The sequence below is a fragment of the Pseudomonas sp. RIT-PI-r genome (assembly GCF_001297015.1).
Lineage (GTDB): Bacteria > Pseudomonadota > Gammaproteobacteria > Pseudomonadales > Pseudomonadaceae > Aquipseudomonas.
Map to the genome: position 1 here is coordinate 1 of NZ_LIGE01000022.1, position 113239 is coordinate 113239.

Below are 113239 nucleotides of genomic sequence, written 5' to 3' on the forward strand. Positions count from 1 at the left end.
GTTGCGGTTTGGCTGGCGGCGTGGGGTTGGCCTGCGTGTTGGGTTGTGGCGTGGGCGGGCTGGCGTCTGACGCCGGGGGCGCCGGTGGGGGGGGGGGGGGGGGGGGGGGCGGCGGTGGTGGCGGTGCCGGGGTGGGCGGGGCCGGTGGCGTCGGGCTGGTCAGCTCGACGGTCATTTCCGGAATCTGCGGCGGTGTCGGCAATGGCTCGGTCTGCGATTGCTGAAGAAACCACCAGGCACCACCATGTATCAGCGCCGACACAGCGACCAACAAGACCATTTGCTGTTTGTTCAAACCACCGGGTTGCGAGGTATTGGCCTTAAAGGCCGGCCTGTCCGAGGGCGACGGGATCGGTGCTTCCCGCAACGGCCCCGGCAGGGTTCTGTGCTTTACCGCATCGTTCATTAAAGCTCCCTCGGGTTGATGAAGGGCAATAAGGTGCCGTCCGAACATGTGCGCCATGTTCGAGTGGGTGATTACAACTTTCTTATGGGTGTGCAGAAGCCGATAGTTGATCTATCCGTTTAACAAGGCTTGTGCAAACTTACTGGCTTAGCGCTATCGACTTCGTGTGTTCATTACCCATTCCCTGGTGTTGTTCTTATGTAGGAGCTGCCGAAGGCTGCGATCTTTAGATTCTGCCTTTAAAGATCAAGATAAAAAGATCGTCCGATCGCGGCCCGAGCCTTCGGCAGCTCCTGCAATTGATTACTCGAATTCTGTTTTGCAACGGCTGTGCCAGATATTGCCGAAATGTAGAACGCTTATTTCATCAGTGTTACCCATGTCGCATTTATATAAGTTTTGCCAGTGCCGTGGTTTTTCTCTGGCACACGGATTCCCGTTACTCCGGTTAACGGAGCTTTTTCAGAGGCGAGTCAGGCTGTACGCGGTATCCGGCTGATTGGCGGGATAGAGCGGCTGCGTGGCTTGCGGCCTGGGCACTTGCTGGTGCGCGGCGGACCGATTTGGTGCGGGCCAATGTTTTAGCGGGTCACGGGGGAAGTTCCTTGTTCTTGTTTAAATGGAATCAATGTCTGCAATGCTTGATAGTTGAAGTCGCTGGAGCGGTTTTGGTGCATTTGCAAAGTCATTGGAAGTTATTGTTCGACAATCCTCTTTTCGCTCGTTTAATACAGAGGCTGCGCAATAATCTTTCGAGTCATATTTAAAAAATAAATAGCACGCTGCCGTCGGCGAATACGTCATCGCCGAATACAGTGCTCGGTGGCTGCGTCAGGTAATAAAGTAAGTGCGTTGGCCGCCGGGACTGTTCAGGTGAACTCGGCGTTGTGCACGAAGAAGCAAAGAGAGGGGCGTACGGCAAAGCGTTTGAAGATTCACGCGGTGAACTCCTTGTTGCCAGCTCGGATACGCGAACTTTTGGTTCGGTATCGCACCTTACAAGAACGCGGATAGCGTTCGATGATTGCTCTTGGTGCGGGATGGGCACCATCAGCGCTGTTTTGCGAGGTTTGAATTCGCAAGTCGCGATTGCATGGGAAAAACGTGCCAAAACCGATACACACGCAGATTTTTTCTACATCCTGCCTGCGGCCATCTACCCTTGGCAGAGGCTTATTTCGGGGGATCGGCTATGTACCAGCTCTACGGGCACAGAAATTCGGGCGCAGCCGCGATTGAAGCGGCGCTGGAATTGTGCCAGATCGCCTACCGCTTCATTGATATCGAAGCCAGCGCCGAGGCCGCCGAAGCGTTGGCCAAACTCAATCCGCTGAAACAGATACCGACGTTGCAACTGCCCGACGGCAGTGCGTTGACCGAGAGCGCGGCGATTCTGATTCACCTGGGCCTGACGTTTCCGCAGTCGGGGCTGTTACCGGTGGAGGCGGCTGATCGCGATCAGGCCATTCGCGGCATGGTCTATATCGTCAGCAATTGCTATACGGCGGTCGGCGTCATCGATTATCCCGAGCGCTGGCTGCTGATGCCCGACGAAGCGTCGCGGCAGAACCTGATGGCTGGCGCCCGTGAGCGATTGCACTGGAGTTGGGAGGTGTTCGCCGACCAGTTTTCCGCCGAGTTGTATCTGGATGATGAAACGCCGGGGGCACTGGATGTGCTGGCGGCAGTGGTGACGCGCTGGGCGGGCAGCCGGGAGCATTTGCGCCAGAGCCGGCCGGGGTTTTATACGTGGTTGCAGCGCATTGACCGGCACCCGGTGCTGGCGCCGGTCTTTGCCCGGCATTGGCCTTCTTGAACACACCGCAGATGATCGTTCCCACGCTCCGCGTGGTAATGCAGCTCGGGACGCTCTGCGTCCCAACGCGTGACGCAGAGCGTCACAGGAGGCATTCCCACGCGGAGCGTGGGAACGATCATAGGGAGGGAGATTTATTCCCCGCGAATGTACTGCTCCAGCTGTTTGATCAGCTCGGCCTGTTCGGCAATCGCTTCCTTGACCAGGTCACCAATCGACAGCAAACCGATCAACTTGCCGTTCTCCACCACCGGCAAGTGACGCAGGCGTTTGTCGGACATGATGCCCAGGCAGGTGTCGACGGTTTGATGGGTGTCCACGGTGATCACGTTCGACACCATGATGTCGCGCACCGGGGTGCCGACCGATGAACGACCATGCAGCACCAGTTTGCGCGCGTAATCGCGTTCGCTGATGATGCCGACCACTTGCTCGTCTTCGACCACCAGCAAGGCGCCGACGTTTTTCTCGGCCATCTTCATCAGCGCTTCGAGCACCATGTGATCAGGCTTGATCTGATGCACTTCCTGATTTTTCTGATCTTTGAGCTTGAGCAGTTGGGCGACGGTCTTCATGGCGGTTACTCAGGTGTTGTCGTTGTTATCCAAGCATCGTAGACGCAAGCGCGCAGGGCAAGGTGGCAAAGCGGCAGATAACACGCAAAAAACGTCATTTGGCGGATTTTTCCACGACTGCCGACAATTTATCGCCAGGGTCATCCCACGCAATGCTGCGTAGAATGCCCCTCTGTTTCAAATTTCGAGGTTGCAGTGGTGGATTTACCGCAGGGCTTCGTCCTGACCCGGCATTGGCGCGACACCGCCGCCGGCACCGAAGTCGAGTTCTGGCTGGCGACCGACGCCGGGCCACGCCGTGTGCGCTTGCCGCATCAACCGTCGGTGGCGTTTATCCCCGCCGAACAGCGTGCCACCGCCGAGCGCCTCCTGCACGACGAAAAGAACGTCGAACTGCGCCCATTGGCCCTGCAGGATTTCCAGCATCGCCCGGTGCTGGGTCTGTATTGCCAGCAACACGGCCAGTTGATGCGCCTGGAAACCGCGCTCAACCGCAACGGTATCGACGTCTACGAGGCCGACGTGCGCCCGCCGGAACGCTATCTGATGGAGCGCTTCATCACCGCCCCGGTGTTTTTCAGCGGCACTGCCGATGCCGACGGCGTGGTGCTCAACGCTCACCTCAAACCGGCACCGAACTATCGACCGAAGCTGCGACTGGTCTCGCTGGACATCGAAACCACCGAAACCGGCGAGCTGTATTCGATTGCCCTGGAAGGTTGTGGCCAGCGTCAGGTGTACATGCTCGGTGCGCCGAACGGCGACGCCAGCCTCGTCGACTTCGACCTCGAATACTGCGACTCGCGTACCGTCATTCTGAAAAAACTCAACGACTGGTTCGCACAGCACGACCCCGACGCGATCATTGGCTGGAACGTCGTGCAGTTCGATTTGCGCATCCTTCATGAACACGCCCGGCGCCTCGGCGTACCGCTGAAAATCGGCCGTGGCGGCGAAGAGATGCAGTGGCGCGAGCACGGCAGCCGTAATCACTACTTCGCCTCGGCAGCGGGGCGGCTGATCATCGACGGCATCGAATCCCTGCGTTCGGCGACCTGGAGTTTCCCCTCGTTCAGTCTGGAAAACGTCGCGCAAACCCTGCTCGGCGAGGGCAAGTCCATCGACAATCCGTACCAGCGCATGGATGAAATCAACCGCATGTTCGCCGAGGACAAACCGGCGCTGGCCAAGTACAACCTCAAGGACTGCGAACTGGTCACGCGGATCTTCGCCAAGACCGAACTGCTGACGTTTTTGCTCGAACGCGCCAGCGTCACCGGATTGCCGGCGGACCGCAGCGGCGGCTCGGTGGCGGCATTCACCCACCTGTACATGCCGTTGATGCACCGGCAGGGCTTTGTTGCGCCGAACCTGGGCACCAATCCTCCGCAGGCCAGTCCCGGCGGGGTTGTCATGGACCCGCAACCGGGCCTCTACGAATCGGTGTTGGTGCTCGACTACAAAAGCCTGTATCCGTCGATCATCCGTACGTTTCTGATTGACCCGGTCGGCCTGATCGAAGGCTTGCAACACCCGGACGACGCCGACTCGGTGCCGGGCTTCCGTGGCGCCAGGTTCTCGCGCACCCGCCATTGCCTGCCGTCGATTGTTTCGCGGGTCGCCGAGGGTCGCGAGACCGCCAAACGCGAGCTCAATGCGCCGCTGTCGCAAGCGCTGAAAATCATCATGAACGCCTTCTACGGCGTGCTCGGTTCCAGCGGTTGCCGCTTCTTCGATACGCGGCTGGCGTCATCGATCACCCTGCGCGGTCACGAGATCATGCTGCGCACGCGCCAGTTGATCGAGGAGCAGGGCCACGCGGTGATCTATGGCGACACCGATTCAACGTTTGTCTGGCTGCGTCGCCCGCACGGGCAGGAAGAGGCCGCGAGTATTGGCCATGCGCTGGTCAAGCACGTCAACGACTGGTGGCGTGAACATGTGCGTGATGAATTTGGGCTGGAAAGCGCCCTCGAACTGCAATTTGAAATTCACTACAAACGTTTCCTGATGCCGACCATTCGCGGCGCGGAAGAGGGCAGCAAAAAGCGCTACGCCGGCCTTGTCACCCGTGCCGATGGCAGCGATGAAATGGTCTACAAAGGCCTGGAAACCGTGCGCACCGATTGGTCGCTGCTGGCCCGGCAATTTCAGCAGGAGCTGTACGAACGGATCTTCCAGCGCAAGCCGTATCAGGAGTATGTGCGCGACTACGTACGCAAAACCCTCGCCGGTGAATTCGACGATCGACTGGTCTACCGCAAACGCCTGCGTCGTACCCTCGACGACTACGAACGCAACGTTCCGCCGCACGTACGCGCGGCGCGACTGGCCGATGATTACAACGCGCAACACGGGCGCCCACGGCAATATCAGAACGGCGGCTGGATCAGTTACGTCATTACTTTGGCTGGCCCCGAGCCGCTGGAAGTGCGCCGTGCGGCCATCGATTATGACCACTACATCACCCGGCAACTGCAACCGGTGGCCGACGCGATTCTGCCGTTTGTCGACGACGATTTCTCAACCCTGATCGGTGGGCAACTGGGCCTGTTTTGAGTCGAGCAACTGCAGCGTCCATTCATCGAGGATGCCGTGGAAGTAGCGCTCCAGTGCCTGATTGAACAGGCTGTCGTCAGCGGCAAACTCTGCGAACAGGGTCATCGAGGAATGGAATTTCAAGTCATCGGGATGGCCGAAAATCTGCGCAATCGATCGCTGCTGCACGTTCAGCACCAGCTGCGTACAGATCCGCAGCCGCGCGCCGAGCAGTTCATGCTCCAGATAAGCCCGGGCTTCCTCGGCTGAACCGATGGCGAAGCGCCGGGACATTTCACTGCCGCCCAGACCGGCAAACTGCGGAAAGACAAACCACATCCAGTGGCTGCGTTTGCGGCCTTCGTCGAGTTCGCGTTGCACGCGCTCGAACACCGGATCCTGCGCCTGGATAAAGCGTTGCAGGTTGAACGGGTCATACTGATCAGTGCTTCTCATCGCCAAGCCCGCCAGTCGGCAGCGGCTCAGACCATGGCCAGCCGCTGCTTGCGTTGTGGCGCTTGGAATACGTGGTCCAGCGCCGCCAGATCCCCGGCCTCCAGTTGCAGCTGCGCCGCTTGTGCATTGAGTTGCACGTGCTCGGGTCGCACAGCCTTGGGAATCGCAATCACGCCATCCTGACGCAGAATCCACGCCAGCGAAACCTGTGCCGGGGTCACGCCGTGACGAGCGGCAATGTCTTTCAACACCGGCTCGGCGAGCATCGCACCGCCCTGACCGATCGGACAGTAGGCCATCAGCGGCATGTGCTGGTGCTGGGACCACGGCAACAGGTCGAATTCGATGCCGCGCTCTTCGAGGTTGTAGAGCACCTGATTGGTCGCGCAGGCCGAACTGGAGAGTTCTTCGAGATCGTCGACATCGAAGTTCGACACGCCCCAACGGCCGATCTTGCCGTCCTCGCGCAGGCGTTCGAAGGCCTCGACGGTTTCTTCCAGCGGATACTGACCACGCCAGTGCAGCAGATAGAGATCGATGTAGTCGGTGTCGAGCCGGCGCAGGCTGCGCTCGCAGGCCTGCGGGATGCCTTTGCGGCTGGCGTTGTGCGGGTAGACCTTGCTGACCAGAAACACTTGATCGCGCAGGCCGGCGATGGCTTCGCCGACCACGCTTTCGGCGCCGCCCTCGGCGTACATTTCGGCGCTGTCGATCAGGGTCATGCCCAGCTCGATCCCGGTGCGCAGGGCTGCGACTTCACGCTTGTGCGCCGAGCGGTCTTCGCCCATGCGCCAGGTGCCTTGGCCAATCACTGGCACCTGCACGCCGGCCAATTCAAGGGTACGCATGCAAACCTCCCATCTGAAAGTGACGATACCTTTTAGTGGGCAGCAGGATAGCTCAGGGGTTCAAAAAGCAAAAAGATCGCAGCGTGCCGCAGCTCCTACAGGAAAACGCTCAACTGTAGGAGCTGCGGCACGCTGCGATCTTTTGATCTTCGTTTCTATTTCGCGCTGAACTTCAACACCACGCTGTGGCTGTAAGTCTGCCCCGGATCAAGCCGAGTGCTTGGGAAATTCGCTTGATTCGGCGAATCCGGATAGTGCTGGGTCTCCAGGGTGAACGCGCCCCAGTGCGGATACACCTTGCCACCCTTGCCCTTGACCGTGCCATCGAGGAAGTTGCTGGTGTAGAACTGCACGCCCGGTTCCGTGGTGAACAGCTGCAGAACGCGACCGGACTGCGGATCGCTGACTTCAGTGGCGACTTGTTTGATATCGCCCTTGGTGTCCAGCGCCCAGTTGAAATCGAAGCCGCCCTGTTTCGCTTCGGCGAATTTCAGTTGCGGGTGATCCGCCTTGATGTGCGTGCCAATCGCCGTTGGTTTGGTGAAATCCATCGGCGTGCCGGCCACGGGCGCCAGCTCACCGGTTGGAATCAGCTTGGCCGTCACCGGCGTGTAATGGCTGGCGTGCAGGGTCGCGACCTGTTTGAGAATGTCGCCATTGCCGGCGCCGGCGAGGTTGAAGTAGCTGTGGTTGGTCAGGTTGAGCACCGTTGGCTTGTCGGTGCTGGCCTTGTAGTCGATGCGCAGTTCGTTGTTGTCGGTGAGGCGATAAGTCACTTCAGTGGTGAGATTGCCGGGGAAGCCCATTTCGCCATCTGCCGACAGATAGGTCAGGGTCACGCCGACCGAATCCTTGTCCTTGGTTTCCTCGGCCTTCCAGACTTTCTTGTCAAAGCCCTGAGTGCCGCCGTGCAGTGCATTGGACTTGTCGTTCTGCGGCACTTGATAGCGCTTGCCGTCGAGTTCGAACGCGCCGTCGGCCAGGCGATTGCCGAAGCGGCCGATGGTTGCGCCAAAGTAGGCGGTGCCTTTCTGATAGCCCTGCACGTCGTCGAAACCGAGCACCACGTCGTCGAACTTGCCGTGCTTGTCGGCGACTTTCAGCGATTGCAGGGTTGCGCCGTAGGTGATGACGGTGGCTTGCATGCCGTGGCTGTTGCGCAGGATGTATTGCTCGACGGGCGTACCGTCATTGGTTTTGCCGAAAGCTTTGTGTTCAGCGGTCAGGCCCGCAGCCTGGGCAGAAAGGGTAGCGATCATCAGGGACAGTCCGAGGCCGGAGAGCAGGTGACGGGATTGAAGCATGGTAGACCTTCCTTCTTGTTGTTGTTTTCAAAATGGCGCCGATGCCATGTAGGAGCTGCCGCAGGCTGCGATCCGTTGATCTTGCTTCTAAAACCCAACGTCAAAAGATCGCAGCCTTCGGCAGCTCCTACAGGATAACTAGTCATGCTATTTGTATGTGCAGTGAAGATTTATAGTTGATTAATCGTTTATTTCAACAATAAAGACAGACTAATTGGTTGTGGCGAAGGTGCCGGAGGTCGGCTGGTCATGCGCACCACTGCACTTTTTCGCAATCGGCGGCTCTATCCATGGCCAGGATGCGGTGACTCCCGCCGCACAGGAACGTGCCTGATCGAGAATTCATGCCGAGCGCTTTTCATCTGATTGCCCCTTTTTTTCGTCGTCCGTGCGTACTGCTCGTCTGTTTGTCGTCGCTGCTGTTCAGTGGTTGCAGCCATCAGGACGGCAACGGCTTCTTCAACCAGATGCGTGACGGCAAGCCGCAGGAATTCTTGCAGACCAGCGTCGACCGCATGGCCACCCTGGCGATGCGCGACAACCTCAACAGTCTTTACCGCTTGCAAGCCAAGCTGTACCTGCGCAACCCGGACGAGCTGCGCAAGTCAGGCTTTCTCAACATCCATGCGGCGGTGAAACAGGTGCGCCAGGCCATCGAACAGCAACAGCCGCTGCCGGTGCTGGGCGGTCGCAAGGATCTGGCGGCGCTCAGTTATGCGATGAGCCCGGAGTTTCTCGGTGACCGCGTCGGCGCCTTTATTTATGCGATCGGCAGCATGCTCGTCACCGCCCACGGCAATCGCACCGAGTTCTACATGACCGACGCGATTAACCCGACCTTCGTCCACAACGCCGCGCGCAATATCGAAAAAGCCACGTGGATTCTGTCGCAACGGCAGAACACCGCTGGCCAGCCACTGCTGTTTTCCAATGAGATCTCGGAGGAGGGCACCAACCTGAGCTTCGCCACCGAGTTCGGCAAGATCGTTGCGCGACTGGACTTGATCACGCAGATGCTCGATGAGCGTTATCGGCGGATCGGCCTTAACTATGCGCAGAGTCTGCTGTTCCTGAATTTCCTACCCGTCCAATAAAACCCCTGTAGGAGCTGCCGCAGGCTGCGATCTTTTGATCTTTTTTACGATCAACGTCAAAAGATCGCAGCCTGCGGCAGCTCCTACAGGTTAGAGTTGCGGTCGATAAGTTTGTATACAAGTTTTAGTAAAACTAGATCCAAAAGGAGCTGCACCTGTCATGACCGACCCCGCAAGCGCCGATTTCACTCGCGTCGACCGCACCGCCCGTGCGGACAAATTGCCCTACGCCGCGTTACTGGCCTTCGCCATGACCGGCTTCATCGCCATCCTTACCGAAACCTTGCCCGCCGGACTGCTGCCGCAAATCGGCGCCGGGCTCAACGTCAGCGAAGTGCTCGCCGGGCAACTGGTGACGCTGTATGCGCTGGGTTCAATTGTCGCGGCAATTCCGCTGACCGTGGCCACGCGCGGCTGGCCGCGGCGGCGAGTGCTATTGATGACGGTGGGCGGGTTTCTGGTGTTCAACACCGTCACCACGTTCTCCAGCCATTACGGCCTGACCCTGGCCTCGCGTTTTCTCGCCGGGATGGCGGCAGGGCTGTCATGGGGAATCATGGCCGGCTATGCGCGCGGCATCGTGCCGGTGCATCAGCAGGGGCGGGCACTGGCGATTGCCATGCTTGGCACGCCGGTGGCGTTGTCGCTGGGCACGCCGGCGGGCACGTGGCTGGGCAATCTGATCGGCTGGCGCGCGTCGTTCGGGATCATGTCGGCGCTGGCCCTGGTGCTGGCGGCGTGGATCGTCATCGCGGTACCGGATCGTCCGGGGCAAACCAGCGAAGAACGCCTGCCGTTGCTCGAATCGCTGCGCCTGCCTGGTGTGCGGCCGGTGCTGTTCGTGGTGCTGACGTGGATGCTCGGGCACAACATTCTCTACACCTACATTGCGCCGTTTCTGATGCAGGCCGGGCTGGCCGATCGCGTCGATCTGGTGCTGCTGGTATTTGGCCTGTGTTCGCTGGGCGGGATCTGGATCATCGGCCTGCTGGTGGATCGCTGGTTGCGCTGGCTGACGCTGATCAGCCTCGCGGTGTTTGCGCTGACGGCATTGGTTCTGGCGCTGGCAGCACCGTCGCCTCTGATCATTTATGCCTGCATGGCGGTGTGGGGGTTGTCGTTTGGCGGTTCGGCCACTTTATTGCTGACCTCGGCGGCGGACTCGGCAGGCGAGCATGTCGACGTGGTGCAGGCGATGCTGACCACTTCGTGGAACGTGGCGATTGCCGGTGGCGGCTTGTTCGGCGGCTTGCTGCTGGATCGGGCGGGGGCGATGTCGTTTCCGTGGGCGTTGTTGATTCTGTCGCTGATTGCCCTGGCCACGGTGTGGGCCAACAAGACCCACAGCTTCAAACCAGGCCGAAGGGTGCACTGAATCTGCATCCACCACCTAACCCTGTAGGAGTTAGCCTGCTCGCGATAGCGGAGGGTCAGTCACTGAATCCATCACTGATAGACCGCTATCGCGAGCAGGCTCACTCCTACAGTAAAGCGATGGTGATTGCGATATGGCATAACGATAGACCGCATCGATATATGTGGTTATAAGAAAAATCGCTATGCTGCGGGCCAGATTTTTCCTGTCGTTTTTCTGGACGGTTTAATGGAATTGGCAAATTTCGGCCTGGTGATTGCCGGGCTGGTGGTGGGTTTTATTGTCGGCATGACCGGTGTCGGCGGCGGTTCGTTGATGACGCCGATCCTGCTGTGGTTCGGCATCAACCCGGCAACAGCGGTGGGTACTGACTTGCTGTACGCCGCCATTACCAAATCCAGCGGCGTCCTCGTTCACAGGAAGAACAAGAATATCGACTGGGCCATTACTGGTTGGCTGACCCTCGGCAGCGTGCCGGCGGTGGCCATGACCTTGTGGTTCCTCAGCACCCTGCACACCGCGCCGGACGCGATGAACGCCATCATCAAACAAGCGCTGGGCTTCGTGCTGTTCGCCACGGCGCTGGCGATTTTCTTCAAGAAGCGCTTGCTCGACTTCGCCCACAAACGCGCCGGCGGCAACTACAACCCGAGCGGCACGCGCTTGAATGTGCTGACGGTGATCACCGGTCTGATCCTCGGCACCATGGTCGCGCTGACGTCGATCGGTGCCGGCGCTTTGGGCACGGTCGCGCTGTTCATCCTTTACCCACTGCTGCCAACCCGTCGTCTGGTCGGCACCGAAATCGCCCACGCCGTGCCGCTGACCCTGGTCGCCGGTCTTGGTCACGCGAGCATGGGCAACATGGATTGGGGTGTGCTGGGGTTCCTGTTGGTCGGCTCGTTGCCAGGCATCTGGCTCGGCAGCCATCTGACCGGACGCATCTCCGATGAAGTGCTGCGCCCGTGCCTGGCGACGATGCTGGTGCTGATCGGTTACAAACTGGCGTTCTGAGTGGTGTATTTCATCACCGTCACCGGCAAGTCCTCGTACACCAGCTCTTCAACCACCTGCCAACCCAGTCGCGCATACAGCGACTGTGACGTGTCGGTGTACAGATACAACTCCCGCACACCCAGCGCCGCCGCTTCTTCAACCACTCGATTGACCAGTTGCGAAGCAATCCCGCGGCCGCGCTCCTCTGCCTTCACATAAACCCCGGCCAGCCATGGCGTCAGGTTCGGGCGCAGCTGCAGATCGCTTTCAATCAGCAATGCGCCGCCCAGCAGTCGCGAACCCTCAAGCGCTACCACCACGCTGGGCACTGCACCTTTGCCACAGGATTCACGCATATGCTCGATGCGATGTTCGACGGTTTGTCCGGGCCGAAACTCGCCCCATTCATTGAAGTTGAGCGTGGCCAGTTCTTCGATCAATTCGGGGTGATCGCACAGGTAATCGATGTGCATGGGGGTGAACTCCATTTCATGGGCAGAACCACCACCCTAATGCGGTCATAAAAGGTAATCAAATCCGCGTTGCGATCACCTCGGATATGTTGCGCAATGTCGCGCCTGTCCTAAGCTTCTGACTAGGCGGAAGATATTTGCCGGGTCGTCCCGGAACAATCGCCACGATGCGCAATCATTAGAGCGTGGATATCAAAAGGAGATGCGCATGCTCATCAGGTCACTGACCCTGACACTCTTGCTGGCGATTGCCGGCCCCTTGTTCGCCGCTGACAACGATTCGCCCATCGCCGGGGATATGGGCCGCGCCCGTCCGCTGATCGTGATCGCACAAAGCACTGTTGACCCGGTGTGGGTGGCTTTGAAAAAGTCGCTGGAGGATCCCGCCAACAAAAAGGGCGTCGCCGACCGCAACATCAAGGTCTACACCATCCTCAACATGGCCGGCCAGCTCGACGGCAAGGACCTGGGCCAGCAAGACACCATGGCGCTGCTGCGCTCGCTGAAACTGGGTGCCGGGGCGTATCCGAAAGTGTTCCTGGTGGGCAAGGACGGCGAGACCAAGCTTTCGGCCTCGGGGGACGAAGCGAAAGCGGTGGATCTGAAGAAGATTTTCGACACCATCGACGCCATGCCCATGGCCGAGAAGGAAGCGGCCGCTGCGGCTGCCCAAGCGCCGGCGGCTGCCGAACCGGAGCCTGCGAAAGGTGCCAAAAACGCCAAACCTGCCAAGCCTGCGAAACCGAGCAAGCCGCCGGAAATGCCGGATGATTGATTGCATAAGCGAGCACTGAAAAATGGGCGATCTCAGCAAGATCGCCCATTTTTTTCGCCTGCAAAAAGATCGCAGCCTGCGGCAGCTCCTACATTGACCGAGTGAACACCCGATCCTGTAGGAGCTGCCGCAGGCTGCGATCTTTTGATTTTCAGTCAGCGACAGCGCTGAGAATCGTATGGGCGATTTTCACCCGCTCAGGAATCGGGAAATTCTTGTTAGCCATGATCACAATGCCAATGTCCTTGCTCGGCACAAACGCCACGTAAGTTCCGAAACCACCGGTTGAGCCGGTCTTGTTGATCAGCACGTCATGCGGCTGAGGTTGCGGCGGATTCAGCCACTGCACCTTGTGCGCTTCCATGGCCATTTCCGTCGAGTTGCCCGCCAGCAAGCGGTCGAGGCTGATCGGGTAGCGATACATTTCCCAACCCAAGCCTTGAGTCATGTCGCCCACCGTGTAGTAACCGGTGTGGGTGTTGGCGATGGTTTTTTGCAGGGACGCTTCAAGCGTTTCAGGTTTCAGGTTGGCTTGCACGTAGCGCAACATGTCCACGGCGCTTGTTTTCACGCCGTAGGCTTGCGAGTCCAGCGCGCCGGGGGTGACGCGGACCGGTTTGCCATCCTTGTTGTAGCCCTGCGCGTACAGGCTCATCTGCGCGGCAGGCACACTCAGGTAGGTGTGCTGCAAACCGAGTTTAGGCAGCAGGGTTTGTGTCATCGCCTGATCAAACGGCTGGCCGAGGCTTTTCGCGGCCAGATAACCGAACAGGCCCAGACTCGGGTTGGAGTACTGGCGATGGCTGCCGGCGGGATATACCGGTTTCCAATGTTGGAAATAGCCGAGCATCTTGTCAGACGAATCCGCGTCGTCCGGGAATTGCAGCGGCAAACCGCCGGCACTGTAGGTGCCCAATTGCAGCACGCTGATGTTGTCGAAGGCGCTGCTTTTCAATTCTGGCCAGAGCCGGCTGGCCTTGGTCGACAGATCGAGTTTGCCAGTCGCCTGGGCATAACCGGCGAGGGTGGCGGTGAAGGTTTTGCTCACCGAGCCGATTTCGAACAAGGTGTTTTCGCTGACCTTTTGCCCGGTGTCTTTCGCCGCCACACCGTAGTTAAAGTAATGCGCCTGACCGTTGATGGTCAGCGCTACGGTCAGGCCGGGAATGTCCTGTTGTTGCATCACCGGTGTTACCGCATCGTTGACCAGTGTTTGCAATTGCGCGTCGCTGGGCACCGCGGCCAGGCACGAGGTGGCCCCGAACAACAAGCCGACAGTGGCACAGGAAATGACTTTGCTCGATTGGATGGATGACATGAATGAACCACTCTCCATGAGTGTTGATAGTGTTGTCCCGCTACACTGCGGACGATTTATTCGTTGGGCGGCTGATCAGCGCCGCCAATCTAGTCAGCGCGGCGCCAATCGGCAAACGACGAAAACTCGCACGAGCCATTAGAAAAATTTGGGACTGGACATGATTCGACCTCAATTGCCGCTCAACGCACTGCGCGCCTTCGAAGCCTCGGCGCGACACTTGAGTTTCACTCGCGCGGCGGTGGAACTGTGCGTCACGCAAGCGGCGGTCAGCCATCAGGTGAAAAGCCTGGAGGCGCAACTGAACGTGACCTTGTTCAAACGCCTGCCCCGTGGGCTGATGTTGACCGGTGAAGGCGAAACCTTGCTGCCGGTGCTGAGCACCTCGTTCGATCACATCGCGCAGATGCTCGAGCGTCTCGCCGGTGGCCAGTATCGCGAAATGTTGACCGTCGGCGCAGTCGGCACCTTCGCCGTGGGTTGGCTGTTACCGAGGCTGGCGGATTTCCGGGCGAAACATCCGCTCATAGATTTGCGCCTGTCGACCAACAACAATCGCGTGGATGTGGCGGCGGAAGGGCTGGATTACGCGATTCGCTTCGGTGCTGGCGCATGGCATGGCATCGAGGCAACGCGGTTGCTTGAGGCGCCGCTGTCGGTGTTGTGCGTGCCGGAGATCGCTCGGCAATTGCAGTCGCCGGGGGATCTGTCGCAGCAGACCCTGCTGCGTTCTTATCGCACCGATGAGTGGACGCAATGGTTTCAGGCTGCCGGGTTGGCGACGCAGGCTGCACCGCCGCAGAGCATCGTGTTCGATTCATCGCTGGCGATGATGGAAGCGGCGTTGCAGGGGAGTGGGGTGGCATTGGCGCCGCCGCTAATGTTCGCCCGGCAACTGGCGGCGGAGGCGATTTGTCAGCCGTTTGCGATTGAGATTACGACGGGGAGTTACTGGTTGACGCGGTTGCAGTCGCGGCCGGAGACGGCGGCGATGACAGCGTTCAAAACCTGGTTGCTGCAAATCTCTACATGACTCACATCATCCCCTGTGGGAGCTGGCTCGCCAGCGATAGGGCCGGCACGGCCAACATCGATGTTGGCTGACCCACCGCTATCGCTGGCAAGCCAGCTCCCACAGGTTCATTTGTTGAACCAGCTACTCGGATTCAACCCCTATTCCCAGTAGAAGTGAGCCTGTGGGGATATCGGTTTGGGTTGATGATCAGCGGACGAGACACGGCCGCTTGTTATCGAACTTCCACCCCGGAATCAGAAACTGCATCGCCACGCTGTCATCCCGCGCGCCGAGGCCCATGCCTTTGTACAGTTCATGAGCCTTGGCCACCTGATCCATATCCAGCTCGACACCCAGCCCCGGTTTTTTCGGCACTTGCACCAGACCGTCGACAATTTGCAGCGGCGCCTTGGTCAACCGTTGGCCGTCCTGCCAGATCCAGTGAGTGTCGATCGCGGTGATCTCGCCTGGCGCCGCAGCGGCAACGTGGGTAAACATCGCCAGGGAAATATCGAAGTGATTGTTGGAGTGCGAGCCCCAGGTCAGGCCCCACTCATGGCACATCTGCGCCACGCGCACCGAACCCTGCATGGTCCAGAAATGCGGGTCGGCCAGCGGAATGTCCACCGACTGCAGCTGAATCGCGTGGCCCATCTCACGCCAGTCAGTGGCGATCATGTTGGTGGCTGTTTTCAGCCCGGTGGCGCGGCGGAATTCGGCCATCACTTCACGTCCGGAATAGCCGTTTTCCGCACCGCAGGGGTCCTCGGCGTAGGCTAGAACGTGATGTTGATCGCGGCACAAGCGGATGGCTTCTTTCAGTGACCACGCACCGTTCGGATCGAGGGTGATGCGCGCATCAGGAAAGCGTTCAGCCAGCGCCGTCACCGCTTCGATTTCGGCATCGCCGCTGAGCACGCCGCCCTTGAGTTTGAAGTCCTTGAAACCGTATTTAGCGTGGGCCGCTTCCGCGAGGCGCACCACGGCTTCGGCCGTCATGGCCTTCTCGTGACGCACGCGGAACCAGTCATTGTCGGCGTCCGGTTCGCTGCGATAGGCGAGGTCGGTTTCGCGCTGATCACCGACGTAGAACAGATAGCCGAGCATCTTCACTTCGTCGCGTTGCTGACCTTCACCGAGCAGCGCTGCGACCGGCACATCAAGATGCTGGCCGAGCAAGTCGAGCAGGGCCGCTTCAAGGCCGGTGACCGCGTGAATGGTGATGCGCAGGTCAAACGTCTGCAGGCCACGACCACCGGCATCGCGGTCGGCGAAGGTCTGGCGCACCTGATTGAGGATCTTCTGCCAGGTGCCGATCGGGCTGCCGATCACCAGGCTGCGCGCGTCTTCCAGCGTCTGGCGAATGCGCTCGCCACCGGGCACTTCACCGACGCCGGTGTGGCCGGCGTTGTCTTTGAGAATAACGATGTTGCGGGTGAAAAACGGCCCGTGGGCGCCGCTCAGATTGAGCAGCATGCCGTCGTGACCGGCCACCGGGATGACTTGCATGTCGGTGATGATCGGGGCTTTGGCGGTATCGTGTGCAGTCATGGTTTTTATCCTTCTTATTCGCAATCTTTAAAAATGGACGTCAGGCGTGCTTTGGCGCGGCGTCGACCACGGCATTTTCAGCAGCGGGTTTCGGTGTGGTGCGCGCGAAGAAGACAATGATCGCGGCGATGATCGAGGTCGCGGCCAGACCATAGAGGCCGCCCTGAATCGAACCGGTGTGTTCTTCGAGCAAACCGAATGTGGTTGGCGCGACGAAGCCGCCGAGGTTGCCCACCGAGTTGATCAACGCGATCACCGCCGCAGCAATGCGCGCATCCAGATACGCCTGCGGAATCGGCCAGAACAGCGACGAAGCGGATTTGAAACCCAGCGCGGCAAAGCAGATCGCAACGAAGGCGAAGATCGGCCCGCCGGTGGTGGACATGAACATCCCCGCAGCGGCGATCAACAATGCAGTGGCGACCCACGCCTGCTGGTGTTTCCACTTGGCCGAGAACGAAGCGAAGGCGTACATGCCGATGATCGACAGCAACCACGGAATCGAGTTGAACAGGCCGACCTGGAAGTCGCTCATCTCGCCCATTTTCTTGATGATGCTCGGCAGCCAGAAGGTCGCCGCGTAGATGGTCAATTGAATGAAGAAGTAGATCAGGCAGAACAGGATGATCTGGCGATCCTTGAGCAGTTTGCCCATCGACGGGCGGATCGGCGTCGCGGCTTCGCGGGCCTTCTGTTCCGCGTCGATGGCGTTGACCAGTGCGTCCTGTTCGGCGCGGGTCAGCCATTTCGCGTCGTGGGGTTTGGCGTCGAGCCAGAACCAGACGAAGACGCACAGGCACACCGAAAACATCCCCTCAATGAAATACATCCATTGCCAGCCGTGCATGCCCAGCCCGTTGATCTGCAGGAGCAGACCGGACAACGGACCGGAGATCAGCGAGGCCACGGCGGAGCCGCTGAGGAAGATCGCAATCGCCTTGCCGCGTTCAGCGCCGGGCAGCCAGCGGGTGAAGTAGTAGATCACCCCGGGGAAGAACCCGGCCTCGGCCACGCCAAGCAAAAAGCGCAATACATAGAAGTGGGTTTCGTTCTGGATGAACGCCATGCCGGCGGCGACCAGGCCCCAGGTGAACATGATGCGGGTCAGCCAGATGCGTGCGCCGACTTTCTGCAGGAGCATGTTGGAGGGGACTTCGAACAGCGCGTAACCGATGAAGAACAGACCGGCGCCGAAGCCATAAGCGGCGGCACCAATGCCCAGGTCATGTTCCATGTGAGTGCGGACGAAACCGATGTTCACCCGGTCAATGTAATTGACGATGAACATGATCACGAAGAGCGGCAGGACGTGGCGTTTGACTTTCGAGATGGCCGACGCGAGTGTCGAATCGACGCCCTCGTTCATCCCGGAGACGGAGGTTTTCACTTGGTTTTCTCCCACTGATTATTTTTATGCGGGGTAGGGGCTGGGTGCTGCGTTGTTGATAGACATCATACAACTGCATTTTTTTGTCCTACAAGTGGGGAGGGCCGATTAATTTTTTCTGGATGGGCGGTTTTTTATTCCTTTTCGCGTTCATACCTAATGTTTATTGGGTTTTATCGCCTCAGAACTGCTAAGCGCTTCTTTGGCTGCACACGTTTAATAGTCAAGAAGCCTGGAAATTGTGTTGGTTGATTTGAGTGTTGTCATACAAGTTGCAGCGCTAAAATCAATCCCAACCGCCGTGCGCACGATGCTACGATCCGCAAGACCCGATCGCCGGAACCGACCATGCAAGAAGACCTCGACGCCCCCGCCCGCAAACGTGCGCACAACCTTGCCCATGACCTGGTGGAGAAACTCACCCAGAGCATCCTGCTCGGCCAGTTATCGCCCGGCGACAAGTTGCCCTCGGAGAATTCCATCGTTCAGGAGCACGGCGTCAGCCGCACCGTGGTGCGCGAGGCGATTTCCAAATTGCAGGCGTCGGGGCTGGTCGAGACGCGGCATGGCATCGGCACGTTTGTGATCGAGCGCGCAGCGGAGCAGGGCTTGCGCCTGAATGTCGACACGGCGCTCGGTGTACGCAGCATTCTTGAATTGCGCCTGGGCCTGGAAACCCAAGCCGCCGCATTGGCCGCGCAACGGCGTAGCGAGCAGCAATTGCTGCAGATGCGTCAGGCCCTGGACGACTATCAACGTTTGCTGGACAACAACGACAGTTGCGTCGAAGCGGATCGACGCTTTCATTTGCTGGTTGCCGAAGCCACCGGCAACGTTTGCTTCAGCGAGATCATGCAGCACTTGGGCAGTGCCATGATCCCGCGCAACCGGCTCAATGCCGCCGAACGCGGCGCGGCGGATCTGAGCAAGCTCGGGCAACTGGCCCATCTGGAGCATGAGGCGATTCTGAATGCGATCAAGCGTCAGGACGCGGATGCAGCCCGGGCAGCGATGTGGCTGCACTTGACCAACAGCCGTGATCGTTTCTCGGCGCAGGGTTGATCGCCGTTGGTCTGTTCGATAGCACGGCGATCACAGGGGCACTTCCAAGTGATATGGCCCGGGTTTTCCGGACCTCCTTGGTGAGGTGTGTCATGGCTAACGACTTGCTGTTTCAGGGTGGTGTTCTTCCCACCGATCCGACCCGGCCGATGCCCGGAACCGATGAGCCGACATTGGCTGATCATGATTCACCGATGGGTATGCCCCCGGGTCAGGATCCGCTGAGCGATGCCGACCGGCCCGAAGACTGGAAGGATCCGGCGGCGGATGATGAAGACGTGCCGCCGGCGGATGAGCCGACGCCGTTATCGGATGATCGGCGCTGATCGGCGATTGCCTTGGATTAATGTGATGGCTGTGCTGGCCTCATCGCTGGCAAGCCAGCTCCCACAGGTTCTGCGGATGTACCTGAAAATTATGTTCACCATAGAACCCTGTGGGAGCTGGCTTGCCAGCGATGGCGGCATTTGCTTCAACAACAATCCTTGATCAGATCGCCGCCCGAACACCCCCAACCCGTCGCTCCAGATTCAACGCCAACACACTGATCAACACCACCACCGACCCCACCAGCACCAGTAATGTCGGCCGCTCAGCCAAACCAACCGACGCAATCCCCATCGCCGTCGGCGGTATCAGATACAACGTCATTGTCGCCCGGCTCAGATCCACATGCTTGAGCACAAATCCCCACGCCAGATAGGCCAGCGCACTGGGAAATACCCCTAGCGCCAACACCGCCCATTGCGCCCGAAGCGGCGCTTTCATCACGGTGTCCCCCAGCCCTGGCAGATAGATCAGCAGCATCAACGTCCCCGACCACACCGCATAACAGGCCAGACTGAAGCCGTCGTATCGCCGCGCATGATGTTTTTGCAGCGCGAAATAAATGCTCCACGACATCGCTGCCAGCAAGATCAGCAAGCCATGGACATCGATAGCCCCCAAACCCTTATCGCCGCTGACCACGATCACTACGCCAACAAACCCGAGCAACACACAACCCCAACGCCAAGCGCTGACTTGATCCTTGAACACGAATCGGGCCAGCAGTGTGCTGAACAGCGGGCTCGATTGTGCCAATACGCTGGAGGCGCCGGCACTGACGCTTTGCTGGCCGATGTTCAGTGCGACGTGATGCAGGCTCACGGCGAAGAATCCCAAAGCGAACAACAGCGGCACATCGCGCAGATGTGGCAGGCGAATGCCCTTGAACGCAGCGATCAACGCCATGAACAGCGAGGCCAAAAGAAACCGCAGCAACGCCAAATGTCCGGGTTCATAGGCTTGCAGGCCGATGTGGATGCCGGTCGGCGAATAGGCCCAGCAACCGACGACAAATGCCATCGCCAGGAGGATTTTCAACGGGGAAGGGTGCGGCATGATCGGGCGCTCGGTGGTGTTGATTCGGCCGAGTATCCGGGCGCCCGATCATTCGCCACAACTGACTTATACTGCGCTGAATGTTCACTCAGAGTGATGGGTATGGAGCTGGCACAAATCCGTATGTTCAAGACTGTGGCCGAGGTCGGCAGCATCGCCCGGGCGGCGCAAAAGCTGTTCTGCGTGCCGTCGAACATCACCGCACGGATCAAGGCACTTGAGGCCGAGTTGGGCGTTGCACTGTTTCTGCGTGAGGGTCGCGGGTTGCGCATCAGTCCGGCGGGGCAGACGTTTCTGGTCTATGCGGAAAAGATTCTGGCGCTGACCGTCGAGGCCAAACGCGCGGTGGATCCTTCGGCCGAGCCGTCCGGGCCGTTGCGCATCGGCGCGATCGAATCCTCGGCGACCGGGCGCTTGCCGCGCTTGCTGGCGAAGTTTCACAAGCGTTATCCGCAGGTGGCGCTGGAACTCACCACCGGCACTTGGGGGCAATTGCTCGACGATACCGTCAGCCATCGCCTCGACGGGGCGATTGTCGCGGTGGATGTCGAACGTTCGCAGCTCAAGCGCACGCCGATGTATCGCGAAGAGTTGCTGCTGATCGCGTCGACCTCGTTTGGACCGGTGCGCGACATTGATGATCTGCAGGACAAGACCGTGTTCATGTGGCCGCAGGGTTGTCCGTATCGGGCGGCGCTGGAGCATTGGCTGTTGCGTCAGGGGCAAGCGCTGCCGATTGTCAGCCTGGCCAGTTACGGGGCGATTGTCGGGTGTGTGAGTGCCGGGGCAGGAGTGGCACTGGTGCCCAAGGGCGTGTTTGAGCAGTACGCGAAAGGGGCTGGGTGTGTGGGGTACGAATTCCCGGAATTGACCGCCGTCGACAATTTGTTTTATTGGCATGAAAACGCAGGGGTGCATCCGGCGCGGGAGGCGTTTGTGGCGATGTTGCGGGAGGAGTTTGTTGCGTAGGAAAAGCTTTCCCTCATCGGAACGCCGCCCGCCCAGCCCTCTCCCGGAGGGAGAGGGGGGCCGACCGAGGTGTCTCGGGTTATACGCCGACCTGAACAATCGAGTCGATTATGGATTCGGCCAAGTCTGATTTTCTTGATCAGAAAAGTCGATTGTGGATTCACCGACGAATTTTCAGGTCGGTGGATCTCTCCAATATCCCCCAATCAGTCCCCTCTCCCTCTGGGAGAGGGCTGGGCCGGCGGCGTTCCGATGAGGGGCTTCTCAGGCACCCCGCAGATCCCGCATCAACAACCCAAACCGCAAATCCACCCCCTCCGGAATCGGCAGATAAACCGTATGCCCATCCCCCGGCGCCACCTCGATCGCCTCACCCTTGAGGCTCTGCAACTCATGCAGATCAAAATGAAAATTGCCCGTGGGCGTCATCAACTCCAGATGATCACCAAGACCAAAACGGTTCTTCACCTTGACCTCGGCCAAGCGATCACGCCGTTCGCCGGTCAGTTCGCCGACGAATTGCTGGCGCTCCGAGACTGAGCTGCCGTTCAGATAGTTCTGGTATTCGTCATGCACGTGGCGGCGCAGAAAACCTTCGGTGTAGCCACGCTGCGCCAGTGACTCCAGATCGGTCATCAGGCTGCGATCAAACTCACGCCCGGCCACGGCATCATCAATTGCCCGGCGATACACCTGGGTGGTGCGCGCGCAGTAGAAATGCGATTTGGTTCGGCCCTCGATCTTCAATGAATGCACGCCCATGCGTGTCAGGCGCTCGACGTGTTGCACGGCGCGCAGGTCCTTGGCGTTCATGATGTAGGTGCCGTGCTCGTCTTCGAATGCCGGCATCAACTCGTCAGGGCGATTGGCTTCCTGCAGCAGGAACACCTGATCGGTCGGCGTGCCGAGGCCCAGGGTCGGCTCGGGCTGAAAGGTCTGGACGATCTCGCCGAGCTGGTTTTGCGTGGCTTCCTGCGCCGAGTATTTCCAGCGACAGGCATTGGTGCAGGTGCCTTGATTGGCGTCGCGTTTGTTCATGTAGCCCGACAGCAGGCAGCGCCCGGAATAGGCCATGCACAACGCACCATGCACGAACACTTCCAGCTCCATGCCTGGCACCTGTTCGCGGATTTCGCCGATCTCTTCCAGTGACAGTTCTCGCGACAGGATGATCCGGCTCAACCCCTGCTGCTGCCAGAACTCGACACTCGCCCAATTCACCGTGTTGGCCTGCACCGACAGGTGTATCGGCATCTGCGGGAAATGCCGGCGCACCAGCATGATCAGCCCCGGGTCGGACATGATCAGCGCATCCGGTGCCATCTCGATCACCGGTGCCAGATCCTTGAGAAAGGTCTTCAACTTGGCGTTGTGCGGAGCGATGTTGACCACCACGTAGAAGCGTTTGCCCTGCGCCTGCGCTTCGCGAATGCCCAGCGCCAGATTGGCATGATCGAATTCGTTGTTGCGCACCCGCAGGCTGTAGCGCGGTTGCCCGGCGTAAACTGCATCGGCGCCGTAGGCGAAGGCGTAGCGCATGTTTTTCAGGGTGCCGGCGGGGGCAAGCAGTTCCGGGGTGGCGAGGGTTGGGGTCATGGCGGTGTCGGTCGCAAAAGCGCGGCAGGGTAATGCGGATTCCGGCGAGCTTTATTGACCTGGATCTATGCTTTGGCGGGGCGTCATATCTGTGCATAAACAGCACAGATCATGTGCCGGTTTCACGGTGTTCCCAATGTGGGCGGCTGCTTAAGCTTTGTCCATCACTCAATGAACAAAGGAATTCCCCCATGCAACGCTTGCCCCGTCGATTTCTCAGCGCTTGTGCATTTTCCGCTGTATTGGCCTGCACCACTGCCTTGGCAGACAGCCATCCAACGATCCGTGCAATGTCTGGCGCCACACCGGTCAGCCAGTTGCCCGCCGGCAAATCCGCGTTGCTGGTGATTGATTTTCAGAACGAATACTTCACCGGCAAGATGCCGATCCCCGATGGTGCCGCCGCGCTGGCCAACACCCGTAAGCTGATCGCCTTCGCCGACCGCCACAAGATCCCCGTTTATCACGTTCAACACGTGGCCCCGGCCGGTTCGTCAGTGTTTGCCATCGATGGTGACACGGTGAAATTTCACCCGCAGATGCAGCCACGCGCCAAGGACCTGGTGCTGCAAAAAACCACCGTCAGTGTGTTCGGCAGCACCGATCTGAACGAACGCCTGAAGCAGTCCGGTATCCGCACGGTCATCGTCGCGGGCCTGATGACCCACGCCTGTGTCGCCGGCGCGGCGCGCGATGCGGCGCCGATGGGTTACAACGTGATCGTCGCGTCCGCCGCTTCGGCGCCCCGGGCGATCACCCGCGCCAATGGCGTGACCATCGACAAGGATTCCTTGCACAAAGCCGCGCTGGCGGAGGTCGAGGACACCTTGGGCGATGTGCTGAACACGGAGCAGATCGTGCAACTGCCGGTTAGATAACCGCCTCATGCCGATCCGCAACTATGCTCCATGAATAAAGATGGCACTCGTGCAGGCCCCGGTTGACTAAGGATCGGGGCGTGCATGACGCCTGACTGACATGGATCGGACATGAACGAAAAAAGCCTTCAATTCAAATCCCTGACCGTGCTGCTGGTGCTGGTCACGGTGGCCTTTATCTGGATCCTGTTGCCGTTCTACGGTGCGGTGTTCTGGGCGGTGATCCTCGGCATTCTGTTTGCGCCGATGCAACGCAAATTGCAGGCGAAATTCGGCTGGCAACGTAACCTGACCTCGCTGTGCACATTGAGCATCTGTCTGGTCATCGCGATTCTGCCGGTGATCATCGTCAGCGTGTTGCTGGTGCAGGAGGGGGCGACGGTTTACAAGAATATTGAAAGCGGTGAGCTGGACATTGCCGCGTATCTGGCGCAGTTCAAGCACAGCTTGCCGCCTTACTTTCAGCACTTGCTCGACCGTTTCGGCATGGGCGAACTCAATGGCCTGCGCGAGAAAATCGTCAAATCGGCGATGCAGGGCAGTCAGGTCCTGGCCACTCAAGCGTTCAGTTTTGGTCAGGGTACGTTCGAGTTCGTGGTGAGTTTTTTCATCATGCTGTATCTGCTGTTTTTCTTTCTGCGTGACGGCGCCGAACTGGCGCGCAAGGTGCGGACCGCCGTGCCACTGGAGGAAGGCCACAAGCGGCGCTTGCAGTTGAAGTTCAACCGCGTGGTTCGGGCGACGGTGAAGGGCAATCTCGTAGTCGCGGTGACTCAAGGCGCGCTGGGCGGAGCGATTTTCTGGTTTCTCGACATCCCCAGCGCATTGCTGTGGGCGGTCTTGATGGGGTTTTTGTCGTTGCTGCCAGCGGTGGGCGCGGGGATTGTCTGGGCGCCGGTGGCGGTGTATTTCCTGCTCAGCGGGATGATCTGGCAGGGCGTGGTGCTGGGCTTGTTCGGGGTTTTCGTGATCGGTCTGGTGGACAACGTGCTACGACCGATTCTGGTGGGCAAGGACACCAAAATGCCCGATTACCTGATTCTGATCTCGACCCTTGGCGGTCTGGCAGTGTTCGGCCTCAACGGTTTTGTGATTGGGCCGTTGATCGCGGCGTTGTTCATGTCGAGCTGGGCGTTGTTCGCCGAGACCAAGCCCAAGGTGCAACTACCTTAAGCGTGGAACGGCTCGCTGACGATCTTCTGCGACAGTGCCTGCGCAGCGGGCAGGGAAGTGAGCGGGCCGCTGATCGCTTCACCGTCGCGCATCAGATACCAGCAGGCGAGCAAGCCCGAAGCCCTGAGCGAAGCGGGAACGGCGCTGCCGATAACGGACATGATTTGAACCTGAGCCATGACGAATACCTCCATCTATCAATGGAGCTACCTTAGAGATTCGCCGGTTCTACGGACAATCAACGCTTTCGATAGTGGTCATTGACGCCGTTGAGGGCCGGCTCAGTCGACCACCTGATCAAGCATGTGCATGACCTCGCGCTCGTTGAGCAAACCCTTGTGCACAAGATTTTCCGCCAGCAGCGAGAGAAATTTCGCGCAGCGATGGCCTTCCAGGTGCTTGAGTTCGGTCAGCGCGCTGTACACCTTGCTGGAGGTGCACAGGCCGACGATGCGGTGCGGGTTCTGTGTTGGCATACAGTCGTCCTTGTTGTTATCAACCTGTTGTTTACGGACGGATTCAGATTGCAGCTCCGTCATGACAAAAAAGTGACCGTTTTGTGGAAATGTACATAACGGTCACTCAATCATGCCGACTTTAGCCGGTGAAACTGTCCTCACAGCGACCTTGGCGAGATTTTTTCAGACGCTGGCCGACCAACGGTCATAAAAAAGCCCCGCTATAAAAGCGGGGCTTTGTGTTTTGCTTACCAGCGTGGGCCGCCGTAGTAGCCATGTGGCCGACCGTAATAACCGCGAGGCGGGCCGTAGTAGACGGGGGCCTGTTGGATGTACACCGGTTGCTGCACATAAACCGGTGCCGGTTGGTAGTAGACCGGTGGTGGTGGCTGCTGCACGTAGACCGGTTGTGGTTGAACATAAACCGGCTGTTGTTGCACATACACCGGCCGATCCTGGTTGATCAGTGCCGAGCCGATGATGGCCGAGCCGACGATCGCGCCAAACACCGCAGGGCCTTGCCAGCCGTGGCCACCACCGGCTTCTGCCTGACCTGTGACAGCGAGTGCGCCAATCAACAAGGCCAGAATGGGGAGTTTACGAATCATGATGAGTCCTCGGTTCTTCGACCCGGTGACAGGGCCTGCACCAGGCCCACAGTTGTCGCGGGGATACTTCTAAGACAGCGAAATTGTGAAAATCAGCACAGCCGTTGGGTAAATTTTGTGTAAGGTCTGTACCGGCTTCTTTACCGGGCCGGCGAGGGCCACAAAACACGTTTAAAACAGGCCTCTATGATCGTTCAGAACCCGATGGGCTGGCCAATCCCGTCTATCCGAAAGTGCGTTTGAAGGAGAAGTTTCATGCAGATGAACCCGAACAAAGACACCCAGCTGTGCATGTCCCTGTCAGGGCGCCCAGGCAATTTCGGTCTGCGTTTTCATAACCATTTGTATGAGCAGTTGGGGCTGAACTTTTACTACAAGGCGTTCAGTAGCCAGGACCTGACCGGTGCCGTCGGCGGCATCCGCGCACTGGGAATTCGTGGCTGTGGCGTGTCGATGCCGTTCAAGGAAGCCTGCATTGCGCTGGTCGACGAACTGGACGCGTCGGCAGCGGCGATCCAGTCGATCAATACCATCGTCAACACCAGCGGCCACCTCAAGGCTTACAACACCGATTACATTGCCATTGAGCAGTTGCTGAAAACCCACGCAGTGCCCAAAGAATCGACTTTCGCCCTGCGCGGCAGCGGCGGCATGGCCAAAGCGGTGGCCAGCGCTTTGCGCGATGGTGGTTATAAAAACGGTTTGATCGTCGCCCGTAACGAGCGGGCAGGGCGTGCCATGGCGCAATCGCTGGGTTATCGCTGGCAGGCTGAGCTGGGCGATGAGCGCCCGCAGATGCTGATCAACGTGACGCCGGTGGGTATGGACGGTGGGCCGGAGGCTGGGCAACTGGCGTTTGCGCCTGAGGTTATTGCAGCAGCTGATACGGTTTTTGATGTGGTGGCGATTCCGTCGGAGACGCCGTTGATCGTGCGCGCTCGGGCCGAAGGTAAAAAGGTGATTACCGGGCTGGAGGTCATTGCGATTCAGGCGCTGGAGCAGTTTGTCTTGTACACCGGCGTGCGCCCGAATGAAGCTCAGTTTGCGGCGGCGGTGGCGTTCGCCCGGAGCTGATCAGCGAATTGTGTAAGAGCCTTACCGGCCCCATCGCGAGCAGGCTCACTCCTACAGTTGGAATGCGTTCACCCTGTAGGAGTGAGCCTGCTCGCGATGGCCTCACAACGGATTTAGATCAGAACCTTGCCTATACTGCCTCCCCAGCAAGCACAGACTTGCCCACCACAAAAACCGTGACCGAGGCCCCCATGCACCCGCCCATCCTCAACCTGCATCAGGTCGAACTCGAACCCCTGCCCGCAGCCTTGGCACCCGAAGGCGAAACCGCCGGGCGTTATCAGCAGCGCATGGCCCGCGTCGGTCAGCAATTGGGTTCGCAGAAGCTTGGTTATCGGCTGTACGCGTTGCCACCGGGCATGCGCGGCAGTCCGTTTCACAGCCATCGGGTCAACGAAGAAATGTTCTACGTGGTGGCCGGGGAGGGCGAGGTGCGTCTTGGCGCCGAGCGTTTTCCGATTCGCGAAGGCGATGTGATCGCCTGTCCGCCGGGTGGCCCGGAGAAGGCGCATCAGATCATCAACACCAGCTCGGGCGAATTGCGTTATCTGGCGGTGAGCACCCAGCAGCAGCCGGAAATCTGCGAATACCCGGATTCGAACAAATATGCGGTGATGGATAACTTCAACGTCGATGCCGAGGGCATTGCCTCAGGTTTTGTGGCGGTGGCGCGGCAGACGGATGGTGTGGATTACTGGGATGGGGAGTAAAACCTAGATCCCTTGTAGGAGTGAGCCTGCTCGCGATAGCGGTGTGTCAGTCACATCATATTTGACTGACACACCGCTATCGCGAGCAGGCTCACTCCTGCATTGGTTCTGTGTGGTTATTCTAGGCGGGCCAGGCGTTCTTCCAGTGCGGCGATCCGCGCCTCGAGCTCTTCGATGCGCTCGACTGACACGCCACTGCTTGCGCCGCGATCCGACGGATTCTGCCGCGCCGCCATGATCGCTTCGATGTCCGCCGGGTCCCCCAGCGCATGGGTGTAGCGATCTTCACGCTGCCCGGCCTGACGCGGAATCAGCACCGCCAGCCCGCGCGCAATCAGGCGTTCAAGCTGATGCACCACCTGTTCGGCATCTTCGAAATCATGCATGCGGCCGCTGCGGGTCAGCAGTTCGTTGACGGTTTGCGGACCACGCAGAAACATCAATCCACTCAAAATCACCTGGGCCGGCACCAGCTCCAGCGCCTTGTCGACCTTGTGCTCCCAGCGGTCGGCGCGACTGCCCATGACAAGCTTGGCGAAACCGCGGCCTTCGAGGGCGCGCAGGCTCTGGCCAACCTGGCCCTGAGTCAGGTTCATCACCGGTTCGCGGCTGGTTTTCTGATTGCACGCGGTGACCAAAGCGTTGAGTGTCAGCGGATAAGTTTCCGGGCTGGTCGCCTGTTTCTCGATCAACGAGCCGAGGATGCGGATTTCCGTGGCATTGAGCCGAGGCTCGTCGAAGGTGGATTCTGGTTCTGTGGTCATCGCGCGTTCCCTCTGCAGTCGAAGGCGCCTAGCCTAATCCTTGCCAAACAAAAGGCAAGCCGTGTGGTCATCAAGCATGGCTATAATCGCCTCCTTGTTCCACCCAGCCACCACACGAGACTGCCATGACCATTTCCCTATACGCCGCATCCGTCCCGGTTTTTCAACAAATGCTCAACGCTTTGAGCGATGTGTTGAAAAAGGCTGAAGCCCACGCCACCGAGAAAAACATCGACCCGAACGCCTTCCTGCAAGCGCGTCTGTTCCCGGACATGTTCCCGCTGACCCGTCAGGTACAGATCGCTGTGGACTTCGCCAAAGGCGTTTCCTCGCGTCTGGCTGAAGTCGAAGTGCCGAAGTACGACGATACCGAAACCACCTTCGCCGAGCTGCAAGCCTTGATCACCAAGGTGCTGGCCTACATCGGCGAGATCAAGCCAGAGCAGATCGATGGCAAGGAAGGCATCGAAATCGTCACCCGTCCGGGTACACCGAAAGAGAAGCGCTTCAGTGGCCAGTCGTACTTGCTGACTTATGGCTTGCCGCAGTTCTTCTTCCACGTCACCACTACTTATGCGCTGCTGCGTCATAACGGGGTTGAAGTGGGCAAGCGTGATTACATGGGCGCGTTCTAAACCGCCAGAAGCCCCTCATCGGAGCGCCGCCCGCCTAGCCCTCTCCCGGAGGGAGAGGGGACTGACCGAGTTGTTTGTTCGAGATACGCCGACCTGATCTATCGAGTCGAACTCAGGTTTTGAACAGCACACAAATCAGCTCCCTTTCCCCCTCGCCCCCCTGGGGGGAGAGGGTTGGGGTGAGGGGGAAAAGATCTCAGCCACAAAAAAGCCCGCAAGGTTCACACCATGGCGGGCTTTTTATTGCAGCGATTTTTACGCAGTGCGTTGGGCTTTCGCCTCTTCACCCAGGCACGCCGCAGCGGTAAACAACACGTCAGTCGACGAGTTCAGCGCCGTCTCCGCCGAATCCTGCAACACGCCAATAATGAAACCGACCGCCACCACCTGCATGGCAATCTCACTCGGAATGCCAAACAAGCTGCATGCCAACGGAATCAACAGCAATGAACCACCGGCCACACCCGAAGCGCCACACGCACAAATCGCCGCGACAACGCTGAGCAGAATCGCCGTCGGAATGTCCACGGCAATGCCCAGCGTATGCACCGCAGCGAGGGTCAGCACGGTAATGGTGATCGCCGCGCCGGCCATGTTGATGGTCGCGCCCAGCGGGATCGACACCGAATAGGTGTCTTCGTGCAGGCCCAGACGCTTGCTCAATTCCAGGTTGACCGGAATGTTCGCCGCCGAGCTGCGGGTGAAGAATGCAGTGATACCGCTTTCACGCAGGCACTTGAGGGTCAACGGATACGGATTGCGACGCAGCTTCCAGAACACGATCAGCGGGTTCATCACCAGCGCCACGAACAGCATGCAACCGAGCAGGACGGCCAGCAGATGCGCGTAACCGATCAGTGCGCCAAAACCTGAGGTGGCCAGTGTCGAAGCGACCAGACCGAAAATGCCCAGCGGTGCAAAGCGAATCACCACACGCACGATCAAGGTCACACCGTTGGACAGATCACCCAGCACTTCGCGGGTAGTGTCACCGGCATGGCGAATCGCGACGCCCATGCCGATCGCCCAGGCCAGAATGCCGATGAAGTTGGCTTCGATCAGCGCCTTCACCGGATTATCGACCACACTCAGCAGCAAACTTTGCAAGACCTCACCAATGCCGCCCGGCGCAGTGACCGCAACGTTCTCGGTGGCGAGCACCAAGTGCGACGGGAACGCCATGCTGGCGATGACGGCTACCACCGCTGCGGCGAAGGTGCCCAGCAGATAGAGGAACAGAATCGGGCGGATGTGGGTTTCCTGGCCGTGCTTGTGGTTGGCAATCGAGGCCATTACCAGCACGAACACCAGAATCGGCGCGACAGCTTTCAACGCCGACACGAACACTTTGCCGATGAACGCAGTGTCTTTTGCCACTTGCGGGGCAAACATCGCCAAGGCAATACCGGCGATCAGACCGATGAGGATCTGTGCGACCAGGCTCAGGTTCTTCAGACGTTGCAATAGAGAAGGGGATGAAGCAGTCATAGCGGCATCTCTGATTTTTTATAGGGTGCAGGGTTGCGTGATAGCGATGGCAAAACGGGGGCAGACCACCGCCACGCACCGAAAGTGTTGACGCGACATCAACGCCAGTAAACTGGTCGTTGAATAGGCTGTACGTTTTTCAGGGCGCGGACTTTATCACAGCGTAGGCCTTATCCTTCAGGCCTGTGACGATCTGCCACCGGATCAGGCAACAAAGTCGGCAGGTTTGGGCAAGTCAGCCCGGACACACTCTGTTAAGATTGCCCATCCTTATTTTCAAGTCATGCCAGCGGGCCTCCGGGTCAACGCTGGTGTCGTCGTTTTGCTGGAGTTGCGCATGCTGTTGCCCATTCTTCTGTTGTCTGCCGCCGGATTCACGGTGCTGACCACGGAATTCGTCATCGTCGGCCTGTTGCCGGCGATTGCCCGCGACCTTGAAGTCACCATCCCGCAGGCCGGGTTGCTGGTGACTCTATTCGCTTTTACCGTGGCCATGTTCGGGCCTTTCTTGACCGCCTATTTCGCTCGCTTCGAGCGGCGCAAGCTGTTTATCAGCATCCTGATCATGTTTGGCCTCGCCAATACCGTGGCCGCGCTGGCGCCGAACATCTGGGTGATGGCGATTGCCCGACTGATCCCGGCGCTCGGTCTGCCGGTGTTCTGGGCCTTGGCCAGTGAAACAGCGGTGGACATCGTCGGCCCGGATTTCGCCGGCCGCGCGATCGCCAAGATCGGCTTCGGCATTGTCTGCGCCACGGTGTTCGGTATTCCGGTAGGTACGTTGATCTCCGATGCGTTCGGCTGGCGCAGTGCCTTTGGCATTCTGGCAGTCATCGCGTTTGCCAAAGCCTTGCTGCTATTTGTTTACCTGCCGAAAACCAGCCTGCACCAGCATCAGGTCAGCTTCCGTTCGCAGTTCAAGATCTTGCGCAGCCCGTTGATGATCGGCCATATCGTCCTGTCGATTCTGGTGTTCAGCGGCATGTTTACCGCTTACACCTATCTGGCCGACATTCTTGAGCGCCTCGCCGGGTTCAACGGCACTGTCGTCGGTTGGTGCCTGATGGCCTTCGGCGCGGTCGGGCTGATTGGCAACTCGCTGGGCGGTCGTGCGGTGGACCGGCATCCGCTGGGGGCGTCGGTGTTGTTCTGTGCGTTCATGATTTCCGGCATGGTCTCGCTGGTGCCGAACATTCATTCGCCAGTGGGTCTGGCGGTGGCCATGGGTATCTGGGGTATCACTCAAGCCGCGTTGTTCCTGGTCAGCCATGTGCGTCTGATGAAAGCCGCGCCAGAAGCGCCGGCCTTTGCTGCTTCGCTGAACATCGCCGGGGCCAATCTGGGCATCGGTCTGGGCGCTATCGTCGGTGGCCGGGTCATCGACAGCGCAGGCCTGGGCTTCCTCGGCTTTGCCGCCGCAGGGTTCATTCTGCTGTCGGTATTCCTCGCCATGGTGCTGATGACGCTCAAGCCGCGCGAAATGTGCGCTGAGGCGTCATAACGCAGTAAACAGCTCGCGTCGGGCACCTTCGGTAATCGCAACGATACCGGGGTGCTTGACCTTGCGTTCCACCGAAATGGCATAGAACGACTCGGTCACTGCGTCGGTCTGGCCTATCAGTTCGACGCCGTACTGGCGCTTCACTTCATCGGCAATCACGCTCGGGCCGATAAAAATCCCGCTGCCGGATTGGCCAAACGCCTGCATCAAGGCACTGTCATCAAACTCGCCGACGATTTGCGGCTGGATCTGCTGCTCGGCAAACCAGCGCTGCAAGCGGCTGCGCACCACGGTTTCCGCGCCGGGAATCAACAGCGGAGCACCGTGCAGGCTGCGCGGGAAATCCTGACCGTATCTGCCGGCCAGTTCGGCGGTGGCAAAGAAACTGATCCCGCATTCACCGAGTTTCTGGCTGTAGCCCTTGATGTCCAGATGCGAAGGCATCGGGCTGTCGGAGATCACCAGGTCCAGGCGCTGGATGGCCAGATCGGCGAGCAAGCGTTCGAGTTTGTCTTCGCGGCAGGTGATGCGCAGCGGTTCATTCAGCTCCATGGTCGGTGCTATCAGGCGATAGACGATGGATTTTGGCACCACGTCTGCCACCCCTACACGGAACAGAATCTGCTGTTCGTTGGGCTGGGCGCGCAGCATCAATTCCAGTTCGCCGCCGAGTTGAAACATTTGCTCGGCGTAGGGCAGGGCTTGTCGCCCGGCTTCTGTGAGTTCCAGCTGTCGGCCAACCCGTCTGAATAACTCGATGCCATAAGTCTGTTCGAGCAGTGAAATCTGCCCGCTGATGGTCTGTGGCGTCAGGTTCAATTGCTCGCAGGCGCGCACGATGCTGCCGGTCTTGGCTACGACCCAAAAGTAATGCAGTTGTCGGTAATTGAGCATAACGTTCTACAGTTCGTGAAAACCGAAGTATAGCCGCTAAAAATACGAATTTTCCTGAAGTGTTCATCTCCCTAGAATGCCCAGCCATCGACGGCCGGTCTGTGAGCCTGTCTGTTCATTCGAAGGAAACTTTATGAAATACACCATCCCAGCATTGATGTTTACGTCTTTACTGCTTTTGGCCGGTTGCGATCAGGCCGAGAAAAGCGCCCAGCAATTGATGGGCAAGGCTGCCGAAAGCGCCAAGCAAGCGATCGACGACACCCATAAAGCCGCTGAACAAGCGCTGAGCGATGCCACCGGCGGCTTGATCGAGAAAAAAGAAACACCGGAAAAAGACGCGGAAAAATCCGAATCTTCCTCCAAGACCATCTAATTCGTCTTACACAGAGTCAGGACTGACCCATGGAATATCTGTTACAGCTCGCCGCCAGCCCCACCGCCTGGGTTGCTTTGGCCACATTGGTGGTGATGGAAATCGTGCTTGGCATCGATAACCTGATCTTTATCTCGATCCTGACCAACAAATTGCCCAAGCAGTACCAGCAGAAGGCGCGCCGCATCGGTATCGGCATGGCGTTGATCCTGCGTCTGGCGCTGTTGAGCACCATCGCGTTCATCGTGCAGTTGACCGCACCTGTGATCGAGATCCTTGGTCAGGCGTTCTCCTGGAAGGACATGATCCTGATTGCCGGTGGTCTGTTCCTGGTGTGGAAAGCCACGACCGAGATCCACCACAGCATGGACCCGGCGCCGGAAGATCCGAAGTCGGCGACTTCGACGGTTACTCTGGGTTTCGCTGCCGCTATTGGCCAGATCCTGATGCTCGACATGGTGTTCTCGATCGACAGCATCATTACTGCCGTCGGCATGACTGAACACTTACCGATCATGATCATCGCGGTGGTGGTGTCGGTGCTGGTGATGCTGTTTGCTGCTGAACCGCTGGCCAAGTTCATCAACGACAACCCGACGGTGGTGATGCTGGCCCTGGGCTTCCTGATCATGATCGGTATGACCTTGATCGCTGAAGGCTTCGGCGCCCATGTACCGAAAGGTTATGTGTATGCGGCGATGGCGTTCTCGGCAGCGATTGAAGTGCTGAACATGATGTCGCGTCGGGCCAGGCAGAAGAAGTTGGCTGAGCAGGCGTAATCGCCAATAAGCCAAAAAGGCCGCTTGAACTGAGTTCAGGCGGCCTTTTTTCATTTCAGGTTTTCTATACCCGGTAAGACCAGCCCCTCACCCCAGCCCTCTCCCGAGGGAGAGGGAGCCGATCTGAAGAGTGTTTTAGTCTTGAGTTCGGCTCGGTATTGCAGGTCTACGTAATTCGAGTATGCCACTCGGTCAGTCCCCTCTCCCTCTGGGAGAGGGTTAGGGTGAGGGGGCTTTTGCTTTTGCTGTTCAATTTTAGTGCGCGGTCGCGTGGCGAACCCGGTGCTTCTCGGCTTTCTCAACTGCAGCAGGCTGAACCGGATGGTGATGGTGACGCCGCGAAATCCGCAGCACCCCCCACAACATGGCAGCAGCCACGGCCAGCCAGCCGGCAATCAACATTACGATAGTCATGGTCAGGCTCATCAGTGCCTCCTCTTCGCCCTGCATCGGGCGCACACTTTTTCAATTTGCTCTGTTTCAGTGACAGTCTAGACAATGGGGTGTTTCAGGCTATTGACCAAAGGTCGGTGGTGACCAATCAGTTTGCTCTATGCAATCGGCGTGTCTGCCGCTTAAGGCTATACCGCAGCCTGGCGCGGCCCTATGATCGCAGGCGTTGCCGGAACACGATGACCGGCGTCTGAACAGAGAGTGACGATGGTGCAGGTATTTTCTCGAATTCGTGCGGCGCTGCTGGTGGCCGGATGCGCGGCCATGTTGGCCGGCTGTGCAGGCAGTGTCGCGCCTGAGGTCAAGCGTCTGCCGGAACGGGTCGAACTCAGTGGCACGTTCTATCGCGGCGAAGCCAATCAGAGCGGGCCGCAAGTGCTGGCCAGCCTGTTGTCGCAGCAGGGCATCGTGATTACCCCGGGTTTGCTGGAAAAGCCACTGCGCTTGCCGGGTGCCGAAGACAAACTGCAGGAGAATATCCAGAACCTTGCCCGTGAATACGGCATGGTGGTTTATCCGCTGGACAGCAACCTGCCCGCGCTGTTGATGCAAGTGGCGGCGGGTTACCCGGTGATGGTGCGCTTCAGCGAGGGCTCGGCATTCTGGGCGGAGCCGCGTTACGCGATCCTGTCCGGCTACGACCGCAATAAACAGAAGGTTTTGCTGCGTGCCGGCATGAATCGTCGCGAACTGATGAGTTTCAGTGCCTTTGAATCGGCGCTGGAAAAGTCCGGTGGCTGGGCGATTCTGATTCAAAAACCCTCGCAGATCCCGGCAGCCGTCGACCGTCAGCGCTGGCTCAAAGCGGCGGATGAACTGGCTCAGGCCGGTCAGGAAAACGAAGCAGCGCAGGCGCGCAAGGCATTGGCGGCACACTGAGTCTCCGTTCGTCATCTGCCGGGCACGACTGCGCCCGGCAAGCCTCTTACGCCTATAACCCGTTTTTCGGGTGAATCAGGAGGTGAGCATGGCAGATTCCCCATCGCCGAAAGGCCCGCATTCGACCGAGCATTCTTCGGGACATGATCTGGGCTTCGATCCGGATTCGCCGGATCTCGATGATCCGCAAGTCGATCCCGTCGGCCCGGCGAAAGCGCCGAAAGACGTGAAACCCGGCGAGGACGATAAGCAGCCGGCCAAGCCTTATGACCCATTAGCCAATCTGAAACCTTGATGTGAGGTGCGTATGAGTACCGATTCAAGCTTCGACGACCAGAAACCGGACAGCGTGCCTACCACCCCAGAGCCGGAGATTGATCCGGTACTGGACCCGGATAGCCCGCTGCGCGATCCGATGGCCCGGCCCAATATCATGACGCCCGAACCTGCACGGGATCGGAGTGCAGGCGATGGCATCCCCGATGACGACCAGATGCCGCTGCCCAATGACTGACATACAGATGAAAAAAAGCCCCGAAGATTCGGGGCTTTTCCTTGTGTGGCGGATTACTTGGACGCTTCAACTACGCCACTCTGGCGCGACTTGAGGTTTTTCTCGGCCTTGTATTGTTGCGCCACCGCAGGAACGTTGGCGCTGCGGCCGGTTTCAACCCAGCTGCGGATACGGCTGGCATCGGCAAAATGGGTGTATTTGCCAAAGGCGTCGAGAATCACCAGGGCGACCGGACGGTTACCCATCCTCGTCACCAGTACCAGGCAATGCCCGGCGGGGTTGGTGAAGCCAGTCTTGGTGATCTTGATGTCCCAGTCGGCTTTATTGACCAAGTGATCGGTATTGCGGAAACCCAAGGTGTAATTGGGTTTGCGGAACGACACGGTTTTTTCCTTGGTGGTGGTGAGCTCGCTGAGTAGCGGGTACTTGTGCGCGGCCACCAGCAACTTGCTCAGGTCGCGGGCGGTGGAAACGTTACGCTCCGACAAGCCTGTTGGCTCGACGAAGTGCGTACTGGTCATGCCCAGTGCCTTGGCCTTGGCGTTCATCGCCGCGATGAAGGCTGCATAGCCACCCGGATAGTGGTGCGCGAGGCTGGCGGCGGCGCGGTTTTCCGAGGACATCAGCGCAATCAGCAGCATCTCGCGGCGCGGCAGCTCACTCTTGAGTTTGACTCGGGAGAACACACCTCTCATTTCCGGTGTGTTGCTGATATCGACATTGATCCATTCGTCCATGTTTTGCCGGGCTTCAACCACTACCAGTCCAGTCATCAGCTTGCTCACCGAGGCGATCGGCACGATCACGTCAGGGTTGCTGGAATAAATGACTTTGTTGGTCTGCATATCCATGAGCAGGGCGCTGCCGGAGGCGATCTTCAGTGTCGAAGCGTCACGGGGGGCAGCGGTGGTTTCCGCAGCGTTGATCGTTGGCGTGATGAAAGTGCCTGTAAATGCAAAAAACAGGCTCAGAATCGAGAGACGAATTTTCACGCGGGCGAACTCATAAAGGTTGGATATTCCGTTAGTTTGTAACGGGTTATTTCTTCAAAGCGTCGCATTCTAGGAGTATGGCTGAAGATCTGTCGATGGTTGTTTGAAGGGCCTGAAAATCTCGTGAAAAGGCCTGTAAAAAGAGGGGTTTCCGGCGAACGGTTACAGTTTTTTCTCAGGCATGAAAAAACCCGCACAAGGCGGGTTTTTCTTATTGCTGAAAGTACCGGTCAGGCGTGCAGGGTTTCTGCCGCATACAGGGTGTTTTCCAGCAGGCAGGCACGAGTCATCGGGCCCACACCGCCCGGTACCGGAGTGATCCAGCCAGCGCGGGGCAGGGCGGTTTCGTAGACAACGTCACCGACCAGTTTGCCGTCGTCCTGACGGTTGATGCCGACGTCGATCACGATCGCGCCTTCCTTGATCCACTCGCCCTTGACCAGGCCCGGCTTGCCGGCGGCCACGACCACCAGATCGGCGCGACCGACGTGGCCGGCCAGATCTTTGGTGAAGCGGTGGGTCACAGTGACGGTGCAGCCGGCCAGTAGCAATTCCATCGCCATCGGACGACCGACGATGTTGGACGCGCCGACAACCACTGCGTCCATTCCATAGAGGTCAGCGCCAGTGCTTTCCAGCAGCGTCATGATGCCTTTAGGTGTGCACGGACGTAGCAGCGGAATGCGCTGGGCCAGGCGACCGACGTTATAAGGGTGGAAACCGTCGACGTCTTTGTCCGGGCGAATGCGCTCGAGCAGTTTCGAGGCGTCCAGGTGCTCGGGCAGCGGCAGTTGCAGCAGGATGCCGTCGATCGCAGGGTCGTCGTTGAGACGATCGATCAGATCGGTCAGCGCTTGTTGCGTGGTTTCAGAGGGCAGGTCGTACGCTTGAGAGAGGAAGCCGACCTCTTCACAGTCTTTACGCTTGTGCGAGACATAAACCTGAGAGGCAGGATCGCTGCCGACCAGGATCACCGCGAGGCCGGGAGTGCGCAGGCCTTGCTGGCGACGCTCGGCAACTCGTTGGGCGATCTGCTGGCGCAGGCTGGCGGCGATCGATTTGCCGTCGATTAGTTGTGCAGTCATTGCGCGTGATTAACCATCGAGAGGGGAAAAAATGAGAACGCATTCTCGCATGTCGCGCGGTGAGGGCAAAGGCGCTTGGTCAGCAAATTCCCCTAACCCCTTTAATTAAATGAATTTTTTTCAAAAAGGATTTGACGACCTTTGGAGCGCTCTATACTATTCGTCGCACTTGTCGGGCACAGCCTAGCACTGGTTAAGAAGGTGGAGCGGAATGTATGTTCTGCGACACTGGAAAGCACTTAGTTTGTAGTCCTTTAAGAGTACAGATTAACAAGGCGCCCGTAGCTCAGCTGGATAGAGCATCCGCCTTCTAAGCGGATGGTCGCAGGTTCGAGTCCTGCCGGGTGCGCCATTAGGCAGCTTTGGCACAAGTAACGCGATATGGTGGGCGTAGCTCAGTTGGTAGAGCACGGGATTGTGACTCCCGTTGTCGTGGGTTCGATCCCCATCGTCCACCCCATATTTCGAAAAAACGCCAGATTTAACGGTCTGGCGTTTTTGCTTCAAAGGCTTCATCTGCGGATGTGGTGGAATTGGTAGACACACTGGATTTAGGTTCCAGCGCCGCGAGGCGTAAGAGTTCGAGTCTCTTCATCCGCACCAATTAAAGCTTCATTCGGGTCTTCGGGCTGGTGAGGTTTCAACAAAGAAGTTAATTGGCTTTTTTGTTACGCAATATGGTGGGCGTAGCTCAGTTGGTAGAGCACGGGATTGTGACTCCCGTTGTCGTGGGTTCGATCCCCATCGTCCACCCCATATTTCGAAAGGCGCCAGATTTAACAGTCTGGCGCCTTTTTTGTTTTAGCGGTTTTGAAAACCGGCAATTGCTGGTTTCGGGACGCAAGAGCAGGGCGCTTCGTCGTATTTATGTTGCTCGATGATGCCGCGCTGCTCGCCGGGCTTGCTTGCAAGGCCGGCCGTCAGGGAGTGATTGGCAGTCTCTTCTATATATAGAAGCGGTTGGCGCAGAGCCCTGGCGTGATTGGTTGTATTCGCCTGTGGGATGCGCTGCATTGGTGTAGCGGTCCCGATAAAATGCCTGCTGTTTTTTTACCCGTTTTCAGTAGGGTGACTTCTTGAGTTTGACCCACTAGAATGCATGCCCTTGATTCTGGGGTCGGAAACGGCCGGCTAACGTCTGTGCAACGAGGAATATCCATGCAAGTTTCTGTTGAAAATACTACTGCTCTTGAGCGCCGCATGAGCGTCACTGTGCCGGCTGAGCGCATCGAGAGCCAGGTCAACAAGCGTCTGCAGCAGACTGCCCAAAAGGCCAAGATTGCTGGCTTCCGTCCAGGCAAAGTGCCAATGAGTGAAATCAAGCGCCGTTTCGGTGCCGATGCGCGTCAGGAAGCTGTAGGCGACGTGATCCAGTCCTCCTTCTACGAAGCTGTGGTTGAGCAGAAGCTCAACCCTGCCGGTTCGCCTTCGATCGAGCCAAAGTCGCTCGAAGCTGGCAAGGATCTGGAATACGTTGCAGTGTTCGAAGTGTTCCCTGAGTTCACCGTTGCCGGTTTCGAAGGCATCACCGTTGAGCGCCTGAGCGCTGACGTGGCTGACGCTGACCTGGACAAAATGCTCGACATCCTGCGCAAGCAGAACACCCGTTTTGAAGTGGCCGATCGCGCTGCCCAGAACGAAGACCAACTGAACATCGATTTCGTTGGCAAGGTTGACGGCGAAGTGTTCGCTGGCGGTTCCGCCAAGGGTACTCAGCTGGTGCTGGGTTCCGGCCGCATGATTCCTGGCTTCGAAGAAGGCCTGGTTGGCGCTAAAGCCGGCGAAGAGCGCGTTCTGAACCTGACCTTCCCAGAGGACTATCAGAACCTGGACCTGGCTGGCAAAACCGCCGAGTTCACCGTGACTGTCAACACTGTCTCCGAGCCTAAGCTGCCAGAGCTGAACGAAGAGTTCTTCGCTCAGTTCGGTATCAAGGAAAGCGGCATCGACGGTTTCCGCACCGAAGTTCGCAAGAACATGGAGCGTGAACTGCGTCAGGCGATCAAATCCAAGGTCAAGAATCAGGTAATGGACGGTCTGCTGGCCACCAACCCGATCGAAGTGCCGAAGGCTCTGCTGTCCAACGAAGTTGACCGTCTGCGCGTGCAGGCCGTTCAGCAGTTCGGTGGCAACATCAAGCCTGATCAACTGCCGGCCGAGCTGTTCGAAGAACAAGCCAAGCGCCGTGTAGTGCTGGGCCTGATCGTTGCTGAAGTGGTCAAGCAATTCGACCTGAAGCCTGACGAAGCTCGCGTTCGCGAAATGATTCAGGAAATGGCTTCGGCTTATCAAGAGCCTGAGCAGGTTGTGTCCTGGTACTACAAGAACGACCAGCAACTGAACGAAGTCCGTTCGGTTGTGCTGGAAGAACAAGTTGTGGATACTGTTCTGCAGAAAGCTAGCGTGACCGACAAATCGGTCTCTTACGAAGAAGCGGTCAAGCCGGTAGAAGCTCCAAAAGCCGACTGATTGATTTTGCGTTAAGAAGCACACACATAAGCCAGCCTTCGAGCTGGCTTATGCGTATTCAAGACATAACTATTTGGGAGTGACTGCAGAGCATGTTCCGTAATTCGTATATTCAGCAGAACTCAGATATCCAGGCCGCAGGCGGCCTGGTTCCGATGGTTGTCGAGCAGTCCGCTCGTGGCGAACGCGCCTACGACATCTATTCGCGCCTTCTCAAGGAGCGAGTGATCTTTCTGGTTGGTCCGGTAGAGGACTACATGGCCAACCTGATCTGTGCGCAACTGCTGTTCCTTGAAGCGGAAAACCCGGACAAGGACATCCATCTCTATATCAACTCCCCGGGCGGTTCGGTGACGGCTGGCATGTCGATCTACGACACCATGCAGTTCATCAAACCCAACGTGTCGACCACCTGTATCGGTCAGGCGTGCAGCATGGGCGCGTTCCTGCTGACCGCAGGCGCGCCAGGCAAGCGTTTCTGCCTGCCGAACTCGCGAGTGATGATTCACCAGCCACTGGGCGGTTTCCAGGGTCAGGCATCGGATATCGAAATCCATGCCAAGGAAATCCTCTTCATTCGTGAGCGCCTGAACACACTGATGGCCAAGCACAGCGGTCGCACTCTGGAAGAAATCGAGCGCGATACCAACCGCGACAACTTCATGAGTGCAGAAGCTGCGAAGGAATATGGTCTGATCGATGAAGTGATCAACCAGCGTCCAGCTTAAAAATAAGCAGCTCAAAATAGGCTTGGTCGGCTGGTCTGATCAGCGGCGGGCTTGAAAAAGCCCGCAATAGCCTTCATCTTGTGTTGCAAGCCTATTGGATTTGGATCGAACGAATGACTGACACCCGCAACGGCGAGGACAACGGCAAGCTGCTCTATTGCTCCTTCTGTGGCAAAAGCCAGCATGAAGTGCGCAAATTGATTGCCGGCCCCTCGGTCTTTATCTGCGACGAGTGCGTCGACCTGTGCAATGACATCATCCGCGAGGAGGTGCAGGAAGCCCAGGCCGAAAGCAGCGCGCATAAATTGCCTTCGCCTAAAGAAATCAGCGGCATCCTTGATCAATACGTCATTGGTCAGGAGCGTGCAAAAAAGGTTCTGGCCGTAGCGGTGTATAACCACTACAAGCGTCTGAACCAGCGTGACAAAAAGGCTGACGACGTCGAACTCGGCAAGAGCAACATCCTGCTGATCGGCCCGACCGGCTCGGGTAAAACCCTGCTGGCCGAAACGCTGGCCCGCTTGCTGAACGTTCCGTTCACCATTGCCGACGCAACCACCCTCACCGAGGCGGGTTACGTGGGTGAAGATGTCGAGAACATCATTCAGAAGCTGTTGCAGAAATGCGACTACGACGTAGAGAAGGCCCAGATGGGCATTGTCTACATCGATGAAATCGACAAGATTTCCCGCAAGTCCGACAACCCGTCGATCACTCGGGACGTTTCCGGTGAAGGCGTGCAGCAGGCCTTGCTGAAACTGATCGAAGGCACGGTCGCTTCCGTACCGCCGCAAGGTGGTCGCAAGCACCCGCAGCAGGAATTCCTGCAGGTAGACACCCGTAACATCCTGTTCATCTGTGGTGGTGCGTTCTCTGGTCTGGAAAAGGTTATTCAAAACCGTTCCACCAAAGGCGGCATCGGTTTCAACGCAGAAGTGCGCAGCAAGGAAGAAGGCAAGAAAGTCGGTGAATCCCTGCGTGAAGTCGAGCCTGACGATCTGGTCAAGTTCGGTCTGATCCCGGAATTCGTTGGTCGTCTGCCGGTCCTCGCGACGCTGGACGAGCTCGATGAAGCTGCGCTGATGCAGATTCTCACCGAGCCGAAAAATGCTCTGACCAAACAGTATGCCAAGCTGTTCGAGATGGAAGGCGTGGATCTGGAATTCCGTTCCGACGCGCTGAAATCGGTCGCCAAGCGTGCCCTGGAACGTAAAACCGGTGCTCGTGGCCTGCGCTCGATTCTTGAAGGTGTACTGCTCGACACGATGTATGAAATCCCCTCGCAGTCCGAGGTGAGCAAAGTCGTGATCGATGAAAGCGTGATCGAAGGCAAGTCCAAGCCACTGTATATCTACGAGAACAGTGAGCCGGCCGCCAAGGCAGCGCCGGACGCGTAAGCGTCCTCTCTGCCGCAACAAAGAAGGGGCCTTCGGGCCTCTTTTTTTTTATGTCATTTTTTACATCCGCTTTGCGCTTGTTTTTTTTCAAGGCAGCCCCCATCTTGGTTTCAAGCTCAATTCCATCTGATTACGGCCATATGGCCGCCGTAGAGGCGAAATCATGAAGACAACCATCGAATTGCCTCTCCTGCCATTGCGTGATGTCGTGGTTTATCCGCACATGGTTATCCCGCTGTTCGTGGGGCGCGAGAAATCCATCGAAGCCCTCGAGGCAGCGATGACGGGTGACAAGCAGATTCTGCTGCTGGCCCAGAGAAACCCGGCTGACGATGATCCCGGGGAAGACGCTCTCTATCGCGTAGGTACCATCGCCACCGTCCTGCAGCTTCTGAAGCTGCCTGACGGCACTGTCAAGGTTCTGGTCGAGGGTGAGCAGCGTGGCACCGTCGAGCGCTTCAGCGAAGTCGACGGCCATTGCCGTGCGGAAGTTTCGCTGATCGAAGAAGTTGACGCCGCCGAGCGCGAGTCCGAAGTCTTCGTGCGCACTCTGCTGTCGCAGTTCGAACAATATGTGCAGTTGGGCAAGAAAGTTCCGGCTGAAGTCCTGTCGTCGCTCAACAGCATCGATGAGCCGGGTCGTCTGGTCGATACCATGGCTGCGCACATGGCGCTGAAAATCGAGCAGAAGCAGGAAATCCTCGAAATCATCGATTTGTCGGCCCGGGTCGAGCACGTTCTGGCGTTGCTGGATGCCGAGATCGATCTGCTGCAAGTCGAAAAACGCATTCGCGGCCGTGTCAAAAAGCAAATGGAGCGCAGCCAGCGCGAGTACTACCTGAATGAGCAGATGAAGGCCATTCAGAAAGAGCTGGGCGACGGCGATGAAGGTCACAACGAAATCGAAGAGCTGAAAAAGCGCATCGATGCAGCAGGCCTGCCGAAAGACGCGCTGACCAAGGCTACCGCCGAGCTGAACAAGCTCAAGCAAATGTCGCCGATGTCCGCCGAGGCCACCGTGGTGCGCTCCTATATCGACTGGCTGGTGCAAGTGCCGTGGAAGGCGCAAAGCAAGGTGCGCCTTGACCTGGCGCGAGCAGAAGACATTCTCGACGCCGATCACTACGGTCTCGAAGAGGTCAAGGAACGCATCCTTGAATACCTCGCCGTGCAAAAGCGCGTGAAGAAAATTCGTGGCCCGGTGTTGTGCCTGGTGGGTCCTCCTGGCGTGGGTAAAACCTCGCTGGCGGAGTCGATTGCCCACGCCACCAACCGCAAGTTCGTACGTATGGCCCTCGGTGGTGTGCGTGATGAAGCGGAAATTCGCGGTCACCGCCGGACTTACATCGGTTCGATGCCGGGAAGATTGATTCAAAAGATGACAAAGGTGGGGGTTCGCAACCCGCTGTTCCTGCTCGATGAAATCGACAAGATGGGCAGCGACATGCGTGGCGATCCGGCGTCGGCGTTGCTGGAAGTGCTCGATCCCGAGCAGAACCACAACTTCAACGATCATTATCTGGAAGTCGATTACGACCTCTCGGATGTGATGTTCCTGTGCACCTCGAACTCGATGAACATCCCGCCAGCACTGCTGGACCGGATGGAAGTCATTCGTCTGCCGGGCTACACCGAAGACGAAAAGATCAACATTGCCGTCAAATACCTCTCGCCAAAACAGATCACCGCCAACGGTCTGAAGAAGGGCGAGTTGGAATTCGACGCGGAAGCGATTCGCGACATCATCCGTTACTACACCCGTGAAGCCGGTGTGCGTGGCCTCGAGCGTCAGATCGCCAAGGTCTGCCGCAAGGCCGTGAAAGAGCATGCGCTGGAAAAACGCTTCTCGGTGAAAGTGACAGCTGATCTGTTGGAGCATTTCCTCGGTGTGCGCAAGTTCCGCTACGGCCTGGCCGAGCAGCAGGATCAGATCGGTCAGGTCACAGGGCTTGCCTGGACGCAGGTTGGCGGCGAATTGCTGACCATCGAAGCGGCTGTGGTGCCGGGTAAAGGTCAGTTGATCAAGACCGGTTCGCTGGGTGATGTAATGGTCGAATCGATCACTGCTGCCCTGACCGTGGTGCGCAGCCGCGCGAAGAGCCTGGGCATTCCCCTGGACTTCCACGAGAAGCGCGACACGCACATCCACATGCCGGAAGGGGCAACGCCGAAGGATGGTCCTAGCGCTGGTGTCGGCATGTGTACGGCACTGGTGTCGGCCCTGACCGGCATTCCGGTACGCGCCGATGTCGCCATGACCGGTGAAATCACCTTGCGTGGTCAAGTGCTGGCGATTGGTGGCCTGAAGGAAAAACTGCTCGCAGCTCACCGCGGCGGAATCAAGATTGTGATTATTCCTGAAGAGAACGTGCGTGATCTCAAGGAGATTCCGGACAACATCAAGCAGGATCTGCAGATTAAACCGGTTAAATGGATTGACGAGGTCCTGCAAATTGCGCTGCAATACGCGCCGGAGCCCTTGCCGGATGTGGCTCCGGAGATAGTTGCCAAGGATGAAAAACGTGAGTCTGATGCTAAGGAAAGAATTAGCACGCATTAGTATGCTTTTGCCTGGGTGGCTTCCTTGACAGCTTTTTAGAGCCCTTGTTATAAAGCGGCTCTTAAGTGTCTGTAGGCCATTCAGCACTCGTTTTTGCTTTCACCAAAAAACTTAGAATCATCTCAAAATAGATATAAGGGGACTTAGAGTGAACAAGTCGGAACTGATTGATGCTATCGCTGCATCCGCTGATATCCCGAAAGCTGCTGCTGGCCGTGCGCTGGACGCTGTAATCGAATCCGTCACTGGCGCTCTCAAGGCTGGCGACTCCGTTGTTCTGGTTGGTTTCGGTACTTTCTCCGTGACTGATCGTCCAGCTCGCGTTGGTCGTAACCCACAGACCGGCAAGACGCTGCAGATCGCTGCTGCTAAAAAACCAGGCTTCAAAGCCGGTAAAGCACTGAAAGAAGCGGTCAACTAAGTCGTTACAAGTTTTTACCCATCCGGGTCGGGGTCATCCCTGACTTGGCAGCGGAGCGGTAGAACAGGTCGCTGAAAGAGCTGCCTGTAACGCCGGGATCGAGGGTTCGAGCCCTGTCCGCTCCGCCAGTTACGAGAAGGCGCATCCTCGGATGCGCCTTTCTTCTATCCGGATTCTACCCACGCTCCACGGTTGCCTAATTTTGAAGTTCAACCGTTTCTGGGGGACGCATGCTGCAGAATATCAGGGACAATTCACAAGGCTGGATTGCCAAGACCATTATCGGGGTCATCGTTGCACTGATGGCGCTGACCGGTTTCGACGCCATTTTCCAGGCCACGACTCACAAGAATGAGGCGGCCAAGGTCAACGGTGAAGAAATCAGCCAGAACGAACTGAGCCAGGCCGTTGATATGCAACGCCGTCAGTTGATGCAACAACTGGGCAAGGACTTCGATGCTTCCTTGCTCGACGAAAAAATGCTCCGCGAATCGGCCCTCAAGGGTCTGATTGATCGCAAGCTGCTGCTGCAAGGCGCAGAACAGGCGAAATTCGCATTCTCCGAAGGCGCACTGGACCAAGTGATCCTGCAGACACCTGAATTCCAGGTCGACGGCAAGTTCAGTTCCGAGCGTTTCGACCAGGTGATCCGTCAACTGGGTTACAGCCGCATGCAGTTCCGCCAGATGCTGGCTCAGGAAATGCTGATCGGCCAACTGCGTGCCGGTGTAGCGGGCAGCGGTTTTGTGACTGACGCTGAAGTGCTGGCATTCGCCCGTCTGGAAAAACAGACACGCGATTTCGCCACCCTGAACATCAAGGCCGATCCGGCTGCGGTGAAGCTGACGGACGACGAGGTCAAGGCTTACTACGACGAACACGCGAAGGAATTCATGACCCCTGATCAAGTGGTCATCGATTACCTCGAGCTGAAGAAGTCGTCGTTCTTCGACCAGGTTGCCGTCAAGGACGAAGACCTGCAGGCGGCGTATCAGAAAGAAATCGCCAACCTGTCGGAACAGCGTCGTGCTGCGCATATCCTGATCGAAGTGAACGACAAGACCACCGAAGCTCAGGCCAAGGCGAAGATCGAAGAAGTCCAGGCACGTCTGGCCAAGGGCGAGAAATTCGAAGCGCTGGCCAAAGAGTTCTCGCAAGACCCGGGTTCGGCCAACAATGGCGGTGACCTCGGTTATGCAGGTCCTGGCGTTTACGATCCAGCCTTCGAAAAAGCCTTGTACTCGCTGAACAAGGATCAGGTTTCCGCGCCGGTTCGCACCGATTTCGGTTACCACCTGATCAAGCTGCTGGGGATAGAAGCACCTGAAGTGCCGACTCTGGCCAGCCTGAAAGACAAACTGACGCGCGAGCTGAAAGCGGCTCAGGTCGAGCAGCGTTTCGTCGAAGCGACCAAGCAATTGGAAGACTCCGCGTTCGAAGCGTCTGATCTGGCACAACCAGCGGCAGACCTGAAACTGACCGTGCACACCTCCAAGCCATTTGGCCGTGAAGGTGGCGAAGGTGTTGCAGCCAACCGCGCCGTGATCACTGCAGCATTCAGCCCCGAAGTGATTGATGAGGGTGCCAACAGCACCGCCATCGAACTGGATCCGGAAACCGTGATCGTGTTGCGCTCCAAGGAGCACCTGAAGCCTGCGCAACTGCCTCTGGAAAGCGTGAGCGCGGCCATCCGCACCCAGTTGACCAAAGAGCACGCCAGCGCTGCTGCCAAGACCAAGGCCGAGAAGCTGATCGCTGATCTGCGCGATGGCAAGGCGCCGCTGGACAAGGCCGTCGACGGTCAGAGCTGGAAAGCCACCGAAGCGGCCACCCGTGCGCAGGAAGGTGTTGATCCGGCCGTGTTGCAGGCGCTGTTCCGCATGCCGAAACCAGCGGCCAAGGACAAGCCGACGTTCAGCAGCGTGACGCTGCCGGATGGCAGTCTGATGATCGTACGCCTGAACGGCGTCAACGAAGCAGCGGCACCGAGCGATGAAGAGAAGGCTCAATACCGTCGCTTCCTCGCGTCCCGTGAAGGTCAGCAGGACTTCGCAGCGTACCGCAAGCAGTTGGAAGCTCAGGCTGAAATCAAGCGTTTCTGATGCCTGACTGAGCAGCAAGACAAAAAGCCCCGGCCGCAATGCCGGGGCTTTTTTGTGGTCGACTGGCAGCTAATGACGAGATCTTCATCGATCGACGATGCTGGCGACTTTTACCTGCCATTCATTGTCGATAGAGTTGTAACTGTTTTAAGACACTAATCCATACGCCGCAGGGCCGCGATCTGTTGCACAATACGCCCCGGACTGTTTTCCCTCAGGATGTTCAATGTTGATTTCCACTCCCATGCGTGTTTTCGGGCTGGCGCTGTTGTTGACCGCTGTTGCCGGCTGTTCGAAGGACAAGCCGATGTACGAGCATGAGAACTTCGATGACTCCGGTACATTTTCGCGCAATTATCCGGTGACTGATGCGGTCAGCTGCGAAGCAGCCCGTCGCGCGTTGCTCAGCCAGGGTTACATCATCACCAGCAGCGATCCGAAAATCGTCAGCGGCCACAAGAGTTTCCAGCAAACCGGCGATACCCATATGGAGATCAGCTTCAATGTGGTCTGCGCCGATGACGGCACCGCCGGGCACCATGCCACGATGTTCGCCAACGCCTTGCAGGATCGTTATGCGCTGAAGAAAACCAACAACTCCGCCAGCCTTGGTGTCGGCGTGTTGGGCTCGGTGTCGATGCCGATCGGTTCTTCGGACGATTCGATGGTCAAGGTCGCCAGCGAAACAGTGACGGCACAAAAGTTCTACGAGCGTTTCTTTACGCTGGTCGAACAGTTCATGCCGGCTGAAGCGAAGAAGGCGGCGCATATCGAAGAGAAGCCGAAGGCCGATCTGGGGATGCCAGAGCCTAAGCCTGCGCCGGCCGCGTTGACGCCGACGCCTGCCGCAACCCCTGCGCCTGCTGCCGAACCGGCGCCAGCACCCGCAGAAGCGGCGCCAGTGAGCTCGGAGCCTGTTGTGCCGCCAACGGAGTCTGCGCCGATCACCCCGGCGCCAACGGCCGAGCCTGCCCCGGCGACCGAAACCATTACGCCGCCGGCCAATCCGGATATTCCACCGCCAACCGAGCCGATTCCGGCGATGCCAGCGTCCGGCCAATAATCCAGTAATACCCTGTAGGAGTGAGCCTGCTCGCGATCGCGGTAGACCAGTCATTAACGATGTGACTGATCTTGCGCTATCGCGAGCAGGCTCACTCCTGCTTCGTTTGGAGCTGACTTAAAATTTAGTTACATTCCCCGGACAAAAGTCCCGCGATAAATTCCTGACCACCTGCTACGTTTTATTGATGAAGGCCGGGTTTCACTTTTCCTTCATACGGGCAGTTTATGCTCGAGGCACTGGGCATTTGCCCAGGCCCATTCAACAGAGCAGCAGGGGGATAACGCAATGGATGACTATCAAGAAGAGCTGCTCGAGTATCAGGCCTTTGAACTGGATCAACCCGAGCCGGCCGAAGACGCTACCGAGCTGTAAGCTACTGCTCGTAGTAGCTGTTTTACGCTGTTTGGCGATGACTGCGACGAAATTCGCCGGGCGTCTGCCCCGTCCAGCGCTTGAATGCCCGCTGGAAGGCTTCGGCTGAAGCAAAGCCAAGCAAGTAAGCGATTTCACCGAATGCCAGTTCGGTATCGCGGATGTACGTCATCGCCAGATCACGGCGAGTGTCGTTGAGGATCGCGCGAAACTGCGTGCCTTCTTCGGTCAGCTTGCGCCGTAATGTCCAGGTCGGCAGCTTCAGGCGTGCCGCCACTTCTTCCAGATCCGGTTCGCGACCGCCGTTGAGCAACGGCCCGAGCAATTGCGTGATGCGTTCGCGCAGGCTGCGGGTGCGCGTCAGTTGCTCCAGTTCCCGTTCACACAATTGCAGCAGATGCCGCCAGGTGCTTGGACAGTGTTCGGGGTTGCGTTGCGCAAGGCTGTGAAGGCTAAGACGCAGTTGATTGCGTTCGGCGCCGAACAGGATCGGACAATCACCCAGCGCAGCGTAGGCCTCGCGGTAAGCCGGCTCGGCGAATTCGATTTCGATGCGTTCGGCGCGCAGTACTTGGCGACTGACGCTGGACAACTGCTGCAGCCAACCGGCAATGATCGAGTCCACCACGAAGCGGTTGTAGGCGTTGTACGGGCTGATCGAATAGAAGCGCAGCCATGCGCCATTGGCATCTTCGTGAAAGCTCGATTGCCCGCGATAGTTGGAGCCGTAAAGTGGTTCGAAACGGATCAGGCAACGGGCGGCTTCGCGCACGGTCGGCGCTTGCGCGGCGGTGACACCGGCCAGTCCGGCCTGGCTCAAACGGCTCATTTGCCCCATCCGCAGCCCCAAAGCAGGGTCGTCGGTCAGCTGGATCGCCGCGTGGCCCAGGCGCATGTAACGCGGAATCGACAGGCGTGCTCCTGCTTCGGCCAGACGTGCGGCATCGAGGCCGTATTGCTCAAGCAGTGGCAGCGGATCGGCAGCATGACTGCGCACCGCGTCGGCGAGGCTGTGAACGAAACCCACCGATAAATCGCCAAGACGCATCGGCAGGGGTTTCATGAATTACAACCAGACATTCAACAAACGGGCACCACGGGCTTCGCTGTCGGCGAACTGCTGACCGTTGCTGCTGAGGAAGCTTTGTCCGGAACTCGACTTGTCCCAGAACTGCCCGCGCAGGAACACACTCACCCCAGCAATCGCGCGACTGCTCGGCGGTTGCGCGGTGAGTGTGAGGCGATGCCAGGCCTGACCTTCGCTGACTTCGCCGGGTTTGAGGCTGACCGAGCCCGGTCTGCTCGAACCTTTGTAGCCGCCCCACGGTTGGTTCCACACACCATGGCCCACCACGAACGCTGGCACCGCCACCAGTTGCGCAGCTTGCTCGTCGAGTTTGCGGTAATTGTCCGGATACCAACTGTCACTGCCGATGAGGATGCCCAAACGCCCGGCAGGGGTGTCGACGACGTTGATCGCGTGTTGATCTTCGCCCTCGATCACCTCGCGTTGATCGAAGATCGGGTGCATCTGCCGCTGCGGTTGCCCCAGTGGCACGCCATCGCGGCCAAACACCACGCTGCTGTTGAACAGTGCGCCGCTGCCGGGTTTGAGCTGACCATCGCGGATGATCGGCTCCGGCAAGACGATCGAACCGGCCACCAGCGTCACATGGAACTCCCTGGCCAGGCCACCGAACAGCGCCTGATAGTCCTTGGCCATGGCTTTTGATTTCATACGCAGGTGAGCGTCATCGAGACGGCTTTTGCCCTTGGCGCTGAGCCAGGCACGCGCGAATAACAGCGGGTTGCTCGCGGCCAGCCAGTTCATGGCTTCGGCGAGGGTCGGCGCCTGATACAGCTCGTCTTTCTCGCCGCTGATCATCAGCCAGGTTCCGATGTGTTCCGGCAACACCACCACGGTTTTCTCGTTCAACAAGCCTTGATCCTGAGCTTGCTGCAGATACGCCGCGAGTTTGCGGTGCAGGCGTTCGGGGCTTTGATAGTCGGTGGGGAACAGTTCGGGCTGGATGCCCAGCAGGTTGCCGCGGCCGGCGGGCGTGCCCTCATCGACCGCCAGTTTGATGCGCAGGTCCGACAGATAATGGCCCGCCGGCCGGTCTGCCGCCCACATGGCGTAGGAAGCAAGGACAGCCACAAGGGCCATGGAAAACGTCAGGTACAAAAGTTTGCGCATGAAATCCAACAACAACCGGGTACAGGGTGTGGCGACTAGGTTAGGGCCCATGGCGCCGGTTGCCAAGGGGCGCTGCGCATTTGGATCAATAAGTTGTCAGTTACGGTCATTGAGTGGCAGCAGTATGACTCTTAGTCTGTGCCACATGACTGACGGGGGACGCAGAGCTCCCGCACTTTTTCCGTGATCGCTCGTTGTGGAGTTACCGATGACCGCCGCTCATTACCCGCACCTGTTGGCCCCGCTGGACCTGGGATTCACCACACTGCGCAACCGTACGCTGATGGGCTCGATGCACACCGGCCTGGAAGAGAAGCCGGGCGGCTTCGAGCGCATGGCGGCGTACTTCGCCGAGCGTGCCCGTGGTGGTGTCGGCCTGATGGTCACCGGCGGGATCGGCCCGAACGACGAGGGCGGGGTGTATTCCGGCGCGGCCAAACTGACCACTGAAGAAGAGGCGCTCAAGCACCGTATCGTCACCCGCGCGGTGCACGACGCGGGCGGCAAGATCTGCATGCAGATTCTTCACGCCGGCCGTTATGCCTACAGCCCGAAACAGGTCGCACCGAGCGCAATTCAGGCACCGATCAACCCGTTCAAGCCCAAAGAGCTGGACGAGGAAGGCATCGAGAAGCAGATCAGCGATTTCGTTACGTGCTCGGTCTTGGCGCAAACCGCTGAGTACGACGGCGTCGAGATCATGGGGTCGGAAGGTTATTTCATTAACCAGTTCCTCGCCGCGCACACCAACCATCGCACCGACCGTTGGGGTGGCAGCTACGAAAACCGCATGCGCCTGCCGGTGGAAATCGTCCGCCGCGTACGCGAAGCGGTGGGGCCGAACTTCATCATCATTTTCCGTCTGTCGATGCTCGATCTGGTCGAGGGCGGCAGCACCTGGGATGAAATCGTCATCCTCGCCAAAGCCATCGAACAGGCCGGTGCGACCATCATCAATACCGGTATCGGCTGGCACGAGGCGCGCATTCCGACCATCGCCACCAAAGTGCCGCGTGCGGCGTTCAGCAAGGTCACGGCCAAGCTGCGCGGTTCGGTGAACATTCCGCTGATCACCACCAACCGCATCAATACCCCGGAAATCGCCGAGCAGATTCTTGCCGAAGGCGATGCCGACATGGTTTCGATGGCGCGGCCGTTTCTGGCCGACCCGGACTTCGTCAACAAAGCCGCTGAAGGTCGCGCGGACGAAATCAACACCTGCATCGGCTGCAACCAGGCGTGGCTCGACCACACCTTCGGCGGCAAGCTCACCAGTTGCCTGGTCAATCCGCGTGCCTGCCACGAGACCGAACTCAACTATCTGCCGGTGCAGCAGATCAAGAAGATCGCCGTGGTCGGTGCCGGCCCTGCGGGTTTGTCTGCTGCGACCGTGGCGGCCGAGCGTGGCCATCAGGTGACTCTGTTCGACTCGGCCAGCGAGATCGGCGGTCAGTTCAACATCGCCAAACGTGTGCCGGGCAAGGAAGAGTTTTTCGAAACCTTGCGTTACTTCAAGCGCGAGTTGCAGACGACGAATGTCGAGGTGTGTCTGAACACCCGCGTCGACGTGACGAAACTGGTTGAAGGCGGCTACGACGAAATCATCCTCGCCACCGGTATTGCGCCGCGTCTGCCGGCGATTCCCGGCGTCGAGCATGCCAAGGTGTTGAGCTACATCGATGTGATCCTTGAGCGTAAGCCGGTTGGCAAGCGCGTGGCGGTGATCGGCGCTGGCGGTATCGGTTTCGACGTGTCGGAATTCCTCGTCCATGAAGGCGTGGCCACCAGTCAGGACCGTGCCGCGTTCTGGAAAGAATGGGGCATCGATACGCAACTGGAAGCCCGTGGTGGTGTGGCCGGAATCAAAGCCGCTCCGCATGCGCCGGCGCGCGAAGTGTTCCTGTTGCAGCGCAAGAAAACCAAGGTCGGCGATGGCCTGGGCAAAACCACTGGCTGGATTCACCGCACCGGTTTGAAGAACAAGCAGGTGCAAATGCTCAATAGCGTTGAATACCTGAGCATTGACGACGAAGGTCTGCACATCCGCATCGGCGAAACCGGCGAGCCGCAAGTGCTGGCGGTGGACAACATCGTGATTTGTGCGGGGCAGGATCCGCTGCGTGAACTGCATGATGGTCTGGTCGAAGCCGGACAGAACGTGCACCTCATCGGCGGCGCCGATGTCGCCGCAGAGCTGGATGCCAAACGCGCGATCAATCAAGGCTCGCGCCTGGCCGCTGAACTGTAAATACCCTCTGTAGGAGCTGCTGCAGGCTGCGATCTTTTGATTCTGTTTTTTCAAGACAAGATCAAAAGATCGCAGCCTGCGGCAGCTCCTACTAGTATGTGTTTTTTTCAGATCGTGCTCTGCTCATGTTTCCCCATGCCCCCCTCGAACACCTTCATCTGGACTGGTTGAGCTCCGCCGGTATTGACGTGGCCATCCTGCGCCTCGACCAGATAGACCCGCTGATCAGTGGCAATAAATGGTTCAAGCTCGCTGAACACCTCAACGCTGCCGAGCGTGCGGGTGCTGAAGGCATCATCAGTCCAGGTGGCGCTCATTCCAATCACTTGCATGCCTTGGCGGCGGCGGGTAAGCGTCTGGGCTTTAAAACGGTCGGGCTGTTGCGCGGGCATGCGCAGGACACTCCGACGGTGCAGGACCTGCAAGCGTTCGGCATGCAATTGCATTGGTTGGGTTACGGCGGCTATCGGGCGCGACACGAGCCGGGGTTCTGGGAGCCTTGGCACGCACAGTATCCGCAGTTGTATGCGGTGCCCGAGGGCGGTGGGGGATTGGCCGGCGCGCTGGGTTGCGCTGCGATCAAACAGCAACTCGACGCGCAGTTGCACGCGCTCGGCTGGAGCGATTATCACGGCTGGTGGCTGGCCTGCGGCACCGGCACGACGCTGGCGGGGTTAGTGCTGGCCGAGGCGGGGGCGCATCCGGTGTTTGGCGCACTGGCGGTGCCGCAGGATCATGGCGTGGCGACGAATATCGAGTCGATCCTGCAAGCAGCAGGGAGGGCGAATGCGGGCTACGAGTTGATCGAAGCCAGCCGTGGCGGTTTTGCCAAGGTAGATCCGTCGTTGCTGAAGTTTATCGAGCAGAACGAGCAGGCCAGCGGCGTACCACTGGAACCGCTGTACACCGGCAAAGCATTGTTGGCGCTTAAGGAACAGGTCGAAGCGGGCAGGGTTGCCATGGGGACGCGGCTGATCTTCGTCCATACCGGCGGCCTGCAGGGCCGACGCGGGTTCTCTCTTTCTTCCTGACTGCACCTGACCTGGGGTGGGGGTGCACACCCACTCGGCACAATGGCAACTTCCAACAGTCAACCGCGCTTGGGCATCATCCGCAACAGCGTGTTATCGCCCACCACATAATGGTGATAGATCCCCGCCAGCGCATGCAGCCCGATCAGCCAGTAACCGATCGTGGCGATCAGCACGTGCCAATGCTCTATCTGCTTGGCGAAGTCTTTGTTTTCTGCGACCAGCAGCGGCAGATCAAAGCCATAAAACATCACCTGGTGCCCTTCAGCGCTGGTGATCAGCCAGCCGAGAATCGGCATGCTGATCATGAACAGGTACAGCGCCCAGTGCATCAGTCGCGCCAGTACGGTTTGCCATTGCGGTGAAGCCGGGAAGATCTTCGGCGCCGGACCGAGGCTACGTGCGAGCAGGCGAAACCACACCAGTACGAACACGGTCAGGCCAAGCATGTAATGCACTTCGCGGATCAGCGTGCGGCCGCCACTGCCCTTGGGAAAGAGGCCGCGCAATTCCATGCTGGCATAGACCAGCACCAACAACACCAGCATCAGCCAGTGCAGCAGCACCGACACAGTGCTGTAGCGCGATTCTGAACTTGTCCACGGCATACGGTGTTCCTCTCGGTTCAGGCTCCAGTGCGCCGTTTCTCCGACGGCATGCATTAACTGTAAACGTCCTTGAGCATTTTTGCCTGAATGCATCAGAAGTTTTTTTAGCTGCTCTTTTATGACGTGTTTAGTGTCTGTGGCAAGTTTGATCTGTTTCGATGTAACCGGTTGTTGTTTATGTTTTGAATCTGTAGAGCATTTGATTGAAATGGTCGGGGTGGTTAGTGTTGCGGGCAGTTGTTACTTTTGAGCCGGTTGGTTTAGAAGTGATTTCATTAATGACAGGATTTTGTATAAAAGGATTTATAGATGACTTTCAGTATTCTTCTGGATCGTAAACAGAGTAAGAACATTGTAAAAAAAGCGATGGCAAAACCACCGATATCGCGACCCAAACCTGTGCCCGGCAAACCGCCAGTGACGTCGCCCTCCAAACCCGTGGTCAAGCCGCCGGTAGTTCCGGTCAAGCCGCCAGTCAAGCCTGCCCCGGTCAAACCACCGGTCAAGCCTCCCGTGAAACCGCCGGTCAAACCTCCAGTCAAGCCAGTAGCGCCGGGCACCAAACCACCGGTCAAGCCAGTGACGCCAGGCACCAACCCACCGGTAAGCGTCCGTCCGCCAATGCCGTGGCCTACCTTCAACATCAACATTGATCCAGTGGCCCTGATCAATCTGGTGAACGCCCTCGGCAGTATTGGCAAGCCCGACGGGTCGACCACACTGATCGATGGTAGCGTCGTCAATGCTGAGCGCAACCAGATCACCCGACCGGACGGTATCATTCAGCATGCTGACGGCAGGGTAGAGCATCCGGACGGTCGTATTGTCTGGCCGGATGAGACAGTTGAATTTCCAGATGGTCGTATCGTCTGGGCTGACGGCAGCGAGCAATTGGCGGACGGTTCGATTCGTTATGCGGACGGATTGAAATATGACGCAGAAGGCAATCTTGTTGTTGAGTGAATGTTGTTGTTTGATTTTTAGGATGACTCGGGTTTAACAGCCTGGAATCCGATTGAGTATTTAAGTTGTTCAATAAAAAACCGCCAACTGTTTATCAGCTGGCGGTTTTTTTAGTCGGTCTTAATCGTTCTGCGGCATCTCACCCGCCGCCAGGCGTTTGTTGATGTCGGCAATCACTTGCGGCAAATCGCTGATGGTGTCGATCATGTAGTGTGGGCGCGAGCTTTCGAACAGCGCGTGGATACGCTTGCGTTCAGAGGCCAGTTCATCGCTGCCCAGCGCCCGGAAGCCCTGGTAATCGAGGCCCAGCGCGTTGCCCGAGCAGATCAGCGCGACCGTCCACATCCCGGCGCGACGACCTTCGAGGATGCCCGGCACGGTGTCGTCGATTTTCACGCACGCAGCGACATCGTCAATGCCCAGCGCTATCACGTTGGCCAACGCCTGAGCCGGCCATGGGCGGCCGTTCGGCACTTCGTCGGTGGCGACCACGTGGTCGGCGACGTAACCGTTGGTGGCGGCCAGTTCGACGACTTTATCCATGACCTGTTTCGGATAGCCGGAGCACGAACCGATCTTGATCCCTTGCTGGCGCAGCTTGGCGATGGTTTCCAGGGCGCCGGGAATCAGCGCCGAGTGCTCGGCGATTTTCTCGATCTGCAGTGGCATGAAACGCTTGTAGATTGCAGTGACATCATCATCGGTCGGCGAGCGGCCGAACACTTTGCGATAGCGCTCGGCGACTTGCGGCTGATCGCACAGGGTACGGATGTGATCCCACTTGCCCATGCCCATCGGCCCGCGAGCTTCTTCGATGGAGACTTGCACGTCGAATTCGGCGAAGGCTTCGACAAAAATCTGCGTGGGGGCGAACGAACCGAAATCGACCACGGTGCCAGCCCAGTCGAGGATCGCGGCTTGCAGTTTGCTTGGATTGACGTAGTTCATGGCAATTAAATTCCTGATTTGAAATGCAGTTCAAACTGTAGGAGTGAGCCTGCTCGCGATAGCGGTTGATCATTCAACATCTTCGTCGACTGACACGGCCTCATCGCGAGCAGGCTCACTCCTACAGGGGATTTGTGTGGGTTTTAGATATCGAGGACTTCCATTTCGCGCAGCACTTCACCAACAGCCGCGACGGCCTGGCGCATTTCGTCCGGGCTGACGTGACCGATACAGCCGACACGGAACGTTTCAACCTGAGTGAGCTTGCCCGGATAAAGGATGTAGCCCTTGGCCTTGACCCGTTCGTAGAAGTCCTTGAACTGATAACGCGGATCTTGCGGAGCATGGAACGTGGCGATGATGGGCGCCTGAATCGCCGCTGGCAGAAAGCTGCGCAAGCCAAGCTTGGCCATCTCTTCCATCAATGCCTGGCAGTTGGCGGCATAGCGTGCATGCCGCGCCGGCAGGCCACCTTCTTCGTTGTACTGCAACAACGCTTCGTGCAGCGCCGCGACCACATGGGTCGGCGGGGTGAAGCGCCATTGACCGGTTTTCGTCATGTAAGCGTGCTGGTCGAACAGGTCCATCGCCAGCGAATGCGAATTGCCGGCAGCCGCAGCCAGCGATTCTTTGCGGGCGAAGACAAAACCCATCCCCGGCACGCCTTCCAGACATTTGCCGGACGCGGCGATCAATGCATCGAACGGGACTTTCTGCGCATCCACCGGCAACGCGCCGAAGGAGCTCATGGCATCGATGATCAGGCGTTTGCCGTGTTGCTCAACGACTTCGGCGATTCCCGCCAAAGGGTTAAGAATCCCGGTGCTGGTTTCGCAGTGGATCAACGCGACGTGAGTGATGTCGCCGTCGGCACGCAGCAGGCGGTCGACGTCGGCGGCGGTGGTCGGTTCGTCTTCAGCGGTTTCGAAGGTGCTGAACGAACGGCCGAGTACTTCGCAGATCTTCGCCAGACGCTTGCCGTAGGCACCGTTGATCAGCACCAGAACTTTACCGTCGCGCGGCACCAAGGTGCCGATGGCGGCTTCGACGGCGAAGGTGCCGCTGCCCTGCAACGGCACGCAGTGGTGAGTCGCGGCGCCGTTGAGGATTGCCAGCAGTTGCTCGCAGAGGCTGGCAGTCAGTTGGTTGAAGCGGTCATCCCATGACCCCCAGTCGACCATCATCGCCTGGCGGGTGCGGGCCGAAGTGGTCAACGGGCCGGGAGTGAGCAGGATGGGTTCGGCGATACTCATTCGTGTGTCCTCGGATTGCGCTGGGGGATGAAGCTACGGGGCATACGTTGCAATTCGCCGTTGCATCAATCAAATTGTTTGTCGTTATGCCAGCCATCAGTGAGAGTTATTCATGAACTTGTTTCAGCTGCGCGCTTTCGACGCCGTCGCCCGTGAAGGCAGCTTCACCCGCGCTGCGGCGCGGTTGTTCATCAGTCAGCCGGCGGTCACCGGGCACATCAAGGCGCTGGAGGAGCACTACCAGATCACTCTGTTGCGACGGACTGCACGACGGGTGGAACTGACCGAGGAGGGCACCAAACTCGCGGCGATCACTCGGGCAATGTTCGGCCTCGCGGAAGAAGCGCAGGTGCTGCTCGAGGCCAATCGACAATTGCTCACCGGACGCCTGGAAGTGGCGGCGGACGGCCCGCACATGGTCATGCCGATGCTCGCCAGTCTGCGCGCGCGGTATCCGGGGATCACGGTGAATCTGCGCTTGGGCAATGCCCAGGAAACCTTGGCGGCGTTGTTGTCCGAGCATGCGGACGTGGCGGTGCTGACCGAAGTCGAGCCGCGCAAGGGTCTGCATTTACAGGGGTTGAGCGAGTCGCAGATTTGCGCACTGGTGCCGGCGGGGCATCCGTGGGCGGTGCGTGCCGGTGAAGTGAAACTCAAGGAACTGGATCAGGTGATCATGGTGCTGCGCGAGCCGAGTTCGATCACCCGGCGCACGTTTGATGAGGCGTGTGCGCAGGCGTCGATCCATCCGCGTGTGTTGCTGGAGCTCGATAGCCGCGAAGCCGTAACCGAAGCGGTGGCCGCCGAGCTGGGCGTTGGCGTGGTGTCATCGGTGGAGGTCAGCCACGACCCGCGAGTGGTGGCAATTCCGATTGCGGGGGAAGGGCTGGTGAACCGGCACATGATTGGCTGCATGGAGCGACGCCGGGATTTACGATTGATTCAGGCATTTTTTGCATTGGCGCCGCAATGACCAATAGCGGAGTCGCTGGCAGAACTGCCGTATTTTTTCGCGAAACTTCAATTTTCCGGTAGGTCGCCTGTTTGAGCGGCATTCCTTGCAACTGAATCAAAGCGGCTTCGGGATCATCCAGCGGCAGTGTCTGGAGAGCATTTACATCCACATTCCACCACTCGCTGGCGAGTAGCTTTTCGATGGTGTCCGGGTCATGCCGATACTTGATGATTTTCGCCGGAGTGCCGGCAACGATCGCGTAGGGCGGCACATCCTGAGTGACCAGCGCGCGGGTCGCGATAATGGCGCCGGTACCAATCTGTACACCTTCAAGGATCATCGCGCTGTGGCCAATCCAGACGTCGTGGCCAATCGTGACATCAGCCACTACCGGGTCGAACGTCAATGCCGTTCCGGTGTACTGAAAGGGATGTGAGCTGAGCCAGTCGGTTGGATGAGAACTCTTCTGCTGGCCAATAAAACACCGCGTGCTGATTGAACAAAACCTGCCAATCGAGGAAACAGCAGACAGTACGCAATCACTTCTGATGTAAGTGTGCGCACCGATGGCGAGTTGTTTCGACTCGATCACCACATGGCCAATGCTGACGTGTTCTTCAAGAATCAGCCTCGAACGCTTGTGCAACGAAAAAATGCCGCCGGCGACTTTGCAGTCATGCTGGCGAATCCATTTTTTCCAGAAGTGATCTCGAACCGAATCTATTATTTTCATCGCGATGGGTACTGGATTCCGGCATCGAACAGTGTGAGGTTCGATGCGTCACGGTCAATGATGTTGTGAAATTTCTTGTCACATGTGAAGAAGCGCAATTGTAGCTGACGTTGTCGAACTGGATACATTCGTTTCACGACGAAAAAGACCACGTCCTACGGATGGCGTCGCAGGCTCGGTGCTATTGCAGGCTCTCGCGAACCATCTCCAGAAACGTCGCCACCACACGCCGCGAGCTTTGTTCACGCAAGCACACCAGGGTTTCGGTCAAACGCCGGGTGCAGTCGATAATGGGCAGGGCGCACACCCGCGAATCCGCACCAAATTCCGCCGCCGACACCACCCCTACGCCAATCCCCACCACCACCGCCTCGCGCGCGGCTTCGCGGCCTTCAACCTGAATCGCCGGACGAATGCGAAACCCTGCGCGAGCCATTTCTTCTTCCAGGGTCTGCCGTGTCACCGAGCCGTGCTCACGCAACACCAACGGCGTGTCATCGAGGTCCGCAAGGCAGATCGATTCGCGCTCGGCCCATGGGTGATTGCGCGACACGAACGCCACCATCGGATCGTTACGCAGTGGCACACACATCAAGCGCTCATCACTGACATCACGCCCCAGCAGTGCCAGATCCGCCTGATAGTTGAATAGCCGGAACAGCGATTCATCGGTGTTGCCCGTCTCGATCTTTACGCTGATACCCGGATAGCGCTCGCAGAACCGCGCGATCTGCGGCAACACATGCACCGGTGCATCCACCGCCAGAATCAGGCTGCCGGTCTGCAAGGCCTGGGATTCCTGCAACAATTCTTGCGCTTCAGCTTCAATCACAAACAGGCGCTGGGTGATCGCCAGCAAGCGCTCGCCCAAGTCGGTCAGGCGCACGGAACGTTTATTGCGGTGAAACAGCAAAACGCCAAAACGCTCTTCGAGTTTGCGCACTTGGTCGGATATCGCCGGTTGCGTGAGAAAAAGGCGCTCGGCGGCGCGGGTGAAGCTTCCATGCACGGCCACCGCATGGAAGGCTTTGAGCTGGGCGTGGGAGACCGACATGATTGCTCCAATAACAAGCTGAGCTTATGTGTGAAATACGATAAATCGATTTTATTTATTAAACAGTAATTGCTTTGATCCGCTCACGCCATCGCTGACTGTCCGGACGGGCAGCAGGGATGGCGATGAGCCTGTGCGTGCAACAGCAGGACTCATCTGACCGGTATCGCCATAGGGACGGGCTGATATCGCAGTGCTCAACAATAAAAACACAGGCGTTTTTCTTAACGATTCTGCCGGCACACTCACACCCTGAGGTCAGAACCACCATGAACAAGCACATCGGCACCATTGCGCGTTGGCGCGTGCAGATTTTCGCTGTCACCTGGCTCGCGTACGCCGCTTTCTACTTCACCCGCAAAGCTTTCTCGGTGGCCAAACTCGGCATTGCCGAAGACCCCACCTTCATGCTCGACAAAATGGCCATGGCCAACCTTGATGCTATCTATCTGGCGGCTTACGCCGTCGGCCAGTTCACCTGGGGCATGCTCGCCGACCGCTTTGGCCCAAGGGTGGTGGTACTCGGCGGTTTGCTGATTTCCGCCGCTGCCGCGCTGGTGATGGGAAGTTTCGCCACGCTGCCGATCTTCGCCACCTGCATGTTGATTCAAGGTTTGGCGCAATCAACGGGATGGTCGGGGTTGTGTAAAAACCTTGGCAGTTTCTTCCCTGCGCAACAGCGCGGGCGGGTGCTCGGGTTATGGAGTTCCTGCTATGCCTTTGGTGGTCTGGTGGCGTCACCGTTTGCCGGTTGGTGGGCATACACGCTCGTTGGCAGTTGGCACGCGGCGTTTATTTCCAGTGCCGCCGTGGTCGCCGTGGTCGCGGTGTTGTTCTTTATCTTCCAACGCAATAAACCGGAAGACGTCGGCTTGCCGGCAGTCGAGCCGGAGCCCGAACTCACGGCTGAAGAAACCGCAGCCAACAGCAAACTCAGTGTCTGGGAACCGTTGAAGGAAATCCTGCGCAACCGCACGGTACTGGTTCTGGGCCTGGCGTATTTCATGTTGAAACCGGCGCGTTACGCGATTCTGTTGTGGGGGCCGGTGATCGTTTTCGAACAGATGCCCAGCGTCGGCAAGGTCGGCGCGGCAATCATTCCGACCTCGTTCGAACTGGCCGGTTTGCTCGGGCCGATCATGATCGGTCTGGCCTCGGACAAACTGTTCGGCGCCCGCCGCATGCCCGCGTGCGTGATCAGTCTGCTCTTGCTCACCGTGACGCTGGCGCTGTTCATGGCGGCGTTGCAGTCCGGTAGCGTGATAATCGTGGTGGCGCTGTTGTTTGTCATGGGCCTGACCCTGTACGGCCCGGATTCGATGATCAGCGGTGCGGCTGCCATCGACTTCGGCAAGGCCAAGGCTGGCGCCACGGCGGCAGGCTTCGTTAACGGCTGCGGCTCGGTCGGCGCGGTGCTTGGCGGTTTGCTTCCCGGATACTTCGATACGGTCACGGTGTTCATTGTCTTCGCCGGTTGCGCCTTGTTCTCGGCACTGGTGCTGATTCCACACTGGAACAGTCGCCCGGTCGGCGTGATGGAACCGCGCGCATCCATTCCCAATTGCCCGTTGACGATCAAACCCCTGCGTTCCTGAAACCCCTTGCCTCGCGGCCTGCTGCGGCGCTCGCGGCAGGCTGTGTCGTGGCCAATTGACTGGAGAAAACCCATGAGACCGTTTTGGCTGGAGCAGGCCTTGCAGACCGATACTTCTGAAATCTGTGCGCCGCTGCAAGGCGAAGTGCGCACTGACGTGTGCATCGTCGGCGGCGGTTACACCGGTTTGTGGACGGCGATCATGCTCAAACAGCAGAACCCCGAAATCGATGTGCTACTGATCGAAGCGGACATCTGCGGCGCTGGCGCCAGTGGGCGCAACGGTGGCTGCGCGTTGTCGTGGTCGGCCAAGTATTTCACTCTCGAGCGCTTGTTCGGCGTCGAGGAGGCAGTACGTCTGGTCAAGGAATCGGAGCGCAGCATCCACGCCATCGGCGAGTTTTGCGAGCAGTACGACGTGGATGCCGATTACCGGCTCGACGGCACGTTGTACACCGCGACCAATCGCGCGCAGGTCGGCTCGACCGACGCGGTGATCGCCGCGCTGGAGCGTAACGGCATCAACTCGTTCAGCCAGCGTCCAGTGGCCGATGTCCAGCGCATGGCTGGCTCCGGCAAACATCTGGAGGGCTGGTTTTCGCCGGCAGCGGCGAGTGTGCAACCCGGCAAACTGGTGCGCGGTTTGCGCCGGGTGGCGTTGCAACTGGGCGTGAAAATCCACGAAAACACGGCGATGACCGGGCTGGAGGAGGGCCGTCCGGCGCGTATCCAGACAGCGAACGGCAATGTGATCGCCGACCGTGTAGTGCTGGCGATGAACGCCTGGATGGCCCGCGCTTTCCCGCAGTTCGAACGCAGTGTGGCAATCGTTTCCAGCGACATGCTGATCACCGAACCGCGCCCGGAACTGCTTCAGGAAATCGGCTTGACCAGTGGCGTCACCGTGCTCGATTCACGGATTTTCGTCCACTACTACCACAACACCCCGGACGGCCGGATCATGCTCGGCAAGGGCGGCAACACGTTCGCTTATGGCGGGCGGATGCTGCCGGTATTCGATCAGCCGTCGCCCTATGCGGGGCTGCTCCAGCGCAGTCTTGCCGATTTTTTCCCGGCGTTTGCCGAGGTCAAAGTCGACGCGACCTGGAACGGTCCCTCGGATCGCTCGGTGACCGGCCTGCCGTTTTTCGGGCAGATGAGCAGCAGCGGCAATGTGTTTTACGGTTTCGGCTATTCCGGTAGCGGCGTCGGTCCGTGTCACATGGGCGGGCAGATTCTCGCGTCGCTGGTGCAGGGCCTGGATAACCCGTGGACGCGCTCGCCGCTGGTCAATGGCCCGCTGGGCTACTTCCCGCCGGAACCGATTCGTTACTTCGGTTCGCTGATGGTGCGCAACGCCATCCGGCGCAAGGAGCGCGCTGAAGACCACGGTCGCCGACCACGGCATCTGGACGTGCGCCTGGCAAAATTCGCCGCGGCGGCGGGTAAGGCGGACAAAGCCTGAAAACCCACCACCCTGTGTAGGAGCTGCCGCAGGCTGCGATCTTTTGATCTGGTTTTTTAACAAACAAGATCAAAAGATCGCAGCCTGCGGCAGCTCCTGCACTGGTGGGTCAGTTGCGGTAGAGGAGCCAGTCGAGTAGCTGGGGGCAGGCTTGAGTGGGCGGTATTTGTTGCTGCGGCAGTTCGCCTTGCGTGCCCAGGCAGAGGATCGGTCGATCCGGATCGCTGTCGAGAAAACTCACCCATACCTCACTGCCGGCACAGGGCAGTTCATGGGCTGCGATCCGCCCATTGGCGTTGGTCAGGGCAATCGGCAGCCATATTCCATCGTCTGCCTGCACAGTTGAGCCTGGCCACAGGTTGACGTTGATTCGGCCTTGGTCATCGAGGGTGGCTGGCTGCCCGGGCGTGCCGAGTACGCGCGCCTGGTGATAGCCGGGGATCATCGGTCGCGGCTGCTTGAGTGCCGGGCGAAATTCCGTCGACCAGGGCAGGGCAACGAAATCGTTGTGGTAACGGTAAACGCTGGGTGTCGGATCGAGAATCGACGGTTGTTGCCCCTGATGGTGCATTTCGGTGATCAACCATTGTTCGTTGAAACTGTTGATCGGATGCTCCGCGACCTGAATCAATTGACCACTGAGCAAATCCGCGCAATTGCTACGGCCATGGATCGAGCGATATTGACAGCGCTGACGCTGCAGATGGCGACGACTGCGTTGTTCGGCATAGCGATGCTGCTTTGACAGCGCCGTTGTCGGGCCGATGACAGTCTGGTTGGCGGCATCCTCGCTGACGTGTCGGTGTCCGCGATCGCGTACATGGCGTAGCGGCGCAACCGGCACCGCGTCATGGCGCTGGAACAACGTGGCGATACACGGCGAGGGCGCATCGTCATCGAGACTGAACGGCAGGAGCGTGGTGTCTTGGGGCAAACTCAGGCTGTCATCGGCGAACACCACGACATGCCCGTTCAGGTCATGCTCGAAGTGGTAATGAATGCCTTCTTCCTCGCACAGTCGTTGCAGCAATGCCAGGTCGCTTTCCTCATATTGGATACAGAACTCGCGATTGGGGTATTGGTCAACGATCATCTCCATTCGGTAACTGTCGATCGGCAGCGCGTTTTCCTCAAGTAACCGTTGGAGAATCTGCGGCACGCTCAAGTTTACGAATACGCGGCGCCTGTGCGCTGGAGCGAGCTGTTGCAGAGAGGGTACCAGCAGCAGTCGATAGCCGACTCTATGGGCGCCGCGATGTTCGCAACTGGCGCTTTCGATGCGGCCGTGAATCCCGTGATGGTCACTCAGATGCAGAAATGCCGGCTGCTGCAACAGCGTGGCTGGGGCCATGGCCTGGCCGAGGCCGATCAGTTCAATGTCGAAGCGGTAGGGGTGATTGAGCGCTTCCTCACCGCGAAAACGCAACACCGGCATTTGCAACCCACTGTCGGTCAGGGTCAGCGTGAAGGGACTTTCCATGTCATTGAGCATTCGCACAGGCTCTGTCTGGCAATATGGCCCCAGAGGGTACGAAACCGCAGCGCTGAATGGTTATGTCAAAGCGGCTTTTCAGAATCGGCCTACACGTTCTGGTGAAAATGTCGATTCAGCATTACGATTTTTTTGGTCGATTGCCGACTTTAGGCCGTATAAACTTGGCGCCACGCGTCGGCCAATAGATGTCTCGGCGCCACAGATCAAGAGAGTGAGTAATGGGCGCACAGTGGAAGGTTAAACACAAAGAAGCGGCAGCCAACGCCAGGGGCAAAATCTTCGGCAAGCTGGTGAAAGAAATCACCATTGCTGCGCGCAACGGTGCCGATACTGCCACCAACGCACACCTGCGTCTGGTGGTCGAACAGGCCAAGAAAGCCTCGATGCCGAAAGAAACCCTCGATCGCGCGATCAAGAAAGGCGCAGGCCTGCTGGGTGAAGCGGTGCAATACCATCGCGTGACCTACGAAGGTTTCGCCCCGCATCAGGTGCCGCTGATCGTCGAGTGCGTGACTGACAACGTCAACCGTACCGTAGCGGAAATCCGCGTCGCGTTCCGCAAGGGCCAATTGGGCGCTTCCGGCTCCGTGGCCTGGGACTTCAACCACGTCGGCATGATCGAAGCCTCGCCGGACACCCCGGACGCCGATCCGGAAATGGCTGCCATCGAAGCCGGAGCCCAGGATTTTGAAGCGGGTGAAGACGGCGCGACGCTGTTCCTGACCGACCCGACTGACCTTGACGCGGTGCAGAAATCCCTGCCGGAGCAAGGTTTCACGGTATTGTCGGCCAAGCTTGGTTATCAGCCGAAGAACCCGGTCAGCGGCCTGAGCGACGAGCAGATGGCTGAGGTTGAAGCGTTCCTCGAAGGCCTCGACAACCATGATGACGTGCAGGACATGTTTGTTGGCCTGGCGGGCTGATCGACTGCGTCAGTGATGGCCACATCGCGAGCAGGCGAAGGCCTACAGGCCAGAGGTGAACACATCATTCGTGATCACCACCGTCCACTGTAGGCGTGAGCCTGCTCGCGATTGACCGCGCAGCGGTCACAGATTCTCAAGCTGCCGTATGACCTCAGCAAACCCCGGCCGCGCCAGCACATCCGCCTGACAGCAACGTCGCTCCAGCTCTTCAAGCACCGTACGCAGTTGATCACTCAACCCCGAGTCGATGCGCGCCAGCAACTCACCCAACAGAATCCCGAACGCACGTACTTCGATACGTTGCAGCGCGCGCGTTTGCGCCGTGTCGGCAATGGCATGGAACGACGCCCCGCCAAAATCCCCGAGCAGGCAATCGCCGCACTCGTTCAACAAAATGTTGTGCCCATAGAGATCGCCGTGGGTGATCCCTTGCTGATGCAGATGCTCCGCTGCCGAGGCGATGCCTCTGGCAATGTTCAGCGCCACCTCGACACTGAACCGGCAATCCTCGGCGTAAACATCCCGCGAGCAGGATGCCAGGCTTGGCAGGTCGGCGAGGTTACGGAAGGACGGATCGATCAGTTGCATCACCAATCCCTGCTGGCCGTCGGGATGGCCACTGATGCGCCCCTCGATGCGGATCAGATTGGGATGCAGGCCCGCGGTGATACAGGCGTTCATTTCGTGCAGCGGCGAACCGTCGCTGGTCATTTCACCTTTGTACAATTTCACCGCCACCGACGTCACTGAGCCATCGTCGCGTTGCCAGCTCGCCCGGGAAATCACTCCCGAGGCACCTTCACCCAACCGTTGCTCCAGACGCAGCGCCGACCAGGCAATCTGCGGCGTCGCTTCCAGCGCGGCGGCGTCTGCCTCGGTTTCCAGCGGGTTACCGGCGTACGCTAGCCAGGTCAGGCTCGGCAGCGCGAGCAGCCACTGCGGCAGTTCGGTCAGGTGGTTGGCGGAAATGCGCAGCAACTCAAGCCGATGGCAGTTGCTCAACGAAGGCGGCAGCGCTTGCAGGCGGTTGCCGGACAGCATGAGCTTTTGCAGGGCCGGGCGCTCACCGAGTTCCCTCGGCAGGCTTTCGATGCAGTTGTCGGTCAGGATCAGCCAGCGCAAGTGCGGCGGCAGAGCTTCGCCGGGTACGTTGACGATGCGATTGGCTCTGAAGCCGACCATCGTCAGCGCCGCGCATTGGCCGAGACAGGCCGGCAGTTCAGTGAACGGGTTGTCTGAGCAGAACAGCACGCGCATCCGGGTCAAACGGTGCAAGTCATCCGGCAGGCTACTCAGGGCATTACCGCTGAGGTTGAGGATTTCCAGAGTGTCGGCCAGCTCGAAAATCTCGACCGGGAACTCGGTCAGTCCGCAGGACAGGTCCAGCCGCGTGATGCCCGACAACTCGCCGGCGCGCAATTGAGCAAGGGTGTGCATGTTGGTGTTCGCTAATGATCAGTGGAGCAACGCGGGGGCGCTGAGGATGGGCGACATGATAACGGCAAAGCGGGTTCCGGGCTTGAGCGCAATGCTGCAAGCTCGCTCCCACAGGGTCGGTGTGGTCAGTCGTCGTTGTGCATCTCTTGCAACTGCCCCAACCGGCTGCGCGTGCGCGCCAGGTCAATGGCGTGGCCGTCGAGGCTTTCGTGCAAGGGCAGGCGACCCAGCAACGTCAGATGCTTGTCCTGGTCGTACAACACGTCGATCAGGTTGATGAAGCGTTGTTGCGCGGCGATCGGGCATTCTCCCAGCTCCGGTAGATCATCAATGATCCAGCGGTCGAAACGTCGACACAGCTCCAGATAATCCATGACCGCCGTCGGCTGTTCACACAGTTCGTTGAAGGTAAAACCGACACTTCGCTCTTTACACCAGCGAGCCCGAATCTGCCGGGTGCCGACGGTTAGCGCAACGCCCGGCGCATCCGCAGGCGGCAGCTCCAGAGCGGCGCGTTGCGCTGGCGTGGCTGGCCACACGTAATGCCCCTGAGTGAATATCTGCTGCGCAGAGTGACGCGTGTGACTGCGGTAATCGTGCGCCCCGCCGACTTCCATCACCTGCATGTGCGTATTGATCAGCTCGATCACCGGTTTGAAGCGGGCGTGATAGAGCGGATTGGGCAGCAGGCCGTCAGGCGCATAGTTGGAGGTCACCAGCAGCAGAATCTGCCGCTTGAACAATGCCTTGAACAGCCGGGTGATGAGCATGGCGTCGCCGATGTCATGCACATGAAACTCGTCGAAACACAGCACCCGACAATCCTCCAGCAATTCGTCCAGCGTCACTTCGAGGGCATCGTCCTGCTCGCGATGGCTGAACATGCCCTGATGCAATTGCGCGAAAAACTGATGGAAATGCAGACGCCTTTTCTGGGTGATCGGCAAGGCCTGAAAGAAACCATCGAGCAACCAGCTCTTGCCGCGTCCGACGGCGCCGAACAGATAAAGACTTGGTGCGGTTCGGCCGCTTGCGCCAAACAACAGGCTGGCTTGCTGCGCCATGCACTCGATGACGCGCTGCTGGCTATGACTGAGGGTGTAACCCTGACCGCTGGCCTTGTGCCGGAAGTAGTCGCGGATCGACTGGGCACTGGCGTCATGCCCGGCACTGGCCGGCAAACCCTTGCCCAACCAACGGCGCAATGCCGGCCAGCGCTGGATCAGTCGCGATCGTTTCGGCAGGTGGGCAGGCACTGGGGGCGTCTCCGTGTTCGTCAAGACCGGCTTCCGGGAGCGTGGCGACGTAGTGTAACCAGACGCCGACCTGGCCAGCCACCGCGACGATTCCAGAGTGGGCGGTTATTGGACAGAATCCTACGGCACGTACAGCTATTTTTAGCGACTTGGCCTGACCGATTGCCAACCTTTCGAAACATATCCCGGATGATCACTGGATCCAATCGACTGGCGGAATCGTCGACCGTTGCTAACCTCAATCACAGAAACGACGTCGCAAGCGATCACTGACAAGGAACGGCGCAGTGAATGTACATGTGGTCATGGGGCTGCTGGGGGCACTCGTTGCACCTGTTCATGCGGCAGATCTTCAGGTCGAAGTGCGCGTCGATGTGCAGCGCGGCTGCCAGTTGATCGGCCAACAGCGTGGCGCCGGCATTGAGCAACTGGGTGTGCTCGACTTCGGCAGCACCGCACGCCTCGATGACCCCGCCGGGCCGTTGGCTGCCGCGTTGACCAATCAGCGCCTGCCACGGCTGGAGTGCAACCCCGACACGCCTTACCAGATGCGCGTCGATGGCGGCTTGCATGGCGGTGTCGGTGAGGTCCGCTACATGGCCGGTTCGACCGGCAGCAAACCTATTCCGTATCGCTTGTATCAGGACGCGGCGCGCCGGGTACCGCTGGTGGTGGATGTGCCAGTCAGCGGGCGGGTGCCGGACAGTGGCACGGTAGAGCTGCCGCTGTATGCGCGCATCGAGCGCTTGGCTGAGGTGCCGCGAGTCAGCCGTTATTCGGATCTGGTCAAGGTGACGGTCACCTGGTGATCACGGTTTCAAGGCACCCGGCGGACGCGGGTGTGCAAGGAAGGCGTTCCATGATGAACGCGGTGAATGAGTCAGCGTAAAGGAGCAGGGACGGGCGCAATGACAGGCAAACACTGGATGGTGGTAGCGGCAGGTATGCTGGCTATGCTCGCAGGCAACGCGCAAGCGGCAGGCAGCGGGCAGATCAATGCGCGGCTGATCCTGATTGCCGGCTGTGAAGGCACCAACACCAGCACACCCGCCCGCCCGGGCCGCGATTTCGGCACCCTCGCTTTCGGCCTTCAGGGCCCGACCCGGAACGCACCGATCAAGGCCAGTCTCGGCAGTGACAGCAGCGGCAAACTCAACGTCGCCTGCAATCCTTCGGTCACTGGTTTCACCGTCACCATTGACGGCGGCGCCCACGGTGACGGCAACACCCGGCGCCTGAGCAACGGCCGCCAGACTCTTCCCTATCAGCTGTTCGTCGATCCCTCCGGCGCCCGGAGCTACAGCATCGGCCAGCAACACAATTTCGCTGTCACCAGCGCTGCGCAGATACCCATTCCGGTATTCGGCTCGGTGGTGGCGAATACCCGCGCGGTATCGGCAGGTGTCTATACCGACACGCTGACGGTGACGCTCGACTGGTAACCCCGTAGAGGACGGACACCATGCGTATGTTTGCATCAAGGATAGGTTTGTCGTTGCTTGGCCTGGCGCTGGTTTCCAGTGCCAACGCCGCCACCACGGTCACCGGCCAGATCACCTCCAGCCTGATTCTGATCAGCAGTTGTCAGGTCAACGGTGCTGGCGGTTCCACCGGGCTGAACTTCGGTGCGTTGAACTTCGGCACCGCCAACAGCCTGTTCACCACGGCCACCGGGCAAGTGTTGGGTGGCGGTGGCGGGGCACTGTCGATTCTCTGTTCCAGCGGCACCACGCCGACGGTCAAGGTGCGCGCCGGTTCCCATGACGGCATGTCACCGGGCGGCACACGAGCGTTGTACGACGGGGTGGCCAATTACGTGCCGTACGACTTGTACACCGATGCCGGGCACTCGCAACTGCTGGCGATCGACGGGACGATCAATCTCGCCGCCAGCACCGGTGTTGCGCAGACGGTGAACATCTACGGTCAGGCGGTGGGCAAGGCCGGTTTGCCGGCGGGGACTTACACCGACACTGTCGCTGTTGAACTGACGTTCTGATGCCATGCGCCGCCATGGCTGTGCCGCTCTGCTCCTGCTCTGTGCCGGCAGTGCGCCGCTGCCGCTGACCGCAGCGACGAGCCAGAGCTTTCAGGTCAGTGCCACGGTCACTGCCGGGTGTCTGGTGGTGGGCGGGGTGTCGAACTATGGCGGGCTGAATTTCGGTTCGCGTTCGGCACTGGCTACCGGCACCGTGCAGGTCGCGCTGACCGGCGGGGTGCAATTGCAATGCACGCCGGGCGTAACGCTGAACATGAGCGTTGATGGCGGCCAGTACAACAGCAGCGGACGGCACATGCAGGTCAACAGCGGCAGCGCGCGGGTGGCGTATGCACTGTTTCGCGATGCGGCGTACAGCCAGAGCCTGGGCATTGGCCAGAGTGTGGCGGTGGCTTACAGCGATGCGAACAACATCAGCCTGCCGATTTACGGTCAGGTGCAATTGCCGGGCAATCAGCCTGGGGGGACGTACAGCGACGTGTTGCAGGTGCAACTGTCGTGGTAAGGCGAAGTTGAATGGCCGACAAGGAGCAGGTTTATGGGGTCAGTTACGTCACGGCATTCGCTCGTGTGTTGCGCGATGTGCGCGGTGGTCATGTTCGGGGCAAGCACCGCACACGCTGCCAGTTCGGTGCTGATCTGGCCGATTGATCCGGTGCTGGAGGCTGATCAACAGGCCAGTGCGCTGTGGCTGGAAAACCGCGGCAGCGAAACCGCCAATCTGCAGATCCGCGTATTCGGCTGGAGCCAGAGTGGTTTCGCCGAGCAATACCAGAACCAGCGCGACGTGATCGGCAGCCCACCGGTGGCGAAAATCGAACCGGGGCAGAAACAATTGGTGCGCCTGACCCGCACCAAGGAAGTGCCGCCGGGGCAGGAACTGGCCTACCGGATCATCATCGATGAAATTCCTTCCGCACAACCCGCGACCGCTGACGGAGGCAAAACCGCCGCAGCGATCCGCTTCCAGATGCGTTATTCGGTGCCGCTGTTTGCCTATGGCGCCGGGTTGTGGAGCAAAGAGGACAGCACCCGTGCGCGTGATCCCAAAGGGGTCGGCCTGCCGCAGTTGAGCTGGCGCACGGTAGCCGTGGACGGCAAGCCTTATGTGGAAGTGCGCAATCAGGGCGCGGTGCATGCGCGGTTGACCGACGTGGCTATAAAGCAGGCCGGGCAGAGCAAACCGTTGGCCGAAGGGCTGCTCGGTTACGTGCTGCCGGGTGCGGTGATGCGCTGGCCGGCACCGACACCGCTGACCAATGATTCGGCGTTGCAGGTACGAGTAAATGGCGCGGCACAGGTGCAGAGCATCACGCCCGCCAAGTGAGTGAGTCGTAGCGCGGGCATCTGGCGTCGACGAAAGCGGTATCAGGAGGATTCAGTCCATTGACGGACGTAAAACGCGTATGAACCCAGGACGGGTTCGCCGTATTCAGCGTCCGTTGTGGCTCATCACCGGCGCGTGTTGCCTGATGTTCATTCAACCATCCGGGGCCGGCGATCTGCCGCCGCCACCGAGCGGCATGGAGGCCGTCAGTGATGCTCAGTTGTTTCTGGAACTGGTGGTCAACCAGATGAATACCGGACGCGTGGTAGCGGTGCAGCAGCGCGACGGGCGCTTGTTTTTGCCGGCGACGGCGTTACGCGAAACCGGCATGAAGTTGCCCGACAGCCTCGGCGCCGAGGTCGATCTCGACAGTCTGGCGGGGCTGCACAGTGACTACGACAGCGTCGGTCAGCGCCTGCTGCTGGACGTGCCGCCGGACTGGCTGCCAGAACAGTTCATCGGCAATCGGCAGAGCTATCCGCGGACGCCGGCGCTGAGCAGTTTCGGCGCGCTGTTCAACTATGACCTGTACCTCAATGACACCGACGATGCCGGCACTTATCTGGCAGCGTGGAACGAAGTGCGGCTGTTCGACAGCTGGGGCACGCTGTCCAACACCGGGCAATACCGGCGAACCTTGTCCGGTGATTCGCTCAACACGCTGGACAACGGCTATCTGCGCTACGACACCACTTGGCGATACTCCGATGACGAGCGAATGCTCACCTACGAGGCGGGTGACGTGATCAGCGGTGCGCTGCCGTGGAGCAGTTCGGTGCGGTTGGGTGGCGTGCAGTTTTCTCGGGACTTTGCGGTACGCCCGGATCTGGTGACCTATCCGTTGCCGCAATTTGCCGGTGAAGCGGCGGTGCCATCCTCGGTGGATCTGTTCATCAATGGCTACAAATCCAGCAGCGCAGATTTGCAGCCAGGACCTTACACGCTGACCAATATTCCGTTCATCAACGGTGCTGGCGAAGCCGTCGTAGTGACCACTGATGCGCTCGGTCGACAGGTCTCGACCACGGTGCCGTTCTATGTCACCAGCACCTTGCTGCAAAAAGGCTTGAGCGATTTTTCCGTGGCTGCCGGTACTTTGCGTCGCGACTATGGTTTGAAGGATTTCAATTACGGCCCGGGTGTCACCTCCGGCAGCCTGCGCTATGGCGTCAGCGACAGTTTCACCCTGGAAAGCCATGCCGAAGCGGCCGATTCGCTGACACTGGGCGGCCTCGGCGGCAATTGGCAGCTCGGTAACTTTGGTGTGCTCAACAGTGCACTGAGCCAAAGTCGTTTCGACGGCGAGGGCGGTCACCAGGTCAGCCTTGGCTATCAGTACAGCAACCAGCGTTTCAGCTTTTCCTATCAGCGTCTGCAACGTCATGATCAATACGCCGATCTGAGCGTGGTCGACAGCCCGTACATCAGTCTTAGCCGGCGCAGCGAACAGGCGACCCTGAGCCTTAACCTCGAGCGCTGGGGCAGTCTCGGCGCGGGTTATTTCGATGTGCGCGCGGCGGACGATTCGCGCACGCGGCTGCTCAACCTCAGCTGGAGCAAACCGTTGTGGCGCAACAGCAGTTTCTATCTGTCGGCCAATCGCGAGATCGGCGACAGCAACTGGGCGGTGCAGGCGCAATTGGTGGTTCCGTTCGACTTGCGCGGCAGTCTGGCGATCAGCACCGAACGCAGTAAAACCGGGCAGAGCCAGCAGCGGGTCAACTACAGTCGCGCGGTGCCGACCGAGGGCGGCGTAGGTTTCAATCTGGGTTACGCCAAGGGTGACGGCGCCGATTATCGTCAGGCTGACGTCACCTGGCGCCTGCAGTCGGTGCAATTGCAGGCCGGTGTCTACGGCACTTCCGACGCCGAAACCCGTTGGGCCGACGCCAGTGGTTCACTGGTGTGGATGGACCGTCAGGTGTTCGCCGCCAACCGTATCGACGACGCTTTTGTGGTGGTCAGTACTGAGGGTTTTGCCGACATTCCGGTGCGCTACGAAAACCAGCAGGTCGGCCAGACCGACAAGAACGGTCATCTGCTGGTGCCGTGGAGCAGCGCTTATTACCGGGGCAAGTATGAAATCGATCCACTGAATCTGCCGGCCAACGTACGCAGTCCCAACGTCGAACAGCGCATCGCGGTGAGGCGTGGCAGCGGTTATCTGCTGGAATTTCCGCTGACCCGAGTGATTGCCGCGAGCATCGTGCTGGTTGACGCGCAGCAGCGCGACCTGCCGCTGGGCGCGGGTGTTTTGCACGAGCAGAGCGGCACGCGGACGGTGGTCGGTTGGGACGGGCTGGTTTATCTGGAAAATCTGCAGGCGCAGAACTCGCTGCACGTGACGCTGGCCGACGGCAAGACCTGTCAGGCGCAGTTCAGTGTCGATCTGAATCAGGATCAGGTGCCGTTGATTGGCCCGTTGGTGTGTCAATGATGTTCCGGCGATGGCTGTTATGTCTGGCACTGCTTATGCCCGGGGTGGTGCAGGCCGCGTGTTCGGTGGTCAGCACCACGCCGGCGGCGTTCGGCATGCTCAGTTCGATCGCCGTACGCACGACTTCGCAGCCCAGTTCCACACTGAATGCCGGTTTGAGTTGCACTGGCTCTCTGTTGTCCCTGCTGACCAGCAACGACCACTTCTGGGGCACCGTTTCTTCGACTAAAAGTGGTCTGGTCGGGCCGACCGGCGATGTCATCAATTACACGATCTACGCCAACAACAGCACCAGCTACCCGCTGACGCGCGGCACCGCCTACGACTTCGCGCGCAACGGCATCATCGATGCCTTGGGCCTGCTCAACGGTACGACGCCGAAAACAGTGCCGCTCTATCTCGGTACGACCATTGGCAGCAACGTCGCCGCCGGGGTGTACACCGAAACCCTGAGCATTTTCTGGAACTGGAATTACTGTTCCGGGATCGGCATCGGTGCCATTTGCATTGGGCGCGATATCGCCAACGGCACGACTTCTTTGACGGTGAACCTGACGGTGTCCAACGACTGCACGATTACCGCGCCGAACATTGCCTTCGGCAGCGCGCCGGTGGTTAGCGCGTTCACCCCGGTGACCGGACAGACGATCAATCTGGCCTGCACCAAAGGCAGTGCTTACACCGTGGGGTTGAGCGACGGGCAGAACGCGGTGAGTGTCGGCGGGCGGCGGCGGATGATTTCCGGGAGCAATTTTCTCGCCTATGACATTTTCAAAAGCGCCGGTACCACGCGCTGGGGCAGTGTCGGCGCGGCGCGGCGCGCCAGTACCGATGCCGAGGTGAATCCGGGTAACGGGTTGGGCACCGGTAGCCAGATCTTCAATTACAACGCAAAAATCTACACCGACCAGACCACACCACCGGCGGGCACTTATCTGGACAATGTGGTGCTCGACGTCGGTTTCTGACCTGACTCGCCCCCTTGCTGACCCGACTCAATCCCTGTAGGAGCTGTCGAGTGCAACGAGGCTGCGATCTTTTGACCCTGTTTTTTAAGATCAAGATCAAAGGATCGCAGCGTGCCGCAGCTCCTACGGGAGCGATTCAGAATTGCAGCGATTGCCTGAGCTGTTGCGCCGCCGGGGAGTCAGTCGGGCTGACCATGGCGTAGTTGTACCCGCCACCCGACCAGTACTCGGCCTGCAAGTCGCCATCACTGCGGCTGCCACGCGGCAAAAAGGTGTTCTTCGGTCCCGGTGGGCGAACGTAAAAGCTCACCTTGTGCCCGCTGCCATCCTCATACATGACCATCGCCGCCGGGCCTTCGTCAGTGCTGAGCAGGCGTCCGCTGACCGGTTCAAACCCGGCCGCTTTCAGATCGGGCAAGCGACTGGCTTTGGTGAAGTAGCGGTCGAGCCAGCGCTGCATGTCACCGTCGCTGTCGACCTTGTAATCGGCCGGCAACATCTCTTGCTGGGCGATCAGCCGATACGCCTGCAACGCGTCGGTCATCGGTAACAGGGAAGGGCGCACCAAGGTCATCTCACGGGCCTGCCAGCCGCTGAAGCCGCCGACGCTCACCGCGATCAGCAGCACCGCCGCACTGGCCAGATGGCGACGAGCCTGGCGCTGACGACGCTGGCGGAGCATCAGCGGGTCAAGCGCCGGATTGGCCGGTAGCTGCAAGGCACCGCCAAGCGCCGCGCGCAATTGCTGGGCATCCTGCTGCCAGGCGCGTACTTGCGCAGCGTGTTCCGGATGACTGGCCAACCAGGTCTCCAGCACACGCCGGTCGGCGTCGCTGAGCTGGTGGTCGACGTAAGCGTGCAAATCACGCTCGCTGGGAGGCAGGCTGATCATTTGAGTATCCGCAAAGAAGGGCTGCTGATTTCGCCGTCGCTGAGTTGGCGCAAGGCCTGGCGGGCGCGGGACAGGCGCGACATCACGGTGCCGATCGGGGCGCCGAGAATCTCGGCGACCTCTTTATAAGTCAGGCCTTCCACCGCAACCATCAACAGCAGGGCGCGTTGTTCGGTCGGCAATCGGTCGAAGGCCTGCAGGGTCGACTGGGCAATCACGGTGCGTTCCACCGAAGGCTCGGCATCCTCGCGTCCGGTGAAAAACTCGAGCATCCGCGCATAGCGCCGCGAGCGCCGGTGGGCGTCGAGAAACTGCCGGTAGAGGATTGCGAACAGCCAGGCACGCAAGTCGCCGTCGGCGCGCTTGGCGCCCCAACTCGACAAGGCACGCTCCAGGCAGGCCTGCACCAGATCGTCGGCGCTGCTGCTGTTGCGCGTCAACGACACGGCAAAGCGGCGCAATCGCGGGATCAATTCACGTAGCTGTTGGTCTAGCTCGTTCATGGTGAGGTATTCATGCCGTAGTGCTGATGAAATGGAACATGCCTTGTGGCCCGAAACGCGGTGTTGGCTTGGAAGACGTCCCGGCGCGCCGATTATTCCATCCGCAGCAGTGAAAGTTTTTGTACCTCGCTTTGTAGGATAGTTCGCCGCGCTTTGTAGTCACTGTAATGGCGGCTGATTTCCCTTCTCAACCCTTTTGACTGACACGTCTGGCAGGCGGTGTAACCCCAAGCCACTGCGCCAGGCGTGACTGAACCATTGTCGGGATAAAAGGGAAGTCCAATGCAAACATTCGCGAGGAATAACCGTTGTGCATCAAGCACGTTGACGGCTTCGGTTGAATCAAAGTCATGGCCGCGTTTTGGATGCGGTCCGCTGCGCCAGCCTCAAGCGACTTTGATCCACCGCGCCATCGAAGCGCAGGCGATAGCCCGGCCTCAGGCTATCGCTGCGGAGTATCAGGGCCGCTCCATCACTTACCGCGAATTGAATCGCCAAGCCAATCGTCTCGCCGCAACCCTGCTGGAGCAAGGTGTAGTGGCGGACGATCATGTCGCGCTGTTTGTCGAACGCTCGATCCCGATGCTGGTGGGCATGCTGGCGGTGCTGAAAATCGGTGCCGCCTATATTCCGCAGCATGTGGGCGTTACCCCGGCGGCGCAGATGCGGCATATCCTTACGGTGGCCAACGTGCGCGTGGTACTGACGCTGGCGAAACTGGCACCGGCGCTGCCGCTGACGGCGGCACAACAGTGCATCCACCTTGACGCGTTCATCAGCGTCGACAGTGTCGCTGCAGATGACCGGAACATCGGCAGCGCAGCGTCATCGCCTGATTCGTTGTGTTTTGTGCTGTTCACGTCCGGCACCACTGGCCAGCCCAATGGTGTTCGCGTGACGCAACGCAACGTCTGCAACATTCTCCTGACCGCGCCCGGCAACCTCGGCATTCGTCCCGGGTTGAGGGTCGGACAGATCCTCAATATCGCCTTTGATATGTCGGCCTGGGAAGTGCTGGGGTGTCTGGCCCATGGGGCGACACTGTTGATCCGGGGCAAGGACATTGCCCAGACTGCCGAGCGCTGCGACGTGTTGATTGCGACGCCTTCGATTCTCGCCACCCTTGATCCGGCGCGCTGCACTCAACTGAAAGTGGTCGCGCTGGCGGGTGAGCCATGTCCGCAACCGTTGGCGGATCGCTGGTCGGCGTTTTGCACGTTCTATAACGCCTGCGGGCCGACCGAAACCACCATCGTCAATACCATGCAGCACTATCGGGGCGTCGGACCATTGACGATTGGCAAACCGACTCCCAACAACACGGTTTATGTATTGGATGAGGCGGGCCAGCTCTGCGCGCCGGGTGAGCCGGGCGAAATGTGGGCCGGCGGCAATTGCGTCACGGCCGGGTACTTGGGCAATCCCGAGTTGACCGCCGAGCGTTATCAACCCGATCCGTTTCTCGGACAGGGGCGCATGATGTTTCGCACCCGTGATCTTGCACGCTGGACAGTCGACGGTGAGCTTGAACACTTGGGCCGCATCGATGATCAGGTCAAGGTCAGAGGCTTTCGGGTCGAGCTCGACTCGGTCTCTGCAGCGTTGGAGTCAGCGCCCAATTGTGAGTGTGCGGTGACGCTCAAGCTCGACAGTCGCCATCTGGTGGCATTCGTCTATCCGCCCACCACGGATATCGATGTCGCGCGCAGCCTGTGCGCAGAGCGGCTTGCCTATTACTGCGTGCCGTCCCTGATTCTTGCCGTCGAGGCCATTCCGTTGACGTCGCGTGGCAAGGTCGACAAGCGGTTGTTGCTTGAGTGGGCAGTGGCGCATCAGGCGCAAGATGCTCGCACCGAACAGGCGGTCACGGCATGAGCAGGCTGGCTTCGAACCTGCAGATGCCGCCCAAGCGAGCACTTTGGCGGCGCCTGGGAGCGCTGCCGATATGCTCGCATTACAACCGTCTGGTGGTGTTGGTATTCACCGCCAACCTTGCCGCGCTGATGTACGGTTTGAACGTCGGTGAGTGGTGGACAAGCGCGGGCGTGAACTTGCCGACCCTGTCGGGGCTGGTGGTGGCGAACCTGTCGATGGCGATCCTGATTCGCCAGCAATACCTGATCAATCTGCTGTTCTGGCTGGCCACCCGGGCGCCCACCACCTGGCCGCTGGCGATTCGCCGGACGTTGGCCAAGGTCTACCATTTCGGCGGGCTGCACAGCGGTGGCGCGATGGCGGCGATTGCCTGGTTTGCGACATTGCTCGGATCAATGATCTGGCAGCGTTTTGCCGGGCCGGGAGGGGTTTCGCTGGCGCTGATCGGAGTGAGCTGCGGATTGTTCGGTTTGCTGCTGCTGGTTGCGATCATGGCGTTGCCGGGCATACGCGGGCGCTTTCACAACGCTTTCGAACGGACTCATCGTTTCGCCGGTTGGGCGGCGCTGTTGATGTTCTGGGCAATGACGCTGATGTTTGCCCAAGAGCAGAATCCTGCCTTGGCGCTGACAGACGTTCTGCTGCAATCGGTGTCCTTCTGGATGCTGCTGTTGCTGACGTTGAGCATCGCCTCGCCATGGCTGCGTTTGCGCAAAGTCCCGATCAGTGTGGTCAGGCCCTCCGCGCATGCGGTGGTCGCGCGTTTTTCCCATCACACACCGTTTGCCGGCTCCGCCACAGCGATCAGTCGTAATCCGCTGTGGGAATGGCACTCCTTTGCCAATATTCCTGCAACTGCAGAGAACGGTTTCCGGCTGATCATTTCAAGAGCGGGAGACTGGACGGGAGCATTCATCGAGCAGGCGCCGACCCACGTCTGGGTCAAGGGCATCAGCACGGCGGGCGTGGCGCGCATTGAAACGCTGTTCAAATCGGTGGTCTACGTCGCCACCGGCAGCGGAATCGGTCCGGTGTTGCCGCACCTGTTGGCCAAACAAGTGCCGATTCGCCTGATCTGGTCGACCCGCAGTCCGCAAACCACCTATGGCGATGCGCTGGTGGACGAAATTCTCGCGGCGCAACCGGACGCGCTGATCTGGGACACCGCGGTGTCGGGCAAACCCGATCTGGTCAAGTTGGCGTATGACGCCGTGCAGTCGTTCGGCGCAGAGGCAGTGATCTGCATTTCCAACCAGAGGCTGACGCAGCAGGTGGTTGAGGAAATGGAAGCTCGCGGTATTCCGGCCTACGGCGCCATCTGGGATTCCTGACACCACTGCGACGTTTTTCCCACAGATTTTTTATTCAAGGAGCGAGACCAACATGAACATTTTGATCGAACGATTGGGACGTGTGGCGCTGATCCGGCTTAACCGTCCACAGGCGCGCAATGCGCTGAATACGCAAATGATGACGGAGTTGCTGGAGACCCTGCGTGGGCTGGATAACGACCCGGGTGTAGGCTGTTTCCTGATCACCGGTACACACGAATACTTTGCTTCGGGCGCCGATATCAAAGAGATGTACGCCATGTCTTGCCTTGAGATGATCGAGCAAGATTACTTCGCCGGATGGGACGAGTTTGCCGCGTTCAGGACACCGAAAGTGGCTGCAGTGGCGGGGTTTGCCTTTGGCGGCGGTTGCGAGTTGGCGATGATGTGCGACGTGATTATCGCTGCCGAATCGGCGCGATTCGCCTTGCCGGAAATCACCCTCGGGGTGATGCCCGGGATGGGCGGCACCCAGCGCCTGACCCGATTGATCGGGCGCGCCAAGGCCATGGACATGATTTTGACCGGGCGCTCGATCTGCGCTCGGGAAGCCGAACAGGCCGGATTGGTTTCACGGGTGACCGCCACCGACGATTTGCTTGCGCAGGCGTTGGCGGTCGCGCAGCGTATCGGCGGATTTCCCCGCACGGCGACCCGCGCAGCCCGCGAGGCGGTGGATCGTGCGCTGGAGCCGGGGTTGCGCGAAGGCCTCCTGTTCGAACGTCGGGTGTTTCATGGCTTGTTCGCAACGCCCGGGCAAAAGGAGGGAATGCAGGCTTTTTTGCAAAAGCGTGAGCCGCGATTTCAGCCGATTTAATCTGCTCGACGCAGCGCCATACGCATCGTCCTGAAAGAAACTACAGTTCAAAGGGAATAATCCTACGAGGCGTGCGTCTCATAGCACCTTTCCCTACGGCCGATGGCCCTGGAGTCTTTCATGGTTGATCGCAGCTCACCGCCCACTTCACCGCCAGGCGGGCCAAAGCGCCCGCCTTTGAGCGCCGCGAGCCTGATCTTGCGTCTGAGCAGCATTGCCGTAGTCGTCGCTGCCGTCGCCGGGGCGTTTGCCTACGTGCACGGTAACTTCGACCCACAGCGTCTGACGCCGAAAGCGCTGGTCGATGTGCTGGAGAAAAACAACGGCGTACATCCCGGATTTCGTCGTAACCATGCCAAAGGTGTGTGCGTGATCGGCCATTTCGAGAGCAGTGGCGAGGCGCGGGTGTTTTCTTCCGCGCAAGTATTCAACGATCCGCGTACCCCGGTGGTCGGGCGTTTCGCGCTGCCGGCGGGCAACCCTTATGCGCCTGACAGTAGTGTGCCGATTCGCAGTCTGGCGTTGCGTTTCACTCAGGCCAACGGGCAGCAATGGCGCACCGGGATGAACAGCATGCCGGTGTTTCCGGTAGGCACGCCCGAGGCGTTCTACCAGTTGCAGCAGGCGCAGTCACCCGACCCGGCCACCGGCAAACCTGATCCATCGAAAGTCCCGGCGTTTTTCGCTTCACATCCCGAAGCTGTGCCGTTTCTGACCTGGGTGAAGACCGCCAAGCCGTCGGCCAGTTATGCCACTGAAACCTACAACAGCATCAACGCGTTTTATCTGGTGGACGCCAGCGGCAAGAAGCAGGCAGTGCGTTGGAGCATGACGCCCATGGCTGCAGATGCTGCGGGTGCCACCGCACCTGAAGGCGGCGATTTTCTCGAAAAGGATCTGGTGCAAAAGCTCGCCGCCGCACCGCTGCGCTTTCAGTTGAATATCACCCTGGCCAATCCCGACGACCCGGTCAACGATGCCAGTAAAACCTGGCCGGCCGGGCGCAAAGTGCTGAATGCCGGCACGCTGGTACTGGAGAAAACCCAGCCGCAACTCAGTGGTGAGTGCCGCGACATCAACTACGACCCATTGGTACTGCCCTCGGGGATTGAAGGTACTGACGATCCATTGCTTGCCGCGCGCTCTGCCGGTTACGCCGATTCCTACCTGCGTCGCACCAGCGAAGTCAGCCAGTTGCCCGCCGCCAAACAGGAGGCTCGTCCATGAGAACCCAACCGACTCATTTCGCCCTGTTGGCGCGCCTGCTGCATTGGCTGATGGCGGTGATGATTATCGCCATGCTGTTTATTGGCGCGGGTATGGTCACCTCGGTGTCGTCGCGGCATGAATGGTTGATTCATCTGCACAAACCGTTGGGCATTGCGATTCTGGCGCTGGTGATCGTGCGCCTGCTGGTGCGTTTGACCACCCGCCAGCCACCGCTGCCGGCGGATCTGCCGGGCTGGCAGGTGATGGCGGCCAAGGCTTCGCATCTGTTGTTGTATGCGTTGATGCTGGTGTTGCCGCTGCTTGGCTGGGCGATGATCAGTGCTTCGGGCGAGCCGGTCATGCTCAGCACCTCTGTGCAGTTACCGTCGATTGTGCCAGCGGATGCGCAACTGTTTGCGTTACTGCGCAAGGCCCATGGGTATTTGGCGTATCTGCTATTTCTGACGGTGTTGCTGCATCTGGCGGCGGCGTTGTTCCACGGCTGGGTGCGCCGTGACGAGGTGCTCGACAGCATGTTGCGCGGCCGCGATCGCCGTTAACCCGACTGGCTGGCGCATCGCGCAGGTGCGCCACTTTTCAGGGTCAGCCACCAATACCCCAATGCGACGGCGTTGATGCCTGCACCCAGCAGGCACACGCCAGCCCAGCCCGCCCAGGCGTACATGGCGGTTGAGGCAATTGAACCGCCAGCGCTACCAATCGAATAAAACAGCATGTAACCGGCGGTGAGGCGACTTTGCGCTTCGGGGCGCACGCTGTAGATCATGCTCTGACTGGTGACATGTACGGCTTGCAAGCCCAGATCCAGAGTGATCACGCCGAGCAGTAAGGCCCACAGCGAGGACCCGGTCAGAGCGATGGGCAGCCAGGACGCGAGCATCAGCAGCAGCGAAAGCCCGCTGACCCATTGACCGAGACCGCGATCGGCCAAGTGCCCGGCACGCGCGGCGGCCAGCGCACCGGCGGCACCCGCGAGGCCGAACAGACCGATTTCGCTGTGCGAAAGCGACAACGGCGGGGCGGACAGCGGCAACACCATTGGCGTCCACAGCACCATGGCGCTGGCGAATGTCAGCAGCGCGAGTATCGCGCGTTGGCGCAGCACCGCCTCCTGCCTGAACAGGCTGAATACCGAGGCAATCAACGCCACATATGTGGTGTCGGGCTGCGGCGGTTCATCCTTGGGCAATACACCGAACAGCAACAATGTCATCAGCAACGTCAGCCCGGCCGAGAGCAAATAGATCGCCTGCCAGCCGGCCAGATCAGCCATTGCGCCGGCGGCCGTGCGCGCCAGCAAGATGCCGACGACGATCCCGCTGGTCACCACGCCGCCTACGCGGCCCCGTTGCGCCGGGTCAGCCAGCGTTGCAGCGTAAGCCACCAGCACTTGCGTCACGACGGCGAGCAAGCCGGTCAGTGTCATGCCCAGTAACAGCCAGGCGCTGTTCGGCGCCCACGCGATCATCAGCAAAGCGACTACCGAGAGAAGGTTTTGCGTAACGATCAGCCACCGCCGGTTGAGCAGATCACCCAGCGGCACCAGCAGTACCAATCCAATGCCGTAACCCGTCTGCGTCAGGGTAATGACGATGCCGATGCTGGCCGGCGACATTGCAAAAGCTTCGGCCATGGCATCCAGCAGAGGCTGTGCGTAATAGACATTACCCACTGCCAGGCCACAAGCCACGGCGAAAAGCAGCACAACGCTGCTGTTTAACGATTTAAGTTGCATGCCCGACGTCCTGTATAGGTTTCAAAATAAAACCAGAGTTACGGTACGGGCTGAGGTTTTGATTTGCAACCGGATTGCGCGAGTCTTTGAATTCCACAAAGCAAAAGATCGCAGACTGGCTGCGATCTTTTGGTGTAGCGGGAGGAGGGATCAGCGCAGGGTATCGACCATGTCGGCGATGGTGGTCAGCACGTCCTTGCCCAGTTGTTTTGAACGTTTGCCAGACCAGCCGGTTTGTTTATCGGGATGGTCGTCGTGATCTTTGAATGGCATTTCCAGAGTCAGCGACAGACAGTCGTACTTTTGACCGACGCTGTTGCAGGCCAGAGTCATGTTGGCCTGGCCCGGTTCGTCGCGGGTGTAGCCGTGTTGGGTCTGGAAGTCTTTGGTGGTGTGTTTCAGGTGGCTGCGGAAATGCTCTTCGAGTTTCTCCAGACGTGGCGTGTAGCCTGGATTGCCTTCGCAACCGGCGGTGAATACGTGGGGGATTTCTTCGTCGCCGTGTATGTCGAGGAACAGATCGACGCCGTATTTTTCCATTTGCTGTTGTACGAAAAATACTTCGGGGCTGACCTCTTGACTGGCGTTCTGCCAGGCGCGGTTCAAATCCTGGCCCATCGCATTGGTGCGCAGGTGACCGTGGAAAGCGCCGTCGGGGTTCATGTTCGGCACCAGATACAGATCGGCACTGGCCAGGAGTTTGTCGAGCAACGGGTCGTCATGTTTTTCCAGACGTTCGATTACGCCTTCCATGAACCATTCGGCCATGTGCTCGCCCGGATGCTGTTGGGCGATGATCCATACTTTGCGCTGGCCCTCGGCACCGGTGCCTTTGCGCAGCAATTGTATATCGCGGCCCTCGATACTTTTACCGGTGGCCAGCAGTTCAGTGCCAGCCTTGCTCAGCGCCTGCTCGATCAGCCAGTCGTGACGGCCACGGCTGTAGGGTTCGAAATAGGCAAACCAGGCGTGGGTCTGGCTTGCTTCGAGACCAAAACGCAGGCAGTCGCCTTCGAAAATCGTCGGTACGCGGAACCAGTTGACGTGATCGTAGGAGGCCACGGCTTGATAGCCGGTCCAGGCTTTGTTGTAGGAAGACTGACTGGCGTTGTTGAGGCGAAACCAGTGTTCCTGGCCTACATGCAGACCGCTGGCTTTGAAGTGAAACCATTGGAAATGGGCGCTGCGGGTGTCGGGGCGAATGGCCAGAACCGGGTTGAGCGGGTTGCTGATATCGATGACTTGAATATTGCCGCTGTCGAAATTGGCGCTGATGTCGAACGAAGATTTGGCCACGGTCATAGTCGGTTCCTGAATATGATTTTTATGGCCGTTACTTTACACGCAGGAAGGGCTGAAACCGAGGGGAATTGCGGGGTGGTGCTGGGGGGCGTCCTCCATGACGCGAATGCAGCTTAGTGAGTGTGCGATTGATTCTCAAGTGCTATTTGTCATTAGTTTGCCCCAATGTGGCCGGGCTCGGCTTGCCAATCGATATTCTTTTGATATTATCCGCGCCATCGAATTCGCAGCACCTAAAGACTTCATTAGCCTGAAGCCACAAGCCCAAAAAAAGGGCAAAAAAAGACCCGGCAAAAAGCCGGGTCAAAAACCGTGATTAGCCTGATGAGGAGATAGTCCAGAAGACCGACCTAAGGTCTCTGGTCCATCGACTGATCTCGCGACCAGCTGCTTGCAATAATAATCATTATCATTTGCAAGTCAAATGTTTTTATCTGTGCGATGGGAGAATTCTTTCCCGTCCGTCCTGATCCGTCCTCAGATTTCATCGCCGTCGATCGAATGGTCGACCATCGCCCGCGCCATATCCACCATATGCACCACCGAAAAAGCCAGATCGCGACTTGCGCCCTGCAGGTTTTCTGCGGCCTTGCACGCGGTGGCGGCTGCGCAGCGCAACAAATCCGACGCGTGCACCAAGGCTTCTTCGCCGCTGACATGACGATTGACGTCGAAGAAACGCTCATCGACCTGAGGTTCTGAAACAGCTGGTTTCAAGTAATAGTCCAGCGCTCGCTGCGCCGCGGCATTGCCTTGGGGCGAGGTGAACGTGGTGTCCATTTGCAGGTCGGGCAAGTCTTTGCTGCTGATATCCATGATGAGAGGTCACTCCTTGTCACATTGAAAATCCGTGTTCGCAGCATAGTACGATACGTAGTTGTGACCAGAATTTAAATACTACAATATGTGTTTTGCTGGCCGAAGGCGGCCGAGTAAGGTGCCGCACATGGATAAATGGATTGAGTTGGTCAAGGCCAAGATGAGTGAGCTCAAAATCACTCAAACAGAGCTCGGAGAGCGCGTCGGCATGTCCCAGGGCGGGATCGGCCATTGGCTGAACAAACGTCGCGAACCCGGCATAACGGAAATGAACCGCGTATTGCATGCGCTGGGCATGGACTTCCTTGAAGTGGTGCTGGTGATTCGCGAGCCGCCACTGACGCCGGACGACGAGATGCCGCTGGCGCAGAAGTACAACCCGTACTTCCGCTACCCGGTCAGCGATTGGCACACGCCGTGCGAGGTACGCGAGAGCGGGCAGTCAGCCTACACTCCGGCAGCGGATAAACAGCGTTTTCAACTGACGGATTACCACTCCCGAGGCGCGGCGTTCTGGCTGACGGTCACGGGTAACTCGATGACCGCGCCGAGTGGCCAAAGCATTGCCGAAGGCATGCTGATTCTGGTCGATCCGGAGGTGGAGGCGGTGCCCGGCAAGCTGGTGATCGCCCAGTGGCAGGACAGCGAGGAAGCGATATTCCGCAAGCTCGACGAAGAGGGCGGCCAGCGTTATCTGGTGCCGCTCAATCCGACCTGGCCGAAAGCCCTGTTCACCGATGAGTGTCGAATCATCGGTGTTGTGGTTCAGGCAACGGCGCGTTACTAGTCAGATCGATCCGCGCCCGGCGTAGGATCGATCCTCACTTCACACAGCTTCCAATTCAACCAAAGCGCTGCCTTCGCCGACCATTTCGCCTTCCTGGCAATACAGCGCTTTGATCACTCCAGCGTGGGGCGCACGGATGCTGTGTTCCATCTTCATCGCTTCCAGCACCACCAGTTGCGCACCGGCCTCGACCGATTGGCCAGCCTCGACCAGCACCCGGACGATGCTGCCGTTCATCGGTGCAGTCAGGCCGCCCTGATGACTGTGACTGGCTTCGACGGCACTGATCGGGTCGTGCATGGTAATCCGGCGCAACTCGCCTTCCCATTGCAGGTACAGCGCATCGCCTTGGCGGATAGCGCGCAACGTGCGACGTACACCGTCGTGTTCAACGATGAGTTGCTCGTCGACCAGTTTGCCGTGGCCCGCGGCACTCAGCGTCAGCGCTCGATCCTGCCCCTCGCAACTCAAATGCAGCGTGACTTCCGGAGGCAGACCCGCGCGCAATCCGCTGTTCAGCGACCACGGCGAAGCAGGGTCATCCAGGCGCGCAAGTTGAGGCAGACTCTGTGCCACCGCTTGAGCCGCGGCTTCCCAGAACGCTTCGCTCAACGTGCCCGCTACAGGCAGCAACTGTTCCTGATAACGCGGAATAAACCCGGTATCCAGCTCCGCCGCAGCGAAAGCCGGGTGCGCGATGATCCGCCGCAAGAAGTTGATGTTGGTCTTCAAACCACCAATCGCGAATTCATCCAGCATGCTCAGCAAACGCAGGCGTGCCTGCTCACGATCCTCACCCCAGGCAATCAGCTTGCCGAGCATCGGGTCATAGAACGGTGAAATCTCATCGCCTTCTTCAACCCCGCTATCGACTCGACGCCCGGGTCCCGCAGCGGACTCGCGATACAAGTCCAAACGTCCGGTGGCCGGCAGGAAGTCATTCGATGGATCTTCGGCATACAAGCGCACTTCAATCGCATGGCCATTGAGCGGCACTTGCGTCTGAGTGATCGGCAGCGCTTCACCACGGGCCACGCGGATTTGCCAGGCCACCAGATCCAGACCAGTGATCGCCTCGGTCACAGGGTGCTCAACCTGTAGCCGCGTGTTCATTTCCATAAAGAAAAACTCGCCGCGCGCATCCAGCAAAAACTCCACTGTACCGGCGCCGACATAACCGATCGCCTGCGCCGAACGCACGGCGGCTTCGCCCATCGCGCGACGCAGCTCCCCGGACAAACCCGGTGCCGGAGCTTCTTCGACGACTTTCTGATGGCGTCGCTGAATCGAGCAATCACGCTCATTGAGGTACAGGCAGTTGCCATGCTGATCGGCGAACACCTGGATTTCCACGTGACGTGGTTTGAGCAGATACTTCTCCACCAGCATTCGTGAGTCGCCGAACGACGACAGCGCTTCCCGTTGCGCAGAGGCGAGGGCTTCGGCCAGTTGGCTGACCTCCTCGACCACTTTCATGCCTTTGCCACCGCCGCCGGCAGTTGCCTTGAGCAACACTGGATACCCGATGCGTTCGCAAGCAGCGCGGAAGGTATCCAGATCCTGCGCTTCGCCGTGATAACCCGGTACCAGCGGCACGCCGGCGGTTTCCATCAGCGCTTTGGCGGCGGACTTGCTGCCCATGGCATCGATGGCCGAGGCAGGTGGGCCGAGGAAAATCAGCCCGGCGGCTTCGATGGCGCGAGCGAATCCGGCGTTTTCCGACAGAAAACCGTAACCCGGATGAATCGCCTGCGCGCCGCTGGCCTTGGCCGCGGCGATCAATTTGTCGATTTGCAGATAACTCTCGGCGGCTTTGCTGCCGCCCAGGTCAACACGTATATCCGCTTCACGGCTGTGCCGCGCTTCGCGGTCAGTGGCACTGTGTACGGCGACGGTGGTCAGGCCCAGCGCTTTGGCGGTGCGCATCACGCGGCAAGCGATTTCGCCACGGTTGGCCACCAGCAGGGTGGTGAGAACAGGTGCGCTCATCAACGCGGCTCCTTGGTGGTGGTTGCGGCTTGCCAGTTCGGCGAACGTTTTTGCAGAAAGGCGCGCAAGCCTTCCTGGCCCTCAGGGCTGACGCGAATGCGGGCGATGGCATTTTCGGTGTAGCGACGCAGCGCCGGGGTCAGTGCGCCGTTGCCGACTTCACGCAACAAGTCTTTGCTGGCGCGCATGGCGGCAGGGCTGTTGAGCAGCAAATTGTTGATCCATTGTTCGACTTGCTCATCCAGTTCGGCAGCCGGATAGCTGTCGGACAACAACCCAATTTCCCGCGCCCGCTGACCGCCAAAACGTTCAGCGGTCAGCGCATAACGCCGCGCTGCACGCTCGCCAATGGCTTGCACCACGAACGGGCTGATCACCGCGGGCGCCAGACCTATACGCACTTCCGACAGGCAGAACTGCGCGTCATCGGCGCCAATCGCCATGTCGCAGCAACTGATCAGCCCCAACGCGCCACCGAACGCCGCGCCTTGCACCACGGCCACCGTGGGGATTTTCAGCTTGGCGAGGTTGTACATCAGTTCGGCCAGCTCGCGGGCGTCGTCGAGATTGGTGTGGTAATCGAGTTCGGCTGATTGCTGCATCCACGCCAGATCAGCGCCGGCGCTGAAATGCTTGCCACGGCCGCGCACCAGCAGGAAACGCAGGCTGGCGTCACTGGCAACCTTGTCGAGGGCGAGGATCAGTTCACGGATCATCTCGGCGTTGAACGCGTTGTTTTTTTCCGCGCGGTTTAGCCACAGCGTCGCGAAACCGCGTGGGTCGCTGTGCAGTTCGAGGGTGTTGAAATCGCTCATATTCATCCGTCTCCACGGTTCCTGTGGGAGCGAGCCTGCTCGCGAAAGCGATGTATCAGTCGACGTATCCGCTATCTGACAAACCGTATTCGCGAGCAGGCTCGCTCCCACAAAAAATCACATCCGGAACACGCCGAAGCGGCTCGGTTCGATTGGCGCGTTCAACGACGCGGACAAGGCCAGGGCCAGCACATCGCGGGTCTGCGCCGGGTCGATGACGCCGTCGTCCCACAGCCGTGCGCTGGAATAGTAGGGGTGACCCTGCTCTTCGTATTGGTCGAGGATCGGCTGCTTGATCCCGGTTTCCTGCGCGGCACTAAAGGTCTGGCCGCTGCGCTCAGCCTGTTCGCGCTTGACCTGCACCAACACACCAGCGGCCTGCTCGGCGCCCATAACGCCGATCCGCGCGTTCGGCCACATCCACAGAAAACGCGGATCGTAAGCGCGACCGCACATGCCGTAGTTACCCGCGCCAAAGCTGCCGCCGATGATCACGGTGAATTTTGGCACCTTGGCGCAAGCCACCGCCGTTACGAGTTTCGCGCCGTGCTTGGCGATGCCTCCGGCTTCGTATTTCTGCCCGACCATGAAGCCGGTAATGTTCTGCAGAAACAGCAGCGGAATGCCGCGTTGGCAAGCCAGCTCGATGAAGTGCGCGCCTTTCTGCGCGGCTTCGGCGAAGAGGATGCCGTTGTTCGCCAGAATCGCGATCGGGTAACCGTGAAGATGCGCGAAACCGCAGACCAGTGTGGTGCCGAACAGCGCTTTGAATTCATCGAAAACCGAAGCGTCGACCAGTCGCGCAATCACTTCGCGCACGTCGAACGGCTGCTTGGCATCGGCGGAAACCACGCCGTACAACTCGTCGCTGCTGTACAGCGGCGCAATCGGCGTGCGCTGCTGCACTTCGCCGAGCTTGCGCCAGTTGAGGTTGGCAACGCTGCGGCGGGCGAGGGCGAGGGCGTGTTCGTCGCTCTCGGCGTAATGGTCGGCGACCCCGGAAATCTTGCAGTGCACATCGGCACCGCCCAACTCTTCGGCGCTGACCACTTCACCGGTCGCGGCTTTCACCAGTGGCGGGCCGGCGAGGAAAATCGTTGCCTGATTGCGCACCATGATCGCTTCGTCGGCCATCGCCGGCACATAAGCGCCGCCCGCCGTGCACGAGCCCATGACCACAGCGATCTGCGGAATACCCATTGCGCTCATGTTGGCCTGATTGAAGAAGATCCGCCCGAAGTGTTCGCGATCCGGAAACACTTCGTCCTGACGCGGCAGGTTGGCGCCACCGGAGTCCACCAGATAAATGCACGGCAGACGATTCTGCTGCGCGATGGTTTGTGCGCGCAGGTGTTTCTTCACGGTCAGCGGATAGTACGAGCCGCCCTTAACCGTCGCGTCGTTGGCGACGATCATGCATTCGACGCCTTCGACCCGACCGATCCCGGCGATCACACCGGCGGCCGGCACGTCTTCGCCGTAAACCGCGTGGGCGGCCAATTGACTGATTTCCAGAAACGGCGAACCCGGATCGAGCAAGCGGTTGATGCGTTCGCGCGGCAGCAGTTTGCCGCGCGAGGTATGGCGTTCCTGGGCTTTAGCGCCGCCACCCTGCGCCACTTGGGCGAGCAGAGTGTGCAGGGCGTCGACCTGTTTGAGCATCGCCGCGCTGTTGGCGGCGAATTCTGCTGAACGGGGATTGAGCTGAGTGTGCAAGGTAGCCATGGCCAGCTCCGTTTAGCGGGTTTCGTTGAACAGTTCGCGACCGATCAGCATGCGACGGATCTCACTGGTACCGGCACCGATTTCGTACAGCTTGGCGTCACGCAGCAGACGGCCCGCCGGGAATTCGTTGATGTAACCGTTACCGCCGAGAATCTGGATCGCGTCGAGGGCCATTTGCGTGGCGCGTTCGGCGGTGTAGAGGATTACCCCGGCGGCATCTTTACGGGTGGTTTCGCCACGCTCGCAAGCCTGGGCAACCGCATAGAGATAGGCGCGGCTGGCGTTGAGTTGGGTGTACATGTCGGCGACTTTGCCCTGGATCAGCTGGAATTCACCGATGCTCTGGCCGAACTGTTTGCGGTCGTGGATGTACGGCACGATCAGGTCCATGCATGACTGCATGATCCCGGTCGGGCCACCGGAGAGAACCACTCGCTCGTAATCGAGGCCGCTCATCAGTACTTTGACGCCGCCGTTGAGCACGCCGAGGATGTTTTCTTCCGGCACTTCAACGTCATCGAAGAACAGTTCGCAGGTGTTGGAACCGCGCATGCCGAGCTTGTCGAACTTGTTGCTGCGGCTGAAGCCTTTCCAGTCGCGCTCGACGATGAAGGCGGTGATGCCGTGCGGGCCTTTTTCCAGATCGGTCTTGGCGTAGATCACGTAAGTGTTGGCGTCAGGGCCGTTGGTGATCCAGGTTTTGCTGCCGTTGAGGACGAAACGGTCGCCGCGCTTGTCGGCGCGCAGCTTCATCGACACCACGTCGGAACCGGCGTTGGGTTCGCTCATCGCCAGTGCGCCGACGTGCTCGCCACTGATCAGTTTCGGCAGGTATTTGCTTTTCTGTTCGTGGTTGCCGTTGCGGTTGATCTGGTTGACGCAGAGGTTGGAGTGCGCGCCGTAGGACAAAGCCACCGAGGCCGAGCCACGGCTGATTTCTTCCATCGCCACCACGTGCGCCAAGTAACCCAGACCCGCGCCGCCGTACTCTTCCGGCACGGTGATGCCGAGCAGGCCCATGTCACCGAATTTGCGCCACATGTCGGCGGGGAACAGGTTGTCGCTGTCGATCTGCGCCGCGCGCGGGGCGATCTCCTTGGCGACAAAGGACTGAACCTGATCGCGCAGCATGTCGATGGTTTCACCGAGGGCGAAGTTCAGGGATGGGTAGCTCATGGGTCACCTTTTGGCTTTTTTGTAGGGTGGGGAGAGCGGTCACTAGCTCTCACCTTTACGTTAACGTAAGCCTGTGACGGATGGCTGTCAATCGCCCTTTACGTTAACGTCAACTTGAGCGAGAGTAGGGGCAGTTCAAGATTGAAAGCTGATTAGTTTTTGTAGGAGTGAGCCTGCTCGCGATCGCGTTGTGTCAGTCGACGTAAATGTTGACTGATGGATCGAGATCGCGAGCAGGCTCACTCCAACAAGTGACCGTCGGCAACCCATAAATAAAGACAATAGGGGTCGTCATGGATCAACCCAGTGCAAACCCGCAGCGCAGCTATACCCGTGGCTCTCAGGACAAAGCCTTGCTGGCGATGACCATCGGGCAGAAGTTCGATCAGACCGTTGCGCGATACCCCAACGGTGAAGCGCTCGTCGTGCGCCATCAGCAACTGCGCTATTCCTGGCGACAACTGGCCGACGCGGTGGACCTGCATGCCAAAGCGCTGCTCGCCCTGGGTTTGCAGGCCGGCGATCGCCTTGGTATCTGGGCTCCAAACTGTGCACAGTGGTGCATCACCCAATTCGCCACAGCGAAAATCGGCGTGATCCTGGTCAACGTCAACCCGGCCTACCGCAGCTCCGAACTGGAATACGTGCTGAAACAATCCGGCTGCCAATGGCTGGTCTGCGCCGGGGCGTTCAAATCCTCCAACTACCACGGCATGTTGCAGGGCCTGGTGCCGGAACTGACCGAACAATCCATCGGCCAACTGCGCAGCGAGCGTCTACCGGACTTGCGTGGAGTGATCAGCCTCGACGCACAACCCCCTTCAGGCTTTCTGCCGTGGTCGCAACTCGCGGATATGGCCGCGAGCATCTCCCCACAACAACTCAGCGAACGCAGCGACAGCCTGCACTTCGATCAACCGGTAAACATCCAGTACACCTCCGGCACCACCGGTTTCCCCAAGGGCGCGACCCTCAGCCACTACAACATCCTCAACAACGGTTACATGGTCGGCGAGAGCATTGGCCTGACCCCGCTCGATCGGCTGGTGATCCCGGTGCCGCTGTACCACTGCTTCGGCATGGTCATGGGCAACCTCGGCTGCATCACCCACGGCAGCACGATGATTTACCCCAACGACGCGTTCGACCCGTTGTTGACCCTGCAAACCGTCGCCGAAGAAAAAGCCACCGGCCTCTACGGCGTGCCGACCATGTTCATCGCCATGCTCGACCAGCCGCAACGCGGCGAATTCGAGCTGTCGAGCCTGCGCACCGGAATCATGGCCGGCGCCACGTGCCCGATCGAAGTCATGCGTCGAGTCATCAGCGAAATGCACATGAGCGAAGTGCAGATCGCCTACGGCATGACTGAAACCAGCCCGGTGTCACTGCAAACCGGGCCGAACGACGAACTGGAATTGCGCGTCACCACCGTCGGCCGCACGCAGCCGCAACTGGAAAGCAAGATCATCGACGAGGCCGGCAACCTCGTGCCGCGCGGCACCATCGGCGAACTGTGCACCCGTGGTTACAGCGTGATGCTCGGTTACTGGAACAATCCGCAAGCCACGGCCGAAGCCATCGATGAGGCAGGCTGGATGCACACCGGCGACCTGGCGAGCATGAACGAGGAGGGTTACGTCAACATTGCCGGGCGTAACAAGGACATGATCATTCGCGGCGGCGAAAACATTTACCCGCGTGAGCTGGAAGAGTTTTTCTTCACCCATCCGGCGGTGGCGGATGTGCAGGTGATCGGCATTCCATGCTCGCGTTACGGTGAGGAGATTGTTGCCTGGATCAAATTTCACCCCGGCCACAACGCTTCCGAACTGGAACTGCAAACCTGGTGCAAGGAGCGCATCGCGCACTTCAAGACGCCACGGCACTTCAAGTTCGTTGAAGAGTTTCCGATGACGGTGACGGGCAAGATTCAGAAATTCAGGATGCGCGAGATCAGTATCGAAGAGCTACGCGAAAAGCAGGCCTGACACGAACCCCCTGTAGGAGTGAGCCTGCTCGCGATAGCGGTTTACCAGTCAATATTTTCATCGACTGACACAACGCTATCGCGAGCAGGCTCACTCCTACAAGGGATACGCAGTGAAAACACAAATCACAGAAAGCACAAAGGGGAGCCGAGGCTCCCCTTTAATTTTGTCGTCGCGTGCTCTTTTTTTATTATTGAGGGTCGGTCTGTTGTTGTTTTTGGCAACCGTGGCCCTTTACCGCTGTTTTTGGCGACCCCCATCCGGGGTCAAGAGCAAACGTATTTTTTTGAGCGCTGATCTGCTTTCTCGTTAAACGATCCAACCGATTCGGGGGCTACCTGACGGTAGTTTTATTGTTCTCTGCCCGGTTGCGGGTCACTCCTGAGAGCACCCTGAAAAGCACACCTTCTCCAAAAAAATCTGTTAGCTGCGTCTCTGCCGTGTTGTTTTTGTTATGTCAGAGTCGTTACGTCTTATTTTTATTGGTTTGCTGCTTTTTATTCTTGTTATGTCATAGAGATAGCAGAAGCCGTGCCAACTTTTAAAAAACCTTATAAAACAAAGGCTTGAGAATTTCAGCGAATTTTCACTCCAGCGAAACCAGACAATTTGTTTCCGTGTTACTCGCTTGAACCCCACATTCCCGACACAGCGGTAACACCTTTCCCCCTCACTGTGCGCTTCGAGCCTTGGCCACGCGCGAACCGCTCGGGCGACCGAGCACTGCGCTGATCTGCTGACCCGCGGCAATCAAGGCGTCCAGGTCGATTCCGGTTTCGATACCGAGGCCATTGAGCAGGTACACAACGTCTTCGGTGGCAACGTTACCGCTCGCGCCTTTGGCGTACGGACAGCCGCCGAGGCCCGCGATAGAGCTGTCGAACACCGAAATGCCTTCGAGCAGGCTGGCGTAGATGTTGGCCATGGCCTGGCCGTAAGTGTCGTGGAAATGCCCGGCGAGTTTCTCCCGTGGCACTTGCGCTGATACCACTTCAAACAAGCGGCGAGTCGCGCCAGCCGTGCCGGTGCCGATGGTGTCGCCCAGCGATACTTCGTAGCAGCCCATCGCGTATAGCTCACGCGCGACCACCGCCACTTGCTCCGGCGCCACCGTGCCTTCGTACGGGCAACCGAGCACACAGGACACGTAACCGCGCACGGTAACGCCGTGTTGTTTCGCCGCGTCCATGATCGGCGCAAAGCGCGCCAGGCTTTCGCTGATCGAGCAGTTGATGTTGCGCTGCGAGAACGCTTCGGACGCAGCGGCGAACACCGCGACTTCCTTGACCCCGGCGGCGATGGCGTCTTCGAACCCGCGCAGGTTCGGTGCCAGTGCGCCGTAGGTCACGCCGGGTTTGCGCTGGATCTGCGCGAACACCTCGGCAGAACCGGCCATCTGCGGCACCCATTTGGGCGAAACGAAACTGCCGACCTCGATATAGCCAAGGCCGGCGGCGCTGAGGGCATCGACCAGTTGCACCTTGTCGGCAACGCTGATCGGCTGGGCTTCGTTCTGCAGGCCATCGCGCGGGCCGACTTCGATCAGACGTACTTGGGAGGGGAGGGACATGGCGGTTGACCTGCTCTTTTGAATTTGTGGAGAACCCTTGTAGGAGTGAGCCTGCTCGCGATAGCGGTGTGTCAGATAATATTTGTTCGACTGATACACCGCTATCGCGAGCAGGCTCACTCCTACAGGGGATGTGTGTTGTTTGTCAGATCGCCTGCTGGCTTTTGAGGGTTTGCTCCAGCGCCTGCACGCAGCGCTCTTCAGCCGTATCGAGTTCCAGCTTCATCTGTTCGATATCGAGCAACTGCTGCTCAAGCTGTTCGCGGCGTTCGCTGATTTTCGCCAGCATGCTGTTGAGCTGTTTGGTGTTACCGCTGGACGGATCGTAGAGCTCGATCAGTTCGCGGCATTCGGCCAGGGAGAAACCGATGCGTTTGCCGCGCAGGATCAGCTTCAGGCTGACCTTGTCGCGCGGCGAATAGATGCGTTCCTGGCCGCGGCGCTCAGGGCTGAGCAGGCCTTGCTCTTCATAAAAGCGGATCGCCCGGGTGGTGATGTCCAGCTCGCGGGCGAGGTCGGAAATGCTGTAGGTCTGACTGCTCATGGAAGCGCTCGGAAAAAGGACTTGGCGCTAAGCTAATGGCAGGTTGACGTTTACGTCAAGTGGGATGGTTTGTGTTGTATTTGATGGCCCCTTCGCGAGCAGGCTCGCTCCTACAGGGAACGCATTCCACATGTAGGAGTGAGCCTGCTCGCGATAGCAGCGCCGCGGTTCAAAGCCCTACACCTTATCGAGCTTCTTCTCCTGCGCCGTCACCTGCTGGCACAACTCGATCATCTGCTCGCGCATCCAGCGATTCGCCGGGTCCTGGTCAGTGCTTTCATGCCAATACAGGTGCGTCTCCACCGGCGGCACATCATTGACTGGCAGATTGAACGCCTGCAGTTCATGGCGACGGGCGAAGCGCTCCGGCACGGTCATGACCATGTCGGTCTGCTGCATCACCTGCGACGCCATCAAGTAATGCTGCGAACGCAGGGCAATCTTGCGCTGAATGCCCATTTTACCCAGCGCCAGATCGACATAGCCCAGACCACTGCGGCGGCTTGAAATATGGATATGCGTCAGCGACAGATAATCATCCAGCGACAGTTTTTCCTTGCCCGCCATCGGATGACCCTTGCGCATTGCGCAGACGTAACGGTCTTCCATCAGCTTGACGTGACGCACCTGCGGGTCGGTGTTGAGCGGCGCATCCACGGCGAAATCCAGACGCCCGGCGGCCAGCTCTTTGGTGGTCTCGCGGCGCTTGGACAGAAAACTTTCAATGATGACGGTCGGCGCCAGGCGGCGCAGGCGCTGAAACAGCGGCGGCAGAATCACCGCTTCGGTGAGGTCAGTCATACTGATGCGGTAAGTCTTGACCGCTTGCGCCGGGTTGAATATGCGACTTTCCTGAACCGACACGCGCAGCAACGACAGAGCGTTGCGCACCGGGCCGATGATGTTCTGCGCCATCGGCGTCGGCACCATGCCCTGCGCGGTGCGCACGAACAGCGGATCGTTAAAGGTCTCGCGCAACCGTGCCAATGCGTTGGATACCGCTGGCTGAGTGATGCCGACAATCTGCCCGGCGCGGGTCAGGTTGGCTTCGGTATAGATCGCGTCGAAGACGATGAAAAGGTTGAGGTCGACCTTACTCAGATTCATAACGCGGCTTCTCTTGTTATTTAGGGCGGTGTTTTAGGGGCTGGCAATCAGCCGATCATATATCGGTGATGAATGTTTATACACGCCGAGAATAGGCTAGGTAAATTATCAACGCTGTTCTAGCATCGATTGCATGACTGAAACAACCTCTGCCAAAGAACTGCCTTAACCATCGGGAGCTGCTCATGGATTTCGCTTATTCGCCCAAGGTGCAAGAACTGCGTGAGCGCGTGACAGCGTTCATGGACACATACGTTTACCCGGCCGAAGCCGTGTTCGAGCGCCAGGTCTCCGAAGGCGATCGCTGGCAGCCGACGGCGATCATGGAAGAGCTCAAAGCCCGTGCCAAAGCCGAAGGCCTGTGGAATCTGTTCCTGCCGGAATCGGAACTCGGTGCCGGTCTGAGCAACCTCGAATACGCGCCACTGGCGGAAATCATGGGCCGCTCCTTGCTCGGGCCTGAGCCGTTCAACTGCTCGGCACCGGACACCGGCAACATGGAAGTGCTGGTGCGCTACGCCAACGAAGAACAGAAACAGCGCTGGCTCGAACCGCTGCTGCGCGGCGAGATTCGTTCGGCGTTCGCCATGACCGAACCGGACGTCGCCTCGTCCGACGCCACCAACATGGCCGCGCGCGCTGTACGTGATGGCGACGAGTGGGTGATCAACGGTAAAAAATGGTGGACCTCCGGCGCCTGCGACCCGCGCTGCAAGATCCTCATCTTCATGGGCCTGAGCAATCCCGATGCACCGCGTCATGCGCAGCACTCGATGATCCTTGTGCCAGTCGACACCCCCGGCGTGAAGATTGTCCGTCCGTTGCCGGTGTTCGGTTACGACGATGCGCCACACGGCCACGCTGAAGTGCTGTTCGACAACGTGCGCGTGCCGTACGAAAACGTCCTGCTCGGTGAAGGACGCGGTTTCGAAATCGCCCAGGGTCGTCTTGGCCCAGGCCGAATTCACCACTGCATGCGTTCGATCGGCATGGCCGAACGTGCCCTGGAATTGATGTGCAAGCGCTCGGTGAGCCGCACTGCCTTTGGCAAACCGCTGGCGCGTCTGGGCGGTAACGTCGACAAGATCGCCGACTCGCGGATGGAAATCGACATGGCGCGCCTGCTGACATTGAAAGCGGCGTACATGATGGACACCGTCGGTAACAAAGTGGCGAAAAGCGAAATCGCGCAGATCAAGGTTGTGGCGCCAAACGTCGCGCTGCGCGTGATCGACCGGGCGATCCAGATGCATGGCGGGGCAGGGGTGTCGAACGATTTCCCGCTGGCTTATATGTATGCGATGCAACGGACATTGCGTCTGGCCGATGGCCCGGACGAAGTACACCGCGCGGCGATCGGCAAGTTCGAGATCGGCAAGTATGTGCCGAAGGAAATGCTGCGTAGCGAGCGCTGATCTGGCACCGCGTTATCGTTCATCGCTGGCAAGCCAGCTCCCACAGGGATCTCCAGTGAACACAAATTTTGTGAACACCAGAGAAACCTGTGGGAGCTGGCTTGCCAGCGATGACGTAAGCCGGTTCAACACAACAACATCAGGCTCAATACACCCAAACCTCAACCCGGCGATTCTTGATCCGCCCCTCATCCGCATTGTTCGCCGCCACCGGCATCAACGCGCCAAACCCGCGAACCTCGCGCAACACCACGCCGTTCTTCACCAACTCCCGCCGCACCGCCATCGCCCGCAGCTTCGACAGCAGATCCGCCCGCGCGGGGTCATCCTTGGCATCACCAAACCCGACCAGTGTCACCGCACGCTCGCTTTTGTCATGCCTCTTTATATAGTCGATCACCCGCGCCAGATCCTGACGCGCCTTGTTGTCGAGGTTCGCGCTGCCTTCTTCAAAACGGAAATTCACTGTCAGACGCTGGGCGTGACGGCTGAGGGATTGATAACCCTCGGGCATCAGCGCATTCGGCGCCACGCTCATGGCGTGCACGGTCTGGCTGATAAAACCGTTGGCGGCGACGATTGCCTGACCCTGACGACTTTGCGCAAATGTCACCAAGGCCTGTGTCCAGGGATTTTTGCTGTTGGGTGGCAGATAGAAGAACAAGCGCCGCGACAGTGGATAGTCTTCTGTGGCGATCAGGCTGTTCTGCGGCAACATTGATTGCGACGCGCCATCGGCGATGGCCACGGCTTTGGCCTGACGCACGTAAGGCAAACCGATGAAACCGATGCCCTGCGGATCCGTGCTGACGGCGTCGGACAATTGCTCGCTGGACTCAAACCTTTTCGCGTTGCTGCTCAGACTTTTCCCGCGACGACTGAGGACCAGTTCTTTAAACGTGTCGTAGGTGCCGGATTGATCATCGCGCGCATATAAATGAATCGAACCGCCGCGCCCACCGAGGTCTTCCCAGCTTTTCACTTCGCCGGCAAAGATCCGCGCCAGTTGCTCAGTGTCCAGTTGCTGCAGCGGATTATTGGGATGCAGGATGATCGCCAGGCCATCGATGGCGATGACTTGTTCGGCGGCAGGGCTTTTCAGATCGCCGAGCGATTGCAAAGTCTGCAACTCGCTGTCTTTGATCTCGCGGGAAGACGCAGCCAGATCGGCGCTGGCGTTTTTCAATGCGGCAAAACCGGTGCTGGAGCCATGGGCGGCGACTTCGATGACCACGCGTTTACCTTGCGCGGTCTGGCCGACAATGCGCTGTTCGTTGGCGTTGTCCGGGGTTTCGCGGTGGATTTTCAGCAGGCCTTGCTCCTGCAGCAAACCTTCAACCAGCGCCGGGCCGAGTTCGGCGCCGATGGTGTTGGAGCCTTGAATGCGCAACGCCGGGCCGTCGTCCGGCACCGGCAAAACGGCGGCAGACACCGTCAGCCATGCGCTCAGCAGAAAAACGAACAGAACACGCAGGGTCATGCCGGCACCGAATCAAGCCAAGGGGATTGCCGGGGAGATTAAGTCAGGCGCGTGACCGAAAGATGACAACCAACCAATGTAGGAGTGAGCCTGCTCGCGATAGCGGTGGATCAGTCAATATCTAAGTTGATTGATCCACCGCTATCGCGAGCAGGCTCACTCCTACAGGGATTGCGTAAGGCTTGGGATCAGCTTAGTTCAAGCCAGATCGGCGCATGATCGGACGGTTTTTCCATCCCGCGCAGTTCGTAGTCCACGCCCGCTGCCTTCACCCGTGGCAACAAACCATGGGACGCCAGAATCACATCGATGCGCAGCCCACGCTTCGGCTCATCTTCAAAGCCTCGGCTGCGGTAGTCGAACCAGCTGAACATGTCGGTCACGTCCGGATTCAGGTGACGATAACTGTCGGTCAGACCCCAGTTCTTCAAGCGCGCCATCCACTCGCGTTCTTCCGGCAGGAAGCTGCATTTGCCGGTTTTCAGCCAGCGCTTCATGTTGTCCGGGCCGATGCCGATGTCGCAGTCTTCCGGGGAAATGTTCACATCGCCCATCACCACCAGCGGCTGTTCGTTGTGGAACTGGCTTTCCAGCAGCGCTTGCAGATCGCTGTAGAAACGCTGCTTGGCCGGGAATTTGGTCGGATGGTCGCGGCTTTCACCCTGGGGGAAATAGCCGTTCATGATGGTCACCGGCACGCCATTGGCGTCGGCGAAGGTGCCCCAGATAAAGCGGCGCTGGGCGTCTTCTTCGTCGGTGGCGAAACCTTTATGGATGGCGATCGGCTCCTTGCGCGAGAGCATCGCCACGCCGTAATGGCCTTTCTGGCCATGGAAATAAACGTGGTAGCCGAGGGCGCGGACTTCTTCGAGCGGAAACTGGTCGTCGTGGACCTTGGTTTCCTGCAGGCCGATGACGTCCGGCTGGTGTTTTTCGATCAGCGCTGCCAGCTGATGCGGACGGGCGCGCAGTCCGTTGATGTTGAAGGAAACGATCTTCATGGTCGGCAGTCCTGGCAAAAGGGCGATGCTAGCTGACAGGGGGGAAATGGGCCAGTGTGGGAGAAATCATTTTGGCCTGTGGGATTGGTGGTGTCTGCAATGGCGCCATCGCGAGCAGGCTCACTCCTACAGGGGAACGCATTCCAAATGTAGGAGTGAGCCTGCTCGCGATAGCGCCCGCCCAGTCGATGAAGATGCCGACTTGGTCTATACCTGTGGGGAACCACGCCACCCGCAAAAGGTTCGTACCAACAAGAGCGCGGTCATTTGCACGCGCCCCGGGGAGAATCACCGTCATGCCTGAAACCCAGACCGCCATCGCCGACATTCATATGCTCGACCGCGGCTACTCCCGCGAAGCCCGCTCGCTGCTGTATCAGGCCTATCGCCACGAGCCGACCTTCGGCTACCTGTTCGAAGCCGAGCGCCCCGGCTACGAGCAACGTGTGCGGGCCACAGTGCGCGAACTGGTCAAACAGCATTTTCTGCAGGACTTGCCCGCCATCGGCCTGCTGGTCAACGACCGCTTGATCGGCATCGCCCTGATCGCGCCGCCGCAACGTCGCCTGGGCATCACCGAGAGTTGGGCGTGGCGCCTGCGTATGGTGCTCAGCACCGGTTTCCGCTGTACCCGCCGCTATCTGGAATACCACGATGCCGTGGCTGCCTGCGTACCCAGCGATTCGGTGCACATGCTGCCATTGCTGGGGATTCACCCACAATTTCAGGGCAAGCACTTTGGCGAGCAACTGCTGACTGCCGTACACAACTGGTGCGCGGTGGACGAAACCTCGCAAGGCGTGGTGCTCGACACCGGCAACCCGCGCTATCTGGAATTCTATAAAAGGCAGGGTTACCAAGAGATCGGCGAAGTTGCTGTCGGGCCGGTGCGCGAACACGTGTTTTTCCACGCCAATCCGCAGGTGTTACAAACTGCAACAGCATGACAATCGAACTTCTTGGGAAATTTCCTGTTCTATCACGCTCCCAAGCCCGTGATAGCATCCGCGCCTATGAAGTTTCCAGGAAGATTTACCAGTGGCGTGCTCATGCTGTTAACCAGCTGCGCGGCGCTGGCGCAAAGTGAATTGGATGTGCGGATCAAACCGTCCAACGATGAACTCAAGGCCAATATAGAAGGCTATATCGGCAGCCTCGGCGATCGTGACGAAGAAGCCCTGCAGCGCTTCAGTCGCGGTGCCGAAGAGCAGGCGCGCAAAGCGGCTCAGGCGTTGGGCTACTACCAGCCGCAGATCGAAAGTGACGTCAAGGGCGGCAAAAAACCGCGTCTGGTGCTGAACATCGATCCCGGCGAGCCGATCCGCCTGCGCAACGTTACCATCCGTGTTGACGGTCCGGCTGCCTCCCTCAAATCCTTTCGTGTCCCGAAAAGCGACGTGCTCAAGTCCGGCGCGGTGCTCAACCATGGCCGTTACGAAGACGCCAAACGACTGATTCAGAATCAGGCCTCGCGCTTCGGTTTCTTCAGTGGCCATTTCACCAGTCAGAAACTCCTGGTCGACCCGCGCGCCGGTGTCGCCGACGTCGAACTGATCTACCAAAGCGGCCCGCGTTATGCGCTGGGCAAAGTCAAATTCGAAGGCGACACGCCGTTCGACGAAGACCTGCTGCAACGCATGGTGCCGTTCAAGGAAGGCGAGCCGTACGACTCCGAGCTGATCGCCGAACTCAACCGCGATCTGCAATCGAGCGGTTACTTCGAAGGCGTACGCGTCGACGCGGCGCCGACTGCCGCGAAAAACGACGTAATCCCGGTGGACGTCAAACTCGACACGCGCAAGCCGCGCACCATGGGCCTGGGTCTCGGTTATTCGACCGACGTCGGCCCGCGCATCAAAGCCAACGGGACACGCCACTGGGTCAACCCACAAGGCGACAGCTATGGCTGGGAAGCCGAACTGTCGGCGCCACGACAAAACGTCGGGCTGTTCTATGACATCCCGCTCGCCCCGCCGCTGACCGACAAACTGCGTTGGGCCGGCGGTTATCAATTCGAAGACATCGACGGCTCCGACACACTGAGCAAACTGCTGACCTTCGGCCCGGAATGGCACAGCAAATTACCGAGCGGCTGGCAGCGGGTGATTTCGCTGAAGTGGCAGCGCGAGGAATATGAACTCGGCGACGACTCGGGCCTGAGTACCTTGCTGATGCCCGGCATCAGTTATTCGTACCTGAAAAGCGACAACCGCATCGACCCGCACAACGGCTATCGCTTGAGCTTCGAAAGCAAAGTGGCGAAAGAAGGCCTCGGCTCGGACAACAACCTTTTATATGGCACCGCGCTGGTCAAGGGGCTGACCACGGTGTTCGACAAACACCGCTTGCTCGGTCGTGTTCAAGTCGGCGGCAGCGCCACCAATGGCTACAACTCGATTCCGCCGTCGCTGCGCTTCTTCGCCGGTGGCGATCAGAGCGTGCGCGGTTACGACTACCAGAGCCTGTCGCCGAAAAACTCCGACGGTGATCGCATCGGTGGCCGCTACATGGTCGCCGGTAGCGTCGAGTATCAATACTCGATCGCCGAGAAATGGCGCGTCGCGACCTTCGTCGACCAGGGCAACTCTTTCAACAAACTCGAACTGCCGAACCTCAAGACCGGAGTCGGTATTGGTGTGCGCTGGGTCTCGCCGGTGGGGCCGATCCGCCTCGACCTGGCCCACGCACTCGATGACGACGGCGGCATCCGGCTGCACTTTTCCATGGGGCCTGAGCTGTGAAGCGTGGTTTGAAAATAACGGCACTGGCGCTGTTGGCGCTGGTGTTGTTGATTGTATTGAGTATCAGCGTCGTACTCGGCACCGCGGCTGGCAGCCGTTGGGTGCTCGGCCTCGTGCCGGGGCTGACGGTGGAGAATTTCCAGGGTCGCCTCGGTGGGCAATGGAGCGCCGATCATCTGCTGTGGCAGCAAGACAGCAGCCGCGTCGAACTGAACAAGGCGATCTTCGCCTGGTCGCCGCTGTGCCTGACGCGCATGACCTTGTGCATCGAACAGCTCAAGGCTGATCAGGTGATTCTGCAATTCCCGCCAAGTGAAGAAACCACCGAGAGTGGCCCGATCAAACTGCCGGATCTGCAATTGCCGGTGGCCATCGAATTGGGCGATGTGCAGGTCGGCAGCCTGTTGTTCAACGGCAGCGAGCAGCTCAAGGGCTTGCAACTGGCGGCGCACTGGACCGCCCAAGGCATGCAGATCGACAGCGTGAAATTGCAGCGCGACGACCTCAGTCTGAACCTGTCCGGCACCCTCGCGCCAACCGGCAACTGGCCGCTGAACATGGCCGGTGACCTGACGTTGCCATCGCCGGGCACCGATCCGTGGACACTGGCGTTGAAAGTCGACGGCGACCTGTTGAAAACCCTCAATCTGCACGCCGACAGCCGGGGTTACCTCGACGGCCAGTTGAGCGGCGAGCTGCAACCGCTGGCGGAAAACCTGCCGGCAAAAGTACGCATCACTTCCGAGGCGTTCAAACCTAGCGCTGACCTGCCGGACACCCTGCAACTCAATCAACTGCTGCTGACCGGCGAAGGCGACCTGAAAAACGGTTATCAGCTCAACGGCAACGCCACACTGCCGGCCGACAAAGGCCCGGTGGCGCTGCTGCTCCAAGGCAAGGTCGACGCCAGCGGCGCGCAGATTGCCGGTCTCGACCTGACCGCCAACGACAAACAAAGCCTGAAACTCTCCGGCAGCGTCGACTGGAGCAAAGGCCTCAGCGCGCAAGCCAACATCAACTGGCAGGATTTTCCGTGGCATCGGCTCTATAACGAAATCGACGAGCCACAGGTCGCTTTGCGCACCTTCACCGGCGAGGTTTCCTACACCGACGGCCAATATCTCGGTAACTTCGCCGCCGCACTGGATGGCCCGGCGGGGGCGTTTACCCTGAGCAGTCCGTTCAGCGGCAGCCTTAAACAGATCGCTTTGCCGCAGTTGAAAATGGAGGCCGGGCAGGGCAAAGCGGAAGGGCACGTCAATGTCCAGTTCGCCGACGGCATCGCCTGGGACACGGCGCTGGAGCTGTCGGCGCTGAATCCGGCGTACTGGGTCGCCGAGTTGCCGGGCACTTTGGCCGGGCCGCTGAAAAGCACAGGTGAAATGAAGAATGAACGCCTGAGCCTCACCGCTGACCTCGACTTGAAAGGCAAACTGCGCGGCCAACCGGCGATCCTGCAAGCCAAGGCCGACGGCGCTGGTGAACAATGGAACCTGAATGCCCTGCAAATCCGCCTTGGCGACAACAGCATCAGCGGCAAGGGCAGCCTGCAACAGAAACTCACCGGGCAGATCGACATCAAGTTGTCGCGACTGGCTCAGCTCTGGCCGCAACTGCGCGGGCAGGTCAACGGCCAGGTCAATGTCGCCGGCACGTTGAAAGCGCCACAGGGCAAGCTCGGTCTGCAGGGTTCGCAATTGGCCTTCCAGGACAATCGCCTGCAAAGCCTCAACCTCGACGCCACGCTCGACAGTGCGCAACGGGCGAAAATCGATCTGAAGGGCAGCGGCATTCAGGCCGGCGATACCAACCTGGGCGTGTTGACCGCCAGCGCTCAAGGCGACATCAAGAACCAGAAACTCAACCTCGACCTGATCGGGCCGCAGCTGAAACTGGCCCTTGGCCTGGACGGCAATCTGGACAAGGGCAACTGGCGCGGGCGCCTGGCCAGTGGCGACATTCAGGCCGGTGGCCAGGACTGGAAACTGCAAAGCCCGGCCAAACTTGAGCGTCTGGCCGACGGCAAAATCAACTTCGGTGCGCATTGCTGGGTGTCCGGCGATGCCAGCCTGTGTGGTGAAGATCAGCGCCTGATGCCGGAGCCGAAACTGCGCTACCACCTCAAGCAATTTCCGATCGAAAGCCTGGCGCAATGGCTGCCAAAAGACTTCGCCTGGAAAGGCAGGCTCAACGCCGATCTGCAACTGGATCTGCCGGCCAGCGGCCCGAACGGCGTGGTCAGTGTCGACGCCAGCGGCGGCACTTTGCGCATGAAGGACAAGGATCAGTGGCTGGACTTCCCGTACCAGACCCTGAAACTCACCAGCAAACTGACGCCGAAACGCGTCGACACCGAACTCAATTTCGTCGGCGGCAAACTCGGCGAACTGATGGTGCAGGCGCAGCTCAATCCGTTGCCGAAAAACAAACCACTGAGCGGCTCGTTCCGTCTTTCCGGGCTGGACTTGTCGGTGGCGCGGCCGTTTGTGCCGATGGTCGAGAAACTCACCGGACGCCTCAACGGCAGCGGCACCATCTCTGGTGGATTGCTGGCGCCGCTGGTCAACGGCACCGTGCAACTGAGCGACGGCGAAGTGTCCGGCGCCGAGTTGCCGATGGAGCTGCAGAACCTGCAACTCACCGCCCTGATTGCCGGCGAATCGGTACGCCTTGACGGCGGCTGGAAAAGCGGCAAGAGCGGGCAGGGCAGCCTCAACGGTAACGTTGCCTGGGGCCAGGCGCTGGTGGTTGATCTGGCATTGAAAGGCACGCAATTACCGGTCACCGTCGAGCCGTACGCCAAGCTTGAAGTGGCGCCGGACCTGAAGATTTCCATGGCTGGCGACGAACTGAAAATCGCCGGCAAAGTGCAGGTGCCCAAAGGCGAAATCACCGTGCGGGAGCTGCCGCCGTCAACGGTGAAAGTCTCCGACGACACGATCATCGTCGGCGCGCAGACCGAAGAGGGAAAACCGCCGATGGCCATGAAAATGGACATCGACGTGGTGGTCGGTGAGGACAAACTGGCTTTTGCCGGCTTTGGTCTGACCGCCAACGTGCAAGGGCATGTGCACATTGGCGACAACATGGACACCCGTGGTGAACTGTGGCTCAACGACGGCCGCTACGGTGCCTACGGCCAGCGCCTGCAAGTGCGCCGTGCGCGTCTGTTGTTCGCAGGTCCCCTCGATCAGCCGTATCTGGACATCGAAGCGATTCGCCAGACCGACGACGTGATCGCCGGTATCCGCCTGAGCGGCAGCGCCGAGCAACCGACCACGCAGATCTTCTCCGAACCGGCGATGAGTCAGGAGCAGGCCTTGTCCTATCTGGTGCTGGGCCGTCCGCTGAGTACCAGCGGCGAGGACAACAACATGCTCGCGCAAGCGGCGTTGGGTCTGGGCTTGATGGGCAGCTCCGGGGTCACCAGCGGCCTGGCCAAGGATCTGGGCATTCAGGACTTCCAGCTCGACACCGCAGGCAGCGGCGATGCCACCAGCGTGGTGGCCAGCGGCAATATTACCGAGAAGCTCAGTTTGCGTTATGGCGTCGGCGTGTTTGAACCGGCCAGCACCATCGCGTTGCGTTACAAGCTGAGCAAGAAGGTGTATGTCGAGGCGGCCAGTGGTGTGGCCAGTTCGCTGGATATTTTCTACAAGCGCGATTTCTAGATCGTAACTGGTTATTTGAACCGAGGCGCGGCCTTCGCGAGCAGGCTCGCTCTTACATTGGGAATGCGTTCCCTTTGTAGGAGTGAGCCTGCTCGCGATGGCGTTGTTTCGGTCAACATCAATGGTGCGTCTGATGGCCTGATCGCGAGCAGGCTCACTCCTGCATTGATCTGTGGCGGGCTAGAATTTTGTGTTACCGGCACACCAGCGACACCCGCTCATAGTTCAGCGCCTTATTGCGTTCCGGCAGTGTGTAAGGCGCCTCGCAGCGCTGGCCTTGCCAGACGATGACGAGGCTGCCGGTGTCGCTTTCCACCAGCGCCAGTGCTTTGCCGCTCGGGTCGGAGATCGCCAGTTGTTTGCCGGCGCTGTCTTCCAGCGAAGCACCGAACGGGATCGGCTGGCGCTGCGCATCGAACAAGGCAAATTGCACGCGCCGTCCAGTCTTGCTGGCATAGCGCGCCAGCACCACTGCTCCACGGCGCGGCACCACTTGCCGGGTCGCATTGTCAATTTCGATATCGGCGCCCAGATCGCGGGTGTCGAGGTTGATCCAGTTGACCCGATAGGGTTGCGCATTGGGCACCACGGCATAGCCGTTACGCCCGGTTTTCGCCCCGGAGAAGCTGCCGATTTTCACCCCGGAAACGCCTTCGACCTGCGCCAGTGCAAACGTCTCACCGACGGTTTGGCCCAGGTTGATACCGCCGCCGTGACCGACGATCGAGCCGGCCAGATTAAGGTTCTGCGAGTTGTAGCCGCGCCCCTGGCTGTATCCGGCGCTGATGTCCATCACCGAGGTGCGGGTGCTGAGGTTGGCTGAACCGCTGCTGCCACCGGTGCTGCTGGTGCCGCCCTGCACCGAGTAATAAGTGTCGCTGCCTTGCGTCAGGTAGCCGTTGATCCCGACCTGAGTGCTGTCGGTGGCTTTCTGTGTACTGGCGGAAACAAAGGCGCGGGGTGCACGAGGTTTCGAACCCAGCGGAAAAGACAGTGACAGGTTGACCAGGGTGTCGTTGTTCGCCGGCCCATAGTTGCCGATATCCTTGGTGTAGGTGGCGCCGAGGTTGTAACTGACTTCGCCCCAATAGTTGCTGTAACCCGCCGACAGGCTTTGCGAGCCACCGCGGCCCCAATAGCGCTGGTCACTGGCGTTGAGGTAGACGCTGCCAAATTGCTGGTTACGCCCCAGGCTCTGGTTGACGGTCAGGTCGGTGCGGGTTTTCGAGTTGCCCGTGCGCTTCTCGCCTTCGTTGCTCAGTTCCTCGACGTGCTCGGTGAGGGTGCGATAGCCCTCGGTCGAATAGCGATAGGCAGCGAGGGTGAAGCTGGTGTCGGTACCGGTAAAGGTCTTGGCGTACAGCGCCCGCAAGCTGTTGCCTTTGACCACTTGGCCAAAGGTGCGACTGGCGGAATGCGTCACGTCGAGCGACACGGCGCCGATGGGTGTATTGCGCCCTGCGCCCACGGACAACGCCTGGAAGTCCTCGGTCGCTTGTACGCCGACAATGCCGGACAAGTTACTGCTGACACCATAGGCCAGCGTGCTGCTGAGAAACTGCGGCGACTGCTGATCGTCGCTGTTGCTGTTGTAGCGGCCGACCGAGACGCTGTATTTCAACTGCCCTTGGCGCACCATGATCGGCAGGCTGGAAAACGCCTGCACCGTCACCCGGCGCTGACCGTCGGCCTCGATAATCGTCACTTCCAGATCACCGTTGGAGCCACTGGGATAAATATCGCTGATCTCGAATGGACCCGGCGGCACGTTGGTGGTGTAGAGGATGTAGTTGTTCTGGCGAATTTCCACGGTGGCGCTGGACTGTGCAATCCCGCGAATGATCGGTGCATAGCCGCGTTCGCTGTCGGCGCGCATGCCGTCGTCGGAAGCCAGTTTCAGGCCGCGATAACGCACGCTGTCGAACAGGTCGGCATCGGAAAAAATATCCCCGGCGCTGAACTGGCCCTTCAGCGCGGTCAGGTCATGTTGCAGATAGCTGCGGTTGCTCTTGAACTTACTCGGCTGGCCGGTGCTGCTGTTGAAGTTGGACTCGTTGCGCAGGCGCCAGCCACCGAGGTTGATGCCGTTGCGCAGGCCGACGTTGTTGGAAATCGTGTCGGCGGTCTGCGTGCTATTGCGGTTGCTGCTCACTTGATAGTTGATAAATGCCGCCGGCACGCCTTCGTCCCACAGGGCCGGGTCGACGTAGCCACGTCGACCGCGCTCCATGGCGCTTTGCGGCACGCTGACCAGCAAACGCAAGCGCGGCACGTCATAGCGCACGGTGGCATGCTCGATCAATGCGGGGAGGTCGAGGCAGGCGTTTGGATCGTCAGCGTCGAGTTTGCCGCTGGCCTGCAACCGGGCAATGTCGACGCCCAACTGCTGGACCGTCTCCAGGGTCAGGCAGGCCTGAATTTTGCCGCTGCCGGGGTGGCGTCGGAAATCGATGTCGCGACGACCGACCAGCGTGTCGTTGCTGTAGAGGTCAACCCGGTAGTTGCCGGGGAGTACGCTGTTGCTGGCGAGCAGCGATTGCACATCGACGGTGGACGCGGCGCCTTGCAGAAACGACGTATTGAACTGTTCATCGCCATCAGCCTGGCACGCTGTGCTGATAGCCGAGGCGATCAACAACGATGCCAGGCCGTCGCGTTTGAGTAAAAACATGCAGGAACCCTATATCACCTCCGATACGAACTAACGGAGCGAAGAGAAATACAGTGAAAGTGCGCTATCAAAGCGACTCGCGACTTATGGAGATTCGTTCTTTGGGCGAGCGCGGGTTTCGGCGCTGTTGGAAAGTTGCGCGGTAAAACGATCTTGGGCGCCATAGTCATTAATGCTGCTGAACAACAAAGTTGGCGTGTTCGTCGAGTGAAGTTGTTTTAGGGCGAACTCTTTGCGTTCGCCGGGGGCGATCATCAGCGAGTCAAACGGATGCTCGCTGAGTGCGCCGGATTGCAGGGTGATATCGGCAATCGACACGTGATAAAGACCGGGGTTGTTCACCACCAGCACGCTTTTGCCGGCGCGCTCGGCCAGGCGCCAGGTCAATTCACCCGGTGCCAGATACGCGTTGTTTTTCATGCCTGCGGGGCGGAAGAACACCTTGATGCGCTGGCGTACGGCGAGCTGCAAGGTGTTTTCGGTCTTCGCGGTCTGGGGGATTTCCTGCACGTTGAGCCAGACCACCGATTCGCGGTCGGTCGGCATGCCGGTGCCTTCGTAGATGACCCGCAGTATTTGCTGTTCTTCGCCGCTGACGCGCACCAGCGGCGGCGTCACCGCAAACGGCACGGAAGCGGTTTCGCTGGCATCGGTGTCGATCCATGACTGGATCAACACGTCTTCACCGCTGTTGCGCACGGTGATGCCGGCTTCCTTGTGCTGGCCGTCGAAGACCAGGCGGGTGCTGCTCAAGGAAATCCCGGCCGTGGCCTGATTAACTATCAACAGACCCAGCAGGCCCGCACAAAACGACAATGAATGACGATAAAACATGATGGCTACCGCGCAGATAATTGAAAGCACGGGGCCGCGAGGCCCCGCACCGGGTTCGAAAGTTCGCGCGGGTTATTCGTATTGCAGGGTGAACGGCAGGGTGGCGTCGCCGCGACCGGCAACAGCCAGTTTCGGGTCAACCGTGGTGACGTAGGCGGCCGAAAATTTCAGTGTGGTATTGCTGTCCTGCAGGGTGTTTTCGATCTTCGCGGTGGCTGGCGAACTCAAGTCGATCACGGCGCCATTGGCGTCGAGCAAGGCGATACCGATGCCTTTTGCAGCCCCCAGGCCGCTGATCAGTCGCAGCACTTTAGTGCCAGGTTCGATGCCCGAGCCGGCGCCCTTGGTCGGTTCAAAGATCATCGCAACCTTGGTGCCGGCGTTGCAGTTGATCTTCATGTCGAAGTTCTCGACGCTCAACGTACCGTTGCCTTTCGGCGCGGTGGCGGTGCCCATGTCCTTGATCGACACTTCCCCCATGGCGACGGAGATGGTTTTGTCCTTGCCGGCGCTTTCAACCGAACAGGCGTCGTTGTTGATGGTGCCGGTGAAGTTGATGGTGCCGCTGCCGGCTTTGGTCGGGGTCACTGGCGGGTCGGCTGCCAGGACATTGCCGGCCGCAGCAAACATCGAAAGGGCGAGAAGCGTTCGGGACAACTTTTTCATGTTGCTTTTTCCATTGGTGGGGATAAGGCAACACAATAAAATGCGGTTTACCGGTGGAACATCAGACGATCCTTAGAAGTTCGGAAACTGCCGGAAAGTGTCTTTTTCATTAGTTAAACAAGTTACGTTCTATGCAGTAAGTCAATAACTCTTGGTCGCTGCTGACGTCCAGTTTGCGCATTGCCGAGATTTTCTGCGTGCTGATGGTCTTGGCACTTCTGTTCAAGTGGCGGGCAATGTCGTTGACGCCTTGGCCCTGAACGAACAAACGCAGGATTTCATGTTCCTTCGGCGACAGCCTTGAAAAGCGTTCGTCCAGATCAGCGCCGTCGTTCACTACGGATG

The 113239-nt window shown here is 59.2% G+C and carries 103 protein-coding genes, 4 tRNA genes and 1 pseudogene (1 of these 108 cut by a window edge); 60 read left to right on the plus strand and 48 right to left on the minus strand.

Annotation, left to right across the window (positions count from 1 at the left end; all coding sequences use genetic code 11):
- A partial coding sequence (locus AK821_RS31385) for a hypothetical protein (RefSeq protein ID WP_177330942.1) occupies positions 1-224 on the plus strand: 224 nt, incomplete at its 5' end.
- Between the two features lie 1374 nt (positions 225-1598).
- On the plus strand, positions 1599-2222 hold the full coding sequence (locus AK821_RS08110) for a glutathione S-transferase N-terminal domain-containing protein (protein ID WP_064389192.1): 624 nt from the start codon (positions 1599-1601) through the stop codon (positions 2220-2222).
- A gap of 134 nt (positions 2223-2356) precedes the next feature.
- Here AK821_RS08110 and AK821_RS08115 read toward each other — a convergent pair whose 3' ends face one another.
- The gene (locus AK821_RS08115; protein WP_064389193.1) at positions 2357-2797 is read right to left on the minus strand and encodes a CBS domain-containing protein; all 441 of its coding nucleotides are present in this window, start codon (positions 2795-2797) and stop codon (positions 2357-2359) included.
- Positions 2798-2995: 198 nt separating this feature from the next.
- Here AK821_RS08115 and AK821_RS08120 point away from each other — a divergent pair, with 198 nt between their 5' ends.
- Positions 2996-5356, plus strand: coding sequence for a DNA polymerase II (locus AK821_RS08120; protein WP_161806648.1), 2361 nt, complete (start codon positions 2996-2998; stop codon positions 5354-5356).
- Here AK821_RS08120 and AK821_RS08125 read toward each other — a convergent pair.
- The 3 genes from AK821_RS08125 to AK821_RS08135 form a co-directional block, all read right to left on the minus strand.
- Positions 5321-5791 carry a DUF1810 domain-containing protein gene (locus AK821_RS08125; RefSeq protein ID WP_064389195.1) on the minus strand — a complete coding sequence of 157 codons (471 nt, stop codon included), beginning with the start codon at positions 5789-5791 and terminating at the stop codon, positions 5321-5323. The genes AK821_RS08120 and AK821_RS08125 overlap by 36 nt on opposite strands.
- 26 nt (positions 5792-5817) lie before the next feature.
- Positions 5818-6639, minus strand: a complete 822-nt coding sequence (locus AK821_RS08130; RefSeq protein WP_064389196.1) for an aldo/keto reductase — start codon at positions 6637-6639, stop codon at positions 5818-5820.
- Positions 6640-6794: 155 nt separating this feature from the next.
- Positions 6795-7943 (minus strand): aldose epimerase family protein, encoded by a 1149-nt coding sequence (locus AK821_RS08135; RefSeq protein WP_064389197.1) that lies wholly within the window; start codon positions 7941-7943, stop codon positions 6795-6797.
- 344 nt (positions 7944-8287) lie between these two features.
- Between AK821_RS08135 and AK821_RS08140 the strand changes: the two genes are divergently transcribed.
- From AK821_RS08140 to AK821_RS08150, 3 genes are all read left to right on the plus strand, one after another.
- Positions 8288-9037 (plus strand): hypothetical protein, encoded by a 750-nt coding sequence (locus AK821_RS08140; protein ID WP_064389198.1) that lies wholly within the window; start codon positions 8288-8290, stop codon positions 9035-9037.
- A 160-nt stretch (positions 9038-9197) separates the two neighbouring features.
- A complete protein-coding gene (locus AK821_RS08145; RefSeq protein ID WP_064389199.1) occupies positions 9198-10412 on the plus strand; it encodes an MFS transporter in 1215 nt (404 codons plus the stop codon).
- Between the two features lie 228 nt (positions 10413-10640).
- Positions 10641-11426, plus strand: a complete 786-nt coding sequence (locus tag AK821_RS08150; RefSeq protein ID WP_064389200.1) for a sulfite exporter TauE/SafE family protein — start codon at positions 10641-10643, stop codon at positions 11424-11426.
- Here AK821_RS08150 and AK821_RS08155 read toward each other — a convergent pair.
- Positions 11408-11881: a GNAT family N-acetyltransferase gene (locus AK821_RS08155; RefSeq protein ID WP_064389201.1), complete on the minus strand. Its 474-nt coding sequence runs from the start codon at positions 11879-11881 to the stop codon at positions 11408-11410. The two genes, AK821_RS08150 and AK821_RS08155, sit on opposite strands and share 19 nt — an antisense overlap.
- A gap of 208 nt (positions 11882-12089) precedes the next feature.
- On the opposite strand from AK821_RS08155, the gene AK821_RS08160 reads away from it, so the two are divergent.
- The gene (locus tag AK821_RS08160; RefSeq protein WP_064389202.1) at positions 12090-12656 is read left to right on the plus strand and encodes a DUF4174 domain-containing protein; all 567 of its coding nucleotides are present in this window, start codon (positions 12090-12092) and stop codon (positions 12654-12656) included.
- Between the two features lie 151 nt (positions 12657-12807).
- On the opposite strand, the gene ampC is transcribed toward AK821_RS08160, so the two are convergent.
- Positions 12808-13974, minus strand: a complete 1167-nt coding sequence (gene ampC / locus AK821_RS08165) for a class C beta-lactamase (protein ID WP_064389203.1) — start codon at positions 13972-13974, stop codon at positions 12808-12810.
- A 160-nt stretch (positions 13975-14134) separates the two neighbouring features.
- Here ampC and AK821_RS08170 point away from each other — a divergent pair, with 160 nt between their 5' ends.
- Positions 14135-15007, plus strand: a complete 873-nt coding sequence (locus tag AK821_RS08170; RefSeq protein WP_064389204.1) for a LysR family transcriptional regulator — start codon at positions 14135-14137, stop codon at positions 15005-15007.
- 189 nt (positions 15008-15196) lie between these two features.
- Here AK821_RS08170 and gudD read toward each other — a convergent pair whose 3' ends face one another.
- Positions 15197-16540: a glucarate dehydratase gene (gene gudD / locus AK821_RS08175; RefSeq protein WP_064389205.1), complete on the minus strand. Its 1344-nt coding sequence runs from the start codon at positions 16538-16540 to the stop codon at positions 15197-15199.
- A gap of 40 nt (positions 16541-16580) precedes the next feature.
- Positions 16581-17927 (minus strand): MFS transporter, encoded by a 1347-nt coding sequence (locus AK821_RS08180; RefSeq protein ID WP_064389206.1) that lies wholly within the window; start codon positions 17925-17927, stop codon positions 16581-16583.
- 348 nt (positions 17928-18275) lie between these two features.
- Here AK821_RS08180 and AK821_RS08185 point away from each other — a divergent pair, with 348 nt between their 5' ends.
- Complete coding sequence (locus AK821_RS08185) at positions 18276-18989, plus strand: FadR/GntR family transcriptional regulator (RefSeq protein ID WP_064389207.1); 714 nt, start codon at positions 18276-18278, stop codon at positions 18987-18989.
- 92 nt (positions 18990-19081) lie between these two features.
- Positions 19082-19315 carry a hypothetical protein gene (locus AK821_RS08190; RefSeq protein WP_064389208.1) on the plus strand — a complete coding sequence of 78 codons (234 nt, stop codon included), beginning with the start codon at positions 19082-19084 and terminating at the stop codon, positions 19313-19315.
- A gap of 163 nt (positions 19316-19478) precedes the next feature.
- On the opposite strand, the gene AK821_RS08195 is transcribed toward AK821_RS08190, so the two are convergent.
- A complete protein-coding gene (locus AK821_RS08195; protein WP_064389209.1) occupies positions 19479-20372 on the minus strand; it encodes a DMT family transporter in 894 nt (297 codons plus the stop codon).
- A 102-nt stretch (positions 20373-20474) separates the two neighbouring features.
- On the opposite strand from AK821_RS08195, the gene AK821_RS08200 reads away from it, so the two are divergent.
- Entirely contained in the window at positions 20475-21341 is an 867-nt protein-coding gene (locus tag AK821_RS08200) for a LysR family transcriptional regulator (protein ID WP_064389210.1), read from the plus strand.
- A gap of 264 nt (positions 21342-21605) precedes the next feature.
- Here AK821_RS08200 and trhP read toward each other — a convergent pair whose 3' ends face one another.
- Positions 21606-22937, minus strand: a complete 1332-nt coding sequence (gene trhP, locus AK821_RS08205) for a prephenate-dependent tRNA uridine(34) hydroxylase TrhP (protein ID WP_064389211.1) — start codon at positions 22935-22937, stop codon at positions 21606-21608.
- A gap of 191 nt (positions 22938-23128) precedes the next feature.
- On the opposite strand from trhP, the gene AK821_RS08210 reads away from it, so the two are divergent.
- Positions 23129-23815, plus strand: coding sequence for a cysteine hydrolase family protein (locus AK821_RS08210; protein WP_064389212.1), 687 nt, complete (start codon positions 23129-23131; stop codon positions 23813-23815).
- Between the two features lie 111 nt (positions 23816-23926).
- Entirely contained in the window at positions 23927-24988 is a 1062-nt protein-coding gene (locus AK821_RS08215; protein WP_064389213.1) for an AI-2E family transporter, read from the plus strand.
- On the opposite strand, the gene AK821_RS08220 is transcribed toward AK821_RS08215, so the two are convergent.
- The 3 genes from AK821_RS08220 to AK821_RS08230 all read right to left on the minus strand — a co-directional run bounded on the left by AK821_RS08220 (position 24985) and on the right by AK821_RS08230 (position 26054).
- On the minus strand, positions 24985-25167 hold the full coding sequence (locus AK821_RS08220) for a hypothetical protein (RefSeq protein ID WP_007917359.1): 183 nt from the start codon (positions 25165-25167) through the stop codon (positions 24985-24987). The two genes, AK821_RS08215 and AK821_RS08220, sit on opposite strands and share 4 nt — an antisense overlap.
- Before the next feature lie 102 nt (positions 25168-25269).
- Complete coding sequence (locus AK821_RS08225; RefSeq protein ID WP_016984641.1) at positions 25270-25464, minus strand: hypothetical protein; 195 nt, start codon at positions 25462-25464, stop codon at positions 25270-25272.
- A 230-nt stretch (positions 25465-25694) separates the two neighbouring features.
- Positions 25695-26054 (minus strand): hypothetical protein, encoded by a 360-nt coding sequence (locus tag AK821_RS08230; protein WP_007917357.1) that lies wholly within the window; start codon positions 26052-26054, stop codon positions 25695-25697.
- Positions 26055-26309: 255 nt separating this feature from the next.
- Here AK821_RS08230 and AK821_RS08235 point away from each other — a divergent pair, with 255 nt between their 5' ends.
- Complete coding sequence (locus AK821_RS08235) at positions 26310-27128, plus strand: shikimate 5-dehydrogenase (RefSeq protein WP_064389214.1); 819 nt, start codon at positions 26310-26312, stop codon at positions 27126-27128.
- A 191-nt stretch (positions 27129-27319) separates the two neighbouring features.
- The gene (locus tag AK821_RS08240) at positions 27320-27838 is read left to right on the plus strand and encodes a cupin domain-containing protein (RefSeq protein WP_064389215.1); all 519 of its coding nucleotides are present in this window, start codon (positions 27320-27322) and stop codon (positions 27836-27838) included.
- Between the two features lie 116 nt (positions 27839-27954).
- Here the strand turns inward: AK821_RS08240 and AK821_RS08245 are convergent, their stop codons facing one another.
- A complete protein-coding gene (locus AK821_RS08245; protein ID WP_064389216.1) occupies positions 27955-28602 on the minus strand; it encodes a YceH family protein in 648 nt (215 codons plus the stop codon).
- 125 nt (positions 28603-28727) lie between these two features.
- Here AK821_RS08245 and AK821_RS08250 point away from each other — a divergent pair, with 125 nt between their 5' ends.
- Positions 28728-29237, plus strand: a complete 510-nt coding sequence (locus tag AK821_RS08250) for a DUF1993 domain-containing protein (protein WP_064389217.1) — start codon at positions 28728-28730, stop codon at positions 29235-29237.
- Positions 29238-29492: 255 nt separating this feature from the next.
- Here AK821_RS08250 and sstT read toward each other — a convergent pair whose 3' ends face one another.
- Positions 29493-30725 (minus strand): serine/threonine transporter SstT, encoded by a 1233-nt coding sequence (gene sstT / locus AK821_RS08255; RefSeq protein ID WP_064389218.1) that lies wholly within the window; start codon positions 30723-30725, stop codon positions 29493-29495.
- A gap of 337 nt (positions 30726-31062) precedes the next feature.
- On the opposite strand from sstT, the gene AK821_RS08260 reads away from it, so the two are divergent.
- The gene (locus AK821_RS08260; RefSeq protein WP_064389219.1) at positions 31063-32226 is read left to right on the plus strand and encodes an MFS transporter; all 1164 of its coding nucleotides are present in this window, start codon (positions 31063-31065) and stop codon (positions 32224-32226) included.
- On the opposite strand, the gene nhaR is transcribed toward AK821_RS08260, so the two are convergent.
- On the minus strand, positions 32221-33120 hold the full coding sequence (gene nhaR, locus AK821_RS08265) for a transcriptional activator NhaR (protein WP_064389220.1): 900 nt from the start codon (positions 33118-33120) through the stop codon (positions 32221-32223). The genes AK821_RS08260 and nhaR overlap by 6 nt on opposite strands.
- A 133-nt stretch (positions 33121-33253) precedes the next feature.
- Between nhaR and AK821_RS08270 the strand changes: the two genes are divergently transcribed.
- Positions 33254-33496, plus strand: coding sequence for a hypothetical protein (locus AK821_RS08270; RefSeq protein ID WP_007917343.1), 243 nt, complete (start codon positions 33254-33256; stop codon positions 33494-33496).
- Positions 33497-33525: 29 nt separating this feature from the next.
- A complete protein-coding gene (locus AK821_RS08275; protein WP_007917342.1) occupies positions 33526-34275 on the plus strand; it encodes a TerC family protein in 750 nt (249 codons plus the stop codon).
- Between the two features lie 255 nt (positions 34276-34530).
- On the opposite strand, the gene AK821_RS30855 is transcribed toward AK821_RS08275, so the two are convergent.
- Entirely contained in the window at positions 34531-34689 is a 159-nt protein-coding gene (locus tag AK821_RS30855; protein WP_162531851.1) for a hypothetical protein, read from the minus strand.
- Positions 34690-34935: 246 nt separating this feature from the next.
- On the opposite strand from AK821_RS30855, the gene AK821_RS08285 reads away from it, so the two are divergent.
- The 3 genes from AK821_RS08285 to AK821_RS08295 all read left to right on the plus strand — a co-directional run bounded on the left by AK821_RS08285 (position 34936) and on the right by AK821_RS08295 (position 36121).
- Positions 34936-35607, plus strand: coding sequence for a peptidase C39 family protein (locus AK821_RS08285; RefSeq protein WP_064389222.1), 672 nt, complete (start codon positions 34936-34938; stop codon positions 35605-35607).
- Between the two features lie 88 nt (positions 35608-35695).
- Entirely contained in the window at positions 35696-35902 is a 207-nt protein-coding gene (locus AK821_RS08290) for a DUF6021 family protein (protein WP_064389223.1), read from the plus strand.
- 12 nt (positions 35903-35914) lie between these two features.
- Positions 35915-36121: a hypothetical protein gene (locus AK821_RS08295; protein WP_064389224.1), complete on the plus strand. Its 207-nt coding sequence runs from the start codon at positions 35915-35917 to the stop codon at positions 36119-36121.
- A 53-nt stretch (positions 36122-36174) separates the two neighbouring features.
- Here the strand turns inward: AK821_RS08295 and pbpG are convergent, their stop codons facing one another.
- A complete protein-coding gene (gene pbpG, locus AK821_RS08300) occupies positions 36175-37113 on the minus strand; it encodes a D-alanyl-D-alanine endopeptidase (protein ID WP_064389225.1) in 939 nt (312 codons plus the stop codon).
- Between the two features lie 230 nt (positions 37114-37343).
- Complete coding sequence (gene folD / locus AK821_RS08305; RefSeq protein WP_064389226.1) at positions 37344-38198, minus strand: bifunctional methylenetetrahydrofolate dehydrogenase/methenyltetrahydrofolate cyclohydrolase FolD; 855 nt, start codon at positions 38196-38198, stop codon at positions 37344-37346.
- A gap of 275 nt (positions 38199-38473) precedes the next feature.
- Here folD and AK821_RS08310 point away from each other — a divergent pair.
- From AK821_RS08310 to AK821_RS08325, 4 genes are all read left to right on the plus strand, one after another.
- Positions 38474-38550: transfer RNA gene (locus AK821_RS08310), tRNA-Arg, on the plus strand.
- Between the two features lie 32 nt (positions 38551-38582).
- Positions 38583-38658, plus strand: a tRNA-His gene (locus tag AK821_RS08315).
- Positions 38659-38716: 58 nt separating this feature from the next.
- A tRNA-Leu gene (locus AK821_RS08320) sits at positions 38717-38801 on the plus strand.
- 77 nt (positions 38802-38878) lie between these two features.
- Positions 38879-38954 (plus strand) — tRNA-His (locus tag AK821_RS08325).
- 45 nt (positions 38955-38999) lie between these two features.
- Here the strand turns inward: AK821_RS08325 and AK821_RS30085 are convergent.
- A complete protein-coding gene (locus AK821_RS30085) occupies positions 39000-39212 on the minus strand; it encodes a hypothetical protein (RefSeq protein ID WP_122854304.1) in 213 nt (70 codons plus the stop codon).
- Between the two features lie 144 nt (positions 39213-39356).
- Here AK821_RS30085 and tig point away from each other — a divergent pair, with 144 nt between their 5' ends.
- The 7 genes from tig to AK821_RS08360 all read left to right on the plus strand — a co-directional run bounded on the left by tig (position 39357) and on the right by AK821_RS08360 (position 48938).
- Positions 39357-40667: a trigger factor gene (gene tig / locus AK821_RS08330; protein ID WP_064389227.1), complete on the plus strand. Its 1311-nt coding sequence runs from the start codon at positions 39357-39359 to the stop codon at positions 40665-40667.
- A 92-nt stretch (positions 40668-40759) separates the two neighbouring features.
- Positions 40760-41395 carry an ATP-dependent Clp endopeptidase proteolytic subunit ClpP gene (gene clpP / locus AK821_RS08335; RefSeq protein WP_007951559.1) on the plus strand — a complete coding sequence of 212 codons (636 nt, stop codon included), beginning with the start codon at positions 40760-40762 and terminating at the stop codon, positions 41393-41395.
- 113 nt (positions 41396-41508) lie between these two features.
- The gene (gene clpX / locus AK821_RS08340; protein WP_007951558.1) at positions 41509-42792 is read left to right on the plus strand and encodes an ATP-dependent Clp protease ATP-binding subunit ClpX; all 1284 of its coding nucleotides are present in this window, start codon (positions 41509-41511) and stop codon (positions 42790-42792) included.
- A gap of 163 nt (positions 42793-42955) precedes the next feature.
- Positions 42956-45352 (plus strand): endopeptidase La, encoded by a 2397-nt coding sequence (gene lon / locus AK821_RS08345; RefSeq protein WP_064389228.1) that lies wholly within the window; start codon positions 42956-42958, stop codon positions 45350-45352.
- Positions 45353-45500: 148 nt separating this feature from the next.
- Positions 45501-45773, plus strand: a complete 273-nt coding sequence (locus AK821_RS08350) for an HU family DNA-binding protein (RefSeq protein WP_008077714.1) — start codon at positions 45501-45503, stop codon at positions 45771-45773.
- 230 nt (positions 45774-46003) lie between these two features.
- Positions 46004-47875, plus strand: a complete 1872-nt coding sequence (locus AK821_RS08355; RefSeq protein ID WP_064389229.1) for a SurA N-terminal domain-containing protein — start codon at positions 46004-46006, stop codon at positions 47873-47875.
- Positions 47876-48101: 226 nt separating this feature from the next.
- Positions 48102-48938: a DUF2242 domain-containing protein gene (locus tag AK821_RS08360; protein ID WP_064389230.1), complete on the plus strand. Its 837-nt coding sequence runs from the start codon at positions 48102-48104 to the stop codon at positions 48936-48938.
- Positions 48939-49335: 397 nt separating this feature from the next.
- Here AK821_RS08360 and AK821_RS08365 read toward each other — a convergent pair whose 3' ends face one another.
- Together AK821_RS08365 and AK821_RS08370 are read right to left on the minus strand one after the other, a co-directional pair.
- Positions 49336-50376 carry an AraC family transcriptional regulator gene (locus AK821_RS08365; RefSeq protein ID WP_064389231.1) on the minus strand — a complete coding sequence of 347 codons (1041 nt, stop codon included), beginning with the start codon at positions 50374-50376 and terminating at the stop codon, positions 49336-49338.
- 3 nt (positions 50377-50379) lie between these two features.
- A complete protein-coding gene (locus AK821_RS08370; protein WP_064389232.1) occupies positions 50380-51510 on the minus strand; it encodes a nitrilase-related carbon-nitrogen hydrolase in 1131 nt (376 codons plus the stop codon).
- 208 nt (positions 51511-51718) lie between these two features.
- Between AK821_RS08370 and AK821_RS08375 the strand changes: the two genes are divergently transcribed.
- Together AK821_RS08375 and AK821_RS08380 are read left to right on the plus strand one after the other, a co-directional pair.
- Positions 51719-53758: an NADPH-dependent 2,4-dienoyl-CoA reductase gene (locus AK821_RS08375; RefSeq protein WP_064389233.1), complete on the plus strand. Its 2040-nt coding sequence runs from the start codon at positions 51719-51721 to the stop codon at positions 53756-53758.
- Between the two features lie 125 nt (positions 53759-53883).
- Positions 53884-54789, plus strand: coding sequence for a 1-aminocyclopropane-1-carboxylate deaminase/D-cysteine desulfhydrase (locus tag AK821_RS08380; RefSeq protein WP_064389234.1), 906 nt, complete (start codon positions 53884-53886; stop codon positions 54787-54789).
- Positions 54790-54848: 59 nt separating this feature from the next.
- On the opposite strand, the gene AK821_RS08385 is transcribed toward AK821_RS08380, so the two are convergent.
- Positions 54849-55397 carry a cytochrome b gene (locus tag AK821_RS08385; RefSeq protein WP_064389235.1) on the minus strand — a complete coding sequence of 183 codons (549 nt, stop codon included), beginning with the start codon at positions 55395-55397 and terminating at the stop codon, positions 54849-54851.
- 309 nt (positions 55398-55706) lie between these two features.
- Between AK821_RS08385 and AK821_RS08390 the strand changes: the two genes are divergently transcribed.
- Complete coding sequence (locus AK821_RS08390; protein WP_064389236.1) at positions 55707-56360, plus strand: hypothetical protein; 654 nt, start codon at positions 55707-55709, stop codon at positions 56358-56360.
- A gap of 120 nt (positions 56361-56480) precedes the next feature.
- Here the strand turns inward: AK821_RS08390 and phnX are convergent, their stop codons facing one another.
- Both phnX and AK821_RS08400 read right to left on the minus strand, forming a co-directional pair.
- On the minus strand, positions 56481-57308 hold the full coding sequence (gene phnX, locus AK821_RS08395; RefSeq protein WP_064389237.1) for a phosphonoacetaldehyde hydrolase: 828 nt from the start codon (positions 57306-57308) through the stop codon (positions 56481-56483).
- A 143-nt stretch (positions 57309-57451) separates the two neighbouring features.
- Positions 57452-58561, minus strand: a complete 1110-nt coding sequence (locus tag AK821_RS08400) for a 2-aminoethylphosphonate--pyruvate transaminase (protein WP_064389238.1) — start codon at positions 58559-58561, stop codon at positions 57452-57454.
- 112 nt (positions 58562-58673) lie between these two features.
- On the opposite strand from AK821_RS08400, the gene AK821_RS08405 reads away from it, so the two are divergent.
- Entirely contained in the window at positions 58674-59534 is an 861-nt protein-coding gene (locus tag AK821_RS08405; RefSeq protein ID WP_064389239.1) for a LysR substrate-binding domain-containing protein, read from the plus strand.
- A 19-nt stretch (positions 59535-59553) separates the two neighbouring features.
- Here the strand turns inward: AK821_RS08405 and AK821_RS29395 are convergent.
- Positions 59554-60249 (minus strand): annotated as a pseudogene (locus tag AK821_RS29395) (CatB-related O-acetyltransferase); the annotation flags it as partial.
- 181 nt (positions 60250-60430) lie between these two features.
- Complete coding sequence (locus AK821_RS08420; RefSeq protein WP_064389242.1) at positions 60431-61303, minus strand: LysR family transcriptional regulator; 873 nt, start codon at positions 61301-61303, stop codon at positions 60431-60433.
- Positions 61304-61572: 269 nt separating this feature from the next.
- Here AK821_RS08420 and AK821_RS08425 point away from each other — a divergent pair, with 269 nt between their 5' ends.
- Together AK821_RS08425 and AK821_RS08430 are read left to right on the plus strand one after the other, a co-directional pair.
- Positions 61573-62898, plus strand: coding sequence for an MFS transporter (locus AK821_RS08425; protein WP_064389243.1), 1326 nt, complete (start codon positions 61573-61575; stop codon positions 62896-62898).
- Positions 62899-62970: 72 nt separating this feature from the next.
- Positions 62971-64362 carry an FAD-dependent oxidoreductase gene (locus tag AK821_RS08430; protein WP_064389244.1) on the plus strand — a complete coding sequence of 464 codons (1392 nt, stop codon included), beginning with the start codon at positions 62971-62973 and terminating at the stop codon, positions 64360-64362.
- A gap of 109 nt (positions 64363-64471) precedes the next feature.
- Here AK821_RS08430 and AK821_RS08435 read toward each other — a convergent pair whose 3' ends face one another.
- The gene (locus tag AK821_RS08435; protein ID WP_064389245.1) at positions 64472-65854 is read right to left on the minus strand and encodes a type VI secretion system Vgr family protein; all 1383 of its coding nucleotides are present in this window, start codon (positions 65852-65854) and stop codon (positions 64472-64474) included.
- 221 nt (positions 65855-66075) lie between these two features.
- On the opposite strand from AK821_RS08435, the gene AK821_RS08440 reads away from it, so the two are divergent.
- Complete coding sequence (locus tag AK821_RS08440) at positions 66076-66780, plus strand: YebC/PmpR family DNA-binding transcriptional regulator (protein ID WP_064389246.1); 705 nt, start codon at positions 66076-66078, stop codon at positions 66778-66780.
- 126 nt (positions 66781-66906) lie between these two features.
- Here AK821_RS08440 and AK821_RS08445 read toward each other — a convergent pair whose 3' ends face one another.
- Together AK821_RS08445 and zapE are read right to left on the minus strand one after the other, a co-directional pair.
- Positions 66907-68220 carry a leucine-rich repeat-containing protein kinase family protein gene (locus tag AK821_RS08445; protein ID WP_064389247.1) on the minus strand — a complete coding sequence of 438 codons (1314 nt, stop codon included), beginning with the start codon at positions 68218-68220 and terminating at the stop codon, positions 66907-66909.
- A 125-nt stretch (positions 68221-68345) separates the two neighbouring features.
- Entirely contained in the window at positions 68346-69476 is a 1131-nt protein-coding gene (zapE, locus tag AK821_RS08450) for a cell division protein ZapE (protein ID WP_064389248.1), read from the minus strand.
- Positions 69477-69781: 305 nt separating this feature from the next.
- On the opposite strand from zapE, the gene AK821_RS08455 reads away from it, so the two are divergent.
- From AK821_RS08455 to AK821_RS08485, 8 genes are all read left to right on the plus strand, one after another.
- On the plus strand, positions 69782-70285 hold the full coding sequence (locus tag AK821_RS08455) for a Csu type fimbrial protein (RefSeq protein WP_064389249.1): 504 nt from the start codon (positions 69782-69784) through the stop codon (positions 70283-70285).
- 99 nt (positions 70286-70384) lie between these two features.
- The gene (locus tag AK821_RS08460) at positions 70385-70918 is read left to right on the plus strand and encodes a Csu type fimbrial protein (protein WP_064389250.1); all 534 of its coding nucleotides are present in this window, start codon (positions 70385-70387) and stop codon (positions 70916-70918) included.
- Positions 70919-70938: 20 nt separating this feature from the next.
- Entirely contained in the window at positions 70939-71475 is a 537-nt protein-coding gene (locus AK821_RS08465) for a Csu type fimbrial protein (RefSeq protein ID WP_064389251.1), read from the plus strand.
- 4 nt (positions 71476-71479) lie between these two features.
- Complete coding sequence (locus AK821_RS08470) at positions 71480-71980, plus strand: Csu type fimbrial protein (RefSeq protein WP_016983916.1); 501 nt, start codon at positions 71480-71482, stop codon at positions 71978-71980.
- 11 nt (positions 71981-71991) lie between these two features.
- Positions 71992-72126: a hypothetical protein gene (locus AK821_RS31140; protein WP_256585369.1), complete on the plus strand. Its 135-nt coding sequence runs from the start codon at positions 71992-71994 to the stop codon at positions 72124-72126.
- Positions 72071-72802 carry a fimbrial biogenesis chaperone gene (locus AK821_RS08475; protein ID WP_236708301.1) on the plus strand — a complete coding sequence of 244 codons (732 nt, stop codon included), beginning with the start codon at positions 72071-72073 and terminating at the stop codon, positions 72800-72802. Before AK821_RS31140 ends, AK821_RS08475 begins: the two co-directional genes overlap by 56 nt.
- A 79-nt stretch (positions 72803-72881) precedes the next feature.
- A complete protein-coding gene (locus tag AK821_RS08480) occupies positions 72882-75239 on the plus strand; it encodes a fimbria/pilus outer membrane usher protein (protein ID WP_064389253.1) in 2358 nt (785 codons plus the stop codon).
- The gene (locus AK821_RS08485; protein ID WP_064389254.1) at positions 75236-76207 is read left to right on the plus strand and encodes a Csu type fimbrial protein; all 972 of its coding nucleotides are present in this window, start codon (positions 75236-75238) and stop codon (positions 76205-76207) included. The genes AK821_RS08480 and AK821_RS08485 overlap by 4 nt, the downstream gene beginning before the upstream one ends.
- Positions 76208-76343: 136 nt before the next feature.
- On the opposite strand, the gene AK821_RS08490 is transcribed toward AK821_RS08485, so the two are convergent.
- Both AK821_RS08490 and AK821_RS08495 read right to left on the minus strand, forming a co-directional pair.
- Entirely contained in the window at positions 76344-77099 is a 756-nt protein-coding gene (locus AK821_RS08490; RefSeq protein WP_064389255.1) for an anti-sigma factor family protein, read from the minus strand.
- Positions 77096-77602 (minus strand): sigma-70 family RNA polymerase sigma factor, encoded by a 507-nt coding sequence (locus tag AK821_RS08495; RefSeq protein ID WP_064389256.1) that lies wholly within the window; start codon positions 77600-77602, stop codon positions 77096-77098. The genes AK821_RS08490 and AK821_RS08495 overlap by 4 nt, the downstream gene beginning before the upstream one ends.
- Positions 77603-77884: 282 nt before the next feature.
- Here AK821_RS08495 and AK821_RS08500 point away from each other — a divergent pair, with 282 nt between their 5' ends.
- From AK821_RS08500 to AK821_RS08520, 5 genes are all read left to right on the plus strand, one after another.
- Entirely contained in the window at positions 77885-79477 is a 1593-nt protein-coding gene (locus AK821_RS08500; RefSeq protein WP_064389257.1) for an amino acid adenylation domain-containing protein, read from the plus strand.
- A complete protein-coding gene (locus AK821_RS08505; protein WP_064389258.1) occupies positions 79474-80808 on the plus strand; it encodes a hypothetical protein in 1335 nt (444 codons plus the stop codon). The genes AK821_RS08500 and AK821_RS08505 overlap by 4 nt, the downstream gene beginning before the upstream one ends.
- A gap of 52 nt (positions 80809-80860) precedes the next feature.
- On the plus strand, positions 80861-81625 hold the full coding sequence (locus AK821_RS08510) for an enoyl-CoA hydratase-related protein (protein WP_064389259.1): 765 nt from the start codon (positions 80861-80863) through the stop codon (positions 81623-81625).
- A 120-nt stretch (positions 81626-81745) separates the two neighbouring features.
- Entirely contained in the window at positions 81746-82852 is a 1107-nt protein-coding gene (locus tag AK821_RS08515) for a catalase family peroxidase (RefSeq protein WP_064389260.1), read from the plus strand.
- Positions 82849-83394, plus strand: coding sequence for a cytochrome b (locus AK821_RS08520; protein ID WP_064389261.1), 546 nt, complete (start codon positions 82849-82851; stop codon positions 83392-83394). The genes AK821_RS08515 and AK821_RS08520 overlap by 4 nt, the downstream gene beginning before the upstream one ends.
- Here the strand turns inward: AK821_RS08520 and AK821_RS08525 are convergent.
- Positions 83391-84590 (minus strand): MFS transporter, encoded by a 1200-nt coding sequence (locus tag AK821_RS08525; protein ID WP_064389262.1) that lies wholly within the window; start codon positions 84588-84590, stop codon positions 83391-83393. The two genes, AK821_RS08520 and AK821_RS08525, sit on opposite strands and share 4 nt — an antisense overlap.
- Before the next feature lie 150 nt (positions 84591-84740).
- Positions 84741-85892, minus strand: coding sequence for a M14 family metallopeptidase (locus AK821_RS08530; RefSeq protein WP_064389263.1), 1152 nt, complete (start codon positions 85890-85892; stop codon positions 84741-84743).
- A 97-nt stretch (positions 85893-85989) separates the two neighbouring features.
- On the opposite strand from AK821_RS08530, the gene AK821_RS30860 reads away from it, so the two are divergent.
- Positions 85990-86208: a hypothetical protein gene (locus AK821_RS30860; RefSeq protein WP_162531852.1), complete on the plus strand. Its 219-nt coding sequence runs from the start codon at positions 85990-85992 to the stop codon at positions 86206-86208.
- 161 nt (positions 86209-86369) lie between these two features.
- On the opposite strand, the gene AK821_RS08535 is transcribed toward AK821_RS30860, so the two are convergent.
- Positions 86370-86708 carry a DUF6124 family protein gene (locus tag AK821_RS08535; protein WP_064389264.1) on the minus strand — a complete coding sequence of 113 codons (339 nt, stop codon included), beginning with the start codon at positions 86706-86708 and terminating at the stop codon, positions 86370-86372.
- A gap of 130 nt (positions 86709-86838) precedes the next feature.
- Here AK821_RS08535 and AK821_RS08540 point away from each other — a divergent pair, with 130 nt between their 5' ends.
- Complete coding sequence (locus tag AK821_RS08540) at positions 86839-87498, plus strand: LexA family protein (RefSeq protein WP_064389265.1); 660 nt, start codon at positions 86839-86841, stop codon at positions 87496-87498.
- Positions 87499-87537: 39 nt separating this feature from the next.
- Here AK821_RS08540 and AK821_RS08545 read toward each other — a convergent pair whose 3' ends face one another.
- From AK821_RS08545 to AK821_RS08560, 4 genes are all read right to left on the minus strand, one after another.
- On the minus strand, positions 87538-89487 hold the full coding sequence (locus AK821_RS08545) for an acetyl/propionyl/methylcrotonyl-CoA carboxylase subunit alpha (RefSeq protein ID WP_064389266.1): 1950 nt from the start codon (positions 89485-89487) through the stop codon (positions 87538-87540).
- Complete coding sequence (locus tag AK821_RS08550) at positions 89487-90302, minus strand: gamma-carboxygeranoyl-CoA hydratase (RefSeq protein ID WP_064389267.1); 816 nt, start codon at positions 90300-90302, stop codon at positions 89487-89489. The genes AK821_RS08545 and AK821_RS08550 overlap by 1 nt, the downstream gene beginning before the upstream one ends.
- A gap of 117 nt (positions 90303-90419) precedes the next feature.
- Complete coding sequence (locus tag AK821_RS08555; protein ID WP_064389268.1) at positions 90420-92027, minus strand: carboxyl transferase domain-containing protein; 1608 nt, start codon at positions 92025-92027, stop codon at positions 90420-90422.
- Between the two features lie 12 nt (positions 92028-92039).
- Positions 92040-93203 (minus strand): isovaleryl-CoA dehydrogenase, encoded by a 1164-nt coding sequence (locus AK821_RS08560; RefSeq protein ID WP_007917237.1) that lies wholly within the window; start codon positions 93201-93203, stop codon positions 92040-92042.
- A gap of 293 nt (positions 93204-93496) precedes the next feature.
- Here AK821_RS08560 and AK821_RS08565 point away from each other — a divergent pair, with 293 nt between their 5' ends.
- The gene (locus AK821_RS08565; protein ID WP_064389269.1) at positions 93497-95194 is read left to right on the plus strand and encodes an AMP-binding protein; all 1698 of its coding nucleotides are present in this window, start codon (positions 93497-93499) and stop codon (positions 95192-95194) included.
- Positions 95195-95864: 670 nt separating this feature from the next.
- On the opposite strand, the gene AK821_RS08570 is transcribed toward AK821_RS08565, so the two are convergent.
- From AK821_RS08570 to AK821_RS08580, 3 genes are all read right to left on the minus strand, one after another.
- On the minus strand, positions 95865-96764 hold the full coding sequence (locus tag AK821_RS08570) for a hydroxymethylglutaryl-CoA lyase (RefSeq protein WP_064389270.1): 900 nt from the start codon (positions 96762-96764) through the stop codon (positions 95865-95867).
- 145 nt (positions 96765-96909) lie between these two features.
- The gene (locus tag AK821_RS08575) at positions 96910-97308 is read right to left on the minus strand and encodes a MerR family transcriptional regulator (RefSeq protein WP_042559912.1); all 399 of its coding nucleotides are present in this window, start codon (positions 97306-97308) and stop codon (positions 96910-96912) included.
- Between the two features lie 177 nt (positions 97309-97485).
- A complete protein-coding gene (locus AK821_RS08580; protein WP_016986544.1) occupies positions 97486-98415 on the minus strand; it encodes a LysR family transcriptional regulator in 930 nt (309 codons plus the stop codon).
- 185 nt (positions 98416-98600) lie between these two features.
- Here AK821_RS08580 and AK821_RS08585 point away from each other — a divergent pair, with 185 nt between their 5' ends.
- A complete protein-coding gene (locus tag AK821_RS08585) occupies positions 98601-99830 on the plus strand; it encodes an acyl-CoA dehydrogenase (protein WP_064389271.1) in 1230 nt (409 codons plus the stop codon).
- 145 nt (positions 99831-99975) lie between these two features.
- On the opposite strand, the gene AK821_RS08590 is transcribed toward AK821_RS08585, so the two are convergent.
- Both AK821_RS08590 and xthA read right to left on the minus strand, forming a co-directional pair.
- Positions 99976-101310, minus strand: a complete 1335-nt coding sequence (locus AK821_RS08590; protein WP_064389272.1) for a substrate-binding domain-containing protein — start codon at positions 101308-101310, stop codon at positions 99976-99978.
- A gap of 188 nt (positions 101311-101498) precedes the next feature.
- Positions 101499-102311: an exodeoxyribonuclease III gene (gene xthA / locus AK821_RS08595; RefSeq protein ID WP_064389273.1), complete on the minus strand. Its 813-nt coding sequence runs from the start codon at positions 102309-102311 to the stop codon at positions 101499-101501.
- A gap of 296 nt (positions 102312-102607) precedes the next feature.
- On the opposite strand from xthA, the gene AK821_RS08600 reads away from it, so the two are divergent.
- The 3 genes from AK821_RS08600 to AK821_RS08610 all read left to right on the plus strand — a co-directional run bounded on the left by AK821_RS08600 (position 102608) and on the right by AK821_RS08610 (position 108723).
- A complete protein-coding gene (locus tag AK821_RS08600) occupies positions 102608-103258 on the plus strand; it encodes a GNAT family N-acetyltransferase (protein WP_064389274.1) in 651 nt (216 codons plus the stop codon).
- Positions 103259-103324: 66 nt separating this feature from the next.
- A complete protein-coding gene (locus AK821_RS08605; RefSeq protein WP_064389275.1) occupies positions 103325-105052 on the plus strand; it encodes an autotransporter assembly complex protein TamA in 1728 nt (575 codons plus the stop codon).
- Complete coding sequence (locus tag AK821_RS08610; protein WP_064389276.1) at positions 105049-108723, plus strand: translocation/assembly module TamB domain-containing protein; 3675 nt, start codon at positions 105049-105051, stop codon at positions 108721-108723. The genes AK821_RS08605 and AK821_RS08610 overlap by 4 nt, the downstream gene beginning before the upstream one ends.
- 193 nt (positions 108724-108916) lie before the next feature.
- Here the strand turns inward: AK821_RS08610 and AK821_RS08615 are convergent, their stop codons facing one another.
- The 4 genes from AK821_RS08615 to AK821_RS08630 form a co-directional block, all read right to left on the minus strand.
- Positions 108917-111394, minus strand: coding sequence for a fimbria/pilus outer membrane usher protein (locus tag AK821_RS08615; RefSeq protein WP_064389277.1), 2478 nt, complete (start codon positions 111392-111394; stop codon positions 108917-108919).
- Between the two features lie 84 nt (positions 111395-111478).
- Entirely contained in the window at positions 111479-112228 is a 750-nt protein-coding gene (locus AK821_RS08620) for a fimbrial biogenesis chaperone (protein WP_064389278.1), read from the minus strand.
- Positions 112229-112300: 72 nt separating this feature from the next.
- The gene (locus AK821_RS08625; protein ID WP_064389279.1) at positions 112301-112894 is read right to left on the minus strand and encodes a fimbrial protein; all 594 of its coding nucleotides are present in this window, start codon (positions 112892-112894) and stop codon (positions 112301-112303) included.
- A 109-nt stretch (positions 112895-113003) separates the two neighbouring features.
- Positions 113004-113239: the 3' portion of a response regulator gene (locus tag AK821_RS08630; protein ID WP_064389280.1), read on the minus strand. It continues 412 nt past the right edge of the window; only the last 236 of its 648 coding nucleotides appear in the window; the start codon falls outside the window, past its right edge — the gene reads right to left on this strand; the stop codon is at positions 113004-113006.

What these genes read in the sequence shown, in the direction of transcription:
- AK821_RS08110 (WP_064389192.1), top strand. Translation starts at nt 1,599, where the DNA reads ATGTACCAGCTCTACGGGCACAGAAATTCGGGCGCAGCCGCGATTGAA.
- AK821_RS08115 (WP_064389193.1), bottom strand. Translation starts at nt 2,797, where the DNA reads ATGAAGACCGTCGCCCAACTGCTCAAGCTCAAAGATCAGAAAAATCAG.
- AK821_RS08125 (WP_064389195.1), bottom strand. Translation starts at nt 5,791, where the DNA reads ATGAGAAGCACTGATCAGTATGACCCGTTCAACCTGCAACGCTTTATC.
- AK821_RS08130 (WP_064389196.1), bottom strand. Translation starts at nt 6,639, where the DNA reads ATGCGTACCCTTGAATTGGCCGGCGTGCAGGTGCCAGTGATTGGCCAA.
- AK821_RS08135 (WP_064389197.1), bottom strand. Translation starts at nt 7,943, where the DNA reads ATGCTTCAATCCCGTCACCTGCTCTCCGGCCTCGGACTGTCCCTGATG.
- AK821_RS08140 (WP_064389198.1), top strand. Translation starts at nt 8,288, where the DNA reads ATGCCGAGCGCTTTTCATCTGATTGCCCCTTTTTTTCGTCGTCCGTGC.
- AK821_RS08145 (WP_064389199.1), top strand. Translation starts at nt 9,198, where the DNA reads ATGACCGACCCCGCAAGCGCCGATTTCACTCGCGTCGACCGCACCGCC.
- AK821_RS08150 (WP_064389200.1), top strand. Translation starts at nt 10,641, where the DNA reads ATGGAATTGGCAAATTTCGGCCTGGTGATTGCCGGGCTGGTGGTGGGT.
- AK821_RS08155 (WP_064389201.1), bottom strand. Translation starts at nt 11,881, where the DNA reads ATGCACATCGATTACCTGTGCGATCACCCCGAATTGATCGAAGAACTG.
- AK821_RS08160 (WP_064389202.1), top strand. Translation starts at nt 12,090, where the DNA reads ATGCTCATCAGGTCACTGACCCTGACACTCTTGCTGGCGATTGCCGGC.
- ampC (WP_064389203.1), bottom strand. Translation starts at nt 13,974, where the DNA reads ATGTCATCCATCCAATCGAGCAAAGTCATTTCCTGTGCCACTGTCGGC.
- AK821_RS08170 (WP_064389204.1), top strand. Translation starts at nt 14,135, where the DNA reads ATGATTCGACCTCAATTGCCGCTCAACGCACTGCGCGCCTTCGAAGCC.
- gudD (WP_064389205.1), bottom strand. Translation starts at nt 16,540, where the DNA reads ATGACTGCACACGATACCGCCAAAGCCCCGATCATCACCGACATGCAA.
- AK821_RS08185 (WP_064389207.1), top strand. Translation starts at nt 18,276, where the DNA reads ATGCAAGAAGACCTCGACGCCCCCGCCCGCAAACGTGCGCACAACCTT.
- AK821_RS08190 (WP_064389208.1), top strand. Translation starts at nt 19,082, where the DNA reads ATGGCTAACGACTTGCTGTTTCAGGGTGGTGTTCTTCCCACCGATCCG.
- AK821_RS08195 (WP_064389209.1), bottom strand. Translation starts at nt 20,372, where the DNA reads ATGCCGCACCCTTCCCCGTTGAAAATCCTCCTGGCGATGGCATTTGTC.
- AK821_RS08200 (WP_064389210.1), top strand. Translation starts at nt 20,475, where the DNA reads ATGGAGCTGGCACAAATCCGTATGTTCAAGACTGTGGCCGAGGTCGGC.
- trhP (WP_064389211.1), bottom strand. Translation starts at nt 22,937, where the DNA reads ATGACCCCAACCCTCGCCACCCCGGAACTGCTTGCCCCCGCCGGCACC.
- AK821_RS08210 (WP_064389212.1), top strand. Translation starts at nt 23,129, where the DNA reads ATGCAACGCTTGCCCCGTCGATTTCTCAGCGCTTGTGCATTTTCCGCT.
- AK821_RS08215 (WP_064389213.1), top strand. Translation starts at nt 23,927, where the DNA reads ATGAACGAAAAAAGCCTTCAATTCAAATCCCTGACCGTGCTGCTGGTG.
- AK821_RS08220 (WP_007917359.1), bottom strand. Translation starts at nt 25,167, where the DNA reads ATGGCTCAGGTTCAAATCATGTCCGTTATCGGCAGCGCCGTTCCCGCT.
- AK821_RS08225 (WP_016984641.1), bottom strand. Translation starts at nt 25,464, where the DNA reads ATGCCAACACAGAACCCGCACCGCATCGTCGGCCTGTGCACCTCCAGC.
- AK821_RS08230 (WP_007917357.1), bottom strand. Translation starts at nt 26,054, where the DNA reads ATGATTCGTAAACTCCCCATTCTGGCCTTGTTGATTGGCGCACTCGCT.
- AK821_RS08235 (WP_064389214.1), top strand. Translation starts at nt 26,310, where the DNA reads ATGCAGATGAACCCGAACAAAGACACCCAGCTGTGCATGTCCCTGTCA.
- AK821_RS08240 (WP_064389215.1), top strand. Translation starts at nt 27,320, where the DNA reads ATGCACCCGCCCATCCTCAACCTGCATCAGGTCGAACTCGAACCCCTG.
- AK821_RS08245 (WP_064389216.1), bottom strand. Translation starts at nt 28,602, where the DNA reads ATGACCACAGAACCAGAATCCACCTTCGACGAGCCTCGGCTCAATGCC.
- AK821_RS08250 (WP_064389217.1), top strand. Translation starts at nt 28,728, where the DNA reads ATGACCATTTCCCTATACGCCGCATCCGTCCCGGTTTTTCAACAAATG.
- sstT (WP_064389218.1), bottom strand. Translation starts at nt 30,725, where the DNA reads ATGACTGCTTCATCCCCTTCTCTATTGCAACGTCTGAAGAACCTGAGC.
- AK821_RS08260 (WP_064389219.1), top strand. Translation starts at nt 31,063, where the DNA reads ATGCTGTTGCCCATTCTTCTGTTGTCTGCCGCCGGATTCACGGTGCTG.
- nhaR (WP_064389220.1), bottom strand. Translation starts at nt 33,120, where the DNA reads ATGCTCAATTACCGACAACTGCATTACTTTTGGGTCGTAGCCAAGACC.
- AK821_RS08270 (WP_007917343.1), top strand. Translation starts at nt 33,254, where the DNA reads ATGAAATACACCATCCCAGCATTGATGTTTACGTCTTTACTGCTTTTG.
- AK821_RS08275 (WP_007917342.1), top strand. Translation starts at nt 33,526, where the DNA reads ATGGAATATCTGTTACAGCTCGCCGCCAGCCCCACCGCCTGGGTTGCT.
- AK821_RS30855 (WP_162531851.1), bottom strand. Translation starts at nt 34,689, where the DNA reads ATGACTATCGTAATGTTGATTGCCGGCTGGCTGGCCGTGGCTGCTGCC.
- AK821_RS08285 (WP_064389222.1), top strand. Translation starts at nt 34,936, where the DNA reads ATGGTGCAGGTATTTTCTCGAATTCGTGCGGCGCTGCTGGTGGCCGGA.
- AK821_RS08290 (WP_064389223.1), top strand. Translation starts at nt 35,696, where the DNA reads ATGGCAGATTCCCCATCGCCGAAAGGCCCGCATTCGACCGAGCATTCT.
- AK821_RS08295 (WP_064389224.1), top strand. Translation starts at nt 35,915, where the DNA reads ATGAGTACCGATTCAAGCTTCGACGACCAGAAACCGGACAGCGTGCCT.
- folD (WP_064389226.1), bottom strand. Translation starts at nt 38,198, where the DNA reads ATGACTGCACAACTAATCGACGGCAAATCGATCGCCGCCAGCCTGCGC.
- AK821_RS30085 (WP_122854304.1), bottom strand. Translation starts at nt 39,212, where the DNA reads ATGCAGCGCATCCCACAGGCGAATACAACCAATCACGCCAGGGCTCTG.
- tig (WP_064389227.1), top strand. Translation starts at nt 39,357, where the DNA reads ATGCAAGTTTCTGTTGAAAATACTACTGCTCTTGAGCGCCGCATGAGC.
- clpP (WP_007951559.1), top strand. Translation starts at nt 40,760, where the DNA reads ATGTTCCGTAATTCGTATATTCAGCAGAACTCAGATATCCAGGCCGCA.
- clpX (WP_007951558.1), top strand. Translation starts at nt 41,509, where the DNA reads ATGACTGACACCCGCAACGGCGAGGACAACGGCAAGCTGCTCTATTGC.
- lon (WP_064389228.1), top strand. Translation starts at nt 42,956, where the DNA reads ATGAAGACAACCATCGAATTGCCTCTCCTGCCATTGCGTGATGTCGTG.
- AK821_RS08355 (WP_064389229.1), top strand. Translation starts at nt 46,004, where the DNA reads ATGCTGCAGAATATCAGGGACAATTCACAAGGCTGGATTGCCAAGACC.
- AK821_RS08360 (WP_064389230.1), top strand. Translation starts at nt 48,102, where the DNA reads ATGTTGATTTCCACTCCCATGCGTGTTTTCGGGCTGGCGCTGTTGTTG.
- AK821_RS08365 (WP_064389231.1), bottom strand. Translation starts at nt 50,376, where the DNA reads ATGAAACCCCTGCCGATGCGTCTTGGCGATTTATCGGTGGGTTTCGTT.
- AK821_RS08370 (WP_064389232.1), bottom strand. Translation starts at nt 51,510, where the DNA reads ATGCGCAAACTTTTGTACCTGACGTTTTCCATGGCCCTTGTGGCTGTC.
- AK821_RS08375 (WP_064389233.1), top strand. Translation starts at nt 51,719, where the DNA reads ATGACCGCCGCTCATTACCCGCACCTGTTGGCCCCGCTGGACCTGGGA.
- AK821_RS08380 (WP_064389234.1), top strand. Translation starts at nt 53,884, where the DNA reads ATGTTTCCCCATGCCCCCCTCGAACACCTTCATCTGGACTGGTTGAGC.
- AK821_RS08385 (WP_064389235.1), bottom strand. Translation starts at nt 55,397, where the DNA reads ATGCCGTGGACAAGTTCAGAATCGCGCTACAGCACTGTGTCGGTGCTG.
- AK821_RS08390 (WP_064389236.1), top strand. Translation starts at nt 55,707, where the DNA reads ATGACTTTCAGTATTCTTCTGGATCGTAAACAGAGTAAGAACATTGTA.
- phnX (WP_064389237.1), bottom strand. Translation starts at nt 57,308, where the DNA reads ATGAACTACGTCAATCCAAGCAAACTGCAAGCCGCGATCCTCGACTGG.
- AK821_RS08400 (WP_064389238.1), bottom strand. Translation starts at nt 58,561, where the DNA reads ATGAGTATCGCCGAACCCATCCTGCTCACTCCCGGCCCGTTGACCACT.
- AK821_RS08405 (WP_064389239.1), top strand. Translation starts at nt 58,674, where the DNA reads ATGAACTTGTTTCAGCTGCGCGCTTTCGACGCCGTCGCCCGTGAAGGC.
- AK821_RS08420 (WP_064389242.1), bottom strand. Translation starts at nt 61,303, where the DNA reads ATGTCGGTCTCCCACGCCCAGCTCAAAGCCTTCCATGCGGTGGCCGTG.
- AK821_RS08425 (WP_064389243.1), top strand. Translation starts at nt 61,573, where the DNA reads ATGAACAAGCACATCGGCACCATTGCGCGTTGGCGCGTGCAGATTTTC.
- AK821_RS08430 (WP_064389244.1), top strand. Translation starts at nt 62,971, where the DNA reads ATGAGACCGTTTTGGCTGGAGCAGGCCTTGCAGACCGATACTTCTGAA.
- AK821_RS08435 (WP_064389245.1), bottom strand. Translation starts at nt 65,854, where the DNA reads ATGCTCAATGACATGGAAAGTCCCTTCACGCTGACCCTGACCGACAGT.
- AK821_RS08440 (WP_064389246.1), top strand. Translation starts at nt 66,076, where the DNA reads ATGGGCGCACAGTGGAAGGTTAAACACAAAGAAGCGGCAGCCAACGCC.
- AK821_RS08445 (WP_064389247.1), bottom strand. Translation starts at nt 68,220, where the DNA reads ATGCACACCCTTGCTCAATTGCGCGCCGGCGAGTTGTCGGGCATCACG.
- AK821_RS08455 (WP_064389249.1), top strand. Translation starts at nt 69,782, where the DNA reads ATGGGGCTGCTGGGGGCACTCGTTGCACCTGTTCATGCGGCAGATCTT.
- AK821_RS08460 (WP_064389250.1), top strand. Translation starts at nt 70,385, where the DNA reads ATGACAGGCAAACACTGGATGGTGGTAGCGGCAGGTATGCTGGCTATG.
- AK821_RS08465 (WP_064389251.1), top strand. Translation starts at nt 70,939, where the DNA reads ATGCGTATGTTTGCATCAAGGATAGGTTTGTCGTTGCTTGGCCTGGCG.
- AK821_RS08470 (WP_016983916.1), top strand. Translation starts at nt 71,480, where the DNA reads ATGCGCCGCCATGGCTGTGCCGCTCTGCTCCTGCTCTGTGCCGGCAGT.
- AK821_RS31140 (WP_256585369.1), top strand. Translation starts at nt 71,992, where the DNA reads ATGGCCGACAAGGAGCAGGTTTATGGGGTCAGTTACGTCACGGCATTC.
- AK821_RS08475 (WP_236708301.1), top strand. Translation starts at nt 72,071, where the DNA reads ATGTTCGGGGCAAGCACCGCACACGCTGCCAGTTCGGTGCTGATCTGG.
- AK821_RS08480 (WP_064389253.1), top strand. Translation starts at nt 72,882, where the DNA reads ATGAACCCAGGACGGGTTCGCCGTATTCAGCGTCCGTTGTGGCTCATC.
- AK821_RS08485 (WP_064389254.1), top strand. Translation starts at nt 75,236, where the DNA reads ATGATGTTCCGGCGATGGCTGTTATGTCTGGCACTGCTTATGCCCGGG.
- AK821_RS08490 (WP_064389255.1), bottom strand. Translation starts at nt 77,099, where the DNA reads ATGATCAGCCTGCCTCCCAGCGAGCGTGATTTGCACGCTTACGTCGAC.
- AK821_RS08495 (WP_064389256.1), bottom strand. Translation starts at nt 77,602, where the DNA reads ATGAACGAGCTAGACCAACAGCTACGTGAATTGATCCCGCGATTGCGC.
- AK821_RS08500 (WP_064389257.1), top strand. Translation starts at nt 77,885, where the DNA reads ATGCAAACATTCGCGAGGAATAACCGTTGTGCATCAAGCACGTTGACG.
- AK821_RS08505 (WP_064389258.1), top strand. Translation starts at nt 79,474, where the DNA reads ATGAGCAGGCTGGCTTCGAACCTGCAGATGCCGCCCAAGCGAGCACTT.
- AK821_RS08510 (WP_064389259.1), top strand. Translation starts at nt 80,861, where the DNA reads ATGAACATTTTGATCGAACGATTGGGACGTGTGGCGCTGATCCGGCTT.
- AK821_RS08515 (WP_064389260.1), top strand. Translation starts at nt 81,746, where the DNA reads ATGGTTGATCGCAGCTCACCGCCCACTTCACCGCCAGGCGGGCCAAAG.
- AK821_RS08520 (WP_064389261.1), top strand. Translation starts at nt 82,849, where the DNA reads ATGAGAACCCAACCGACTCATTTCGCCCTGTTGGCGCGCCTGCTGCAT.
- AK821_RS08525 (WP_064389262.1), bottom strand. Translation starts at nt 84,590, where the DNA reads ATGCAACTTAAATCGTTAAACAGCAGCGTTGTGCTGCTTTTCGCCGTG.
- AK821_RS08530 (WP_064389263.1), bottom strand. Translation starts at nt 85,892, where the DNA reads ATGACCGTGGCCAAATCTTCGTTCGACATCAGCGCCAATTTCGACAGC.
- AK821_RS30860 (WP_162531852.1), top strand. Translation starts at nt 85,990, where the DNA reads ATGACGCGAATGCAGCTTAGTGAGTGTGCGATTGATTCTCAAGTGCTA.
- AK821_RS08535 (WP_064389264.1), bottom strand. Translation starts at nt 86,708, where the DNA reads ATGGATATCAGCAGCAAAGACTTGCCCGACCTGCAAATGGACACCACG.
- AK821_RS08540 (WP_064389265.1), top strand. Translation starts at nt 86,839, where the DNA reads ATGGATAAATGGATTGAGTTGGTCAAGGCCAAGATGAGTGAGCTCAAA.
- AK821_RS08545 (WP_064389266.1), bottom strand. Translation starts at nt 89,487, where the DNA reads ATGAGCGCACCTGTTCTCACCACCCTGCTGGTGGCCAACCGTGGCGAA.
- AK821_RS08550 (WP_064389267.1), bottom strand. Translation starts at nt 90,302, where the DNA reads ATGAGCGATTTCAACACCCTCGAACTGCACAGCGACCCACGCGGTTTC.
- AK821_RS08555 (WP_064389268.1), bottom strand. Translation starts at nt 92,027, where the DNA reads ATGGCTACCTTGCACACTCAGCTCAATCCCCGTTCAGCAGAATTCGCC.
- AK821_RS08560 (WP_007917237.1), bottom strand. Translation starts at nt 93,203, where the DNA reads ATGAGCTACCCATCCCTGAACTTCGCCCTCGGTGAAACCATCGACATG.
- AK821_RS08565 (WP_064389269.1), top strand. Translation starts at nt 93,497, where the DNA reads ATGGATCAACCCAGTGCAAACCCGCAGCGCAGCTATACCCGTGGCTCT.
- AK821_RS08570 (WP_064389270.1), bottom strand. Translation starts at nt 96,764, where the DNA reads ATGTCCCTCCCCTCCCAAGTACGTCTGATCGAAGTCGGCCCGCGCGAT.
- AK821_RS08575 (WP_042559912.1), bottom strand. Translation starts at nt 97,308, where the DNA reads ATGAGCAGTCAGACCTACAGCATTTCCGACCTCGCCCGCGAGCTGGAC.
- AK821_RS08580 (WP_016986544.1), bottom strand. Translation starts at nt 98,415, where the DNA reads ATGAATCTGAGTAAGGTCGACCTCAACCTTTTCATCGTCTTCGACGCG.
- AK821_RS08585 (WP_064389271.1), top strand. Translation starts at nt 98,601, where the DNA reads ATGGATTTCGCTTATTCGCCCAAGGTGCAAGAACTGCGTGAGCGCGTG.
- AK821_RS08590 (WP_064389272.1), bottom strand. Translation starts at nt 101,310, where the DNA reads ATGACCCTGCGTGTTCTGTTCGTTTTTCTGCTGAGCGCATGGCTGACG.
- xthA (WP_064389273.1), bottom strand. Translation starts at nt 102,311, where the DNA reads ATGAAGATCGTTTCCTTCAACATCAACGGACTGCGCGCCCGTCCGCAT.
- AK821_RS08600 (WP_064389274.1), top strand. Translation starts at nt 102,608, where the DNA reads ATGCCTGAAACCCAGACCGCCATCGCCGACATTCATATGCTCGACCGC.
- AK821_RS08605 (WP_064389275.1), top strand. Translation starts at nt 103,325, where the DNA reads ATGAAGTTTCCAGGAAGATTTACCAGTGGCGTGCTCATGCTGTTAACC.
- AK821_RS08615 (WP_064389277.1), bottom strand. Translation starts at nt 111,394, where the DNA reads ATGTTTTTACTCAAACGCGACGGCCTGGCATCGTTGTTGATCGCCTCG.
- AK821_RS08620 (WP_064389278.1), bottom strand. Translation starts at nt 112,228, where the DNA reads ATGTTTTATCGTCATTCATTGTCGTTTTGTGCGGGCCTGCTGGGTCTG.
- AK821_RS08625 (WP_064389279.1), bottom strand. Translation starts at nt 112,894, where the DNA reads ATGAAAAAGTTGTCCCGAACGCTTCTCGCCCTTTCGATGTTTGCTGCG.